Here is a 115,343-nt window from a genome sequence, read left to right as displayed (position 1 = left end):
GGTTTCAAATCCATTCCAACGTGGACAGGTTTAATGGACTTGAAGGCCATTTCACTTCCACAATGCCTTCGGAGGGAAATCACGGTCCTGTTCAGGTAAACGGAGTACACTTCAACTATGCGGACGGAACGCCTTTCTTCGTCATGGGAACAACCGCTTACGCATGGACCTACCGTCCGGAAGAAGTTAGACTGCGAACGCTCGAATCGTTTGCCAAGTACGGGTTCAACAAAATTAGGATGCTTGTTTTTCCGAAGTATTATCGCGGGCTGCTCATGGATGTAAATGTAGACTATGATCCTCCGGTTTTCCCCTTTGCCGGCAAACCGAACGAATTCGATTTTCAGACACTCGTACCCGAGTATTTCCGTAACTTTGAGGAGCGGGTTATGGATTTGATGAGACTGGGAATTGAAGCAGATGTCATCTTATTTCACCCGTATGATACTTGGGGGATCGATTCAGGTATGCGGCAAGCTGACGATCTCTTCTATGTCAACTACCTCATTTCCAGGCTCGCGGCTTATCGAAATGTATGGTGGTCGTTAGCCAATGAGTACGATATCTCTAGCACGCCCGAGGGTATGTTTTGCTCGAGGACGGATCGTAAAGATTGGGATCTCATCGGCACGACTATCAAATCCAACGACCCTCACGGACATCCTATCTCCGTCCATAATCTGCCGATGCGACACATCTATCCGGACCGAGACTGGCTGAGCCACGTATCGATTCAACATCCTGATACCTATACGCTCCTCTCGGAGTTAAAGCATCACTATAAGAAACCGATCGTGAACGACGAGTATCAATATGAAGGCAATATCAAGGACGAGTGGGGGAACAGCGACGGAGCAACGACTCTATTTCGCCACTGGCTGTCCGCGATGGCTGGATGCTATGCATCGCATGGCGAAGTGTTCAAGGTTGACGGCAATGAGACCGATCTATTTTGGTCTTATGGAGGAACGTTGATCGGGGATAGTGCTCCAAGACTCAAATTCATGAAAGAGATCCTCGAATCTTGTGCCTATCAAGACATGAATAGAGATTGGGCAAATACGGATGGTCACCATTATTTCGCTTTGAACAGGGGAATAGATGAATACCTGTTCTTTTGCCGATATGACCTGCCAGGCAAAGGGTTCTGGTTCGGTTCTTATGATGGGAGCCGCCCGGAATACGATGTTATCGTTTATGATGCATGGAACTGCATCGAGAAAGATAGGTTGACGGTCAAGGAAATTGAAGCAAATCACCTTTTACCTATTAAAGCCTGGACGGTCTATCGGCTCAAGCGAAAAAAGATGCAAATGTAGGAGAAAGGGGCTAGAGACCAAATGTCATCTATAGTTGGGCAATACGTCAACCCGGTGATACCGGGTTTTTATCCAGATCCGAGCATATGCAGAGTAGGCACCGACTATTATTTGGTCACCAGTTCCTTTCAATACTTTCCTGGGGTACCGATCTTCCATAGTCGGGATCTTGTTCATTGGGAACAGATTGGTCATTGTCTGAATCGAGAGAGTCAATTGGATCTGGAGAGATGTAGAAGCTCGATGGGAATTTACGCGCCAACTCTTCGATTCCATCAGGGCCGGTTCTTTATGGTCACGACAAACATGAACAGCCGACGCAATTTTTACGTATGGTCGGAAACGCCGGACGGGCCTTGGTCCGACCCGATTTGGTTGGATTGGTCGGGTATAGATCCTTCATTATTCTTCGATGATGATGGGCGAGTGTATCTATCAGGTACGAATGAACTTGGAACGAACGAACCGCATGGTATTTACCAAGCGGAGATTAATATCGAAACGGGACAACTTCTGACCGAACGTCGCTTGATCTGGAATGGAACAGGCGGCCAAGCGCCGGAGGGGCCGCATATGTACCGAGTTCATGGGAAGTATTACCTCATGATTGCGGAAGGTGGAACCGAATACGGGCATATGGTCACCATTGCACGTGCAGACTCGCCTTACGGACCATTCGAAAGCAACCCCGGTAATCCGATACTTAGCCACCGGAGCACGAACCATCCGATTCAAGCTACTGGACACGCAGATCTCGTACAACTAGAAGACGGTAGCTGGTGGGCAGTATTCTTAGGCATTCGCCCGGTGTCGGTTCCCTTTGTCGGGCGACATCATCACCTGGGCAGGGAAACTTTTCTTGCTCCGGTTACTTGGTCCGCAGAAGGATGGCCCGTTATTGGAGATGGGGGTAAGGTAACGGAAAAGTTGCCTGTCGGGGCTGAAGCATCTCTGATCGATAAAAATGAGTTCGAAGGCAATCAGCTTCAGCTTTGTTGGAACTTCTTGAGGAATCCGCAGGCAGGAGAATGGTCCCTTGAAGAACGACCGGGCTGGCTCACCCTTCACGGTTCAGCGACTACCTTAAATGATATTGGCTCTCCTGCTTTCGTCGGGAGGCGGCAGCAGCATTTCAATTGTTCCGTTTCAACGTTGCTCAGCTTCAATCCGGTTCGGGAAGGTGAAGAAGCCGGACTGACCGTGTACATGAATGAACGATTCCATTATGAGATCGCGCTAACCTACAATTCAGATACAGGCCGCAAAGTAATTTTACGGCGTCGGATCGGTTCCTTATGGAAAGTCGAGTTCGAAGCAGCGGTGGAAGACTCGGATGTTATTCTCGGATTGGAAGCCGATCCGTCAACGTATTCCTTTTTCTATGCCGAACCAAACGGGGAGCGTATGCCCTTTGGCACTGCTGAATGTTCATTGCTATCCACCGAAGTAGCCGGCGGCTTCACGGGCGTGTATATCGGCCTCTATGCAACGGGAAATGGTCGTCACTGCACAGTTCCAGCATACTTTGACTGGTTCGATTATAAGTCGCATTGACCTTAAGGAGCGATTTGAATGACCCATTTTACAGTGTACAACCTTCGGGTAAATTACAGAAAGACTTCACTCGGAATAGATGATTATCATCCCCGTCTTAGTTGGCAGATCAGCTCAGATACAAGGGGGTTCGCTCAATCCGCATATCAAGTCCAAGTTGCCTATGATGCCGGGTTCGTTTCTGCGATCGTATGGGACTCCGGGAAAGTCGAGTCGGATCGAAATACTCATATTTAATATCAAGGACCTGACCTGCAATCGCACACGCGGTATTATTTTAGGGTCCGCGGTTGGGACAACCAACCGGAAGTTTTCGCTGCTCGGACGATCTGGTTAATCAACTACAGCACAATATTATATGGGGTCAGAAAGGGAACTTCCTCGATATTCCAACGGACTGCCCGCAACGAGATGAACGATTGGGCTGGACCGGAGATGCGCAGGTCTTTATTCGTACCGCGGCTTATAACATGAATGTTGTTCCCTTTTTTGAGAAGTGGCTAAAGGACTAGCGGCCGACCAAGAAGCAGACGGCAGAGTGCCGCACGTCATTCCCGATATCCCGGTGTCAGGCTACGGTTCCTCTGCATGGGGCGATGCGGCCGTTATTTGTCCGTGGACGATTTATCAGTGCTATGGTGATATCCGTATTCTAGAAACCCAATATCCGAGCATGAAAGCTTGGGTCGAGTACATTCGTAAGCAAGGAGATAACGAATATTTATGGAACACCGGGTTCCACTTCGGCGACTGGCTTGGGCTGGATGCGAAAGAGAACAGTTACACAGGCGCGACGCCTAAAGACTTGATCGCCACAGCTTTTTACGCTTACTCGACCGAGCTGTTATCGAAAACGGCTGAAGTGCTCGGTAAAACCGATGATGCAAGAGAGTATATCGAATTGCATGCTAAGATCGTGTCGGCTTTCCGGACGGAATTCGTTACTCCGAACGGTCGAGTCGCTTCTCCGACCCAGACCGCTTACCTGCTGGCTTTGATGTTCGACTTGCTGGATGAAAAGGATCGGTCGCGGACAGCTCGAATGCTGGCGGAGCACATCGAAGAGAACGGAACGCACCTGACGACGGGATTCGTGGGCACGCCGTACCTGAACCTAGTGCTTTCGCGATTCGGCTACACGGACCTGGCCTACCGACTGCTGCTTCAGAAGGAGTATCCGTCCTCGCTGTTCTCCGTCGTTCAAGGCGCAACGACCATTTGGGAGCACTGGGACGGCATCAAACAGGACGGAACGTTCTGGAGCGATGCCATGAACTCTTATAATCATTACGCCTACGGCGCGATCGGCGACTGGCTGTATCGGGTCGTCGGCGGAATCGACTTATTAGAGCCAGGGTACAAAAAAATACGGATTGAGCCGCAAATCGGCGAACACCTTTCATGGGCTGAGGCATCATACAACTCGGTCCACGGCAACATAACTGTTTCCTGGAAAAAACACCAGGAGGGAAGTGTTGAGATGGCTGTAACGATCCCTGCAAATACGACAGCTGTAATACATGTTCCGGCAAGTAATTGTGACGAGATTATGGATAATGGAAAGCAAATTTATCAAATCAAAGATTTGAGCCATATCGAACAAACCGACAATGGACATGCCCTGCATGTCTGTTCAGGAAGTTATCGGTTTACGTTCCCATATCGAAAAGGCGAGTTCAGCGGAGTGACGAATTTCTAGTAAAAACCGTGAGGAGGATGCATGTGATCTACGATAAGTACAGCTACACGGTTCCGAACCCTAAAATGATTCGGATGATTATGGACACGGATGCCAAAAACGAAGCGGACGATCAGTATGCGATCGTTCATGCTCTTCTTAGTCCGAAATTCGATAATAGAGGGATTATTGCGGCCCATTTCGGCGAGTGGAGATCGAGCACGAGCATGGAAGACAGCTACGAAGAGATCATTAAGCTATTCGGTCTCATGAAGATCGACAGTAACAATCTCGTATTTAAAGGAGCCCCGCGGGCACTTCCGGATGAATCGACGCCTGTTCCCTCCGCCGGAGCGGAGTTCATCATTAGAGAAGCGATGGCCGAAGATCCGCGACCCTTATTCGTTACGATCTTAGGTCCACTTACGGATATGGCTTCCGCTTTGTTGATAGAACCTCGAATCGCTGATCGATTGACCGTGATCTGGATTGGCGGAGGCGCGTATCCGCAGGGAGATCCGGAATATAACGCGTGGAACGATATCCATGCGGCTAATGTCGTATTCAAGTCTAAAATCCCCGTGTGGCAGGTGCCCAAAAATGTCTATCAGCGCGTCATGGTCTCCCATTAATGCTCCATTCATCCAAGAGTTACCTTCAATATCTGCGTGATATCCTGCGACTTCACGTGTGGCCACGTCAAATGTTCAATCAAAATAAAGTATTAGACTGCTGGGTGTTTCAGCATTTACTCTCGAAAAACAGACATCATGAGCGTACCCCGTAATTATTTCAATTACGGGGTATTTTTGTTTTTTGGAGCTGATACAGGTGAACCTAGGGGAAAGGTTAGATATATTCGATAGTCGAATGACTTGAACCAGAAAGAATTTGCTGTCCGCATTGGCGTATTACAAGGAACTCTCAGTGATATTGAGCGCGGCGTATGCCTTCCTTCTTGGGAAACGATTATTGCTCTAAGAGGCAGATTCAACTGCGATCTAATTGGCTTTTAGCGAAATGCCGTCTTAAACTCTCCATCTATCCAAGCCTCTTTAACGAATGACGAGTTTGTTAGATAGTATTCGATCTCTCCCTGCTAGAGAAAAAAATGAAATAATTGAAATCATACAAATAAAGCATAAGAAAGATCAATATCTGAAACGCAGAGTACGCTGGGCTGCGGAACAACTAGTCGGTGAATGGCCGCTTAGAGTCCCATTGTGAACGTATGTGGAACAAGTAAAAAAGTCTTGTACGAATGTTAATATGGTACCGCTAGAATAATCCTGATGATGCTTAATTAGATCATCAGGATATTTTGTTTGTAGAGGGATTGTAGTCCATTGCTCGGGGAGCAAATTCACGAAGTCAAAAAGAAAACTGAATATTACTGGTATTATTGTGCCATGCCGACGCACAAATTGGTTTGTTCCATTCATAGTCCGAACGATCATTTGATGGCCGACTGAAAATGATGTGGTTATGCAACTGGAGCTAAGCTGACGAGAGAGAATAATTCAATGAAATATCCGGTGACGGCCTTCGAACCCATCAGCTTCGCAGTATGAACGAAATCATGCCGAGTGGATCGAAAAGACAGCCAAAATCGTTTTTTCCACAACGCTGGAGAAAGTCGAATGGAGCAATTCCAGACTGGTGAAAGAAGATGTCGCGGAAGAGATCAAGAAACTCAAACAGCAGCCAGGCGAGGATATGGTCATCCTGGGCAGTCCCAGGTTCGCACACTACCTTATGCAGCTTGATTTAATAGATGAATATAAAATTACGGTATCTCCCGTCCTGATCGGCAGCGGGTTGCCGGTATTCCAAGGTGTCAAGGAGAAGATCAATCTTAAGCTTATCGAAAACAAGACATTTGATTCTGGAGCCATAGGCCTCGTTTACGAGACGGTTAGATGACCCAGTCTCCTAAGTAGATTACGATAAACGGGGAACGATAGTTTAATAACAAGAGGCAGTCTAGGACTTTATTTTCCAAGTCTTAAGATTGCCTTTCGTTATTGTGAATAGACTTATCAGTGGGATTATACGAATCATGAGTCCGTAGCGCATCGAGATCAGATTGTAGGATGGAGGTAACCATGGTAAAATTTCTCCAAGAGCCGACACCGTTCGAGTTTACTGGGGAGTATGGTTATGAGATCGGAATCTACTAAATTTTCAATGAAATTCATGACCATTATTTTAGCCATATCGATTTGCACCGCACTCGTTTTCATCATTTACTTTCAGGATGCGAACAAATCCAAAGATGATATCAGCATGGAAATTCTACAAGACCATTCGGGAAACATGACTTTGTCCGATGTTAAAGCCAGCGATCAATTCGTAGCTTTGCCCGGCAACAATTCCAAGGTTGGCTATTCTTCGGTCCGATTATGGTTCAAAATAAAAGTAAACCGGTATAACGCGGATGAAATCAATTACCTTACAATAAACAACCCTCTTTTTGAAGATGCAACGATTTACCTCCCGACAAACAACGATTACGTAACCGAGCATTTCGGATACGCGTATAAGAGCAATTCCGATGAGATCGGCTTTGTACACCCCGCATTCAAAATCCCGCCTCTGTTTGATCATAATCAGTACATATACATGACAAGCAAATCGTTATACGGACAGAACTTTATTGTCCAATTCGTCAATGACGATCAATTTAGGAAGACAAGCATGCTAAATGTCTGGGTAGGAGGCATCTTATTCGGCGTTTTGGCGGCATTGTTTTTTTATAATCTGATCATGGGCTTAGCCATAAAAAACAAAACTTTCATCAAATACTGCTTTTTTATTCTAACTACCTTTTTGTGGAACGCGGCAACGACGGGACTCTTAAACATCACGGGGTTCAAGTATGCCTATTGGCTTGCGGAATATTCCGCGGGCATCGGCATTCTCATGTCGCTTGCTATCGTTATTTTTATGAGAGCGATTTTTCACACCCGAACGAGGTTCCCCAAGATCGATTTTTGTTTAAAGTTGCTCCTTGTTTACTTCCCTATCAATTTATTGCTGTTTCTTTTCGTCAGTAAAGAGCTGGGAGGATTTGGTGCGGGTGCATCTTCTGTGGTGTATGTATTGTATTTTATTATTATGTATACAGGAATAAGGAATAAAACCATTCGTTCGCAGCAGCTTATAACGGCGTGGCTCTTGTTTATTTTGTCGATAATCTTGTTCGATTTGATGGTTTTCGGACTGCTGCCTCAAAGCTACATTATGATTTATTACTTATTTTTCATTTCTTGTGTCTCTGCTACCGCTTTCGCCCTGTCCCTCGCAGAAATCATAAATGAGTTAAATGAAGAGAAGCGACGCAATCAAATCTTATTCGAGAATTCCGAAATTCAATCCAGGCAGTTTGAGCTTGCTTTCATACGGGCGCAAATGGATCCGCATTTTGTTCACAACACCTTGAACGTGATAGAAGGGGTTATTGCGGAAGACAAAGAAAAAGCGGGAAACTTGGTCAACGATTTATCCCATTACCTCAGAAATATATTCGATTACGGCAATTCGGAAAGATATATTTCTATCCATGAGGAATTGGATGCGGTCAAGTTTTATGTTCGCATTGAGCAAGCCCGGTTCCCGAACAAAATCGTCGTCGACTATGATATTGATCCGGGCATTCCCTTGAAGGTGCCGCGCTTGATTATTCAACCCTTGGTAGAAAATGCGATTAAACACGGGATACGTAAAAGGAAAATTGCTGGAACAGTCACGATCAGGGCTAAGGAGTTTGAACACGGCTACTTGGTAGCGGTAGAAGACGACGGCGTCGGCATTGAAGACGCGGACAAATATAAACTGCTAGAATTTTCGTCCAACAAGGGCATTGGGCTTGCCAACATAAACGCGCGGCTTAAGGCGGAGTATGGAACGCAGCTTCAAATCGTTAGCGAGAAGGGTAAAGGAACTTCGGTTCGTTTTGACGTATCCATTAAGGAGCAGCCATGAAAGTGATTATTGTAGACGACGAATATTATGCGCTGAGGAACTTGAAAAGCAAGTTGGAGAAAATCGCGGATATCGAAGTCGTTGCGATGTATGAAGATCCTGCAACAGCCTTGGAAGAAATAAGCAGCATACAGCCCGACCTTGCTTTACTGGATATCGAAATGCCGGAGATCGATGGCATAACCCTGCTCGGGATGATGTTCAAAAAGAGACCGGAAATGGATTTTGTGTTCACAAGCGCTCACCATGCCTATGTGTCGGACACTCTTGAAACTAAAGCGTTGGATTTTCTCGTTAAGCCGGTGAAGTACGAACAGCTTTATGTCACATTGGAAAAAATCAAAAAGATCAGAAGCAAAAGCGGCATGGGACACAAAATCGAGATGAAGTGTTTTGGCGATTTTGCCGTATTTATCGACGGGAAATTGATCGACGACAATTGGCGAACCAAAAAAACGGAAGAGCTTCTCGCCTATTTGTTAGGCATGAATGGCAAGTACGTGTCCAGAGAACGGATCATTAATGACTTGTGGCCCGATTTGGAGACGAATAAAGGTTATGCAAACTTATACACGACGCAATATAACTTAAAGAAGCGATTCGAATCTTTGGGAATCCATCATTTGATCAAGAGCAGACTCGGGAACATTTGGCTCAACATCGAAGATATCAAAGTGGATTTGTTGGAGTTCGATCGCTTGAGTAAAAGTTATTATGAAGATAAGAGTAAAATAGAAATCCTCGAGCAAATGGTGGAGCTGTACAAAGGTATGTTATTTGAAAACAAGCTTTATTCATGGACGTTGAGCATACAGCAACCGTACGATGTAACGTTCGACAATGCCTTGAACATTCTGATTCAGTTTCATAGGGAACGCGGCGATGAGAAAAAAGCCAAGTACTATGAAATGAAAAAGATGCTCTGAACCGATAGCGTCCGTAAATAAAATCGCCCGCATGCTGCGACCAGCTGCGGGCGATTTTATTGTTACGTGCTTGATTTTCTATGAACTTACTGGATAACAAAGGTATACGTCTTCTGAGTACCGTCCTGTGCGGTTACGACTAACCGATCGGTGCTTTGCAGATTATGTCCGTGTGAAATCTCTGCATTGTCCTGACGATAAGATTTATAGCTTCCATTCGGAGGTCCGGCGACAGCATTAGTAAAGATGCCCATGTAATACGTAAACTGAGGAACGGTAATCGTCCCTGCGACCGGATCAATTTGATAGTTGGCCGATGTCGAGGTCAAGGTTACGTCGTTGTACAGAATCGCATAATCCGCAGTAGTTGAATTCTGAGCGGTAATACGTACGATCATACTCGAAGTGATATCGGTCGTCAGATCGGTTACAGGTGTCAAGGCTTGATCCAGCACTGTGGCTGTAGCGTTCGGGGATACCGTTAACCCGCTCAACAACTGACCTACGTTCAGAGTACTCGGAGCCGAAAGGCTGTTACTGCTCACATTCCCGTTCACATTGGACAGAACCGCCTTGGCGTCGCTAAGTACCGGTGCCGATTGTACGACAAAGGTATACGTCTTCCGAGTACCGTCCTGTGCGGTTACGACCAACCGATCGGTGCTTTGCAGATGATGTCCATGCGAAAGCTCTGTGTTGTCCTGACGATAAGTTTTATAGCTTCCATTCGGCGGTCCGGAGACAGCGGCAGTAAAGATGCCAAGGTAGTAAGTATTCATAGGCACGGTAATTGTCCCTGCGACCGGATCGATTTGATAGCTAGGCGATGATGAGGTCAAAGTTACGTCGTTGTACAAAATCGCATAATCCGCAGTAGACAAGTTTTGAGCGGTAACGCGTACGATCATACTTGAAGCGATAGTGGCCACCTGATCGGTTACAGGTGTTAAGGCTTGATCCAACACTTGCGCGGTAGCATGTGCCGACAGTGTCAGCCCGCTCAACAACTGACCTACTTTAAGGGAGCTCGGGGCCGAAACGTTATTCCCGCTCACATCCCCGTTCGTATTGGACAGAACCGACTTGGCGTTGCTGAGCGCCGGCACCGATGGAGTTGACGATGGCGGTGGCGGACAATTCCATTGTGCGGAATAAGTTACATCTTGGGCCGGCATTGTGCTTGCCGGAGCGGGCGACCAACCAGTGAAAGTACAGGCTGACTTCGTTACGGTTGGAGCCTGTATGGCAGCACCATACTGAACTTGAGCTGCGATGCCGCCTGTACCCCCGGTTGCATTGAACGTCAAATTGTAGCTGTTGCGCTTGTAGTAACGCACGATAGTAAGGCTTCCATCGGCTGCTATCGTACTCGATGCCAATACTTTGCCGTTGCTATCGTAGGCAGTGCTATGATCATAGGTAAAGCCCGGATAACTATGGGGCGTTGGCGCCGCAAGCGCGCCGGTTGTCCCTTGAAAGCTTCCCATGTCGGCTTCAACGTAAAGCGAAGTGCTTCCGACACCTTGCTGTCTGTTAGAAACACGGTAAGGCGTATCGGTACGTACCTTCCAAGTCGCTGTATACGTGGTGTCGATTGACGGCATTTTGTCCGGAATGGCCTGAGACCAGCCGGCAAAGGTATAGCCGGGTTTGGTGAAAACCGGCACTGCACCTTCGGGTATCTTCGATGAGCGGCTGGCCGAATAAGCGATCGGGGTTTCACCCTGATCCGCATAGAAAGTCATTTTGTGCTTGGTAGGCAGGTATTCGTAGCTCAGTTTCGTTAGACCTGTTCCCAATATGGTAATAGTTCGTGTTGGCGGAGTATCATAGCCTTCGATTGAGATCGGTACCGGCGAAACGGAAGCGCCTGCCGTGCCGGAAAAGGTATCTTTTTTCTTGGTGGTGCGATTCCCTGTATCGGGATCTACCGTAATGTAATCGACCAAGTAGGGTATTTTTGTATGCGGTGCCCATTGCGCATATAGCGTTATATTTGCTGCTGGCATTTTGTCGGGAATGGTGTAAGGTTCCTTTCCTTCAGGGTCCAAAGCCCATCCCTTGAATGTAAATCCAGTTACTATAGGCGCTCTTGTTAATCTCTTTTCTTTTGTGGTTGACGCATTGACCTGCAGTACAACCTGTCCGAAATTGTACAACTGAACTTCGTCTGATATTGGAGCATTAGGATTCAAGGTAATCGTGCTGAATCCACTCTTGTGCCAGGTCAAATTAATCGTGCGCGAGTAGGGAAGGGAATTTAAACCCGTTGTTGAGCCTTTCCATGTTACGGTCATCTTGCCGGTGAGTTTTTCATCCGTGGCTGTCGGTGTTACGCTTACACGTAATGTCTTCGGATCGTAAGTAAACTTATTGTTATCGAAAGTGATCGTGTAATTTTGTGGATGATCCTTACCTGTAATGATTTCGCCCGTTACCAGATTCAAATCGTTCAGCTTTAAGGCGTCCTGGATCGATGGGAAAGCTTTCGTCTCCAAGGCGACGAAGGAAGGCGCTTCTTCTTGTTCATAGGCGAAACCGATGAAATGACCATTCGGCGTACCGGCTCTATAGAGCGGCCAGTACTCACTAAAAATGCGATCGGAATACGAGTATGACCCTCCGAAGATCTGCGCCCCCCACTCGGCCTCCGCATACATGCCGATCTCCAGAAACAGCGCGCCTAACGTTTTTGTCGATGCCGAGGATGACTTTTCGTAATAGAAATACCCGTAGAGCTGGAGGTATGCGCCGCCCTCTGCCGTGATTCCGATACTGTTCAAATCGATATGAAACAAACCGGCCGCCAGATCGAGACGAATACCTGCCTTCAGCCCCAACGTTCCCATCACATAGAAATAGAAATTATAGGTGCCGTCGCCCGGCAAATCCACCGTACCGAAAGAAGGCGAGCCTTCGCTGAGTTTAAAGCTGGCCGTATACCTCTTCGCGGATTCATAGCTGAAGCCGATCCCCAAGGCAATATTCGGATTCATGCTGATGACGAAATTCCCTTGAAAGTTAATATGAAGAAGGCCCAATAACAGGCGTTGGTCGTATTCGAAGATTTCTTGCTCTACGAGGTCAACCCAATCCGTCTCGTTTTCCAGCATGGCTTGATAGCTTTCCACCAACGTATTGGCGGTTACCTTAGCCGGAGCGGAAGGAGTCTGCTCTAGAACCGCTTTCAACTGCGCCTTGATGTCTACTTTATTTTTGGCAGTAGCCCAAATATTGTTCAAGCGATCAAGCGGAGTATTCGTTGCCACTGTGCCGATCTGCGCAGAGGCGTCAATGCTCGTAAACGTGAAGGCGTCCAGGTTGGCGCTGGCTTGATAGTCCTTCGGATACGGGAGATCGAACAGTCCCAGATCGATATATCCCCAAACCGTATGGCCGTCCACACCTATACTCAAAGAGATTTCTTCCGTAAATGTAGCGCTCATATGGATAAGAATATCGTTGTCCGCGCCTGTCGAAACTTGAATATCGCTTGAAACGTTGAGATTCAGACGTAAGCCGCTCTTTCCTTTGAAGTGGGATAACGTCGTGCCTATGTCTGCTGAAACTTTCAAGTTGTGCACGGTGACGTCGACATTCTCTTCTGCCGGTTGCTCAGAGAGTATGCGGACTTCCTGATCTTTGTTTTGTTTTGAGGGCTGTGATGCGTTAGATGCGATGAATGTTTTGAAGATATCGGTTTGCAAAGCCGCAGTAGACAAATCGTTCGCAGCCTCATCCACAAATCCGCTGGCGAGCGCTTGTTGTTTGATTTGCGCCTCCAAAGAAGCGATCTTATCTGGCGACAATAGGTCAGATCCCTTAATCGTTTCCTGTTTGTAGAAGTCAAAAACGTTAGTGATGTCATCCTGCGTTGCATTCGTATAAGCAATGATATAGTTGTTCTTTAAACCGGACACTGCTGTGATTTTTCCGTAGCCAGAAGAAACTCCCGTGCGCATATCGACAAGCGCGAGAAAGTCGCCAACTCTGGCAACAGTTGTGGCATTAAGACCCATTGGCGCATATTTAGCGTCAGAATAATCCATCGAAGCCGGAGCGACCGTGATGGAGCGGTTCGTCTTGTCGCCGTCGGTGTCCGATGCAGGATCAACCGGAAGCACGCGCGGCTTCAGCAGAACATTCATCGGGTCTGCGCCTGAGTAGGTATAGATATTCCCTTTAATCGCAGTAATCGCAACATAGGCGATATCGCCATCATCGGAAGTATTCAAAGTACGTAGATCCGGGCGGGTCCCTTCATATACGGAGACGGTATCGCCTACCTTCAAGCGTGTATCTCTGTTATATTGAAACGTACCGCTGGCAACAGTGGCCGGGTTCGAACCCGATCCGCCGCCAACAATTGCGCTCATAACAGCAATCGAAGGGGAAGCAACGGAAGCTCCATTCTCGGTCATATTAGAGATGTCGGAGAACTTCATATAAATCATGTTGGGATTAAGAGGCAACCGCATAACTTCTTTTTTAGCCATACTAAAAATATAATTTCTGGTCGCTACGTCTTTGCCTGTAAAAGTAAGATTCTTGTTCGTCAAAGCGATTTGATAGGTGCTGCCCTCTTCAAAGACACCGCCTTTTGCCGCTACAGTAAAGTTGCCCTTCGAGCCAGTAACGGAAATACCTGCAAAATTAGGGTTGGACGGGGATTTGAATGTTATGCCGGCTTGAACAGCCGTCGCCGTCATTTTACCTGTAGAATCTTTCACGGCGATCTTAAAGTTCGGCGCCTGGTCCATTGCGTATGCATTCGGAGTGATGATCTCAGCACTATCGGGCGATGAGCCGCCGTTTGGGTTAACAGCAACCGGAGAGGTTTTGTCGTCGTTGCCGTCGCTGGCCAACGCGACTTTGCTCAGACGTATAAAGATCGTGGCAGCTTCAGCGCGAGTCGCCTTTGCATGCGGTTGGAAATTGCCGTTTGCATCTCCGGTAAACAAGCCGGCCTGCCATAGCTTTACGACCGCATCAACCGCCGATGGAGAAATGTCGGATATGTCTTTTGGCTTGGTTGTCCTGTCGGTTGTCTGATAAGGGATATGATTGCTTTCAAAATACTTGAATATCATCATTGCCATCTGTTCTCTCGAAATAGCTGCGTCCGGCGAGAAGCTATTGCTGCCGGTTCCATCTGCAATGCCGCTTTCGGTTGCCCATTGCACATAAGGCGCATACCAAGCGCCTGACTGCACATCCGTAAATGCGGATGTTTTGTATTGACTTGCATCCACTTTGGCGATTCGTCCAAGTACAGTAACGAACATGGCACGACTCATCGTTGCGCCAGGCGTAAAACGTTCTTTGCTTGTGCCGCTGAATAGGCCATTCTGCTTGACAAACATGACCGCGTCGTAGAACCAGGCCGAGGGTGTCACGTCTTCAAACGAGCCTTGAGGCACGAGCTGCGCAGTCGTATGGGTTGCTGTCGCAGATTCGACAGAAGTCGGTGAAGCCGCATTAATCGTAGGAGGCATTGAGGTTACGAGTATACAAGATAATAGCAACAGACTTAATAGGCGTTTATACAAGTTCAATTTCCCTCCTCATAATCTTTCAACTTGCAGACAATTACCGATTCTACCAGACGGATCTAAATGGGATCTAAACAGATAAAGCGAGCAGGATAGCTCAACGAAAGTCTTTAAAAACAAGAGACATTTTGGATGAATACTGACATAAAGCTGTCAGCTATTACGGCCTATAATGGGATTGAAATCAAACCATTAATTCTAAATCAATCAATGGAGGCTGAACCGAATGAACGAGAATCAGGTGTTGCAAAACGATAATCGCACTATCACCCCATGGATCACAACGAAAAGTACCGAGAAATTAATTACCTTTTTGATTGCCGCGTTTAATGCGCACGAGCTGGGGAGGGTATACAATGCCGATGGAAGCATCGGGCATGCAGAGATACGCATCGGCGATTCAAAAATTCTTATGTTCGATTCCCCTGACGAATGGCCAGCATTTCCTTGCTTTATTCGTCTGTATGTAGAGAACGGCGATGAGTTGTATTCGCAGGCCATAATGGCTGGCGCTATATCCATGACCAAGCCGACAACCATGGCCTGGGGGGAACGAGGAGGGAGAGTCGTTGATCCATTCGGTAATGTTTGGTGGATAACTTCTAAAGTAGAAGACGTTAGCCCCGATGAAATGATAGAGCGGTCAAAACAGCAAGAGTATATCGATGCTATGGAATACGCCCAGAGGAGCTTTAATCCTTTTATGGCGAAAGAGTTCGGGACTTCAGATGTGACGAAGTAAACGTTTTGGGAGTATGAAAAGAACTCCGAGAACCCTTGTATTTGGTGGGTTTTCGGAGTTCTTTTTTTAGAGTCAACGCTGTGCAGGGAAGGTCTTCATTTCATAGATTTTTTGGAGCGTATGGACAAGCTTCGTCTTCTCGTCATCATCCTCTGTGTGGAGATACCCCTCTACAAGCCTGTACCCGAATACGAGAAGGATCATCTCGTAGACGCAATGATCGGCGATAGGGGATACATCCGCATACTCCGAAAAGCCCTTGTAATACGCGGGGACACATCGATGGTAATATTCGACCATGTGCTCGATATCCGCTTCATCCGCAATGAGGCTTGCGAGATCCTCGCCTAAGTAGCCCCATCCTGATGTATCCCAGTCGATGATCACGATTTTCCCATCGGCATAGATCAGGTTGGTCACCCAGAAATCCCGGTGGCATAGCACGAGAGGCAATTTTTCGATGCGGGCGAGTATCTCGTCTGCGTGCTCATCGATGTCGATGAGCATTTGCCGCAGGTGCTGAGGGAATTCGGAGTCCTCTGAGCGTATATAATCGTAGACGACCGGCCATGACCGGTAATGCAGATACGTATTCTTCATGAGATTCGCATGGCTCAGGTTGGTCAGGCTCTGCAGCACAGCGGGCTGCTCCGCATACAACTTGCCTTGATAGCGTCCTAACTCCAGCGCAGCCTGTTCATACATGTCACCGGTCAAGTCTAACCCGGTTATGCCATCAATATATTCCAGCCACAGTTGGAATTCATTTTCTTCGGCATTGATCTCGGCATGATAACATTTCGGCCAGCGAAAGGCATCTGAGAACGTTGCTCCCAAGTTAGACGTATAGAGATCATATTCCCGGCGCCATGAACCCGGGTCGTCGTAACGCTCCCATTTCTTCTGGATTTTCAGCACGATACGGTACGGCAATTTTTCGCCATCCGCGGTTTCGGCGATCCCCGTTACGAGGTGCACATTACCCACAGTTCCGCCCTGTAACGACTTGGTTAAGAAGTCGGCCGAGATGATATCCTTCTTGAAGCTTCGGCCTAAGGCATAGATCAGCAATTTAATATTTATTTCTTCCAACCTCCATTTTTCTTCGTTTGCTTGTTCCGCATTGCTATCGTTTTGTTTCTCGACCTCTTGTCGATGAGGTAGCTCGTTTTATCCTGAACATACTTGTTCTCATGCTGCTGGGTAACATTTTGGACGCAAAAATGCCACGGACAAGCAGCCTCTAAAGAAGCTGCTGTCGCGCGGCATCAGGACGCAAAAAGATACGACCTTCATCGTATCTGCAAACAGCAATATTCACGAAAGGTTACTTTGGATGGCATACCAAATAGTACGGGAGTTTTCCCGAATTTTCACGTATGCCAGCTATTCAGTTTTAAGACCAAACCACCCTATAAGTAGTTGCCATTAAAACACATCTCCTTTCGTGTCAGGAACTTGCCTATCACTAAGCTGTCTATAAAATAACCTTTTTTGGTAAAAAAATCAATGCCGGATAAGGTTAACCACAGTCTCTCTCAATGCTCCAATAACCCATGATTTAAAAATCATAAGCCGGAGATAATGTTGGAGGAAAATGAATAGGGGTCAAGCGAATAAATCTGTCAAAACACAAACACTTATTTCTTCTTGACTATCTCCTCCAGAATCATCTCTCCCATGCCTGAGAATGAGGTTAATGATTCGAATAATGCAACTCCTTCATCTATGATTTCGTCGGTGATGGGACTATTTCGCACATCAAACGACCTAGTTAACATAATAGATTGTCCGCCCTTAAGCGTTGGTTGTAGCGTAACCGAGCCGCCGCTTTGGTTACCGAACGTAGCGTGATACATTGACAGCCTACCATCTGGTAGGGTAATACTAATGTTAACGTCCCCCGTTCCAGTAGGGTCTTCTACCACAGAGAATGTAAATTCCTTTTGTTCAGCAGGATCGCCACTAAATTCCGGTACATCTATTACCCCCGTTCCATCGTCATTAAAATGCCAAATAAAAACATCAAAATACCATTCTCCAAGGAATTTCCGCGTAAGCGCCGTTTCTGTTGCTTGTTGTTGAGAAATTTCTTTATTAGCGTCCACGTAATCCGATGACGGTTCTCTTGTTAAAATTCGGGTTCCATCGCTATTTGTCAATTGAAGCTCATCACCCACAAACTTAAAACTAGTCTCATAGGTGCCAGGGGTCAACATGGTTAAAGTGTTGCCATCAATGCTCCATGTAAAGTCATATAAATCGCCCAAATGCTCAATAACGCCCGTACCATCTGCACGAAACTCATTCTTTTCAAGTCCACCATACCACTCCCCAGCCAACAATTCTTCCGATGATGATTGTGTCAACGCAACTTGAGATGATGGTGTTTCTACTGGCATTGTTTGTCCTGCTTGCAGGGCGTCTGACCCAGATGTGGCCTCTATTTCCGCTTCGTTTTGTGTTTGGTCCGTTACGTTTTCATCTGATTGATTCTGACTGTTGCTATTTCCATCACCACAGGCTGCAAGCATCATAATCAATGCCACAGATAGAAATACAACGTACAGATTACTTTTCATCTTTTTCATAAAGCCTCTCATGTAAGACATCTCTTCTATGCTCCCCCTAGTGTTTCTCTCTTATTTTCTATCGGTAGTTTAAGTAAAATTCTTTATTTTAACTATACAACTGAAACGTATATTGTTAAAAATTAACATCGTTAACGAATTTCGTATGGAAAAAAGAAGCAATGCTCAATTATACTTACATCATTCTTACCGATTTGAGGACACCATGTGATGATGAATCTGCTTAGCCGCAAGAGAGCGTTTTGTGGCACAACAAGATCGCCAGCTATTCGAAAAAACTCTAAAATGCGTCGATAATGGCGTTGTTATTCTCATGGTATGCAAAATGATCAGGAGGCGGATATATAATGAATTCAATTCTAGGTACGGGTATTTTTTTTTGTGCCACTGTGATTTTAAGTTATTATTTTGTAGGGGTTAGTTTTATAAAGGCTTTACAAATGGCTTTTCTTATTACAATGCTGCATGTTTTAATCCTTTTCGTAGATAAACTGTACAAGAGGAAACAGAGACGTTTGGGATAGGGGGTAGTTTCTCTTTGTTCGTTTAGCTAAAATTTAGGAATAAATTTCATTTTATGGGATCAACTCTAGCAACCTATCCTTCATATTGGCGTTAGTACATATGGCAAGTGAAACAGAACGCCAATCCATTGAAGCGTAGAAGGAGTAAACTATGAAAAGGAATATTCCGCTTTTATTATTATCCGCACTCCTATTGGTATTATTTCACTCCCCCTCATCTGTTGCCCAGGAAGCATCTACAGGCTTAGCCAAAGTCGTGTTAGTTCAAAATTCCACGCAAATGTGGTATAACGAGGAATCTCTTACGGCGGCTCAACCGCTAACAGCGGTCAAAGGCGTGACATACGTCGCGGCGCGTTCGTTCATGAGCGCAATTCGCGGAACGATCGCTTACGACGCGAAGACCAGGCAGTACACTCTGACCAGCAGGAAAGACGTCCTGAATTTACAAGTGGGCAAATCCGCGTATTCGGTTAACGGAGCTTCGAAGACGATGGCGGGTGCTCCATACACGATCAAAGGTACGTTAATGATTCCCCTACGCACCGCAGCTGCAGGCTTCGGAATGACGTTTAGGTCGTTCCCGGCGGAGAAGAAGATCGTACTGACATGGCCCAACGCGCCGATCGCGAAATTTTCCGTATCCGATATGAATCCTTACGCGACCCAGACCGAGGTTAAATACAATAATGAAGCCTTCCATCCGGGTGGATTGGCGATCGTGGAAGAACGTTGGGAGAACAACGACGCGATCTTCGATGAAGCCGGCACCTATTCCGTTACCCATTGGGTGAAAGACGAGAGAGGCACGTGGAGCGAGCCTTACACGGTCTCTATTACGGTCCATCCTCCGAATCAGCCTCCGATCGCTTCCTTTATGACGGACAAAGACACCTACAGGATGGGAGAGTTGATCTCTTACACCGATCAAAGTACCGATGACGAGAACCAGATCATCAGTGCCGTATGGAAGAACAATGCCCGCGGTTTCTTCGAGCCGGGACAGCAGACCGTTACGCTTACGGTAACCGACTCGCATGGAGAGGTCGGCGAATTGTCCAAAACGATCCTGATTTCGAACGAAGCGCTGTATACAAAAGAAGAATTCGATCTCAAGTATACGGAGATCGGCGAGAAATTCGATATTAACGGACGTTCCGTGCTTCAATTTCCGGAGATGGCATATACCATCAACGATCGAGAGCAGACGCTTATTCGCGCCAACAGCCCGGAGACGATGCTTGAGGAAGGAATCTATTACGAAGATAACGTAACCGGGAACGTCCGGTTTATGCTTCACAATCGGAACGGCAGTTCCACGCCAATGAAAATATACATACTCCTTACGAACAACAATGCCGATCCCGTAAACGTCCGATTGGGCGCGGCGGGCATGGCGGGTCCGAACCGGATCGTCTCTACTGTGGGCAAAGCGGTTACCGGAAGGTTCCTGGAATCTCTATTGAACCCCAAATACTCTTATTTGCAAATTCCGGCCGGTGAGAGTCGTCTCATTTTCCAAGAATACAGCAGTAAAATCTTGGAGCAAGGAGACGTCTACTCCATGTTCGCGGACGCCCAATTGAGTAATTATGTTGACTTCAAAGTCATAGCGATCAATGCCGATCGCGATCTGACGTCTGCTCTCCCTACGTTAAACGTACTACCGAGCCACGTTGACCACATTCGAGGAACTTTTGAGAACGCGAACCGGATCATGTACGTGAATCAGACGATCGGCGACGTGAAGAGCAGGATGGTGCTCGCTGACAATTTCGTGGATACGAGGCTCTCCGGTATCGATAAGACGACAGGGACCCCTGTACTCAACGCAGGCAACTATGGCGTCGTGTATACAATCCAGCTCGGTAAAGTACAGCCGCACACGGCGATAGGAATAAATCCTCGCGGGGGGCATTACGCCGGCGCGTTCAATGTGAACAATAAAACCGTGTATGCTACGAACACGAGTATTCTGAACAATCCGAATGAAGTATGCATGCTCTATAAGACAGGGGATAACGTGGAGACGGTGACGATTACGTTTACGCCTGCCAATGGGAGCATGTTGCCTATTAATTTGCTCTTTTTGCCTATGCCGACTCACTAAGAATCATGGGATTGCCGCCCTATACAGTGGAGGAGCTGCCTGGTGCAACTCCTCTTCTTTTTGAATTGACAGGCAGTTATTTGGTAGTATTAAGTTATTAAAGGTGGTGATTGAGAAATGAAAAATCGTACAACGATTGGAAAGGTATTTGCATTTATGGGTATATTCATATTTGCATTTGGCTTTGCCTTTAATCGTGATTTAGGCATTACCGATACACCTGAGCCTTACTCTTCATTATCTATTCCTTTGATTGCCATAGGGATAATATCACTTATTTCTTCAAATTTTTTGAAGAAAAAAACAACCAAGTAAAGATTCCCCGCTATTACGCTCCCTCGAAGAACTAAAGCTCAATGATGACACGACTGCAACTTGCCATAACGATCGGCTTCCGTCGTTGTGCTAACGGTACTTACATTAAAGAATTATTATAAGTTTACTCCTAAAGGGAGTGTGGAAAAGGTAGCTGCTTTGATGTAGTTAAACACAAGTACGACAGTGAAACCGTCAATTGTCAGTTCAAGGCCTTAGCAGTGGATTACGGAGGTGAATAATAATGGACAGTCAATTAGTTGATCCCTACGAGTTACAATTACGCAAAGCGCTTAACAAAGTACTACCGGATGCCTATGAATGTCTAAAAACCCTCGACCAAATGCCAAGTGAAATTGGAATGAACTTGTTGGCGGTTCTTGTTAATTATGCTTGCGAGAGTCAGAACATAACTGTAATTACTTTAGCAAGAGATAGTATGAAGAAAATACCACTCAAGTGGTTGACACAATACTATCCTGAAGTTGTTAATAGAAGTATTGATTGGGCGGACGAATGGCAATACATTAGATTACTAGAATTGACACGAGAGGTAGCCCCACAATTATTAAAAGTATTTATTGATCGAGGATTATTCTCAGAAAATGATGAAATTCATGAATCAGCAGAGTATTTTAGGAGCAAGCAGAACTGAAACTGAATGCATAAAACATTTAAACCATTAGGCTAACACCTGCCATAACGCTCGATGAACTCGAAATGATTCTGATCTTCGAACGATCGCGCGAAATCAATAAAGTCCTGATAGGTTCTTTTCATGTTAAACAGCTCCTTCATCTTGAGAATCTATACCGTATGCGCAATCCAAAGAAAGATTGGGACAAAACTTTGTAATATCGAATAAATCTAATACACATTCAATCTCAACTATTCGATTTAGGGTATTCCCTAGAGGGTAAGGGGAAAACCGGCTTTTACAACAATAAAAAAACCACCCTAAAGGTAGCAGCCGAAGGGGGTTTTAGTGGCCGAATGTTCGCGCACTCGGTTATTCTAACGCTATTTTTACATAGAGGCCTCCGGTTCAACAATAACAACAAGTTTGCGGCACAGAAACGATGCCGCGAACCCGGACACGGCATCCAGTTCGACGCGAATCCGTTCAACTTCGTATGTGAAACTCAATAAAAATCAACATCCTGTTCCATCCCGCCTGCCGAAGTATGCCTGATCGTTAACGCCAGATTCTTCCGTGCGTCACGCTGTCCCGCGGCTTCCATGCGTACCTTCGTAATTTCATCGTAATGAAACGGGGGGAAGAGTGGGAAGAGTCCGAACCTATCGATAACACCCCGGGCTCCTTCTACGGAAGTGAGCGGCGAGAACATGCGTTCAAACCGCCGTGCATTCATTAGACGCGACTCATATTGGGGGTTCGTGTACAACAGGATGGAATCCGGGCCGCATTCCACTGCCGTTCCGATAAAAGCAGCCCAGTCAGGCCTACCCCCTTCACCGACGGTAATCAAAATCCGATCTTGAGCATGCAGATCTATTGGCCGAGCCGAATTGAAATATAGTCGGAAGCCCTGTGCCTGCACCTGCCAGTCGGTGTTCGGCGCGAAGCGAATTTCTTCACGTTCCACGGATCGAACGCTAACCTTCCATACCCATTCATTCTTCACTCGTACACCTCCGGGAGTCAGACCAACTCTTCAACCGCCACCTGGTACAGCCTATTACTTTTACTGAACAGCACGCGATTTTCTCGAAAATCTTGCGTCAGCGGTGCGAGCGGCTCGGCTTTTTCATCCAGAAAACGGATCTTGTGCCCTTTGGTCAACCCCCCCGGTTTTTCGTTTTTCTTGAGAATATAAGTTCCGCTTTTTCCGTATCCGCCATCGAACAAGAAGTGATAACCATCCGTACAAAACCCGGAGGAGCCGGAAATTCCCGGATTCGTAAAGGTGACCTTGGCCTGCCCGGGTCCGCCCGAGATGCGGCCCAACAAGAAGTCCGTATAATAATAAAACCAGATCTCTTCTTCGCTAACCGCATTCAACGCATAGCAATCGGCAATATTCGATACGTTATCTTCGTATATTTTGTTGCCCTGCTCATCCCAGGCCAGAAGGCCATGCGCACCGATGGGTTGATCCCAACCGTTATTTCCGAAAACGCCTTCGTCGAAATAACTGGTCCAGATGGTCCCTTTCTCCGTCACTTGAACACTCTGAATCCCGTCTCCAAGCAGAAACTCTCGAACGGTATTTCCTTTATAGTCGCATACTTTGGCATTCAGATCATATTTGTCCGCACCATAGTAAGAGCAACGCGCTCCGACCAACAGCAGATGTCTATGAAGCGGCTGGACATAATGATAATTGTAATACTGGTCCCCGATCACCACTTCCTCGATATGTTGATCTTCTACGTATAGCACCTTATAGGTATACGTTTTCTTCAAAGTCGATGGGACGAACATGCCGCGTTCCCGTTCCGGGATCTGATTAATCAGCAGGATATATGCGAGGCCATCCGCGCCGAATTGAGCCGAGACCATCTCGAACCCCTCGGTATGCACCGAGATATCGGCAAAAGGGTGCAACGCCACCGTTTTATGAAACATGCCAACTCCTCCTTAAAGGATAGCTATAAAACCGCTCTCCGTACTAGCGCTTGAATCATATTTGTTTTCCTCCTCGTTCTCTTCATCCTAATTGAAAGTGATATCCGACGAACGAATTGTAATATACAGTGCCGATTCCATAACTCCCCACCACAGCGTTTCAGTCTAACGTATGATAACTGACAGGAAGCAAACATTCAATAGCACCTGGTGCCATCGGTCGCGAAGTCATGCAAGTCAGCTCAACGCTTGTCCAATATTCGGAGCAAGAACAATTTATATATCGGATTTATCAAAAAGTGAAAGATCAACTGCATTCGGGAGAAGCCGCGTTTATCCTACATGTCCAAGTGGGCATCGGCGCGATTAGAAATCATGAAATGCCGATGTCTTATGGCACTGTCAATCGAGGTTTTACCTAGGGAACCAAGTCGTAGATGCGAAGTTCATGAACGTTGAAGTGTTGTCTAACTGCAACAAAATAAACAAGATAACCGCGATCAACCGCAAAGCCTTGGCGCTATGCGGTTTTTCGCTATTTTCCGCTAAATTCTTTTATTATTCTTTTATTGCGACCTACTATCATTAATAGGATAGATGGAAGCAGCTCCTAAGGAGGAAATGTAATGAATAGAAAAGGATTAAAAAAGATGACCGTTATGCTCATGGTGGTCAGCATCATAGCGAGCATGTTCCTGACGATGGGAACGCTTAAATCCGTATATGCGGAGGAGGATACGATTAATTTTGCGGGTGGGGAAGGAACGCTTGAGAATCCTTATAAAATAGCGACGGTGGAAAACTTAAGAAATGTTACGATACCGGCACCAGGAGCGTACTTTCAGCAGGTTGCGAATTTTAGCCTGACCGGCAATTGGACACCGATCGGCAGCTTTGGCGGTATCTATGACGGCGCTGGCTTTACGATCGAGAATATGGTGATTCATTCTTCCTCGGCCAATGGATACGTAGGATTATTTTCGATATTAACCAACGGCGCAATCCTAGACAATATGAGACTGGAATATTTCTCAATCACGGAAACAGGGGATAACTCGTTTGTTGGCGGACTAGCAGGTTTAATCAGTGCCGGCGCAACCGTCAGAAATAGCAGCAGCAACGGCACCATCAGCTTCACGGATTCAAGCAATGTTGGCGGTTTGACAGGTTACAATGAGGGAAGCATCATTAACGGCATGAGCAATAGTACGATTATGAGCGGCGGCGAGTCTTTTAGCGCGGGCAGTCTAGTCGGTACGAATGTTGGAACGATAAGCGTTAGCAGCGGGAGTGGCTCTATCAATTTATCTAATAGTAGAACTGCTTATGTTGGTGGCTTAGTCGGAATGAATGCAGGAACCGTTAGTACTAGCAATAGCAGCAGCTTAGTAATTGGAGGAGAGATAGCTTCAGCGGGCGGTTTAGTCGGTACGAATTATTCATCAAGCGGAATCGTTAATGACAGTTACAGTACCGGTAATGCAAGCGGCACGACATCTGCGGTCGTTGGCGGTCTCGTCGGCAGAAACTCGGGCGATATAAACCGCAGCTACAGCACTGGCAATGCGGAGACCGGTTCATCTGGAATGGCAGGCGGACTAGTTGGCTATAAACAGAGCGGAAATATCAGCAACAGCTTCAGCAGGGGCAATGCAATTGGTAACGCGGCTACATTCGTAGGCGGCCTGGTTGGATTTAATAGCGGAGGAGATGTCAGCTACAGCTACAGCACGGGAAGCGCAAGCGGCGGCAATGATGCGACTGGCGGGTTGATTGGATTTAAACAAGGGCCCGGAACGGTTACCAATAGTTACTATAATAATGCGGCTGCTGCAACTTCTTCTGGAGGAGAGGCCAAGAGCGCGGTTCAGCTAATGCAGCAATTGACATTCGTAGGTTGGGTTTTCGGGGCAAATTGGAGAATCGCCGAGGGTTATGCTTATCCATCGCTCCAATGGCAGGCATATTCAGCTAGCGAGTCGATCTTCTTTGATCATAAGGACTTAACGTGGGACAATATCAAGGGCACGAACGGCAGTGAAGACGAGGTAACGGATGATCTTACTCTTCCAGCTACCGGAGCTGCCGGTTCAACGATTTTTTGGAGCGTATCGGCAGGTCGTAGTGATCTGATTGATACGAGCTCAGGCAAGGTGACTAGAGCAACGGATGACGATCATATCGTTACTTTGACGGCTACGGTAAGCCGCTCCGGGGGACAAGCTCTGACGAAGGATTTTACCTTGAAAATTATTGAGGCTCCGAATAACAAACCTATTCGCAAGTCAAATGTAAATGGGACGGCGAATGCAACGGTATCGGTGAATAGCGCATATGCGCTTAATCTCTCGGAAATCTTCGAAGATGTGGACGGAGATCCCCTAAGCTACAAGGTGTCCGTGAATGGTGCGCCTACGATAGCGGCTGCTGCGACCTATACGTACACGCCGGTTTCGGCAGGCTTAGTGACGCTGGTCTTCTCGGCCAGCGATGAGGAAAGCGACTCTGACGATACTTATACAGTGAATTTGACGGGAAACACCGTGCCGGTCCGCCAGGAAAATATAGAAGCAACGACGACCGCGGTGGTGACGGTGAACACGCCATATAGCCTTGACCTCTCTACGATTTTTGAGGATGCGGACAGTAACCTATTGAGCTACAAAGTATCCGTGAATGGCGCCCCGACAACAACTGCGACAGAGAGCTACGCATACACTCCCACTACTGCTGGCTTAGTGACGCTGATCTTCACGGCCAACGACAACAATGTGGATTCCGCAGAAACCTATACCGTGGAACTAACGGCGAATACCTTACCTGTACGTAAGCCGAATGTAAGTGCATCGGCTAACGTAGCGGTAACGGTGAACACGCCGTATATACTAGACCTCTCTTCGATTTTTGAAGATGCGGACGGTAATCAACTGAGCTACAAGGTATCGGTGGATGGTGCGCCGACGGTAGCGGCTGCTGCAACCTATACGTACACGCCGACAGCTACAGATCTAGTGACGTTGGTATTCACGGCAAACGATGGCAACATCGATTCCATGGAAACCTACACGGTAAATCTCACGGGGAACACAATGCCGGTACGCAATCCTAATGTAGATGCAACCGCAACCGCAGTGGTAACGGTGAACACACCGTATTCACTAGACCTCTCGGCCATTTTTGAAGATGAGGACAGCAATGCTTTGACCTACAAGGTATCCGTGAATGGAGCTCCGGAAATAGCTGCGGCTGAGATTTTCTCGTACACTCCGACCGATAAAGACCTAGTTACGCTGGTTTTCACCGCAAACGATGGCTTAATCGATTCGACGGACACTTACACGGTCGAACTGGCGGTAAACTCATTACCTGTTCGTAAGTCCGATGCGGGGGCAACGGTGAATGCAAGCGTACCCGTGAACACGCCGTATACGCTGGACCTCTCTACGATTTTCGAAGATGAGAACGGCGATCAGCTAAGCTACAAGGTATCGGTGGCTGGTGCGCCGACGATAGCGGCTGGTGCGACCTATACGTATACGCCGACTACGGCAAATACAGTAGTATTAGTCTTTACCGCCAACGACGGCAGGATAGACTCCACGGAAACCTATACCGTAAATTTGTCGGGGAATACGATTCCCGTTAGGAAATCCGGAGTCGAAGCGACAGTACAGGAAAATGTAAGGGTAAACGCGAATTACGCATTGAATCTCTCTCCCATTTTCGAAGATGCGGATGGAGACACTCTGACTTACGAGGTATCAGTGAACGGCGCAGCGGCAGTAGCGGCGTTCACGGCGTACGCGTATACCCCGACTATCGCTGGCACGGTGACGTTGGTTTTCACAGCTAATGACGGTAAGATAGCTTCTACCGACACATATACAGTAACGCTAAGGGCCTCTAGACCCGAAACAAGCGAGAGCGGTAGCGGTAACGGAGGTGGAGGCAGTCCGGCTGCGACACCCGATTACCATGTGACCATTTCCGGCACGGAGACAACGCTTCCGGTTGAGATTGATGCTAAGACAGGCCGCGCATCGATCATTGTTGGAGCATTAGCGGAAAAGCTACTCGCTGGTGGCCAAACAACGGAAATCACCGTACCGATTATTCCTGGCATTAAAACCTATACGCTGGAAGTAGCTGCAGAGAAGCTATCCAGCTCTCCGGGAGCGGGAGAACTCATCTTCACCACCCAAACGGGCAGTATCGCGATCCCGTCCAACATGCTGGAAGGCGTAGCGGGAACGAAGGGGAAGATGGCAGGCATTACGGTCGGAATAGGCGACAAAGCCGGCTTGTCCGCGGAAGCGAAAACCGCCGTCGGCAATCGACCGTTAGTAGAGCTAACGCTGGCGCTGGATGGCGTGCCGACGCCGTGGAACAATCCGGCCGCAGCCGTCAGGATCTCTATCCCCTACGTGCCGACGGCCGAAGAATCGAAAAATCCGGAGTACATCGTCGTCTGGTACATCGACGGCAGCGGCAAAGTGATCGCGGTCCCAAGCGGACGTTACGATGCGAAGAGCGGAACTGTTACCTTTGTCGCGACCCACTTCAGCGACTATGCCATAGCTTATGCGCACAAGACTTTCAGCGATCTGAGCAGCGTGGAATGGGCAAGACGGTCGATTGAGGTCATTGCCTCGAAGGGCATCATCAATGGTACGGTGGCGGGGACCTATTCTCCGGCAGCGCGCATTACTCGCGCCGATTACCTGGTCTTGCTCGTTAAGACTTTGGGACTGACGGCGAAACTTGAAGGCAATTTCGCGGATGTGGAGCGTAACGCCTACTATTATGAAGCGCTTGGCGTTGCGAAGCGGCTAGGCTTGGCTACGGGTACCGGCCAAGATGAATTCCATCCGCTGGAAAACATCTCGCGGCAGGATATGATGGTGCTGACCGCTCGCGCGCTGGAGAAAGCCAAGCAGCTGAAAGCCTCGGGAGATCCAGCCATTCTGGCATCGTTCAGCGATAAAGGGGATATCGCGGCTTATGCGGAGGAGAGTCTAGCCGTTCTGGCGAAGGAAGGTCTTGTTACCGGCTCCGGAGATAAGCTTAATCCCCGGGCGCCGACGACGCGAGCGGAAGCGGCGGTATTCCTCTACCGGATATACAACCGATATTAAAGCAATTGCAACGCAATGTACTCCTGTCGGCTTTACCACTATTCCTTCTAACGGAGACAGCCTCGTGGTATCCGTTAGAAAATGACCCTCGATTGTTGCTTATTACGAATTGAAACTGTAACAGTCAAAAAGGACGTAATAGTAAGGCATAAGAGTTACTACTTACGTCTCCCTGAAACTGGGGAGATTTTTTTCTGTTTTAAAGGATTTTCAGTGGGCGATGTAGAAGTATTCTCTTATCAGATTTTGTGGAAGGAGCGCGTACAGTGAAGCTAACATCGAAACAGGTACTACACGTTAGCAAAGGAGATACCGAGATTGCTGGCTTTATTTCCGCGCTCCTAGCCCAAAACGAAAAGTTAACCGAGATCGTGGAAACGCAAACCCGGCAAATCAAGAAGCTCGAAAATCGCGTACAGGAGCTAGAACGCCAGATCGGTCAAAATAGCAACAACAGCAGCAAACCACCCTCGAGTGATGGACTGCGCAAAAAGAACAACTTACGCGAGCCCGGAGGCAAGAAAGGCGCTCCTAAAGGGCATGAAGGGCATACCCTTCGTTTTCATCTGGAGCCGGACGAAGTTGTCGTCCATCCCCTTACCACCTGCAAAAACTGCAATCATTCCATGGCTGAACTACCTGCGCAGGATTGGATCAAAAGGCAGGTGCTTGACCTACCCCTAGCTCCGCTCATCACCACCGAGCATCGCGCCGAAGAGAAGCGCTGTCCTTGTTGTCGCACCCTGCAAAGAGCCGAGTTTCCCAGCGCAGTTAAAGCACCTGTTCAATACGGGGAAAGCTTTGCTGCTTGGACGACGTATCTGAGCGTCTATCAGTTGCTCCCCTTGAAGCGCATTGCTCAGTTCTTTTTCGATTTGACCAGGTATCGCCCGAGCGAACGCACTTTGCTTGAGCAACTGAATACGATGGCATCCCGTGTAGCGGAGCATGAACCGGTAATCAAAGCGCAACTGCGCAAAGAACCCTTCATTTGCTGCGATGAAACGCCCATGCGTTTGAACGGGAAACAACAACATCTTCATACGCACTCGAGCGCCGAATGGACGTTACTGCATATGAACGAAAAACGATGCGGGCCGGCGTTCACCGAAATGGATGTGCTGCCTGCCTATAAGGGGATCGTCGTGCATGACTGCTTTTCCTCGTATTTCAAATCAGACGTAACGTTCTCCCATGCGCTCTGTAATGCGCATCTCCTGCGTGACTGCCAGGGCATCGTAGATCACAATCGACATCAATGGGCAGCCCAAATGAAAGAATTGCTTCGCCGAAGTTGGAAAATGGCCAAAGCGGCTAGAGCCTCCGGCACGCGAATGTCAGATGCACTCCTCGCTGAGATTGACCGTCAGTACGACGACATTCTGGTGCTTGGAGCAAACGAATGGTCAACAGATAAGGTTCCCGAGAAAACGGGGCCACGAGGGCGGAAATGCAAAAGTATTGCAGCGAACCTTGGAGACCGACTTACGCGCCACAAGGCGTCGGTACTCCGCTTTCTTTACGATGACCAAATCCCATTTGATAACAATCTGGCTGAACGAGACATTCGCATGTCCAAGGTGAAACAAAAGATCTCGGGTTGCTTTCGGACAGCTATCGGCGGACAGCAGTTTGCCAGCATTCGCGGGTTTATTTCCACACTTCTGAAACAATCCCTCCCTTTGCACCAATCACTCGTTTCCGTTCTTCGCGGTCAGTTTCAGTTTAGTGCTACGTAAGTAGTAACGGCATAAGAGAATAAAAACGGAGCAAGGATTCGATCATCCTTGCTCCGTTTTTCCTTGTCTATAAATAGATTCAAGCGTCTCTTAATCTACTCTTAAACTGAGTTAGATAAAGTTAAACTATTCCTATATGCGAATGAAACCGTGGAGGGTACACTGAAGAGAATAAGTAGGGTTACTGCTGAAGGAGAGCAGATCGAACATGAACCGATTAAAGCAATTGCAATTCACGTTGTTAATCCTTATGCTACTTCCCATAGTTTTAATATTTCCGATTAGCTCGACGCAAGCGAAGACGAGCGCTTCCGAAAGCGAAGCTCCGGCATCGCGTATTACGTGGGACTCCTATTATTTAGGGGACATCTCTGAAGGTCTGCTGCCCACGCGTTGGCATCCGTTCTCTACGATGGATGCCGATCCTCAAGGCGTTAGCTCAAACCGCGAGTTGTGGTTGAAGGCAACGATTCCGAATAATGAACATTCTCCGGGGCAACTCCTGGTCTATTCGTATATTGTCGAAGATTTCGAGATTTCGTTGTATGCGGACGGCAAGCCGATCTACCGATCGGAGAAGCTGCTGCCTTCGGGATTTATTTCTTGGCGAATGATCGCTTACGACAGCAAGGTCGGGGCTAAAGATCAGGTTCTGGTGGCGCGTATTTCGCCTCGGCAAAATCTGGAAGGCTTCGAAGTTTGGACGGGAGCAGCACCGGCTATAGCGCTGAAGCTGCTGCGAACGGAAGCGCCGGTATGGGCCGGGGCGATCGTGCTAGCGCTGCTAAGCGCGATTTCTTTACTATTGTTTTTGTTCAACCGCAGCCAGAAGCTCTTTATTTATTTTGCCGTATTTTTTGCGAGCATAGCTATCGATTTAACCGTATTGTGGGGAGGCTGGCAGTATGCCTTCCGCCCGGAGTCGCTCATGATCTTAGGATCGCTGGTCCATTTCAATTGGTATATCGGATATGCTAGCGGTATTCTCATCACCTATGCGATTGTCGGCGAGAGAGGCAGCACCTGGATTCGTAATCTCGGTTACGCGGTTGTCGTTTATGCCTTTACGGCAATAGCAGGGTGGCAAATATTAGGGGAACAAGCTCAACTGCTGTTCTACCAACTCTTCTACGACTATATTTCGGCGTGTCTGTTACTCGTATTGGCGGTCGTTCTGATTCGTGCGCTTAGGCGGAGAAGGAATACGGAAATTACGGTGTTCGCCATCGGTAATGCCTTGTTGGTGGGAGGGTTGGTGCTCGGCCAGTCGGTCAGCGGACAATTCGGGCTGCTTCCTACGCCCAGAACAATGTTGACTTCTCATCACGCGTTTGCCCAAATCGGTTGGACATTCGTTGGCTTCGGCGGAGCAATCCTCTGTCTCGGTATCATTATGGGTATGCGTATCATGCGCATGGCACAGCTTCGTTCGACGAACAAGGAGCTCGGGAAGCTGAATGATGAACTTAGGATTGCTAACGATAAGCTGGCGCGCATTGACGATATTCGCAGCAATATGTATTCAGAGGTGAGCCATGAGCTCAACACGCCGATTACGGCGATTAAAGGTTATGTTCAGTTAATGCTGAACGGCACCATACCTGCGGGCGAAACTCGCTACCTGCAAGTCATTCACGATAAATCGCTCGTTATGGAGCGGATGATCGACGATATGCTGGAAATTGCCAGGCTTGAAAATAAAAATACCCAGTTCGATTTCGAGCTCGTACCCTTTACGGATCTATTCGCGAGATTATGTTCGAAGGTGCAATTAGACATGTTAGAGAGGGGCTTCGCCTTTACATGGAGTCCGATTCCCGAGCCCGATTGGCCTGATCGATTCTCGGCTATATATGCCGATCCCATGCGCGTGGAGCAAGTATTCGTTAACTTGCTATCGAATGCGCGGAAATTTACGCCTGTTGGGGGTGCGATTCGAATCGAGGCCGTCATTGAAAGACAGTCGCTAACTATCCGGTTTGTCGACAGCGGATGCGGGATCGAAGCATCGGAACGCGAGCATATTTTCGAACGTTATTATCGGGGGCAGGCCGCCAAAACGGGGACGGTTATGGGAACGGGGCTGGGATTACCGATCTGCCGCGAGATCATGAACGCCCATAACGGAGAGATCGGGCTTGAACGCTCGTCGGCTCAAGGAAGTACGTTTTATATCCGTTTTCCGCTGCGTTATGCGCAGATGCGGGAGATGGAGCCGGAGGAAACCGCATGATTGCGGTAACCTCTCTTTTTTTAATTCTCTTAATCTACTCTTAAACTGACGTTGCTACGATGCTTAATGTGCCTCGTCAAAAAAATACATTTTCCGCCGGATGAAGCCGGAATTTTAATGAAGGGAAGGTGCATGAAGATGTCGGACGGGCACATCATGATTGTTGAAGATGAACATGACATTCGCGAATTGCTCCGGTTGTGCGTGGAGGGGAGCGGGTTCCGAGTAACAACGGCTGGAAGCGTTAGAGAAGCTCGGGCGTTACTTGGAAATGAGCTGCCTAATCTGGCGCTGCTGGATATTAACCTTCCGGACGGAGACGGGATGGGCTTATGCGCGGAAATTCGCAGCCGTTCGGATATTCCCGTCATTCTGGTCACATGCCGGAGAGAAGGCGGAGATATCGTAGCCGGCTTGGAGGGAGGGGCGAACGATTATATCGTTAAGCCTTTCGATGTCGATGTCGTAATCGCGCGCATTCGGACGCAACTGCGAAGCTATGCCTATTGGAAGCAGTCGAATAACAAGAACAGATTGCGTAACGGCGACTTGGACATTGATCTGATAGGTTGCGAAGTTACGGTCTGCGGGAAGACGGTCGGATTATCGGCTAAGGAACGCCAGCTTCTCCTGTTCTTAGCCAGCCATCCGAATCAAGTATTCAGCGCAAGCCTGCTGTACGACAGAATCTGGGGATTGGAAGGGACGAGCGAGGAGAATACCGTAAGTGTTCACATTCGCTATTTACGTAAAAAAATCGAGAGTAATCCTTCGGAGCCCAAGTATATTCAAACGATTCGCGGATTCGGTTATAAGTTTTGCTGGGTGGAGGATTAATGACCTGGAGGTCAACAATTGAGGAAGAAGCTAATCTATTGTCTACTAATACTATTCACCGCTAGTTCGTTGGTGAATTCTAATTGGACCGTTAAGGCTGACGGTGCGCCTCAAGCCTCGCTTACCGTTCAGTCGATTTCCGCGGGGACTTATCATATGTTGGCTTTGATGAGCGATGGGACGGTCATGTCCTGGGGGAGAAATACGTCCGGTCAATTGGGTGTCGGCGTGACGGGTAACCGGGACTACGCATCGCCGGTAATAGACGGAAACGGCCAAGTATTATCCGATGTCGTCGCGGTTTCCGCAGCTTCGCAGCATTCGCTCGCGCTCAAACGCGACGGCACGGTATACTCGTGGGGCGATAACGGCATGGGACAGCTTGGACGTATCGGAGCGACAAGGGTTGCCGGAAAGATCGACGGGTTTAATAACAAAAAAATTACGGAAATATCTACGAGCGACTCTCATTCGCTCGCGCTCGACGAGGATGGAGGCGTCTGGTCCTGGGGCTTGAATATATACGGGCAGCTTGGCAATGGTACGAAAACGAGTGCAACGTTCCCCGTTCAATCATTGGCATCCTCTTCTATCAAACTATACGGAATCAAAGCGATAGCGGCCGGTCAATTTCATTCGCTTGCGCTGACCACGACCAATGAGGTATTGGCTTGGGGGATGAATACGAACGGTCAACTGGGCAACGGAACGCAATCTAGTCAAGTCTATCCCGTTAACGTAATCGACGGCGTAAACTCGGGCAACCTGACCGGGGTAAAGATGATATCGGCTAAAGGTTACAGTTCGCTCGCCCTTAAGACGGATGGCATATTATGGTCCTGGGGCGATAATTTATCGGGGCAGTTGGGCAGAAGGGATTACCCAATCGAGACTAGCGCCCGTCCTATTATTTTGCCGGGGGGTATCCCTTTCGGCGATGTTAAGATGATGGAGGCCGGCTTTCAGCACAGCGTTGCGGTTAGAAACGACGGAACGTTATGGACGTGGGGCTCCAATCAGAACGTAGCAGCAACGTTTCAGTATCAATTAGGAAGAGAATGGAACGAGCCCTCGGTAGCGATACCCGGTCAAGTTATCGCTAGCGAAGACGGAACGCCGGTTGTCGAGGCCGCGATAGCAGTGACCGGCAATGCCCATACGAGCATTCTTGGAACCGATGGCTCCGTATGGAGCGTCGGCGGCAACTCCTCTAAAGCATTAGGCGGCAATCGTACGGAGGCGACGATTCAGAAGTTGGCGCAAATGACCTTAGGTACTCTTGCGCAAACGAAATGGACAGCGGACAGCGCCCGATCCGCAACGGCCGGAGACACCGTTCAAGTGTCGATTCAGCTTGCGGATAGCGCAGGCAACGCTCTGAATACGGGCACCGACCGGGTACGGATGACTACGGATTTTGGCGTCGTCGGACCTGTATCCTATGCAGGCGCGGGCAAATTCACCGCTTCGTTCAGGTCCGAGCGACCAGGGATAAGCAAAGTTACCGCTACGATTAACGGGTTAGAAGTTCCGACCAAGCTAAGCGTTCAGGTGACTCCCGGAGCTCCGAGCGCAAGCGCGTCAACCCTTATTGCAACTCCAAGCGTTGTTACTGCCGATGGGACAAGCTCGTCTATTCTGACCTTGGAGTTGAAAGACGCGTGGGGCAACGCCATGTCGTCAAGCGTGCCCAATGTTTCGTTGACCGCTTCGCGGGGGACCTTGGGGCCACTGACCGAGCTCTCGGTCGGCAAATATGAAGCAGCGTTAACCTCAACAGTAGCGGACGCATCAACAGTAAGCGTAGCTATTAACGAAGTTCCTCTGGGGCTGGACGCTCGAGTTACCTTCCTGTCGAGCGATCCTGACGCAGCCAATTCCGTGCTGCATGTCGAACCTAACAGCCTACCGGCCAACGGGGAAAATAAAGCGACAATCGTTCTTCAAGTCTATGATAAGTTCGGCAATGCCTTAACTCAGAGCGGCGGGGATGTTTCATTCTTGACCGATCTAGGAGAGATCGGTTCGGTCACGGAAGCGGTATACGGGGTTTACGCGGCGGAAATGACGTCGCGAACTTCCGGCAAGGCGACGGTTACCGCGATGCGAACGGGTTTGATGCTAGGACAACCGGCGGAAGTGAACTTCGTTCCGGTCGTTACTAAAGTCGTATTCGGGAAAAACCAGTATGAAGCGATGTCCGGGACGAGTGTAGCAACAGCGTTAACCGCGCATTATTGGAACGGAGAAACGAAGGACGTTACGAAGGAAAGCACGTATTCTGTGTCGGACTCTTCGATCGCCACCATTAACAGCGATGGTCTTGTGTACGGACAAGCTTCGGGTCAGATTACGCTGACCGCGCGATTCGGCGGCAGCGAAACGACCGTTCCGGTCGTCATAACGAGAAGACCAAGCGGAGGAGACGGTCCGGGCACAACGCCGGGAACTAATCCGGGTACGGGTCCAGGAACAAATCCGAACCCGCCCGTGAAGCCGGACCCGTCAGGGTCGGACCCGAAATCTGGTAATCCTGACACGAAACCGGATCCGGGACTGCCGGGAGCGGGAACTAAGCAGCCGGTAACCTATGCGGAAGTTTCCGGTCATTGGGCGGAAGCATCCATTAACAAGGCTTTAACCGATGGCTGGGCGAGAGGTTATGCCGACAACAGCTTCCGACCGGACCAAGCGGTAACGCGAGCCGAGTTCGTGAAGCTGCTCATAAACGCATTCGGATATAAGGATACGGGAGAGGATACGGAGATCTCTTTCAAAGACGGCAAAGAAATTCGGGCTTGGGCGCGTCCATCCGTGACGTTGGCCGTTAAGCATAAACTGATATCCGGTTACGGGGACGGAAGCTTCCAGCCGAATGCCCTCTTAACCCGTACGGAGATGACGGCGATTATCATTCGAGCGTTGGGATTAACGTTGGCTACCGATGCAACAACGAAGTTCGCAGACGATGGCAAGATCCCGTCATGGGCGAAGCCGTTCGTGGCTGTAGCATCCGAGCTAGGCATTATACAAGGACGCAAAGCGGATCTGTTCGTGCCTAAAGGTACCGCGACACGGGCGGAAGCGATCGTTTTCATTGGACGCGCGTTGTCGGCACGGAAACAATGAGGGTGTAACGATTCTTCTCAACACGATTATCTTATGAAAAACCCCAATCCCGTTAGCCGTTAGGGATTGGGGTTTTTCCCATTGCATGAGAGGCTAACGTTTCTGACAGAAAATTATTAATGAATCCATTTCAGCAAGAGAGGGCAAGATATTTTTTGGGACTGCGTTACAAGCAGTAGCCTTCACAAAAACGAAGGAGTGAGATTAAATGTCTAAAAACAATGATCACGATCGAAACTATGACTCTGACGGAGACAACAAAGATGACGTTAACGCCGGAGGAGTTGTTGGAGCAGTAGGCGGCGGTGCTGTTGGCGCTGTCGTGGGTTCGGCTTTAGGCCCGATCGGAACTGTTGTAGGCGGCATCGTAGGCGCTTCATTGGGCAATAATGCGGGTGAAGCCGTAACAGATAACGATGATAACTCGCATCGAGAATAATGAACGGATAATAGCTATCTATTATCAAGACAAGCTAGGCGCAAGGAAAACCTTGCGCCCTTGAAGCATATACATCGACCCTCCGCGCATAGCGCGGTTATTTTGTTTACGGAATCCAGCTCCTGAGCAAAGTACACATATCCAATTAGCTATGGGAATCTGCAGGTATGTGCAGTTCACTCAGGCAACGGGAAAGAGCGGATGATGAAAAAAAACGATTAACGAAAATGATGCGTGCGGACTGGGTACATGGTGCCTCCCCCTCTGCATGCCTGTAAATCTATTACGAAATATTGGAATACTTTTTTTGGAATACTTTGGGTTGACACGAATGGGTAAGACTCATTATACTAAACCCATCTACCTTGATACATATGTACTATAATACAATGGTTAATAACACGAACGAAAGGAGAATGGCTCATGGAACAGTTCACGCCGACTTACTACCAGATAAAACAAAGCATCAAGAAGAAAATCGCAGATGGCAAGTTAAACCCAGGGGATATTCTCCCCGGACGCGTCGCTTTATCGGAACAATACGAATGCAGTTGGAGCACGTTAAACCGCGCGGTGAACGAGTTGATACTCGAGGGCGTCCTTACCGCCGAGAAGGGGAAAGGGACGTACGTCTCCGCAAACGCGGCCAAAATAAAACAGGGCATCGAACCGGTCAGCGTATGGTTCTGCAATCCGTATCCCAGCGTATACGCAACCTTGTCCGAAATGATGGACGGTCTTCGCAATGAAGCGAACGATAGAGGACGCGCCATCCAGTTTATCGACAACGGCAATGCCGAAGCGCCCGCTAACATTAACGGTTATATCGTTATTACGCCTTCGGAAGACCAGGTACCTTTCCTGCTCAAAGCCTGGGCAGCGGGACAGCGTTTTGTCGTGTTGAACTCGGACTTCCAGAATGTCCCGTTCAGCTGCGTGAATGCCGATCTGTATCAAGGCTCGACTCAAGTCATCGATTATCTGCTCGATAAGGGACATCAACGGATCGGCCTGCTGGGTCTTCGGGATGGACAACCGAATTATCGTCATCGCCAAGATGCGTTTCGGGATTGTTTCAAGAAGCGGGGGTTGCCTTTCTCCGACGACTGGTTCGTTGGCAGGCCGGAGAATTTGAATGATGCCCATGACCTATTCAGCGATTGGGTGGATCGTCATCCGGAATGCACCGCGATCTTCGCGGCCGACTACATGTCCACGCTGACAATCTTGGAAACGCTTGTGGAGAAGGATATCGAAGTGCCTGTCAACTTGTCGCTGTTCGCATCCGGCTACATCCCGTTCGAATCGCTCATGCGCATCTCGTTGAGCACGATGGTTCAACCGTTTTACGAGATCGGCAGAATGGCGATGGCCAGACTGCTCGATGAACAGTTTGACAGAGGAACTGAACTGCTGCCTTGCAGGGTGATCTACAGAGAGTCGATCAACACCATCGAACCCGGCGCGGAGGAGGCTAGTCTGCATGACGGGCAGAGCATTCACCATTCAAATCCGGCCAGGGACTGAGGAAGAGTACAAACGGAGACACGTCGACGTTTGGCCGGAGATTAAGGCGAATATCAAGAAGCACGGTTTCTTCAATTATTCGATTTACTTGAATGGGACGACGTTATTCGCCTACATGGAGCATGACGGGGATTTTGACGCGTCATTCGCAGCCATGCAGGCGGAACCCATTGCCGCGCAGTGGAGAAACCATATGTCCGACATTATTATTCGGGATGAAAATATGGGCTTTCGCTTTCTAGAGCGAGTCTTCCGCGTGGATTGACGGAAACACCGGGAATGGAAAGAGAGGATTCAATGGATAAAAAGGTTAACATCCTGTTCATTACGGCAGATCAGCTACGCTACGACAGCTTGGGCATTACCGGTCATCCGCTCGTGAGAACGCCGAATCTCGACGCGCTCGCGGAGAGCGGAGCATTGTTCTCCAATACATTCGTTCAGTCGGCGGTATGCGGTCCATCAAGGGCCGCAATGTATACAGGCAGATATACGCACAACAACGGCGTACGCTTTAACGAAGTCCCGTTCCGCCCGGGAGAACGAACGATTGCCGATTATTTTAACGATCACCAATATCGGGCCGCTCTTGTGGGCAGAACGCATTTTACTCCGATTACGGAAAAATACGGCTTCGAATATTTCGCCTATTACGACGGCTTGCCGGTGAAAGATGCTTACTCCGCCTATCCGGAATATTTGAAAAGCAATGGATACAGCGAAGAGGATATCCGTTACCGCTACTGGCCGAGGGAGTTGGAGGTAATTCCCGGCCAAGAGGCATATCCCGAGGATTTCCGGGAGGCATATTACCCATCGCGTATTGCCGAGGAACATAGTGATACCGCTTACTTAACCAATGAGGCTATTCGGTTCATTCGCGAGACGGGAGATCGGCCGTGGATGCTGCATCTCTCTTACTGGAAACCTCATCTGCCTTTCTCGGTGCCCGAGCCTTACCATAGCATGTATGATCCGAAGGACGTGCCGATGCCGCGGTTAATGCCCGATGAACTGAAGAGCAAACCCCCTCTGCAAAAATTGTTTCGCGAGGAGAGGAGAGGAAACTTCCTCGAGGATGAACGTTTGCTTCGTCAGATCAGGGCCGTGTACTACGGCATGATCACGCAACTGGACGACCATATGGGACGGTTGTTGGAAGAATTGAAGCAGTTGGGCATACGGGATAACACGCTGATCATCTTCACATCGGATCATGGCGAGTATATGGGCGATCATTACATGGTAGAGAAGGAACTGTTCTACGAACAAGCCATCCATGTACCGCTTATGGTCAGCCTGCCAGGGCGGATTAAGCCAGGCACCGTTACCGAGAGCTTTGTCGAGACCGTGGATCTGCTGCCAACCTGCATGGAAGCTGCGGGATTACCGATTCCCCAAGCCGTAGACGGAAGGAGCTTGTTTCCGCTTCTGGATGGAACGGCTGCATCGTGGAGGCAGGAGGTGTTCGCGGAATGGGATTTCCAGTACTATCATGCACGCCGTCAGCTTGGCCTGAATCCGGACCAGTGCAAAGCGGTCATGGTAAGGAATAAGCGCTGGAAATACGTTCATTATTCCGACCAACCGTGTGAGCTGTACGATCTGGAGAACGACTCGGACGAGTTCAACAATTTGGCTGATGATCCGCAGAACCGGTCTCTGGTCCATGAACTGCAGCTGAAAATTCTGGATTGGCGTCTGCGTACAGAGGATAAGTCTCCGGAGGTCGATCTCACCTTCGCATCCTACCTTAGAGATCCTTGGAGTACGTAAGCATGCGTAATCGGAAGATCATAACGGAAAGGGTGACTGGAATTGAGCGACATCGCCGTTAAGAACGGAGCCGCGCTCCTAACGGACGCGAAAGCGGCAAAACGCAAGAAGCGGGTAATGACCCATCTGAAAGCTTACCTGTTTCTTGTTCCGATCTTCATATCCATGGGCTTGTTTAAGTATATTCCGTTTTTTAACGCCATCATTAAGTCCTTCTATGAGTGGAATGGCGCGAACATCGATAATTTCATCGGCATGAACAACTACGTTCGGCTGTTTCAGGACGAATCGTTCCATATTTCCTTGAAAAACATCGCTCTCTTTACCGGAAGTTTTATCGTCATCAACCTGACTTTACCCTTGTTCGCGGCGGTGACCATTTCGCACATGGTCAGCAAGCGCGTACAGAATTTATACAAAACGCTATTTCTCGTACCTATGGTCGTTCCTTATATCATCATCTTTCTCCTCTGGAGATGGATTTATATGGGGGACGGCGCCATCAACCAATTCCTGACCGTCGTCGGACTGGAACAATTAACCCAGACGTGGCTCGGCGACAGCGATCTGGCATTGTGGTCGATCGTCTTCGTTAACTTTCCGTGGATCGGAGGCATTTACTTTCTGATCTTCCTTGCCGGAATGATCACCATCTCGCCCGAGTTATACGAAGTGGGGCGGATAGACGGGATAAGCAAGTGGCAGCGGTTCTGGCGGATCGAGCTTCCGCTTATCAAAAATCAAATCCGTCTTGTCGTTGTCCTCGCCTTCATCAATCAGTTTCAAAGCTTTGAGAACGTTCTCGTATTGACGAACGGAGGACCAGGCTTCTCTACGCTAACTCCGGCCTTATATTTGTACAAGCAAGGGTTCGAGTACAACGAGCTTGGATACGCTTCCGCGATCGGGGTCGTGGTGTTCGTTATCCTCGTTACCGTAACGCTGTTGTTCAACAGATTCATCAAACCTACGGATAAACTCGACTAAGGGGGGATGGCCATGGGCCGTATCATACTGACCGTACTGCTTCTGCTCACCTTGTTTCCGTTCTATATGCTGATCGTTACTTCGCTCAAGCAATACGATCAAATCGTACATCATTTCTGGGCTCCGGCTTTCCCCCTGCATGTCGGTAATTACTCCGAGGTTTTCATGCAGATCTACCCGTTTCTATTGAATTCCATTCTGATTACGGCCGGCATCGTTTTCTGCGTGCTTCTCAATTCAACGCTTGCGGGATTCGCATTCGTCCGGTATGAGTTTTTCGGAAAAAACGTGCTTTACTTTCTAATCATTATGTTGATGATGGTTCCGGGCTTCCTGCTGTTGATCCCTCAGTTCATTCTGTTCAAGGATCTTGGTCTGATCAACACGTATTGGGCGCAAATATTCGGCCCGATGGCAGGCGCATCCGCCATGGCGACAATGCTCACAAGGACATTCTTCCAGGGATTATCGGGAAGTTTGCTGGAAGCCGCGGAGATGGAGGGGGCCGGCGATTTCAAGGTGTTCTACTCCATCATTTTACCGCTGTCCACGCCGATTATTTCCACGATAGCGATCATCAACGCCCTATTGGGCTGGAACAATTACATATGGCCGCTGGTTGTCACCTCGGGCGACAAAGTGAAACCGATTATCCTGGCTTTGAACAACATTGAGGGTACGATCGATACGGTTCAGGGACTTCAATTCGCTGGCTTCGTCGTTGCTTCTCTACCGCTGTTCCTGCTGTTCATATTTGCCACCAGATCTTTCGTATCGGGGATTACCGCCGGAGCGGTAAAAGGATAAAAACCAACATGAGGAAGGGGTCTTACAATGAGGAAGGTCAAGAAAGGTTTGTACACCGTGGTTGCCGGTGCTTTAGCCGGAATGTTGATGTTAAGCGGATGCTCCAAAAGCGAAACGGGCGCCGGTAACGGGGAAGCGAGCGAGGAATCCTCCGCTCCGTCGATTGAGCTGAATATGACGATGATGACGGAGTCGCAGAATGACACGTCCGAGAAAGAAGCATGGGAATCGATCGCGCAAAGCTATATGGACAAAAACCCCGGCGTCACCATTAACATGGAAGTTCAGAATTTTGGCGGGGTCGAGCAGCATAGAGCTTGGGTCACTACGCAATTGATCGCCGGCACGGCACCCGATATTTTCATGACTCGCCGGATTTGGGATCACGAAGATTTGAATAAAGGCCAACTGGTCGATCTGACCCCTTATTTCAAGGAACCGTCGGCTTATCTGGGCGACAAGTCGCTGGAAGGGACGATCTCCCCCTCCGTTCTGGCGCAATTGATCGGCGCTCAGAAGCAATATGCCAGCGTTCCGACCTATGTGGACGTGGTCAGGGTTTTGTATAACAAGGATTTGTTTACGAAAGCGGGAATCGAAAAAGTACCGCAAACTTGGAACGAGTTCATGGATGCGCAAGCCAAGCTTAAGGACAGCGGAGTGACTCCATTCGCGTTCCCGAACAGCAAGCCGGGAGATTTCAACTATAGCTGGACTTCCCGGATTCTGACCGAGGAGCTGATCGCGAATACCTATCCCGAGCTTGATGTCAGCGGCAACGGTTTCATTGAGATTAACGAATACGTACGCGGCGTAGATCAAGGACTGATCGATATCGAGAAGAGCCCTTATAAGGATATGTTTGGCATAATTAAGGATTGGAGCCAATACTGGTCCAAAGGTTACAACGGCCTTGATATGAATTCATCCAACGATCTGTTTCTGCGCGGCGAAGCGGCAATGATCATGAGAACGAGCGCGCAAAGCAAGGTTATGTTCGAATCTAAAGCACGTCAATTCGAGATGGCTTCCTTCCCGCTGCCTTATTTGACGCAAGATAACCATCCGGACGCCGCAGGCAAACTGATGGAGATCGGCGGAGTTCCGGCCGGAAATCTGGCTATTCCCGCTACGATTCCGAAAGAAAAGCTTGAGGCTGCCATCGACTTCCTCCGCTTCACCGTATCTCCCGAGATTCAGGGCTCGATGGCCGATAAGCTCTACAGAGCGCCGGTCACGGAGAATGCGGACCTGCCGGAGAAGCTGGCCGGATTTAAGTTCGCGGGAGAGCAAATGAAGTTGAATATTTACGGCGGTGAAGTCGACAAGAACGTAACCGAGAATAACCAAAAGCTCGGTCAGCTGTTCCTGGACGGAAAGATCACGCAGGAAAAATACATCAGCCAACTGAAGAAAGTCATGGTTGACGGCGTTAACAAATTAATGACAACGAACGATTGGAACAAAGAGAACAATTACGGAATCACGAAGTAAATGAGGGCATGGGCCGCCGGTCGTGTGACTGGCGGCTTTCTCGTTCATCGGAAGAAGCCCGGCATGAAAGGGGGGCGTTTGGTGGGGATTCGGAAACGGAAGGGACACGACTTGCTCTTGCAATTGTTTTGGACTTTTTTCCGCATCGGACCTTCCACGTTCGGCGGCGGTTACGCTATGATGCCAGCTATAGAGCGGGAAGTGATCGAGAAGAAGCAATGGATCGACGACAAGGAGTTAGCGGATATGGTTTCTTTATCCGGGTCGGCTCCCGGCGGAGTCGGGGTAAACGCCGCCGCTTTCGTCGGTTATCGTAAAGCCGGGATTGCAGGGGCTGTTGCAGCGGTTGCGGGCGTTACGTTGCCGACCTTCCTGATCGTGATCGCTTTAAGCTTGTTTTATTTGTATTTTCAGGACAATTCCAAGGTAGAAGCAGCTTTGAAAGGCGTGCATGGCGCCGTAGTCGCATTGATTCTCATGGCTGCTTTCCGGATGGCGAAGTCATCGGTTTTTGACGTGGCCACGACGTGTGTAGCCATTGGGGCTTTCTTGGCGTTATTCTTGCTCGATATTAATCCGCTATATATCATTCTATCCGGGTTGCTGGCCGGAACCGCGCTCGTGAAAGGAAAGGAATTGATCGGTCTTCGGGCGCGGACGGAGAAATCAGGGATGAATAAGTCGAAGCATGAGCTTGTCTATCCGGAATATTATATTTGAATGCAAATTAGGGAGGGAGAGGGCGAGGCATGTTATGGGAATTGTTCGTTACGTTTCTGAAAATAGGCTTTGTTTCCTTCGGTGGCGGTTATGCCGTCATCCCTCTCATTCAATATGAAGTGGCGGCTAACGGGTGGCTCTCAAGCAGCGAATTTCAAGCGGCGGTGTCGCTTGCCGGAATGGCGCCCGGGCCAATAGCGACGAACAGCGCTACGCTTATCGGCTATAAAACGGCAGGGTTATGGGGCGCGATATTATCAACTCTAGGCATTGTATTGCCGTCTCTCGTTGTCGTTATACTGCTTACTACTGTATTCATCCGTCTTCAGCATAACAAATGGCTAAAGTCTTCATTTTATGGCTTACGTCCTATTATTACGGGGCTGATCGTATATGCCGCGATTCATTTCGGTTTTCTCGGCGGAAACGAGAACGCATTTACTTGGAATACGGTTTATACGTTGGGCATCTGCGCGGGAAGTCTCTATGTTATGCTTAAATACAAGTTCCACCCTTTTAAGGTTATTCTGACGGCCGGCGTTGCCGGTATTGTATTATTTTAACAAGTACAAGTATGCCAAGGGAGTTGGATTTTCGATGAGTTGTTGCGGTCCTAGCCGTTTCCAGACAAGCGACACATCCCTTCTAACGGAACAAGTAGACTCGGATCGGGGCATAGAGGCGTCCGTAATCGACAAATCCGGAATGGTATATATTCCCGGAGGCTCTTTTCTCATGGGAACGAATGACCGGGAAGGCTTCCCCGCCGATGGAGAAGGGCCGATTCACGGCGTCGCGATCACCGGATTTTACATGGACGCCTGTGCGGTTACGAACGAAGAGTTTGCCAGGTTTGTCACGGCTACGGGTTATGTAACGGAAGCCGAACGCTTTGGTTGGTCGTACGTATTTCATTTGTTCGTGTCGCCGGATACGGCATCCCGCAGTAATCGAACTCCGCCGGGAACGCCGTGGTGGCTCGTCGTTGAAGGGGCGGATTGGCGTCATCCGGAAGGTCCGGATACCGGATTCGAAGATCGAAGAGATCATCCGGTGATTCATGTCAGTTGGAATGATGCCATGGCGTATTGCGCATGGGCCGGCAAGCGCCTGCCTTCCGAAGCGGAATGGGAATACGCCGCCCGCGGAGGACTTATTCAGAAGCGATACCCTTGGGGGGACGAACTTAAGCCCGGAGGCGAGCATCGGTGTAACATCTGGCAAGGCAAATTTCCTGTCAAGGATCACGCGAGCGACGGGTATTCCGGCACCGCTCCGGTTCGAAGCTATCACCCCAACGGGTATGGTCTGTATAACATGGCGGGGAATGCGTGGGAATGGTGCGCCGATTGGTTTAGTCCGAACTATTATTCTTCCAATGAAACGGATAATCCGTTAGGGCCCCGTGAGGGAAGCGAAAGAGTAATACGGGGAGGCTCGTATTTATGCCACAAATCGTATTGCAACAGGTACCGAGTAGCGGCTCGAAGCAAGAATACGCCTGACAGCTCGACCGGAAATATCGGTTTTCGATGCGTACTGTCGATTTGAAGATTAGACGGGACTGGATAGCGGAAAAGCGGTTGCTGCGGCAACCGCTTTTTTTAAGATATTTTAGAATACCAAAGCGATGAAGACGCTAAAGAATAAATTTGATCAAAGGAGATTCATGCATTTAGGTGGTGAGAGGATGTGGCGGATCGTCCATTTTGGCAAGGTGAGCTCATGGTTGCTTCTTGTGATTGTTAGTTTTTTGATCGTAGCGACATTAAAGCTCGTGAAGGACCGACAAGTTAATGGGATTAGGAGGGTTGGAAAGACAAGGAATTTGTCGTAATATGATATACGAATATAGGAAGGAAGAACGAACCAACATCCGGGAGATGACTGCCATGGGAAATCGGAAAGCGAATACTTCAGGTAGGATTGATCTAAGAGGATATACATACGAGGGGGAACTTCGTTGCAATAAGCCTCACGGATTCGGCAAAGAATTCGATAGAACCGGCGGATTAAATTACGAAGGTTTCTGGCAGTATGGTCTAAAAAACGGGCAGGGTAAAGAATATCGTTCGCGTGTTTACGATTTAGTATACGAAGGTGAGTTTAAGAACAACCATTATGAAGGCAAGGGCATCTTTTATTTTAATAACGGTTATGTATACCACGGGCATTTCGAGGATCGGGAATTTCAAGGGCCGGGGGTGGTCTATGCACCTGACGGTGAGCTCAATTTCGTCGGTACGTTCTCGAAGAATAAGAAGGACGGAATCGGCTTCCAGTATTACAAGGGAAAAGTCATTAAAGGCGAGTGGGAGGAAGGCGAACTTATTCGGCAGATCGATCCGGATCATGGCAGCAGGGATTACTTTGAATCGATAGATCGAGAAAAGAAGATTCATTTTGACGAGATTCTATTCGAACTTGGCGTTGAAATGCCTTCTCTCGTACCCTCCCGAACCTCGATCCCGTTGACGGATCAAACCGTTCTTAAGCTCGATCCCAGTCTGGAAAAGGCGATCCGAAAAGATCCTCGAATTCAGAATCCAAATCCGATTACCATCGGAGACATGAAGCAACTCTATTATTTGGATTGCTCGTACGGCGAATGGATTAAGGATTTGACGGGAATCGAACATGCGGTCAATTTGTCGGATCTAGATTTGTCGGGATCGCTTGACGACAGCATCATTGAACTGCCGGATCTCAGTTGCTTGGTTAATTTGAATTCTCTCAACTTGAACTCGACAAACATCAGCTCCGTTGACAGCCTTGCGAACCTGCCGAATCTAGCCGATCTATACCTCCAGGATACGTGCGTTACGGATCTTAAGCCGCTGGCTCGGATCAAGACGCTCGAGAGTTTATCGGTCGAACGCGATTGGGTGGATCTAGAAGATCTAAAGTTCTTGGTAGAGCGGAATCCTTCGCTTACCATCTATGGATACAACGATGATGAAGATGATGATGATTACGATGACGATTGCGACCTTTATGAAGATGAAGACTAAAGAATAGAACGCAAATCAGCCCTTCCGACCTCCTACTTGGAGACGGAAGGGCTGAAAAGTTTGTTTTCATTTTACCGTGCTCCAATTATTAGGCAGTCGGTCAGGCGGTGGTGATCATCCTCATTACATTAAGAAGCTAATTCCCCCGGCCATCAGAGTCAAGTTAACGACTTTATCCTTAAGCTCTTCCTTTGCTCCTGGAAGCTGCCCGTGCGTCATCACGGAGAGGATCTCTCAAGAGCAGATCTTTTTAGTATTACCTTAAAGTGTATATTATTGAATTTTACTACAAATATTTTGCTTTAATCTCATTGAATATACGCTCTTTTTGATTCTTATGTTCCTTGATGGATTCTGATTCTGTCTTTGAATCAGAATAAAAATCACTTGGATCTGTTTGATCTAGGTTGAATTTCCCAGATTGCATATTGATTACGCAATATTGCCCAAACGTATTTTTCCTTAAGAATATCAGATATTCCTTGTTCTTTTTCATTTCAGTATAATCTTCAGTAGTTAATTTTGTCTTTCCTTGTATGTCCTGAATAATAGCTAACGGTTCAATGACTTGCAAATCTTTAATTTCTGTCGGTCCTTTCACAATCCTTTCAATGTCAATATCAGTAAGTGTGTAATAATCTTGGATCGCACCAGTAGAATATTGTACAATGTGCATTTCTCTATCTTCAAAGTCTTCAGTTGGCCTTCCAATAACAACTAGTTCAGCACCAGAATACAACTCATCTGCACTTGAATAACCTACATAGTCTGCAGACATAGATACGACGCGGAAGGAATTATAAACCGCGAAATAATAATAAGAAGACGCCGCTATAACTAAGGCTAGAATAAGAGAAATCATTGATTTTTTGTTCAGTACCATACGATTTTTCCCTCCTAAAATTATTTACCAACTACCCCACTTAGTCGTAATGTTGTTTAAGTCATAACTCGAAGGTGTGGTTATTGTACGATCTTTTAACGAGTCATTCCCTGCTGTCATTACAGAAGAGGCTTTATTGGTTGCACTTGTTGTGTGTTCTAAACCTACTGAATGCCCTACTTCGTGAGTTGCAGTGTTCTTAATAGCAGTATCAGTTTTAAGGTTTCTAGCAATAAAAGTGTTGTCATATAAAGAAACTACACTATAATCCCAATTATCAGAATCTGGATTTCGGGGGAAATTCCCGAAAATAGAGCGATAATAGAAAGAAGTACGACCAAAAAGTCCCTCTTCTGCGGTAGTACCTACATAATACTCATCGGTTGTTGAATCATTGGTAGTGGTAGAGCCAATATAAAGATTTGGAGATACCGCCGTCCATTTTGACCGCGCCCAGTCAAATTTTGAAGTATATCCATAAGATGCAATAGAACTATCATAATAAGCACTATAATAACCAGTGTTACGTTTGTACACGTGTACATCAGCGAATGCAATTGAAGAAAAAACCACGGAAAGTGCAACAAGAGAAAAAATTAAAGCTGTCCTCTTCTTCATTTTGAAATCTTCCTCTCCAAATAAATTTGTAAAACCTTACTCCTTAAATCTTCCCTCCTTAAATATTATTGTATAGGTTTATTTCCTATTATATCTTCCAAGTAATAGTGTATATGAAATTTTTTATGCAAAAAACCTACAATAGGTTCATTTATAATGTAATTAAATACCTATAAATTGTCATAAATTGTTGATTTATGATGGTGTTTTTCAAGCGTCGTTGATCACGAAATCCCCGCACCCATTAAAGCCCGAGCGAATCTACGGTTCCATGGGGCTTTTAATGGGTGAGGCGTGCTAAAGGAATCGGCATGCCCTCGTTTGGATTGGTAAACGAGGTGATAATCGTAGCCAATCCTGGAACTCAAATCTTTAGATGGATTTGCAGAAACCATGTTGTGATCCAAAGAATAAAAAATACTATTTTCATAATGGACTTAAAGAATTAGAAGTGGAACTTTTTTACCCAATAAAGTAAGAGAAATTAGGACATAGAAGATACATCATTAACAAAATATTCATGAAACGGGTCACTCGGCCTTCGGGTCGGCCGAGTCAACCATCAACATCTTTAATACGATGAGGAACGATACTTGAACTGCTACCGCGAGGTTTCGTTTTGATGTTAATGGGGCTGACATGTGGTAGCTTCTTTTTCGTTTAATGAGTAACGGGCAGGTATTTTTTAATCGAAAGCCGAAACATTAACATCAGCAAACCTGTCTAAATGGTTGAGGTGATTGACGATGAGAGTGTTTAAAAATTTGGGACAGATTTCGTTAGTACTCATACTTATGATTGTTGCGGCCAGCTGCAGTACGTTGGGCAAAGGATCATGTAATTCTGACAATGAGTGGGCCGATTTCCTGATAATCAATAACATTACGTATTATCAGAACAACGATGGAACCATGGCGGTAACGGCGGAGCAATTAGGGGACACGGTAGGGAAAATCTCTTACATGCTTAATGATCATGCTTGTACAGGTCACGTGTCTAAGAACGGGGACGCGGCATTCCTTCCGATTGGTACAGTTGTTTATGCATTGAAGGGTTATAAATCGGAGTTTCGCGTCGTAGCGAATAACAAGGTTTACGAGGTAAATGATAATCCGAATGCAGCAACGGTAGGAGATCTCATGGACATTGAAGGCAAGGTGGAGATAGTAAGCCTGGAAAGCGGCCAAGATGGCAGATTAATCGGCAACTTCAGCCAAGATGCGTCATCGGATTTCATAAGTGAGCTTCTACCTCTGCCCTATGTCGGCTTCGATGCGGTCTACGAGACAATCAAGCATGAGGCAGGAATCTTCCTGCGCGTGCACCTTCAAGACGGCACGTCATTTCGAATGGTCTACTATCCCAAAGCGAATGGTTTTTCGGCAGGAGCCTTCGGAACGGAAAAGTTGAAATTATTAATCATGTCTCAGAGACAACAAATTAAAGCAGCAGCGGGATTATAGCGGGTCTGCCGAGTGAACGAGAATTAGGAAATAGGATTGAGCTAACGAGGAACTATAGCTCTACGAAAACAGGCTACCGTTTTCTCGGTAGCCTGTTGAATTTCATTCACAACTCCTTAAGATACTTGGTATCAATAAAGAGGAACCGTTCTTCGTTTCCGAGTCGCATCGTCAGAGTGGGAACGCTAAGCGCGGTCGCCCATTCCTTGGAGTTAAGAACAAATTTTATTTTTCCTTGTCCCGGCTTGATTGCGGAGGGTTGCACTTTCATTAACTTCGCACCGTTGGGCGGGTCGAAGAGCGATGCGAAACTTGTTATCTTGCTCTTGTAATCCAGCACGAATTCCGCGCCTTTCGACGTCATCGTCACATTGAATGCAGTCACTTGGAAATCGTCGTTCGGGAATGCCGGAGTAAACGGAACGTTTCCTTTCTTCACCATGTCACCTTGAGAAGACGGAGCTTTCTCTTCCGAGGTTGGTGAAGACGTGGAAGCAGGCAACGTGTAAAGCAAACGGTAATCGTACCACGTCAAAACGTCCGTGTATTTAGCGGCGGCAGCCTTTGCCTTGTCCGTCGCACTAGCGCCACCGCTACTCACCCAACTGCTCCAACCTTCCAGAAATTCTTCTTTCTTAAGACCTGTTTCAAGGACGACGTGCTCAGGGGTTTGCTTCGGATCCTCGAAGATCCGGTAAACCGCGCGCCTCGAGGCATTTTCCCCGAACAAGTCGTCAATATATGCATACATAGATCCGATGAGCTTGTAGGTGTACAAGTGGCCATTCGGATTTTTCTTATTCCGGGTATACCATTCCCAATCGAAGGAAGTTCGGTAGTTACGAACTAACTCCATCGCTAAGGGTACTTCGTGATTGAACAGATCGGATAAAACGGACCTCGTATCTTGCTCCTTCACGACGAGGTTCGATTGCCCTTGCCACTCCTGCTGTTCAAACGAATCGGTTCCCACGTATGGATTGGCGGAAGCCATCGCATGGTTCAACTCGTGAGCCGTGTTGCCGTAGCTCGGACCGAATGCGCCGAATAAATACGTCTGCCCGTCCTTTACGTTAGCGAATCCGCCGCCGGCTTGTTCAGGACGTTCGATGAGATCTCTGCGGCCCATGATCTTGGCAGCCATGCTCGCGTCTTTCATGTAGAACGCAATGACCTTCTGCCCCGGAACCGGATAATAGTTCGCTTTCGCGATCCGTTCGTAGATGCTGTCCATTTCCTGCTGAACCGCCGTTGTAACCTGCTTTGCATACATGTCGTCCGCATATACGGTGAAATGCTTCGTCTCAAACTTTTTCCCCTTCGCCGTCGTTCCTGGGAAATTCGTATCGACCGGAGAGGTGCCGTATGCAAACGACTTTTCCGCTTGCGCAACTCCGTCGGCGATTAAGCGATCGGTAAGCCCGACGAGCGATGTCACGCCCGCATCGAACGCCGTCCGGTTTACGTTCAACGCTTTATCCGACATGGAATCGTCGATCCATGTGTTCCGGTCCCGGATGAGTACGAGTTTTTTCGTCTTCGTCCATAATTGCGAAGTTAGAGCATTGCCAAGGTCCGTATTTAGCCAAGCCGTTTGCGGCAGGACTCGGGACGCCGTCGCCGAATACGAAGGGTCCGTATAACTGTACATCATTTCGTTGGCAAGGCCGCTACCGCCCATGGCGTATAGCTCGACCGTAGTCTCGATATGCTCGAAATTCAGTTTTTCGGCCAGTGCTTTCGCGCCTTCTTGTTCCGTAAACTTGCCTCCGACGAATGCGAATAAGAGCGTATACTCGGGCTTATGGTCCCGATAATGGCTCGCCAAATGAAGCATTGTCGCTACTCCGGCCGCGCCAGCCTTCGCGCTCTCGTACCAGCGGTTATCGGGCAAGCTGCCGAAACCGTCCAGATTCGCGATATAGAGGATTGCTTTCTCTTCCTTCTCGCCCGGGATGACGCCGATCAGGTTTTCCGCCGGTTGCTTCGACCGATCAATCGTCATCTGGATATCGATCTTTGCATCAGGCAACGCCTTGGCGGTAGCTACTTGCGTTACGCCAAGATCGGTTGCCGCCGCCGATGACAGGTACAGCACGGGCACTCCAACCGTCTTCGTATTAAGCGGATGCTCGGCATTGCCGACTTTTAATTCGCCATTCGCGACGATGAATACGCCGGCCGCGCCTTTTTTCGCTGCGCGCTGAACTCTATCGAGTATCCCCTCGGGAAACTTGCCGTTAATATCATTCCAATGGAATACAATGAATTTGTTCTTCAAAGAAACGTTAGCGCCATATTCTTTTTCCGTTCCGGTCCCGGCATAGATGAGCTTTTCCGATTTGTAATTTCCTGTAGGCGTTTGCGAAAAAGGCATGTAATCCGTCATAAACCGGAGCCTCTTTCCGTTTACCGTCACTTGCTCTTTCGTCATCTTCGTCACGCCTGCTTCAAAGCGTTGCCGGTACGTCTTCTCCCCCAACAGAGGAATCATGCCGACAGCTTGCATCTGGTTCTCTACGTACGTTACCGCATCCGCGTAGCCGCGTGTCCCGGTTTGCCGCCCGGCATAATTTTGCTTAGCCAGTTCGGCAATGAGGGAGTAAGCATCATAAGGCTTCGACTCTTCAGCCCGGCTAACTCCAATAGGGAGAATCGAAAAAAGGATAGAGACAAGCGCCGCGATGCAAATCGTTCTTTTTCTGAGTAATCCTATCATTCCGTCTTCCTCCGAGTTCATTGGGAAAATATCTCTTTTAGCACTTTAATACTATATCATAATGTTCATTGAAACTATTCACTTGAGGATGGTTCGAATAACTCCAAACTTTAAACACATTCCCCAAACATTCATCGTTTAAGTTGGAGTGAGAGTTACGAATCAGACCATGATGAGAGTAGGGCTGGAGATGAACCGAAATTTGCACGATTACTGGGGGCCTAAGAGAATCATTCCGGCAGTACGTAAGACTGCGGATTTGCAAACGGCTTGCAATAGCGAATGGCCGGTAGTCTTTTTGCTGATCGGCGATTTGTTCACGGTGGAGGAGTATGTTAGCCAAGTGCTTCGCGCGCGGAAAAAGGTCTTCCTGCATGTGGATTTTATTAACGGGTTGGGCAGCGATCCCATCGTAATCAAATTTATAGCGGAGCGGATAAAACCGACAGGCATTATTTCCACGAAAAGCCACTTTGTGAAGCAGGCCAAGAAGAGCGGGCTCATCGCCATTCAAAGAATGTTCCTTATCGATAACTCGGCATTGGATCAAGGCATCCAGAACATCGAGCAGAGCTGCCCTGATGCCGTCGAGATTATGCCCGGCCTTATTCCAAGGGTTATTACGAAGCTGCGCGATACGCTTCCCCAACCTATTATCGCAGGCGGATTAATTCAGGATCATGCCGAAATCGAAATAGCCTTGCAAGCGGGAGCGAGCGCGGTTTCGATGGGCAGCAAGCACCTGTGGGCGCCCCGATCATAGAGCTAGATTCTATTAACGTGCGAATCGACGTTTACATATCTTTCATTTGCATTTGATACTGCGATAACAAAAGGCTGATAAAGTAGAACTTGTAGCCGACAATCGAATAATAAGGGTATGAGTCGAGGAGATAACCCTTTATGCAACAAATGGATGGCGCTTATTTTTCCGTGCCGCTTCCGTTTGGTGGATAAAGGGTTTTTTGGCTTGTCTTGAACTCTATTCGGATGAAGCTAAATCCGTAGAATGGAAGGATTGGAGACTCGTGATAAGACATTCTAGGTTCTTTTCCGTTATCCTCATTTTTACTCTAGTAAGTGGAATCATTCAGTTTAATTCATTTTTGCCTAAGACTAATGCTGCAGATGCGGTAAGGAAATCGCTCGATGTAAACAAAACGCTGGTAGCGCCCGTAATCGACGGAAATCTAGATGAATCGATATGGAATCTTGATCAGCAGTTGGATTCGAGGCAAGGGGACGGCATTTTCAAAGACTCGAGCTTCGGTTTGCTCTGGGATAACCAATATCTCTACATTGGCGTCAAGCTGGATGACGATAATCTAACTTCGAACGGTTCGGGTTATTGGTTCGAACAGGATAATATCAACGTGTTTTTGGATCCAACGATGCATCGGTCTACTCCGTTTGCGAAGGACGACATGCAGTTGGGATTCGTTTATCAGCCGGGAACGACGACTCCGGAATTTCATTTTGGAGCGGCGCTCAACAATCATAGCGGCAAAGACGAGAAAAAGATTCTTAGAGCCATCCAAACTACGAATAACGGTTGGTCTCTGGAACTGGCCGTGCCGTGGGATATGTTGAGTATGGATCCGTTGGTAACGAAGCAATTGGGCATTGAAATCGGAGCTTCGGATCGTTATGATACGGATCCTTCAAAGATAAGAAATAGCTATTGGAGCGCATTCAATACCTTATCTTTCTGGAATAATACGAGCGGCTTCGGACAAATCAACCTGGTAGACGGCAATCCGGTTACGGGAGCTATTAACCCGGTGCTGCTAGAAGAAAATTTTGAAGGATATGCGGATGGCGAGCTCCCGTTCGGATGGATATCGGACGTGAATGCCGGCAGTACTCCGATTTCCGTCGTTCAGGATACATACGGGAATAGGGCATTGAAGTTCGACGGAAATGCTTCCGGCAAACAGGCCCGAATCACGGCGCCCGTCCAATGGGATAACTACGTGATCGAGGCGGACGTGAGATTCGAGGAGGTACTGAACGGAGCCCGGTGGGCAGCTATCATGTTCAGAGGCGCTTCCAACGGCAAGAACCCTTATAATCAGATGGCTGTTAGGCAGAACGGCAGTTATGAGGTGGCCCTGAGGAAGCAAGATAATCAATGGGCTACGCCTACGCCCGTAACGGGAACGTGGACTCCGTTGATTCTTAATGAAGATTATTCATGGAAAGTCAGAGTTTCCGGCAGCAATGTTAAGGAATATATCAAGGCGAAGGGCGATCCCGATTATACGATGGTGGTGGATCAAAATCTAGGTCCCGATGTGTTGTTGGAAAAGGGAAAGGTCGGCTTTCAGGCCGATCAGAGCAAAGTTGCGTTCGATAACCTGAAGGTGACGAGAATTACCGCGGAACGTCTGGACGTGACTCTTCCTTCTACTTTGGAAGCCTTAACTACGCCGGTGAGCGTAACGGGCAGCGTCTATCAATCCGATGGAATCGCAGATCTTCTCACAGATAAACAGATTAAGCTTTATTCGTCCGACGAGAGCGTCATTAAAATTATCAATAACAAAATCGTTCCGGTTAAAGAGGGAACCGCAACGGTAAAAGCGGTATATATCAATGCCGAAGCCGCACAGCAGATCGTTGTAACCCCCTCTACTACCGGCGTGCAAACCCTCTCTTTAGTACCGGATGAAGGCTACAAGCTAGCGGTAACCGGAACGGAGATCCCGTTAGACGCTCTTACTTTCAAGGCGGAATTCAGTGATTTTACTTCTGGAACGCTTAAGGGCGACGAGTTAAATTGGTCATCCAATAATTCTGCGGTCGTCATAGAGGACGGGGTTATCAAAGTGAAGCAGAAGGGGGCCCATCTGCTGACCGTGCAAATGGACGGCGCATCGGCCACGATGCTTATAGCCGCTAAGGATGCTGCCGATTCCGAATACGTATTATATGAAGAAAATTTTGACGCCATTGCGGACGGTTCGCTTCCAGAGGGATGGATTCGTAAGGAAGGCGCCGCTGTAGGAAAGGCAGGAGTGAAGGACGGAGCATTGGAGATCGATGCGAGCGCTTCGCCCAACAATCCTTCCAGGGTACTGCTCCCTGAATATTTGGCGATGTTCGGCGATTACAAAATCGAAGCGGACGTGACTCATCTGGCGGCGAACGATGCGGCAAGATGGAACTCCGTCATGTACCGAATCCAAAATAACGATTTTCCCTATTATCAAATGGCGGTAAGAAAGGACGCAACGGCATCCAACGGCATTGAATTCGCCGAAAGAACTCCGGCTAACGCTTGGAATGTTATGGATAGGGGAACTTACACGGAGGCACTCGATCCTGCCAAAATGTATCGCTATGTCGTAAGGACATTCGGCAACAGAGTCGAGCAACAGATCAATGACAAGTTGATTAACAATAACGATATGGCAACCGCGTATGCCAAAGGAGGCATAGGCTTCCAGGCTAACGGCAGCAAAATGAAGGTAGATAACGTTCGGGTATCGCTGCAACAAACCGCGCTGACTCCTCTGCCATCCGACCTTTTCGTCAACGTGACGGAGCCGGAAACCAAAATTTCGATCGCGCCATCCGTGGTGACAGAGATTAAGAGCATGAACGATCTAAGCGCGCTGACAGGAACTACGCTTCCCGCCACGGTCATCGTACATGTTAACGGTGACTTGAAAGTGACGGATCCGTCCGGCAAGACCCAGATCGGAGATCTGGATTCGATGATCGACGCACTCGGAGCCAGGATGATCCCGGCCTTCTACGTGAAAGACGAACTGACCGTCAACGGCTTGATGGATGCTCTGAAGGCCAAGGGGATCGAGGATGCTTTCGTCATCTCGGACAATGGAGATTTAGTCAAAAGAGCGCGAACCCTCTATCCCATGATCCGCGGAATCGTTGATTTCAGCGCGATGGACATCGCGACTAAAGACGACCTGTTGGAAGTTCGCAGAAAAACGACGGTTAGCTTGTCTAAAATCGCGATTTTGCCTCAAAAAGCTTCGTCTATGGAAAATGTGGCCTATTTGCAGCAACGCGCCATCATCGTATGGGCCCAAGAAGCCGCAAGCCAAGCGACTAAAAGCTTATCTCTTCATCAATTGATTACGGCGGGCTTGAACGGCATCGTTACCGATTCGCCAACGAAAGCGTTCGAGGCATACAAGGTATACGACCACGAAACGACGCTTATCCGCAAGCCATACATTATCGCTCACAGAGGAATGCCTTCCGTTTCTCCTGAAAATACGCTCGTAAGCAATAGGCTGGGTCTCGAAGCCGGGGCGGACTTCATTGAGAACGATATGTTCCTCACTCTCGATGGACATTTGATTATTACTCATAACTATGAACTATCGACGACAACGAACGGCAGCGGCAACGTAGAAAGCTACACGCTGGCGCAATTAAAAACGTTGAATGCGAATAAGCCTTATCCGAACGGATTCCCGTTCGAGCCTATGCCGACTTTGGACGAGCAGATTGAGCTGGCTCGGCAGAGCGGGAAGATGGTTATGGCGGAGATCAAGACGAGTACGCCCGCGGCTGTCGATGCCTTCGTGAGAATCATCAAGGAGATGGGTGCGGAAGATGTCGTCAACGCGATGTCCTTCGACGCGAATCAATTGAAACGGCTCGCGCTGCTGATGCCGGAAATGCCTTCCGGATTATTAACCGGCTATATAGCGAACGAATCGAATGTCGGTAGATCGCTGCGCGAGACGCTGAAGGTGCTCCAGCCGTTGAATGCGACATTCAATACGGATTATTCCGGATTGGGCAAGAACTTCATGGAGGCCGCGAAGCATCGGGGCATTCTCGTATCTCCGTGGACGTTCAACAATAAAGCCGATTTCATGAGGTTGTTCAAGCTTGGGGCATTCGGTATAACGACCGATTATTCTTTCTGGGCATCGGATTGGGCGGCTGCGATTAAACCGGAGAAAGACCGCTACGTACTAGAGAAGAACGAGACCGTTCCGATTGTAGCGGAAATTGAGAGCTTTAAGGGCGATAAGACTAACGTAACGCCTGATATCGTATGGTTGGATGGCCAAGATCTGGTCGAGGTGAACGGAAGTAAAATGACGGCCAAGAAATCGGGGACGGCACATGCTCTGTTCAGATACACGGCATCCATGGATGAAAGTAATACGAATCTGTACGACATCTATACGCAACCGGTAGCTATTGAGATCAAAGGCCAGAAACCGGAAGAGCCGAGCGAAGGCGGAGGCAATGGCGGCGGTGGAAACGGTACGGGGACTGGCGGCACGGGAGGTACTGACGTTCCGATTCCGGCTAATCCCGCGGATGTGATTGTTGCGGTAGAAGGCAAAGTGGACGCTGCCGCATTGAAGAAGGCATTCGATGCTCACTCCCGAGTACAAGTGAAATTCACCGGAGACAATCTGGAGCTAGCGGCGGCCGGTCTTCTGGATGCAAGTCGTAAGAAGGATCAAGATTTGGTTATCTTGGGCGAGCATGCGACTTATTCTCTGCCATTATCCGTTCTGAATATCGAAGCATTGGCCAAGCAGCTTAACGTAAGCGTAGATGCCTTGTCCATCAGGGTGACGCTTCAAAAGCTCAGCGGCAGCGATGCTGCGGCAGTGGAAAATTCAGTGACTGCCGCAGGAGGAACGCCGGTCGCAGGGACCGTGAAATTTGAAGTAGAAGCGGTGAATCAAGAAGGGAAGTCCGTCGCCGTTTCGTTCGGTTCCACCTATGTTTCACGCGATATCGTACTGAACAAGGTCGTGGATCCGAGTAAAGCGACAGGCGTGCAAATCTTCCCTGGAACGAACCGGATGAAATTCGTTCCAACGTTGTTCTATACCAAAGACGGTAAAACAACGGCTACGTTGAAACGGAATGGAAATAGCCTATATACGGTAATAGAGAACAATATCAGCTTTGCGGATATGGCCAACCACTGGGCAAAGGCCGAGGTAGAGCTATTGGCTAACAAGCTGGTCGTGAATGGCGTGAGCGCTAATCGGTTCGACGGCGATCGTAATATTAACCGCGCGGAATTCGCAGCGCTGCTAGTCCGGGCATTAAGCTTGGATCCTGCGAAAGCGACGACAAAGTTCCATGATGTTAACTCCGCCGCCTGGTACGCGGAAGATGTGGCGACTGCCGTATCCGCAGGCCTGGTCAGCGGGTATAAAGATGGAACCTTCCGTCCGGATCAAGAGATTACACGTCAAGAACTTGCTACGATGGCAATCCGCGCTCTCGCTTACGCGGGTGTAGACACGACAATATCGGCAGACAAACAAGCGGAAATGCTTAGCCGATTTAAGGATGTACAGGCTGTCGGTTGGGGGAACTCGGAAATGGCCGCAGCGCTTAACGTTGGCCTATTGAAAGGGACGACAGCGAATACGTTGGGTTCCGAGAGTTACGCAACCCGCGCGCAATCGGCAGTCGTATTGAAACGTTTGTTGAGTAAGGCGAATTTTATTAACTAACTCCGTTACTGCTTGTCGGTGCTGGAAGGAGCTGCTCGTATATTGTCGGTTGTGTTGGATTTCGATGGTTACTTTTTTGATTTGGATGGGACGATTTTGCTTGGAGACGCTTTGCTTCCCGGCGTCTCCGAGACGCTCGTTGCCTTGCGGGATCGGGGAAAGAAGATTTTGTTCTTGAGCAATACGACCACCCGGACTCGCGGAGAATGTCAATTAAGGTTACAGAGACTTGGGCTGGAATGTCATTTGGAAGAGGTGGTGACGGCGGCTTATGCCGCGGCTGTGTATTTGCGCGAAGAGAAGCCGGAAACTCGCGTATTCGTTGTTGGAGAACCGGCGATGATTCGCGAATTGGACGAACAAGGGATCAGGCACACGGAAGATCCGCTTGAAGCTACGCATGTGCTTGTCGGAATGGATATGCATTTCGATTACGGCAAGCTGCATCAGGCAATGAAAGCCGTACGCAATGGGGCGGTTATGATTGCAGCCAATCCGGATCCCTGCTGCCCGGTCGACGGCGACCTCATTCCCGACACATGGGCGATGGTGAAGGCAATTGAAGCCGCCAGCGGCACGCAGCCGATGGCGGTAATCGGGAAGCCGTCGAAGCACTTCGGAGTCCAAGCGCTGGAGTCCGGAGGGCTGCCCGGCGAGCGCTGCCTGATGATCGGCGACAGGCTGGAAACGGACATTTTGTTTGGTTCCGTTAACGGCCTGGGTACCGCGCTTGTGTTGACGGGAGTGACCTCCGAGGGCGATATCCGGCAATCCCAGGTTCAGCCGGATTATGTGTGGACCTCTATGGAAGAGCTGCTTTCCGTAATCGAAGGCGGTGAGAATCAATAGTTGGTAGATTTTACGTCCGTATGATACAACGATCGTTTCTAGTTTATGTTCATTCGCTAGAGTGAAAGAGTCAAGCGGATGGAGCACGGTTCAAACACCCATTATCATTTTGAAGGAGAGAATACTATGCGCCTGATCTCGAAAATGTCCAATAAAACGATTTTTGTTTCTTTATGTCTTATGTTATCTATAACGGCTTGCTCTAACAACAATACCGCCCCCGAGGAACAGTCATCGGCGGCAACGGTATCCCCTTCCTCCTCAGCGCCAGTCAATGAAGCGAATAATGAGGAAAAGGTCGAACTTACCTTCTATTATCCAATTGCCGTAGGAGGTCCGCTAACCGCCACGGTGGAAGGCATGGCTCAAGAATTTACGAAGCAAAATCCTAATATTACGATCAAGCCGGTATACACGGGCAGTTATGCGGATACCGCGGTCAAAACACAGGCGGGGGTGCAAAGCAAAAATCCACCCGACGTGGCCGTGCTGCAATCGACGGAGCTATTCAGCTTGCTTGATATGGATGCGATTATCCCACTGGATGATTACATTGCTACGGAAGGCGGAGATACGTATTTGTCGGACTTCTACCCGGCATTCCTATCCAATTCCCAAACCGGCGGCAAAACCTACAGTATCCCGTTCCAACGCAGCACCATCGTCCTTTATTACAACAAGGATCTGTTTCAAGCAGCCGGTCTAGATCCGGAGAAAGCGCCGCAAACATGGGACGAGATGAAGGATTATGCCAAGAAACTGACTAAGGATGGTACGTGGGGCTTGGAAATTCCCGTATCGGGCTACGCCTACTGGATGCTGCAAACGTTCGCTCTGCAAAATGGCAACAACTTGATGAGCGAGGACGGCAAGAAGGTTATGTTTAATACGCCGGAAAATATCGAAGGCTTGCAATACTGGAGCGATCTAGCGAAGAAGGATAAAGTCATCCCAGAAGGAGTAACCGAGTGGGGAACCGTACCTTCCGACTTCCTGGAAGGCAAGACGGCTATGATGTACCACACGACGGGTAACCTGTCTAACGTTAAGAATAACGCCAAGTTCAATTTCGGCGTAAGCTTCCTGCCTAAGAACAAAAGCTACGGAAGCCCGACCGGCGGAGGCAATATGTATATTTTCAAAGACATCGACAAGAAGAAGCAGGATGCGGCTTGGAAATTCATTCAGTTCATGACGGAGACGGAGCGCGCGGCGCAGTGGAGCATGGATACCGGCTACGTGGCCGTCAAGAAATCAGCTTACGAATCCGAGCGGATGAAGAAGTACACGGCTGATTTCCCTGCGGCTCTAGTTGCCCGCGATCAGCTTGAATACGCTGCGGCCGAACTGTCTACCCATAATAACGGCAAGGTGATTAAAGCTTTGAGCGATCCTATCCAAGCCGTTCTGACCGGCAGCATGACGCCGGAGGAAGCATTGAAGAAAGCTCAGGAAGAGGCGGATAAAGCGCTGGCTCCGTTTAACAAGTAACAGATTCGCAGAAGCGGGGGCATGACGCCGGGCGGCACCTTTACGGAGTTCCGTTGCGGTGCCATGCTCCCTTTCCTTTTTCAACACGTTTGATAGGAGGTACCCGATTGGACAACAGAAAGTTAAGGTTTCATTGGAAAGCGAACGCTTTTGCCTGGCTGCTGCTTCTGCCTTCTCTGCTTTTTTTATTCCTCTTTACTTTTTATCCGATTGCCCAAACCGTCAAGCTTAGCTTGTTCCAAGCGGATTTGGCCACAGCGGTGCCGGTCTTCCTAGGGTTCGATAATTACGCGAATTTAATAGGCGACGAGGTATTTTGGAAGGTTATGTCCAATAACCTGTGGTTCGCCATAGGAACGGTTCCGACATCCATCGTACTGGCAATACTGATGGCGATCTATTGCAATAAAGCGTTGCGGGGAACGAGCTTGGTCCGTATTTCCTTTTTCTACCCGACGATGATCCCGATGATTGCCGTCGCCAACGTATGGCTCTTCATCTATACGCCTCAATACGGACTGCTCAGCCGATTAATGAAGAGCATCGGTCAAGGCGATATCAATTGGCTCGGATCGCCGCAATACGTAATGTGGGCGATGGTTATTATGGTCGTTTGGAAAGAAGCCGGCTATTTTATGATCTTCTTCTTGGCGGGGCTGCAAAATATTCCTCCCGATTTATATGAATCGGCGCAGGTGGATGGCGTGGGACGTTGGACGGTATTCCGCAAAATCACCTTTCCGCTGCTAATGCCTACGACGCTGTTCGTTTCCATTGTAGCGTTGACGAACTCTTTTAAGCTGGTTGATCACATCATGATCATGACCAAGGGCGGACCGAATAACGCTAGCAATCTGCTGCTTTATTACATTTACGAATCGGCCTTCAGCTTCTGGGATCAGGGAATGGCCTCGACCTTAACGGTTGTTATGATCGGAGTTCTGCTGCTGTTCGCGGCGCTTAACTTTTTTGGGCTCGATAAAAAAATTCACTACCGCTAAGGAAGAGAAAGGCGATCTTATGCTGCTCAAAAAATTGAAAATAAGCCGATGGCTTCTATATGCTTGTGCCGCATTGTGGCTAGTTCCTCTTCTATGGATGACGGTTACCGCTTTCCGCCCGAGGGAAATTGCGTTGTCGCCGGCGTTCTCGCTTGAATTCACGCTTGATAACTTTGCCAGAGTTTGGTCGGCGGCGCCGTTCGCGCAGTATTACATCAATACTATTATCATCGTCGTGTGCGTATTCGCCGTCCAGATGCTGACGGCTACGATGGCGGCTTTCGCTTTTGCCCGATTAGAGTTTATGGCGAAAAACGTAGTTTTCATGCTGTTTCTTGTACAAATCATGATTCCTGCCGATGTGCTGATTTTCCCGAACTATAACGTGCTCAAGGAATTATTTCTATTAGATACGAAGCTGGGAATCATGCTTCCTTATTTCGCATCAGCCTTCGGGATTTTCCTTCTGCGGCAGATGTTTAAGACGATTCCGCCGGAGCTGGACGAGGCGGCCGAAATCGAGGGCTATTCGAAGTGGACGATATTGTGGAAGATTTATTTTCCGCTGTCCCGTCCGACTTATGTCGCATTCGGTCTCGTATCGGTTAGTTATCATTGGAACAATTTCTTGTGGCCGCTTATTGTGACCAATTCCGTAGAAAACCGCCCGCTTACGGTTGGACTAGCGATTTTTGCCCAGTCTTTCGAAATAGGAGCGCAGTGGACGGAGGTCAGCGCGGCGACGCTGCTCGTCATCGCTCCGCTGCTGATCGGGTTCCTGCTATTTCAACGACAGTTCATGAACAGCTTCATTCATTCGGGAATTAAGTGATTCGGGCTTATCATAGAGAAAAGTTAGGAGGATGACAATGTCTGCGAGCCGCGATTATTTCGTTTCTACCTACGCTTGGATCGAAAATCCCCTACGAGAAACCGTGGTCGAATTGGTTGACGAGGGCTGGAAGGCCGTTGAGATTATGTGCGAGGGCCGTCATGGAGAATTGCTGGATTGGTCCGAGGAGCAATTGGCCTGGCTTAAACGGATTGGACAAGATAACGGCATTAGCTGGTCTCTCCATGCCCCCATTACGGGCTGTAATCCGGCTTCCACTGACACGGAAACCATTCGTGCCTCTGCATCCTTACTGCAGCGGACCCTGCAAATTGCCGAACAACTCGGTTGCGCTCATGTAGTCGTCCATCCCGGCGAACGGGAGGGGAAGTTAGACGATCCGAACGAGAATGATACTCATAATGAAGCAGCGAACCGCGTCGTATCCTTCTTGCAGAGGGTTTTGGAAGCTACGGAGGGATATGAGGTCATTATCGCTTTAGAAAATGTGCCTCCGTATCCGGGGCTGTTGGGAGTAGATGCCTCATTCATCAAACAGGTCGTGCAAAAAGCGGATTCTCCGCGCGTCCGCATCGTTTTTGATGTCGGTCATGCGCATCTAACCGGCAAGGGTCAATGCCTAATGTCCCTTCAAAATCTGCTGCCCTATGTGATCAGTCTTCATCTCAGCGATAATAGGGGAGAGAAGGATGATCATCTACGGCTCGGAGCGGGGACGGTGCCCCTGGAAGGGGTGTTGACTCTGGTTCGCCAGTTCCAATACTCGGGCTCTTGGGTATTGGAGTTGCGGGCGGTTCCCGACGTATTCGCATCGTTCGAGTGGCTGGAGCTTCGCAGAGCGGGATTCGGGAATTGACATCCGGGGCGGAACAACGACTAGATAGTAAAAGCCCGACCGATAATCATATCGGGCGGGCTTTTACTCCTTATTGTTAGGCAGTCGGCCCCGCAGTGGTGATCATCCACATTACTCCGTATTTGTCTTCGATCTGTCCGAACAAAGCGCCCCAGAATGCCGGTTCCAACGGGCATTTTACTTTGCCGCCTATAGCCAGCTTATCGAAAGCTTCGCGCGCTTCGGATTCCGTTTCGAACTCGAGAGATAGATTAATGGCGTTCCCCCGAACGACCGGTTCGAATACGGAATCGGACATTAAGAAGTGAACTCCCCCGGCTATCAACGCCAAGTTAACGACTTTGTCCTTAAGCTCTTCCTTTGCGCCGGGAAGCTGCCCGTGGGTCATTATGGACAGGATCTCTCCTCCGAGTGCTTGAACGTAGAACTCTGCTTGAGCTCGTGCGTTCTCCGACATGATATAAGTGGTATGTTTGGCCATTTTATAACTTCCTCTCATCCATTGGTTTGGACTGTTTTCTCAGCCTCTATGAAGACAACGAACGAGAATGGACCAAATCGACAGATTTCAAAAAAATTATTTTGGCACGTGTTCCCGCATTTTGCAGCTTCGTGCATCCATCAAGCGGAAGAGCCTTGTCCTAGCAAATTCAGTTCCTTGGCCTGTTCGATTGCTTTGAAGCGCCGATTGACCTTTAGTTTTGCAAATATATTTTTAACATGAACCTTCACCGTGCCTATGGCAATAACTAGACGTTCGGCAATTTCTTTATTGGATAATCCTGCGGCTAATAACGCGAGTACCTCCAGCTCGCGATCTGTCAGCGGTTCCTCAATTTCGCTAAGAGATCCGTACGTTTCATTCTCCGAAACCGGCTCGGCATAAGAAGGTTCGGGCGAGCTTTGCAGTACGCACATCATGATTCCTTGCGATGCCATAGCGTGAAGAACGGCCATGCGATCCTGTGCGAAAACGCCGCTGGCTAGCTTGTTCTCCAGATAAAGAACACCCAGCATCATGCCGTGTACGGTTACGGGGACGCACACCGCCGATTGAGGCCGTTGCTTCGCGATGTAAGGGTTATGAATGAGCCAACTCTCTTCTCCTTCGGAATAATGGACGTCTTCATGCGTCCGAAACACATATCGAATGATCCCTTCCGGCAACAGAGAACTGTCATTCAACTCTACAGGGAATGGGGTAGCGGCTTGCGTCTTTGAATCCGTATAGACCTGAATATAAAGAGTATCGTTGCTGGTTCCCGTAAGTAAAGCGCCTTTGCTTGCGCCTGCATGCTTCATTATGGTGTTCATGATCTCCGTAAGCACGGTGTCCATGTCCATTTGATTAGTAATCGCTTGAGTCGTTTTAAGTATCGCGGCGAGATCCAAGCTATCTACGGAAGGGGGCTCGTTCTGATAGCCCGACGCTTCGAACGTTAGTTCAGCAGCATTTCGGCTTACGGGTGACGGTACGTTATCAGAGATTTGGACGGCTTCCTCTAGACGTTGCAACTGTAGCCATTTCCCCTCAAGTTGCGCGGTCTTTATATGAACTCCCCACTTTTTGTATCCCTTAATAGAAGATTGCAAGTAATGTAAAGCGGTTTTCGTTCTGCCGCGGCCCAAGTAATAGAGGGTGGCCAACTCTCCGGCAAGGCTTATGACATGAATATCGCCTTGCTCCCTTGCTTCGCGCATAGCTCGGTCATACATCTCTTCAGCCATAAGGAATTCGCCCGAGGCTCGCGCAATTTCGGCTTGAAGGAGGTACTGTTTGGACTGATAATTTGCGGGGCTCCATTCGGTCCATTTGCTGAAGCGTCGTAAACCTCGAAGCAAGCATTTTCTCACAGGCGAGCTTTTCCCGGTGCTTGTATGAACGGCCAATGCTGCGAGCAATTCGTAGAAGAGGCATTCCGGCAAATGAGGCAAATGAGTGGCATAGGCTTCATATGATTTCGCTTGTCCGGCCCATCGGGTAGCTTCCTCATAGTTGCCGAGCATATAGCAAAGCTGGGTTTTGTACGTGCAATATTGAAATAAAGTGGTGGCCGAGGTCTCTTCCTTGCGAATACGGGTTAAGAACTCCTCCTCGTCGAAGTCGGAACTGCTGAAACAATCCGGAGCGGCAGTTCTGCCTTGAAGAGCGAGAATCACCTGCTGATACAAGTAAAAGTTCTGTCTCACGAATTCATCTTTCGTAGTATCAAGGACGACCATGTAGTCCGCGACCGTCTTGGCTAACTCGCTTAACGGCGCTCTTGCGTACAAGGAATTGACATGCGCTCCAATGGCATAACTGGCGAACACGTAGTCTCCCGAATCCATACCGCAACGAAGCGCCTTTGCCAGATAAGCGTCTACATCGCGGGGATTGCCGGCAAATTGGCAGAGAACCGCGCCGAATATCGTATAGGATCTGCTTTTAATCGAGGGACTGTTATAACGCTCGGAAAGCTCTACGCCGATCTTGCCGATGGCATAACCTTTATCGAATTTTCCGAATGCAGTCCCCAGAAGCATGCCGAATGCGGAATAGACAGCCGCGGAAGCGGGGGTGTTTCCATGTTTAAGCGACAGTTGAATAGCTCTGCACATCAGTAGTAAGAAGACCTTCTTATTGGTGAAGAAGGTGGAGGGGGTAATCGCGAAAATCATATCCATCGCGGAAATCCGCTCTTTATCCGACATCTCCTCTAACTGGGTGAGCCTGTCGTATCGATTACGCAGTAACAACTCGATTCGCTTGACTTCGATCCATAGCGTTAAGTTTCCCGGGTTCGGCGAAATGATAATCTGATGTTCGCTCAAGCTTTCAAGGCCGAGATCCGTTCCTTCCAAATATTTACCTTGATTGATGTATTGCATAATTCTGATCATTCGCGCCCTGCTCCGTTCGACAGGATTGCGAGAGCGGCCTAGCAAGAAATCGACTTCGCGGTCGGATGCCGCAGGATTGCCGCACAAATATTCGCATTCCGCCTTCTGGGCATGAAGCTCGAAGCAAAGCTCGAAGTCGTTGGTCCAATCCTCCGCCGTTAGCAGTTCTACTCCGTTCTCGAAATACCCTAAAGCAACATCGTAAGCAGATGAGGCTTTAGCGCGGTTTCCCGCGTCCAGATTCAACTTGACGAGTTGTAACAACTCCAGTGAATCCGTTATGCTTTGCGATCCCTTATTAAAATGATTGACGATTTCATACGAGTTTTCTCCCATTCCGCCGTCCGACTGTTGCATGCATCTGCCTATTCGGATATGGATATCCTGTTTCGATGCATCGTCTATCTGACCGTATATCCATTTCTGTATACTATCGTGAGCAAAACGATAGATATCGCCCTCGAGCGGCAATATCATACCATCGGCTTCGATCGCGGACCATTCTTGGCTCCTATCCTCTATTCTTTGATTCACTACACGGGCTATGAGACGAGGGGGAAAAGTACTTCCGACGCAGGCAGCTACTTTGAGGAGCGACTGCGCATCATGCGACAGGCGATGAAGTCTGTGCTCCATTAAATCATGGATGGCATAGCTTGGTTCCTGCTCGATAATCCGTCCCAGTTGCCATTGCCAGCAACGCTTCTCGGGGTTGTACAGCAAAATGTTATCGTCCTGCAGGCGGAGCAGGATTTGTTTAAGATGAAAAGGATTGCCGCCGGATCTAGGATAGAGCAATTCCGTCAAGAATAACGTCGCTTCGGCATCGCTATTAAGCGACTCCCTTACCATGAGATTCATTTGCTCCAAGCTCAGCGGAGACAGATGAATATGACGGACGAGGGCCTGATCCGTGACGGTCCCGTCCGCGTAACCGGGGAGCTTGCTTTGGTCCGTTTCCGTATGGCGGTAAGCGCAGACGAACATTAAATATTGACATTCCGGATCGCATAGCAACGCATCGATTAACTGAAGGGACGAATCATTCGCCCATTGCAAGTCATCGATAAACAGGACTATGGGATTTTCCTTGGAGGCCAGCGCTTGTACGAATTTGCGAAACACGTAAATGAACCGTTTCTTCGATTCATTAGCCGGCAGCTCCTCCGCGGCCGGCGAGCTGCCCAATATAAGCCCGACTTCCGGAATAATCCCCGTAATGAGGTCGGAGTTCGAGCCCAACGCTTCTCGCAGTTTAAGTGTCCATTGCTCGGACTGATCCTTTCGCTCCCCTAGCAAATGACGCATTAATCCCCGAAAGGCTTGAATGATGGGATGATACGGGCTTTCATTCGAGATTTGCTCGAACTTACCGGTGATATAGAAAAAATTCCTAGAATGCTGTTGTTTTCGAAAGATCTCCTCTATCATGCTCGTTTTGCCGATACCGGCATCTCCCGAAACGTAAACCATCTCCGTTGATCCGAAGCATGCGGAATAAAAGGCCTGAGTCAGCATTGAAATTTCATGCTCTCTGCCGCGAAACCCTGGTTCCATGAAGAAATGATCATGGGAGCGTCCTATTTTATCCAGATCCGCAATTAGAAAGCCGGTATTCTGGTAGCGATTATCCGGATTTTTATCCAGTAGCTTCAGGATGATGGATTCTAGGCCGTCAGGCAAAGGAGGGCTTTCGTTCGTCAATGGAGGGGGGGATTGCGCGAGATGCATATATACCCATTCCAGAGGATTATCTGCCGCATAAGGCAGACGGCCGGCCAACATTTCGTAGAAAATAACGCCTAATGAATACAGATCGCTGCGCTCGTCTACGGTTCGAAGCATCCTGCCCGTATTCTCTGGAGAGCAATAGGGTAAGCCCGCTTCGAAGATGCCGTAGTTAGACGGACGTAGATAGCCATCGACGGTGCGATGCACCGCATAGCCGGAATCTCTCAAATAGGCGTCTGTTCCTTGTGCAACAACTCGTATCCGCTCCGGTCGCAGATCAAGGTGAATGATTTGTTGCCGATGGAGTTCTCCGACGCTGGCCGAGATGGCCCTGGCAAGTGCGAGGAACGCTTCTGGCTCAACCGCTTGTCCAACCATGTATTCTCTAAGCGTCATTTCGGCAACCTCGAAATGATGGGTCACTTTCATTTCCGAACACCTCTAACTTCAATTAATGCCATTTATTTTCTATTGTAATCGATAGAGGCATTTCTATTAATGGGGTTAATCGCCGAAAGCAACCATCAGTCCGGCACATGCGATAATCACTACAACAGGAACTGCATTCACTGGATAAGTCCACTTGTAAAATCTCTTCTTATAGAAAATCCAGGCCAAAACGATCGCGGCAACGACCATGAACGGATACACTTTCAAAGCGTAATAAAACGCCCATATCGTCCAGCGTTGCTCGGAGTCCGGCGCATCGAACAGCATGACGGAGAACATGGATAAAAAATAACCGATCGGAATCGATACGACATAGAGACAATGGCTTATCAAGTTGATAACCAATGCCGCAGAGCTACCTCTGGGACGAACTATCGCTGACAATTATAAATCCCCTCTCATGTATCGGCCTTCCACTTCAAATCTATCGATATCATATAGCCGGATAACGGAAAACTCCATACCTCCAAAGGGGTAGAGAAAGATATTCCTTTGTAGGTATGGAGCGGTGAGAGAAATTGTTTTATCTTTTTAACAAAACTCATTAATTGCGTTAAATTATTGAAAGGTTTAGGTGGATAAATATGTTTAATGCTTTCATAGCCTTTATCAGTATCATGATTCTCGGAGCCGTTATCTATGGAAAGCTATGGTGGGACGGCCCAGGCGTAGGGCTAAAATTTACAAAATGGTATTTTGGAATTTTTTTCGTAGCGGCGTTGATTGTCGGAGGGATTACTTTGGCGGGGTTCTTTGAATTTTAGGTCGTTCTTATTCGATTAGTAAGAGTGGGGGATATGATGAAAGCTTTGAAGCGATGGGTCGCAATTGTTCTTAGTATCATGATAGTTGTAGGCGGGTCGCCCGATCGATCCGTTTACGGGGCGGGTTCGGCGATTTTGGATCAATCGCAGGAGACGGGTTCCTGGAATACTGCTTTCAACTTAGATTATAAAAGATATCAGACGTTTACCCCAGCGATTTCAGGCAATCTCGATAAGATTGATCTCCGCATCGCCGGAATTTCTGGTTCGCCGGGAAATATCCTGTTTAGCGTTTATAACGAAAGCAATCTATCGACGCCGCTTGCTACGGCGCAGGCATCCGGGGAGGGTTGGGTGTCGCTCGATTTTTCCGGGTCATTGCCCTATTTGACAAAGAATACGAAGTATCGAATGGTTGCTTCCGCGGAAGTCGGAGGGCTCAATAACAGCTATTCTTGGTACCAAGCCAACGGCAATCCTTATCCAGGAGGAGACTCATCGTCTCCCGGTTCTGATTTTGTCTTCAGGACCTATATGATTCCGGACTATTCGTTATCTCCGGCAATGAGTCAGGTTTCAAGCACGCAATCCAGTCTAGTCGCGGATGGCGTCAGCCAGACGACGATCACCGTGAAGCTGAAAGACGCGCAAGGCACGGATTGGACGACCGGAGGCTCTTCGGTGGCTATCACAACGACGCTAGGTTCGGTTAGCTCCGTAACGGACAACAATAATGGCACCTATACGGCGACGTTGACGGCTCCGACGACCGCAGGTACGGCAACGATTAGCGCAACCGTCGGGGGCAGCGCGATAATGGATACGGCTAGCGTACAGTTCGTGCCGGCTGCTCCGTCAACGGCGAATAGCACGATCCAAGCGGGCGAGGTTACACTGACCGCTAACGGGACAAGCCAGACGACGATAACCGTACAATTGAAAGACGTGAACGGTAATGTAATTTCGACCGGAGGGGCGACGGTAGGCATCACGTCTACGCTCGGCACGGTCAGCGCCGTAACGGATAACAATAACGGCACGTATACGGCGACGTTGACGGCTCCGACGACGGTAGGAACAGGGAAGATTAGTGCTAGTGTCGGAGGTAGTGCGATAGCGGCGACGACCAGCGTCCAGTTCGTGCCGGGCGCGCCATCAACGACGAAAAGCACGATAGAAGCGGAGGACGCGACGCTGACCGCCGATGGGGTAAGCCAGACGACGGTTACGGTGAAGTTGAAAGACGAGCAGGGCAATGCGCTGACAACCGGAGGAGCGGCGGTAGGGATCACGTCGACGCTCGGCACGGTCAGCACCGTGACGGACAACAATAACGGCACGTATACGGCGACGTTGACGGCTCCGACGACCGCAGGTACGGCAACGATCAGCGCAACCGTCGGAGGCAGCGCGATAATGGGTACGGCTAGCGTGCAGTTCGTGCCGGGAGCGCCATCCACGGCGAACAGTACAATAGAAGCGATGGACGCGATGCTGACCGCCGACGGGACAAGCCAGACGACGGTTACGGTGAAGTTGAAGGACGCGCAGGGTAATGCGTTGACGACCGGAGGAGCGGCGGTCGTCATCACAAGGACGCCAGGTTCGGTTAGCCTCCCCGTAACGGATAACAACAACGGCACGTATACGGCGACACTGACGGCTCCTACAACAGTAGGTATTGCGACGATCAGCGCAAGTGTTGGCGGCAGCGCAATTACGTCGACAGCTAGCGTACAGTTCGTACCAGGTGCGCCGTCAACGGCGAACAGCACGATACAAGCGGGAGATGCTGATCTGACCGCCGATGGGACAAGCCAGACGACGATTACCGTAAAGCTAATAGACGCGCAAGGGAATGCGCTGACAACCGGAGGAGCGGTGGTCGCGATAACATCAACGCTAGGCACGGTTAGCCTCCCCGTAACGGACGACAACAACGGTACGTACACGGCGACGCTTACGGCCCCGACGACAGCGGGCACGACTACAATTAGCGCAACGGTTGGAGGCATAGCGATTGCGTCGACGGCTAGCGTGCAGTTCGTGCCGGGTGCGGCATCAACGGCTAATAGCACGATAGAAGCGGAGGACGCGACGCTGACCGCCGACGGGACAAGCCAGACGACGGTTACGGTGAAGTTGAAGGACGCGCAAGGGAATGCGCTGACAACCGGAGGAGCAGCGGTCATCATCACAACGACGCTAGGTTCGGTTTTCCTCCCAGTAACGGACAATAACAACGGCACGTATACGGCAACGCTTACGGCCCCGACGACAGCGGGCACGACTACAATTAGCGCAACGGTTGGAGGTACGGCGATTGCATCGACGGCTAGCGTACAGTTCGTGCCGGGTGCACCGTCGACGGCGAACAGTACGATAGAAGCGATGGACGCGACGCTGACCGCCGACGGGGTAAGCCAGACGACGGTTACGGTGAAGTTGAAAGACGCGCAAGGTAATGCGCTGACAACCGGAGGAGCGACGGTCGTCATCACAAAGACGCCAGGTTCGGCTAGCCTCCCAGTAACGGACAATAACAATGGTACATATACGGCGATGCTGACAGCTCCGACAACGGTAGGCATTGCTACCATAAGCGCAAGCGTCGATGACAATCCCATAACGGCGACAGCTAGCGTAGAGTTTCTCCATGGAGACGTAAGCGCGGTTCGCTCCACGGTTATCGCGAGCGATAAATTCGTTCGGGCGGATGGCGTCAGCCAAGCTTCAATCTTCGTAAAGCTCAAGGATGATCACGACAATCCGATCGCGGGCAAGCGAGTGTTGCTTCAAGCCGATGTCGGAAGATCGGTCATTCAGGCCGTGTACGATGTGACCGATGTTGACGGGTTAGCTGTATTCAAGGTGAGCAATACGGCGGCAGAGAGCGTGACTTATACCGCTAAGGAAGAGGCAAGCGGTCTAACCTTAACCGAAAGCGTGACGATTAATTTTACTTACAACCAGCCTCTGAAAATCGAGCTGCAAGCGAATCCTGTCGCTCCGACCTTCGGCAACGTGACGATTACCGTCACGGCGTCGGTATACGGCGACTTCAATAGCGTTTCATTGATCAAGTGGGCGCCGGGAAGCCGTTCCGTCTCGGATTTCGACACGATGGGCGTGGAGATCACGGATCATTTTACCGTACATGAGAATGGGATTTATTCCGTCTATGCGGCAGATACGGCGGGCAACGCTAACGTTAGCTTGATTGAAGTTTTGAACATTGTTCCGATGAGCGGCAATGCGAACTTGGCCGACTGGCAGTTTACGGGGACGGGCGGGACGGTAAATTTCGTCTTTGATCCGGGAACAACGAGTTATAACATACAGGTCAGTCATTCGGTATCTGGATTGAAAATGCTGCTGACAACCTCGGATGTCTATTCTACCGTCTATGTGAACGGAGTGCAGGTCGCCTCCAATTCGGTTTCCGGCGAGTATTCGCTGGCAACGGGAAATAACGCGTTCGAGGTTAGCGTCCAAGCACAAGACGGTTCGGTTAAGAAATACGGGCTCAACGTAGTTCGTTCGGCTGAGAGCTCCAATCCGAGGCCTACGACCTCTACGGGCGGGACAACCCCTTCAAGCCCATCGCCAGCTCGTACGATCGCGATTCGGATCAATAATAGCGAGGTGCCCGAAATCGCCACTCTTCAAATAGACGCGAACGGAACGAAGTCCATCGATGTTCTATTGGATAAAGATATTATTAAGAAGGCACTTGATGTATCTTCCGCTACGACTAGAGCGAATCTATCGATTTCGATCGAGGACGAGGCTAGCAAAATCTCTTTGCGGCTAACGGGCGATGCTATCTCGCTTCTCGCGGATAAGACGGCTACGATTATATTGAAAACTCGTCAAGGCCAGTATCACTTACCGCTAGCGGAGGTCGTTAGTCGGGAATCTAATTGGACGAAAGCCGCGGAAGTTCAAATTACGATCGCGCGCGGCAATGTCGCGGGGATTGCCGGACTGCAGGAAGCAGCTAATAGAGGCGGTTTCCGGTTAGTCGGGGATCCGATTCATTTTGACGTAACCGTGATCGGCCAAGGCGTGAAAAGAGAGATTGCTAGCTTTGACCGTTATGTGGAGAGGGTCATTTTCTTGCAGGCTGGCGTTGCTGGAAAAGCTTCGACGGTCATGGCTTGGGATCAACAGCACGGGCTGCGTCCTGTACCGACGGAATTTACCGAAATAGACGGGCAACAAGTTGCCGCTGTTCGCAGTATGACGAATAGCGCTTACGTATTGGTATCCAAGACGTCCAATCTAACCGATATTGAAGGACATTGGGCGGCAACCGAAATTGGCGACATGAATCGTAGAATGATCGTAAACGGCGGAGTCGGCGAACGATTCAATCCCGATTCTATGATCTCTCGGGCTGAATTCGCGGCATTGCTTGCTAGAGCATTGGGCTTGCCGATGGGCGGAGATCAAGTCGGCTTCCGGGACATCAGCAAGACGAGTTGGTACGAAGGCGCCGTAGCGGCGGTCAGAGCCTACGGAATAATGGATGGTTTCAAAGACGGAACTTTCGGTCCGAATCGCGAGGTGTCGCGTCAAGAAGCGATCGTCATGATCGTTCGGGCGCTTAAGCTAGCGGATACCGTTTCCGTGACTAGCAATACCGGAGTGCAAGATGACTTATCCGTCTACGCCGATAGCAATCAAATCGGGAGCTGGGCGAGCGACGATATACGGACAGCCATTCATGAAGGTTTAGTGAAGGGGTATGGAGACGAGTTACGACCGCGGCAGCTCTTAACTCGAGCCGAGACGACCGTGCTTTTATACCGGATGCTAATCAAAGCAGGATTAATCAATGGATAAGAGGAAACAGGGAGGCGAGACGGGGCTACTCAATACGTTAGGTGAAAATCATATCGAATTCTTTGGCGGACGTATTAAAGTGTTCTGACGTCTCGGCAAGCATAATCAAGCAAAGGCTTCTCGAATGCGGTAACGGCCGCAGGAGAAGTCTTTTTCTATTATTAGCGATGGATTCGATATCGGGAAGCCAATTATCGAAGAAATCGACGTAATTTGAAGTGTACACGGCCGAATGCGACGCGTAGATTTAAGTTGCCGAGACGATGCTCGGCATTCACGTTACTGATCAGCACGTCGTGCTCAAAGGAAAACGATTAAAGGGGAGCGCAAGATGAAGAAGTTGAAAGTCGGCGTTATCGGCGTTGGTGAAGTAGCCCAGATCATACATTTGCCCATTCTGGAATCGCTGCCGGAGCTTTACGAGATGGTTGCGTTTTGCGATATTTCACCGAAGCTGCTCGCGAAGATGGGACAGAAGTATCGGGTCGGGAACCTGTATCCGAATGCCGCGGAGATGTTCGAACAGACCGAACTGGATGCCGTATTCGTACTGAATAATATGGAATACCATACCGATTGTACCGTGGCGGCATTGCAAAGAAACATTCACGTATTCGTCGAGAAGCCGATGTGCGTGACCGAGGAGGAAGTTCAAGCGATTATCCAAGCGCGGGATGCCTCGAACGCCCATGTGATGGTCGGCTACATGAGACGGTTCGCGCCGGCTTATCTTCGGGCATTGGAAGAAGTCCGGACGCTGGGGCCAATCAATTATGCGAGGATACGGGATATTATAGGTCCGAACGCTTTCTTCACAAGCCAATCGGGTACTCGAGTATACCGCTTCGACGATATCCCGGCCGAAGCCGTCCAGGATCGCAAGACGAGGAATGCCCGTCTCATGAGGGAAGCCATCGGCGACCAGTCCCCCGAGACTTATGCCGCATACGGCCTGTTGCTAGGTTTGAATAGTCATGATATCTCCGCGATGCGGGAGATGCTCGGAGTTCCCAGAAGCGTGAAGGCGGTCGTATCCTCGCACGGAGGCAGATTCAAAACCGCGATTCTGGAGTTCGATGGTTATCATGCGGTCTTTGAGACCGGCGTAGATCAGCAAGGACGTTTCGATGCTCACATTGAGGTGTACGGGGAGAAAAAATCGGTTCTCGTTCAATATGATACGCCTTACCTGCGGCAATTGCCGACAACGCTGCGGATCAGGGAGACGTTCGGGGATGGCCTGGAGGAGACGGTCGTCCGCCCTACGTACAAGGACGCTTATACGTGCGAGCTCGAGTATTTTCACCAAGTGGCCGCGGCGGGAATGCCTCCCAAGACGACGCCGGAAGATTACTTGCAGGATCTAGCCATATTCAAAATGATGATGGATGCCATCAAGTAGGAGATGACGGGATGAGCGGGGCAGGTCGCAAGGACGAGAACCAAGCAGACAAGAATTTGAGGATAGGCGGTATATCGGGTTTGGACTTGAAATGGTTGTCGGCGCTGGAAGCGCCGTTCCGCGTGACGGGCTTGCCTTGGCTGGACCGGGATGGCATCTACCGTAGGTTGCCCGTGAATCCTAGCCATGCTATTCGGCCTGAAGTGGATAGGTTGGCGAATTATACGACCGGCGTTCAAGTCCGTTTTCGGACGGATTCCCCGAATCTATACGTGCGGGTGAAGTTAGTGGACTCCTATAGCATGTATCAGATGGCCGCTACGGGTCAATGCGGCGTGGATTGTTATATTGGGACGATCGGAGACCAGCGGTATATCAATACTTCGCGGTTCGACTTTACCCAAGCGGAGTATGAATCCGTACTGTTCGATTCGCTTGCGAGGGAGATGCGAGATATTACACTGAATCTCCCCTTATATCAAGGAGTACAAGAACTGAGCATCGGCGTCGATTCCTCTTCGGAGATCGCAGCCTTCCCGGGTTTTCCCATCGATAAGAAGGTACTCCTCTATGGAACATCGATTACGCACGGTGCATGCGCGACCCGACCAGGCATGGCTTATCCTAATATTCTAAGCCGGATGTTTCCGCTGGAATTCGTGAATCTAGGATTCTCCGGCAACGCGCAAGGGGAGCCGGAGCTCGCCCATTTGATCGGCCTGATCGAGTCGCCCGGATTGCTGATTCTGGATTACGAAGCCAACACGCCGAGTACAGAGCGACTCGCCGAGTCATTGCCCGAATTTATCCGGATCTATCGCGACCGCCATCCCGACGTTCCGATTCTCGTACTGTCGCAAATTTGTCTGGCGAGAGAAGCGTTCGACGGAGAACTGACTTCCCGTAGGGAAGAGCGCAAGCGGATTCAGCGCGAAGAGGTCGAGCGGCGGCGGTCGGCGGGAGATCGCAACGTTCATTTCTTCGACGGCGCGTTGCTGCTTGGCGAGGATCCCCAGGATTGCACGACGGACGGCATACATCCGTCCGACTTGGGATACGACCGCATGGCGACGACTCTTCGACCCGTCATTGCCGAGCTGCTGAATGCCGTCATCGAACAACAAACGGGAAGGGACGACGGGAAATGGAACGAGCAAATCCGATCAAAAGGCTAAACCGAGTAACGCTGGAGATGAGTTTGAAGCCTTTTACGAGCATGGAGCCCTCCGCTATCGAAGCGGTATGCGAAGAGGCGATACGGCAATGGATGCCTCTGATCGGAATGGCGGACGGTTGCTCGATGCTTCTGTGGGTGGCGGACGGCAGCGAAATTCTCGTCTGGGACGGAAACTGGAACCACGAGATCGAATGGGGACGTTATATCGGCTTTGCGAACGAGGATAAATTCGGACATACGGACAAGAACGATCCCCGCGTGGCCAAGCTTTACCGGCCCGATGCGTGTTCGATCACCTATGCCGATCTTCGGTTCATCGTAGCCGCGTTTAAGCGGATCGCCGCCGAGAAATTCGGGCTCCGGATGGAAGTCGGCGCCACGTTCGACGCCGGCCCCGAATTCGCGTATTCCGATTTCAAATACAAGCTTCATCCGGAGATCAATCATGCCGAGCTTGGCGGCAAGGAGGTCGCGCTAAAGGCGGACTACACCGTGATTTGCACTTGGTCGAAGCTGCGGGAGGATCGGATCGCGTATGCGGCTTATCCGGAAGGCATTCCCGAGGGCACGCCTTTCGGGGAGTTTCTGGGACGACAATGCGCCAGTTTCCTGCCGGAGCTCGGTTTCGATTATATTTGGTTCTCTAACGGTTTCGGCTTCTCTTATTTTCCTTGGACGTACTTGGGAGCGAATTACGACGGCGCTTCGATGCCGCTGGCGAATCACGAAGAACTGACCGGCCGGACGTTGTCGTTCTGGGAGCACTTCAAACGGGAATGCCCCGGATATCGTACCGAGGTACGCGGCACCAACTTCGGAACGGGAATGGATCTCGCCAAAGATTTCGTTCCGCTTGCGGAGCTGTACAAGAGAAAATACATCGAGTACCCGCCGCCGAATTCGCCGTGGGGGGCCCTCAACTTCGACTTCGGGCTGGAGATGGCCTCGCACATGTCCAGGATCGCGGTGCTGCCCGGAGACACGTATCCGTACCGCTTCTATCCGAACGACCCATGGTTCTGGCAGAATCCTTGGCGGGATCTCTACGATCGAGAGCCGCACGACATTTATTGTCCGCTGACCGTCGCCCGGATGAACGGCGATGCTGAGCTTGAGAATCCCGGTATCATCGAACTGCTGACGATCGACACGGAGAAGGGCGAGCTGAATGCGGATTGTCCGGCGGAAATTATCCCCCATCTAAGCCGAGCCATTCAAGACTTCCCCGATCAAGCGGGCATTCTGACCTGGTTGTATCCGTTCAAGGAATATCATGAGGCTGTCGCGGCGTCGGAGAACGAAGCGAAGACGATTTTCTTCGAAGAGTGGTTCGTGCGCAATGCGATCAATCAAGGCTTGCCTCTCAATACCGTACTGAGCACGGACGAGTTCGCGGTATTGACGGGCGAAGGGCGGAGCAAGCTGCGGGAGACGATCGTATTCGCTCCGGCTTCCGGTCTTATCGGAGAGAATGCCCGTCTTCTGTCCTCCTTCGTTCAGGAAGGCGGCAAGGCGATTATCTACGGGGCGGTTGTCGATCCGCAGTGGCAAGATTTGCTCAACATCCGGCAGGTTCGTGGTCTTGAAGGGGAACTGGAGCTTGCTTCCACGCTACGGCCGGACATGATACTCGGCGATGTCGCGGCCTCCAGGATATTCAAGCACGATCCGTTGATCGGCGGGGGCACGTTAAACGAAATTCTAGACGATGCGGACGATCGGCACACGAAGGTATGCGCGACAGCCACCCAGGATGATCAAGTTCGAATCCTCGCATTGACAAGGGAGTTGCCGGAGTGGAACGGCGGCAAAGTCGGCTGGGTGCGGGGGGCATTGCCATTCGAAGGCGGGGAAGTGACGCAGCTGCCCGTACGGCAACCGGATGGCTACTCGGATATCTCGATTCTAGTTCGGCTATTGCTCGCCGAATTCGGATATGAGCTGAATCAGATCAAGCATGAAGAAACGAATAAGCCGGCTCTTCTCTTCGTCTCTCGCCACGACAACGGATTTTATTTCACGGGTTGCCGGCAAGACACCTCGGTTGCCCTGAGCATGCGTTTCCCCGACGGGGTTCCGATAATCACCGGTCAGACGATCAGAGCCGGACAAGGCGCAGCCGCCTATTCCTTGGACCGGACGTACCATGAAGAGTGCCGCATCTTCGTCGATCAACGGGAGACGACGACCGTCTTCTGCAGAGAATACATGCCGGTTCCTACGCCTAGGAAAAGCTCGATACGCTTTATCCACGTCACCGGCCTGCGAGAGGCTACAGTTACGATCTATCCGCCGTTAGCAAGCCTGATCGCGGGAAATGTCGAGGTGAGAGCGGATCATGCCTACCTGGATCTGAAGGATTGCGTATTCGGGGACAAGTTGGTTATTACGAATATTAGCGGCGAAATGGAAGTGACTTGGTAAACCGAGGAGGGATCGAATTGAAACGTAAATTCGCGATTCAACTTTATACGCTTCGCAAGGAATGCGAGAGGGATTTTCCTGCCACGCTGAGAACGCTTGGCCGCATGGGATGGGCCGGGGTAGAAACGGCAGGCCTTCACGGCCATTCCGCGGAGGAGATTGCCAAAGTGCTGAGGGAGACCGAACTGAAGACGGCCGGCATGCATGTCTCGGTAGAACGATTGCGGTCGGATATGGAGAGTGTCGTGACGGAGGCGACGCTGCTCCATACGAAGCGTCTGATCTGTCCGTCAGTGCCACATGAATGGCGCAACGAACAAGGCTTTGTTAGGTTGAGGGAGGAACTGAACGCGGCGGCTTCCAAGCTGAGGTCGGATGGCTTCACGGTCGGATTCCACAACCATGCCTTCGAGTTCGATACGAGCGTTCGCGGCACGAATGCGCTAAGTTATCTGATCGAACCGGCGCCGGATAATGCCGTGCTGGCCGAGATTGATGTATACTGGGTGAAAAAAGCAGGCCATGAACCGGCGGAGTTCATAAAACCCTACGGCGGCCGAATGCCTACGATGCACTTGAAGGATATGACGGGCGACGGGCGAAGAGCCTATGCCGAGATCGGTACGGGAATGATCGACTTCGAGTCTCTGCTGAGATGGGGAGAGAGGAACGGCGTGGAATGGTATGTCGTAGAACAGGATATTTGCGAGGGCGAAGCGCTCGACAGTGTGAGGATCAGCCTGGACAACCTGCACGCGCTGGCCGATCGGCTGGAGGCCCTATCGGAATAAGATCGCACGAGGGACTGGCTAATGCCAGTCTCTTCGGCATTGTTCATACAAAGCGGCGCAAGCTTCCCGCTAACGCTGCTACGAATCGGAGGAGGACAATCGCATGAAGCGATTCGGGATCAAAGCTTACTATGCCAAGATGGTTCTCTGGATCAGCATCGCGATCCTGCTCATTATCCTCGCGTTGTCGGGGGTCGTCTACATCAACACCCAGAAATTGCTGTTGAAGAACGAGTATGCCTCCAACCAGAAAATCCTTTACCAAGTGAAATATAATATGGCGTTCATGGACGATACGATCAGCAGCTTGTGCAAATCTCTCTATCTGAACAGCGACGTAGGCGCGGTGATGTATGCGAAAGAGGAGAATATGGTCGATGTGGCCAATCGCTTGAATAAAGTTACCAGTTCCATCACTTCGACCAATCCGTACATTCATTCCATAACGATATACAACCGGAACTTGGACCAGACTTACAATGCGGGAAGTCCCTTGTTCTTCGAAGATCAATTGCTGGATGCCTTATACCATTCGGAGCAGTTGCCGTCGAAAATGAAGCCGATCTTCCGCGACATCAGGAAGTTGGTGAACGGACAATCCAAGCCCGAGCATGTCTTTTCTTATATGATGTATGAAACTTCGGCGGACGATCTGAAGCCGGACGGCGTTATCATCATCAACGTCAGGTCCGAATGGTTGCTCGACAACATTAGGCAGATCAATATGATCGACAAACGCAAGGGCGACAGTATCTTCCTCTTGGACCAGTCAGGCGAGTATTTGGCCGACGGTACGAGCGAGAGCGAGATTATGCGGTTGCTGAAGTCCGATCTGGAGGACTATAAGATTGCCCATCAGGAAGCGGGCCCTGACGGATTTTTCGAGGCCAAACACGGCGGAACTCCTTATTTGGTCACGTATTCGCGCGTCGAGAGCGCCGGCATGACGTTGATCAAGACGCAGCCGATCCTCGAAGTCTACCGGTCCATCGCGAGTTTGCGTAATAGCCTTATTATCATCACGCTCATTGCCCTGTTTCTGGCGCTCTTCATCTCGATTCTGATCACCAGCAGGATTTATCGGCCGTTCGGCAACCTCGTGAACGCGATCAGGCGAGATCGAATCCGTGGAGAGGGGGAGGACGAAGCCACGGACGAGATCTCGTATTTGAATGCCGTCTACCGGCAATCGATGGAAGAGCTTGAACTGTTCTATAAGGAGAAGCACGACAACAAGGATAGAATGAGGCATTATTGGCTCAGCCGGTTGCTCGACGAACGCTTTGCGATTTCTCGGAACGAACTTGAGGCGTTGTTCAAGGAAATGAGAATTTCTCTGCCCCCGGATGGCTCTTATGCGGTAGCTTTGCTGAAAATCGATAATTACAAGGAGTTCCAGCAAGCTTTCAGCGCCAAGGATAAGGAAATGTTCCGGTTCGCGCTGCTCAACATCGCCTCCGAGATCGTAGCCCGAACGTATCCGAACGAAGGAATCGATATGAAGGAGGATCATGTGCTGCTGATCGTGAGCGTTCCGGAGCAAGACGACTCTTACGCTTCGGAGCTTGAAGCTCTGGTGACCGAGGCGCAGATCAACTTCTCCAGATTTTTCAAAGTCACATTCACGGCTTCGATCAGCGACAGGACCGATACGCTTAGCGGATTGCATTCCCTATACAACCAGACTCAGGATCAAGCCATGTACCGGCTGCAACTCGGGCACGGCTCCGTCATCACGCACGCGCGCATTCGCAAAAACGCCGAAAACAAAAAATCCGGCTATTCGAAGGAACTGGAAGAATGGCTCGTGGAGACGATCAAGTCGGGCAATGTCGCCGCTATGAAGGAAGTGCTGGCGAATCTATTCGGCGAAATGGAGACGCTGAATTACCATAATGCCTTGGTTTCCATCATCAGACTGGTCGACACGGCGATCGAAGCGTTGGAAGAAGCGAAGATCCCTGCCGCGCCTTCGCTTCAGATCGCCTCGATCGGCCGCCACATTCTGGAGAAGGAGACGATGGCCGATATCCATCGGATCATAAGGAGCGGACTTCAGGATTCTATGAATAAGGAAACGGCCGAGAATACGGATACGCTGAATTCTTTCGTCGTGGACGCGGTTACGGAATATATTCATAAAAATTATCAGGACTTGTCCTTGAGCATGCCCTCGATCGCATCCATGATGAAGATCTCCTCCCGGAACTTGAGCAAGATTTACAAGGAGGCGACGAATCTGTCGATCCAGGATATGATCAACGGCGTGAGGCTGTCCAAAGCAGCGGAGCTTCTCGTTCAAGAGGATCTAAGCGTCTACGAAGTCGTTCAGAGAGTTGGCTTTACGAACGAAACCTACTTCTTCAGCCTGTTCAAGAAGAAGTACAAGGTTACGCCGAAGGAATATGCCCTGCAAAGGAACGTTAACAGGATTAATTAATGTAGCTGCGAGTCATCTCAATCGCAAAACAGAGCCTCGGCGATAACCACCGGGGCTCTGTTTTTTCGTTTAAACTCCGATTTAAAGCGGCGACTGCGGGTTTTTGCAGGAAAAGACCGTTTTTAAAATATACAGTTCCGAGTTCCGCGCCTAAAGTTGGGATAGGACGAAACGCAACGCGAAAAGGAAGTGCAGGACGCATGATCAGGGTTATCAAAAAGAACGCGGGGCTGTCGATGCTGGCGCTGCCGGGATTTCTGCTCATCATTGTTTTCAATTACGTGCCGCTTTACGGGTTGCTCTTGCCCTTCAAGTCCTACCGTTACAACTTGGGGATATGGAACAGTCCGTGGGTCGGGTTCGACAACTTCGGTTTCCTCTTTAACGGAGACGCGCTGTACCGGGTGTTGCGGAATACGATTCTCTACAACATGACCTTCATCGTGCTCGGAACGACACTCTCGGTAATCATCGCATTGCTTCTATACGAGTTGAGCCGCCGATTCGTGAGGGCGTATCAAACGATTCTGTTCATTCCTTATTTCATATCGTGGGTCGTGGCCGGATTCGCCTTCCGCTCGCTGTTCGATATGGAATACGGCGTTATCAATCGCTTCCTGGTTTCCCTAGGCGAAGAGCCGATCATGTGGTACAGCGATCCGAAATACTGGCCTTACATTATCGTGATCGCGGCGGTATGGAAAGGTCTCGGTTACAGCTCCGTGATCTACTACGCGGCGCTGATGGGCATCGATTCGGAATACTACGATGCAGCCAAGATCGACGGGGCGAGCAAAATCAGGCAGGCGTTCTCGATCTCGGTGCCGATGATCAAGCCGATCATTATCATGCTGGTCATTCTGCAGATCGGCAGCATCTGCTACAGCGACTTCGGACTGTTCTACAACGTTACGTTGAACTCTTCGTTGTTGTATAGCACCACGGATGTTATCGATACGTTCGTCTACCGTTCGCTGATCGATTTGGGCGATATCGGGATGGCATCGGCGGCCGGTTTCTTCCAATCGATCGTCGGCTTCTGTCTGGTTCTCGTCACGAACACCGTGGTCAAAAAAATAAATCCGGAAAACTCTCTCTTCTAAGGGGCCAGAATATGAAAGATTACGCGACGACGCTCGCAAGAAAACCGTTGCCCGTCGGGAAGCTGATCATCCACCTTATCTTCATCGCTCTTTGCGCGGCCTGCGTATTTCCGTTCCTGGTCATTATCGGAACTTCCTTTCAGAGCGAGAACGATATCGTGAGATTCGGATATTCCATTCTTCCAAAGAATTTCACCTGGGATGCCTACCGGGTTATCCTGCACGCTCCGAAGACGCTGCTTCAATCCTATTTCGTGACGATAGCGACGACGGTCGTCGGATCGATCGTCGGAATGTGGGTGACGACCACCTATGCGTATGCGATCTCACGCAAGGATTACCGCTTTCGGTCCTTTCTAGCCTTCTTCATTTTCTTCACGATGCTTTTCCACGGCGGGATGGTTCCCTCCTACATTCTGATGGTGAAGTGGCTAGGACTGAAGAACACTGCGTTAGCGCTTATCTTGCCGTATCTGATCAGCGGATGGTTCGTCATGCTGATGAAGGGGTTCCTGCAGACGATCCCGGAGGCGGTCATCGAGTCCGCCAAGATCGACGGAGCGGGCGAACTGAGGATTTTCGCGCAGATCGTCCTTCCGATTTCCAAACCGGCGCTTGCGACTTTGGGTTTGTTCTTCGCCCTTCAATACTGGAACGACTGGTGGTTGACCCTGCTCTACGTCGAGAACGACAACCTGATGAAGCTGCAGTACTTGCTTATCCGCGTCTTGAAGAACATGGAGTATTTGAATTCGGCGGAGGCTATTGAATACGGGCTGGTCAAGCCGGGAATGCTCGTACCTTCCCTAAGCGCGCGAATGGCGATGTGCATTCTGGCGGCGGGCCCCATGCTCCTCGTATTCCCGCTGTTCCAGAAATATTTCGTACAAGGCTTGACGGTCGGCTCTGTCAAAGGATGATAATTACTCCATAAGACTTACCGGCTTATGGATGCTAATTATAGATGCAACGCTATTAAAAGGGAGGCAACCCAAGTGATTCGTGCAAAAACGAAAGAATCGAAGAAGTGGCTCTTATCGGGAACGGCCGCAATGTTAGCAGCAATGTTCATCGTAAGCGGTTGTAATTCGAAGGAGAACGCGGCATCCAGTCCGAGCGGCAGCCCCGAGCCGTCGCAACCCGCATCTCAAGCTTCGCAGACGGCATCTCCGGAGAGCGAAACGAAGGATTTCGTCAAGCTCAGCTGGTACATGCCGAAGCCGATCGACAACATGAAGGATCAGGATGCGGTCGAAGCGGAAGCGAACAAGATTATCAAAGAGAAATTGAATGCGGAGTTGCACCTCAATCTGATTGACAACGCCGGCTGGGAAGACAAAATGAAGCTGATCTCGGCCGCGGGCGAGCCGTATGATCTCGTCTTCACGACCTTCGCTTCCAATCGGATCAGCGATAACGTGCAGAAGGGGGCTTTGTTGCCGCTGGACGATCTGCTTCAGAAGTACGGTCAGAACATTCTGGCCAAGGTAGATCCCCGCGCTTGGAAAGCGGTGACCTACAACGGGAAAATTATGGCGATACCGGCGCAGACTCCGTACTCTCCGGCGGGCGCCCATGTGTTCAAGAAAGATTTGGTCGAGAAATATCAGTTCGATTATAAGAACGTTAAGAGCATTCAAGACCTGGAACCCTTCCTGGCCGAGATCAAGAAGAACGAGCCCGATATGATTCCCCTGCTGGCGACGGCCAACGGGACGGCTTCCGGGATTACCCTGTACGACTACACGACGATTTCCCCGGGTATCTCTTATAGCGAACAGGACGGCAAGATCGTCAAGATTCTGGACGTTGCCCAGAACAAGGCCAACTACCAAACGATTAATGATTTCTATAAGAAGGGTTACATCGCGAAGGACGCAGCGATCAAGACGGACTACCTGGCGGAAGCCAAGTCGGGCAAATACGCCGTCATGCGCGATTCCGGCGGTTATACGGAGGACGGTTCGAAGTCGACCGCTACTTACGGGTTCCCGACCGTGGAGACGCTGTCCGGCTATCCGACCATCTCGACGAATTCGATGACGTCGGCCGCTTCGGCCATCAGTGCCACGTCCAAAAATCCGGAAAGAGCGATGATGCTGCTCAACCTGATCTGGGGCGACAAGTACTTGCTGAACACGCTGGCCTATGGGGTCGAAGGCAAGAACTACACGGTAAAATCCGGTACGGCTCAAGACGCTAATCCGACGATCGAAGCCACGAGCGGTTCTGAACAAACGTGGGCGATCTGGCATAACTGGCTCGGACCTCTATGGGATCAATGGGATTCGAACTGGAACTCCACGGCTGCGCTGGAAGCGATGAAGAAGAACAACGATAACGGCAAGGCTTCGGGTATTCTCGGCTTTATCTTTAATCCCGAACCCGTGAAGAACGAGATCGCGCAAGTGAGCGCCGTCCAGAAGGAAGCGAATCCGATCCTGACGACGGGTTCCATGCCGGACTTCGAGAAGTATTACACGGACCTGCAGAAACGGTTGGACGATGCCGGCATGGACAAAATTTTGGCGGAAGCCCAGAAACAGTTCGATGCTTGGAAAGCGGGCAATAGCTAATTCGATCGAACCGATAACGGCGGCTCTGCTACGTGGTAGTAGGGTCGTCGTTCTTATTGTAAAAAAAGAAGGGACGCCGACGATGAAACGAACGATCCTGTTGACGGGAGATTGGAATTTAAAAGGCGAAGGCGAACGACCCGAAGGCAGCCTGACGAAGATCAATATTAAAGCAAGAGTGCCTGGGCACGTGCATCAGGATTTGCTCGAGGCAGAATGTATCCGAGATCCGGGTTACCGCAAGCAAGCGGATGAATGCTCCTGGGTCGAGCATTGGCATTGGACTTATTCCCGCGAATTCGAGATCGATCGTTTGGACGGGAGGCGCGCGGTACTGGAATTCGAAGGGCTGGATACTTTCGCGGACGTCATCTTGAACGGGACGCGGGTCGCGCGAACGGATAATATGTTTATCCATTACCGCTTCGACGTTTCGGAACTTCTGCGAACGGGAACGAACGAGCTCGAGGTCAGATTCCGCACCGTCGCGGAGGGCTTCGCGAATAAGCCGTACATCGGCCGAGGCGCGGCGTTTACGAGCGAACGCCTCTACGTGCGCCGCATGCAGTGCACGTTCGGTTGGGACTGGGTAGGACGTTTAGTCAGCTACGGCATATGGCGACCGGTAAGTCTCGTCTTCGAGGACATCGGGACGATCGACGATCTCTATGTCCATACGAAGGCGATAGACGGACGGGGGGCGGCCATCGGCTTCGCGTTGGAGACGAGCCGGCAGGTCGAGCAACCGATGAGAGTAGAAGCCGCAATCCTCGATCCTTCCGGCCGCATCGTATGGCAAACCTCGCGGAAGTTGTTAGGGAATAAGCTGGAGCTGACGGCGGACCTGGCGGAGCCCGAGTTATGGTGGCCGGCGGGATACGGCGGTCAGCCCTTGTACAAAGCCGTTGCGAAGCTATACGGCGAGGCGGGGATTGTCGACGAGCGAATGTGCTCATTCGGCGTCCGCACCGTGCGAATCGAGCAGCTTCAGGATCGACCCGGGAGCGATGAAGCGCGGATGACCGAGAAATTACGCGCTCTGGATACGGAATGGGACCTCAACGGGGATAGGCCCGGAAGCGGGTTTACGCTGCTGGTGAACGGCGTACCGATCTATTGCAAGGGAGCCAATTGGGTGCCGAGCGATCCCTTTCCATCGCGCATCCCGAATTCGCATTACGAGAATCTGCTTTGTCTCGCCCGGGATGCAGGGATGACGATGCTCCGCTGCTGGGGAGGGGGAATCTACGAACCGGAGCATTTCTGGGAGTCGTGCGACAAGCTGGGGATCGTTGTTTTCCAGGATTTTATGATGGCGTGCGGCACGTATCCCGAGGAGGACGGGGAGTGGGCGTCTTCGTTAGCCGTCGAGGCGGAAGGAGTCATCCGTTTGCTTCGAAACCGACCCAGCCTGATCTGGTGGAACGGCGACAACGAGAACGGCATGTTCGACGACGAAGAGAATCCGGACTACCCCGGACGCGCGATCGCCGAACGGATTACGGGCAGGCTGTGCGCGGAGCTCGACCCGTCCCGCCCGTTCCTACCGACGAGCCCGTTCGGCGGCAACAAAAATAATTCGTTCACGATCGGCACCGCCCACTATACCGGAGCATTGCTGGATATGTTCGAGGTGTTCCGCGACACGGATCTGCGCCAGTACCGATCCTATTTTGCGGGATTGCTCAGCCGGTTCTGCCCGGAGTTTCCGATGTTCGGCACGCCCGAGATCCATACGCTGCGGAGGTTCATGAGCGAGGAGGATCTGAACGATCCTTCGTTCGACATGCTGGAGTATCACACCAAGAACCATCCCGGGCTGGTCGACTTTTCGCTCTTCGGAGCGCTTAGAACGCTTGCCGTCAAGCTGATGCCTCCCGCCGTCTCGACGGTCGAACGGATTCGTCGGATGTCCTACGTTCAGCACGAGATCACCCGGCTCGTCGTCGAGTCTTACAGGCGCAATCGACCTTATACGAGCGGCATCCTGTTCTGGATGTTCAACGATTGTTGGCCGGCGAGCGGATGGAGCCTCGTCGATTATTTCGGGTATCCGAAGGGCGGCTATTACGGGTTCAAGAAGGCCGCCCGTCCGGTTATCGCTTCGATCGAACGGCAGGAAACGGAAGGCGGGTATGCCTTCTGGGTGTGCAACGACAAACCCGAAGCCATCCGGGGCAGGGGAAGACTGCGAGCGTTGAAGCTGGACGGCACGGCCGACGATGCGTCTCGGTGGACTCGGGAGTTCGGCTTCGAGATAGAGGGAGGAACATCTTCGGTCATCGCGACGGTGCACTTGGAGGAGTTGGACGCGCTAATGGACGATTCCCGCGTGCTGGTCATGGATATCGAGGGCCCGTTCGGCGAGGATCGATGCGTTTATTTTGCGGGGATTCCGGCGGACATGGAGCTTGAACCTTCCGGCGTGCGCATGGAGTCCCGGACGGAAGGAGCGGAAGGAGGCCGCCTAACCGTTGCCGCGGACCGATATGCAAAGGCCGTCCTGCTCCACGGCGAATACGTTTTTTCGGACAATTACTTCGATCTGTTGCCCGGCGAGCGCAGAACGATCGATTATCGAAGATTGGCTGCGGGGACTACCGCCGATGCAATCGAAGAGAGAGAAATAGAGCTGTTTAGCTGGAACTAGGATGTCATCATCGTACTATTCGCGAAAGGTGGAATCGGAAATGAGTATATCGGCGTTCGCAAGGTCCAAAGCCCGCATAGGAGTTATATCGGTCGGCCACGAGCCGTATTGGGGACAGTTCCCGGGGCTGCGGGAGGAACTCGAGGGTTACGGTCGCGAGTTCGAGAAGATGCTTGAAGACTTCGACGTGGAGGTCGTATCGGCGGGTTTCGTCGATAACGTGGACAAATCGTTCGCGGCGGCGGCTCGGCTGAGAGCCCGGGATGTCGACTTCTTATTCTGTAATCTCGCCACGTACGTCACGTCGTCATCGGCCGCGACAACGATTATGAACCTCGGCGTACCTACCGTATTGGTCGCCTTGCAACCTCTCAAACGGTTGGATTACCGGAACACGACGACTTATATGCAGCTAGCGAACGATAACATCTGTTCGTTGCCCGAGATCAGCGGGGTGCTCGTTCGCGCCGGCAAGCCGGCGGCGGGAATCATCGTGGGGACCCTCCGCGACGATCCCCGGATAGCCCGGGAATTGAAATCGTGGTGCCAGGTCGCGAATGCCCGGCGGGCGTTCAAGTACGCGCGTATCGGCTATCTGGGCCATACTTACGAAGGCATGTACGACATGAATTCCGACCCTACCGCGTTTACGGCGGCTTTCGGCTCCCATGTCCAGATGTTGGAGATGTGCGATCTTGCCAAACTGGTGAACGGCGCGAAGCCCGGCGAGATCGCGGATAAAATCGAAGAAATCAAAAGCGTATTTACGATCGCGGACCCCTTCATCGATCCGGTGACGCGGCCGATCAAGCAAGAGGATTTGGAATGGTCTGCCAAGGTGGCCGTCGGACTCGACAAGCTGGTCGTGGAGAATGGGTTGACCGGTCTCGCTTATTACTATCGCGGTCTGGATAATAACGAATATGAACGGATCGGATCGAACATGGTGCTGGGCAATTCGCTCCTCACCGGCAAGGGAATCCCGCTCGCGGGAGAAGCCGATCTCAAGACTTGCGCGGCCATGCTGATCATGGATCGGTTAGACGCCGGGGGGTCTTTCGCGGAGCTGCATCCTTGCGATTTCGTCGACGAGATCGTGCTCGTCGGGCATGACGGTCCGCATAACGTCAAGATCAGCGACAGCCGTCCTATCATTCGCGGGTTGGATTTGTTCCACGGCAAAAGCGGCTCCGGCATCGGCGTGGAATTCAGCATCCAAGCGGGGCCGGTTACCTTGTTGGGAATCTCCCAGACCGCAGATGGCCGCTACAAGATGATCGCTGCCGAAGGCCGATCGATCAAGGGCGAAATTCCGCAAACCGGCAATACCAATACCCGTTGCAGCTTCGATTGCGGCGTCGCCGACTTTATCGAGCGATGGTGCGCGGCCGGACCTACCCACCATTTTGCGCTGGGCGTAGGACATAAAGGCCAACAAATCAAGCGATTGGCGAACGTGCTCGGCATGGAGCTGGAAATGGTCTGAAACGAATCTTGGATGTGTCTGATGAAAATAAAGTTCTATGACGAACCCGGCAAAGCCCCGCCCGATATTATGATCGGGAGGAGCAGGATTAATCAATGGATAAGAGGAAACAGGGAGGCGAGCCAACGGGGCTCGTTTCTCTTTTCCAGGTCTTTTTTTTCATCGCGCACCGATAAAATATCATCCCACGAATGCTATTTGCCGATAAATCTATGAACAACAACTAAACAACTATATACGATTGCGAGGCGTATTTCTTGAAACTCATATACCGGAAGTCAATATTGCTTGCATTAGCCATCATGATCATGGGAGTAGTCAGCGGATTATCGAGTTCTTCGGCTTGGGCGGCTTCCGGTAAACCGATAGCCACGTACGTGTCTCCCGAGAAAATCGAGTTTATCAGCTACAGCAAGAGCTGGAATCAGGCCAAATTGAAGGCGCTGTATGCCGAACTGATGAAGAACTTACATGGGAAGGAGCTTAATTATCTCGGTAGGGTGATCCTTTCGCCGGAGGATGTAGAGGGCGAGTTAGGCGTTGCAAATATGAGCTACTCCTGGATGGACGATGACCTATCCGAAATCGTCATGGACGAGCCAACGGAGATCATTCTTTATGGCGCTGACAGCAATAAGACGGTCGAGAGCATGTCTTCGACTTTAAGCCATGAATACGGTCATCATTTTACTTATTATTGGCTTATCGCAAAAGAACACAAGTTACCGAGCGATTCTACTACGAAATGGGCTTCCATACGGGGGACAAGAGGATATCCTGTATTGTTTTCGGAGGATACTTCCCTTCCAGAATATTCTCATTATTGGGATCCGGGGGAGATAATGGCCGATGACTACATGGCCTTGTTCGGTTCTCCCAACGCCAAGTTGAGCATGGTCAATTCGCTCCGATCCGAAGATGGTAAAGGATTTTATGGAGAGATAGAGAACGAATCCCTTCCCTCGGCGATGACTTTGGCGTCCGTTCGAAGCTACTGGCTGAGACTCAGCGGCCTTAAGGATCCTTTGCCGCTAGTGTTCAAGGAGCCTAAACTGACGAAGATACAGGCTGTCGAGTCCGAGGACGGAGGAATCGACCATAAGCTGACTTATGAAGCGGGATCGGTAAATTCGACCGTTGCGCAGCGATTGCGGTATAGCGTTTATTGGACGTACGAGGATGACGGGGAAGAGACATTCGATTATACGGAATTGACGACGGGCAAGCGCTCCGTTACCGTAACGGGCGGACTGCCGGAAGCGGAACTTACGTTCACGGTGTACGCTTATGATCCCGCGACCAAACAATACGTTTACGCCAGACCGGTCGTCTACGATCTGTCGGATTCCGAGAATCCCGTAAAAATCGAGCATTGAAGATAGCGTTGGCTTGCCTAGAAAAACCGTCAAGGGAATGCCCCTGACGGTTTTTCTTTATGGCTTGGTATTATATGAATTGAGGGTAGGTGCTTAGGTAATCCAGTGAACCGCCGTAAGAGTATCTGATTTTGTACGTGCCTTGCGTAAATACCGTATTGAAATTAATAGTGAAACTTACGGTAGTCGGATTGCTGAAAATATTCGAACGACTACTCTCTACCAGTTGTTCCGTACCGTTAACTATGCGGTATACATCTGCAAAGATGACTCCTGGGGCTGGGGAACCGCTAAAATATGCAGTTCCGTTAATCCGCAAAGTGCCTTGTCCCGTAATGGTATCTGTAGATGAAAGAGGGGTGGGGTCAGCGCTTGCGGCGGTAGAGAACATAAAGAGCATAATGACAGACAGCATGAGAACCGTTAACTTCTTCGTTTTCACTAATATCCATCCTTTCGATTGGGGAAATGGTAGAAGGAGTTTCTAGAAGTTGAATGCTGGCCAGCGTTCTACGGGGTGTGCGTAAGCCCTTCTGCTTCCTATTATACTACTAAATGTAATTTATGGAAGTTTTAATATTGTCACGATGCTAAAAGACGAATGTGTTCAATGGGAATAAATAACAGTATAATAGTAGCCGATAGGACTTGAATCGAAGGGGAATCCAGCGATGCTTGGAATTCGCGTAGGAACGGGCTCAAGCTGCGAAGTGTATGAATGGGGAGGCGACGACAAGGTTGTTAAGCTGTTTCATGCGAACACGCCTTCCGAAGCCGTTCAGCTTGAATTTCGGAATAGTTTCGCGGCATGGAAAACCGGCTTGCAAGTCGCTCGACCATTCGAACAAGTGATTTGGGAGGGACGCCCGGGTATCGTTTTCGAAAAAGTAGTCGGAGAAACGATTATTAATCGGTTTTTCCAAGGATTGTATACGTTCCAAGAGATTGATTTCTATGAAGCGGACAGTGAATTGCGGATATTCGCGAGAGTGCTGAACGATATACATAAGGCAACCGTCTCCGATATCGTAACCGATCAAAAAGAAAATTTAATAGCGATAATCGGTCATCCTGCCATGTTTACTAATGATGAAATTTCCGCGATCCATACCTACATTGATCTGTTACCGGCTAAACGACAGCTTTGTCATGGGGACACGAATCCGGGTAATCTGATCCTGAGAGACGGCAATCCGATTATGATCGATTGGATGCATGCCGCGCTTGGCAACCCGGCAGCGGATGTTGCGGAAGTGTGCGTCATGCTCGAATATGCCGTCTTGCCGCCGGAAACTCCCGCCGCCGTCGATGAGTTCTTTCAAACTTGGCGTCAAACGGCTTATAACGTCTTCATTGATGAATATTGCAGGCTGTCCGGAGTAACGGAGGAAGAGATAAGGTTATGGTACGTTCCGGCAGCGGCGCGTTCTATCGCGTCCGGGGCCTTATTAGATGAACAAATAACCAAGCTTACCGCTATGATTCGGCATAGGCTACACAAAGCCTAAGCTGACATCGCTTGAGTACCGATGCCAGCTTAGGGATTTTACTGTCTGTATTATTGGGGTTGATTTATTGAATTCCAAATTTCTTTATAATGCGGGCTGTGGATCAAGCCGATAATGTTTCCAAAAGGATCCACTACCGAAGCGGTAAGCCAGTCAACCCCGCGCTCGGTAAGGGGGTCATATTCCGAGGCCCCCAATTCGATCAGCTTTTCCAGCATACCGGGTACATCGTCTACATGCCAGTACAGGATGGCTCCTCCGGGTCCTGATAAGCTAGCTGCTTGGGGCGCGTATTTCTTATCGATGATGCCTAGCTCGTCTTGGGAATCGCCGATCCGATATTCGAGGTAAGCAAGGTTCTCGGGATCAGGACGTTGGAAGTAAGGCTCCACGCCCAAGAGCTTCGTATACCATTCTCTTGCAGCCTTGAGATCCTCTGCCCAGAAACTAACATTAGCCATACCGCGTAATTTTGGTGTGTTTGTCATTATTAACAAGCTCCTTTTTTTGTTGGGATGTTATTTCTCTATTGTAGGTGATGTTGTGAAAACCGTATTACAAAAATCCGCAGCCATATATAAACCTATCGGGCACTTGGATCCTGCCGGTTACGAGCGCCATATCAACTTCCAAACCTATCGGCCTCCTGTCGGTTTGGAACCTTTCATTGATCACTTCTGGATCGTAAGCTGGAATGGAATGACTCAACCCTATACTTCCGAGCAGGTCATGCATCGCCCCTATGTCGACGTGTACATTTCCGTACAGGAGTCGGGTATCCAATGCACCTACCGGGATAAAAGGGACTACCAGGCGAGAGACAACGGCAGAATTATCGGAGCTCGACTCTTACCGGGCGCGTTCCGCGCTTTCTGGAGCGGGTCGTTGGCAGGGTTGCACAATGAAACGATCGCTTTGCAGCAAGTGTTCTTCGAGGCGGATCAGCCATTCATTGAACATACGCTATCATTAGACGACGATGCTGCAGTCGGCGTTCTTGCCGATCTTATTCATGCCCGAAACCCGCAAGTCGACCCTAACATAGAGATTATAAATAAAATCATTGCCGCGATTGAAACCGATGGTTTACAGACCGTCAGCGCCGTTGCGGAGTGGTTAGGCAAGAGCGAACGGTGGCTTCAGCAGCTTTTTCAGGATTATGTCGGAATCGGAATCAAGTGGCAGCTTCAGAGGAATAAGCTGCTGGAGGCGGCGAAGTCCATTCGCGAATGCGACAAACCCAATTGGGCGGATATGGCCTATGATTTTGGGTATAGCAGTCAACAGCACTTCATTACGGACTTCAAACGCGTGCTTGGCAAAACTCCGTTGCAATACAAGAAAGAACTGGGATTTCAAGCTCAAGAATAAAAACGCAAAGTTATCTAACCGTTTCCAGTTTAGCGATCGCTTTCTGTAGTTGGGTAGCTCGACTCTTCGCGGTTGTTGCCTTCAACAGCGGCAGAAAGGCTGCATATTGACCGCTTTTGTCGAGTTGGTTGAAGGCTTGTTTAGCTTGTTCATTCTGCTCAAGAGCTGCAGCGAGATCTTGCGGAATCGTTGCGCTCGTTTGCGGTTCATAAGCTGCGTCCCATCTTCCATCCTCTCGCGCTAAGCGTATTCCGGCATATCCTGGAGCTTTCATCCGTCCGGTTGCCATGAGTTCCTCCGCTTTTTTCACGTTAACCATGGACCAAGGGCTCTTCGGCCGCCTCGGCGAATACCGCTGCAAGTAATACATCTGGTCGTAGGACTTCCGGTGACTATCGATCCAGCCATAACACAAGGCGACATCGAGCGCTTCCGGAATGGTGATCGACGTTGCGCCGGATCCCTTTTTGGCGATTCTAAGCCACGCTCCCTCTTGTCGATCGTAATGTTTCGCCAACCATGATTCCCACTCCTCAGGCGCGATAAAATCGATAAATTCCGATTGTGCAGCTGTTTCCATTTTGTAATTTCCCCTTTCAAATATTTCTTTTGTTATCTTCTTATTAATCTCAATATACCAATTAAGAAATAGCGCAGTATTACATAAAACCGCAGAGGTTCCCTTTTTGGAGTGGTATAATTAGGAAGGCGTTTGAAATCAAACTGAGGACAATAGGGAGAAGGAGTGGAATTTGATGAGTTTGAACGTGAAAAGCGAGCTGGCATTGCCCAGAAGTCATCCGGAAGCTCAAGGGATGTCCTCATCGGCCATTGTGGAATTTCTGGATGCGGTACGAGCGCAAGAGTTGGAGCTTCATAGCTTCATGTTGCTTAAAGAGGGTTCCGTCATTGCCGAAGGATGGTGGAAGCCTTATACCGCGGATCTGCCGCATCTCCTGTTCTCGCTTAGCAAAAGCTTTACATCTACCGCTATAGGTCTTGCCGTATCCGAAGGGATCTTGTCGTTGGACGATCAAGTCGTATCGTTCTTTCCGGACGAAACGCCGAGCGAAGGATCGCCGAATCTGCTCGCCATGCAAATTCGTCATTTGTTGATGATGGGCACGGGACACGCGCAAGATACGATGGAATCGCTGGGGAAGAGCGCAAACGGCAACTGGGCGGAGGGATTTCTGCAGCAGCCGGTCGAATACGCGCCGGGAACTCATTTCATCTATAACAGCGGAGCGACTTACATGCTTTCCGCCATTTTACATAAGGTCACCGGACAATCGTTGCTGGACTACTTGCAGCCGCGACTATTGACCCCGCTCGGAATATCGGGCGCAACTTGGGAAACATGCCCGCGCGGCATATCCGTAGGCGGCTGGGGACTGAGCGTCACTACGGAAAGCATCGCCAAATTCGGCCAGCTATATTTGCAAAAGGGGATGTGGAACGGGACTCGCATCCTCACCGAGGAATGGGTGGCGGAAGCGACGTCGAAGCAAATTTCGAACGGAGACAACGCGGAGAGCGACTGGAACCAGGGATACGGTTATCAATTCTGGCGCTGCCGGCACGAGGCTTACAGGGGGGACGGGGCGTTCGGACAATATTGCATCGTTATGCCGGAGCATAACGCCGTTATTGCGATCACGTCCGGATTGAATGACATGCAGGCGGTACTGAACGAAGTATGGACGCACCTACTTCCGGGCATGGGACCGGCTCCTCTGCCTGCTAACGCGGAGTCCGCCGCCGCATTAGCCGAGAGGTTAGGGCAGTTGAGCCTTCCGGCGCCGCAACTTGCTGTCTCGTCTCCAAGAGAAAACGAGTTTAACGGGCAATACCAACTGGAGGAAAATAGTCTTCGTTTGGAGACGTTTAGTATTGGCTTTGACGATAACGAAGCCACCTTCAAGATTAAAGATCACAATGGAGAGCATCCATTCCGATCCGGCCGGAGCGCGTGGATAGAACAATTGTCGCGTCTTAATGACGGTAAAGAACAGCAAATAGCGGCCAGCTTCTCTTGGAGAGATCCGGATACGCTGGAGCTAACCGTACGATACTTGGAGACGCCGTTCTGCTTTACGGTGGTTTGCCGGGTGGAAGAGGAACAAATCGCTCTCGAAAGTAAACCGAACGTCAACTTCGGTTCGAATGACCCGATAGAGATTAAAGGCGCTCGAGTGACTCAGTAGAATGCAGGGTAATGCAAGGAACCGCGTATCTTGGCGGTTCTTTTTTTGTGTTAGAGAAGATAGTAACTGAATTCGATTGCCCCTCGCCCGTTGTCGCAAATATAGATAAAGACTGACGGGCGCGATAGAGGAACTGGGTTCCGGTACGCCGGTAGTCAGCCCATTATCAGGAGGGAGGAGATCTGTGCTATCATCGTGTTATCGATACCGAAAGAGAGCGGATATGTGAAATGACGCAAACCGATCAACAGTTGTACCGTTTCAGCGAAGCGCCCATCTGGGAGTGGCAGCGGTCTTATTATGAAGAGCAAGGAATTAAAGCGTGGCAAAGGGACGAAGTTCCGCAGTATATCACGAGTAATCCGGTCATGGCCGAAGCCTACGCGGAGATGATTTTCGGGTTTCTTCAAGATAGAGCGACATTAGGAAACGATACCGAGCCGGTCACGATCGTTGAACTCGGAGCGGGATCGGGCCAATTCGCTTATCTTGTGCTTAAGGAACTATGCGACTTAATCGAATTCGCAGGCATTGCGGTCCCGCCTTTCCGTTATGTCATGAGCGATCTGGCCGTCTCCAATATGACATACTGGAAACAGCATCCGAGCTTGCTTCCGTTCGTGGAGCGGGGGGTATTGGACTTCGCGAAATTTGATGCCGTTAACGATACGGAGCTAATCTTGATACATTCGGGCATCACGATCCGGCCTGGGGACTTGAAGCAACCGTTGCTCGTTATTGCCAACTATTTTTTCGATAGCATTCCTCAAGATCTAATTTATGTGGAAGACGGTAAAGTCTACGATTGCAAAGTATCGCTCGATTTTCCGGACGGGATTGCCGGTCTGAGCGCATCCGAATTGCTGGAGAAGGCGACTCTTGAGTACCATTATCGCCGAGGAACCGATTTCGAACGAGCGACGTACCCCTACCGCAATGTAATCGCGTTCTATAGAGAGAAGCTGGAGGATTCCCATATTCTGTTTCCGGCCATAGGAATGGCTTGTTTAGAGCGGCTGGGTCGGCTATCCCTCCAAGGTTTTGTGCTCATTACGGCGGATAAAGGCGATAACCGGTTAGAGAACTGGGAGTTCGCGGAGCCGCCGAAGCTTATTGTTCATGGCAGCTTTTCTTTGACGGCAAACTATCATGCGATACAGACCCATTTCGAACGAAAGGGTGCGCATAGTTTCTTTACCTCGCATCATCATCACAACTTAAACATAGGCTGCATCCTGATGCTTGAGAACCCGATGAGTTATATCCAGACCCGTTTGGCCTATCGGCGGCGCATCGAGCGTTTTGGACCGGACGATTTTTTCAGCTTAAAACAATGGTTCGACGGACAGCTGGAGCAGATGGAGCTCCGGCAGATCCTCGCTCTCTGGCGGCTCGGCGGTTACGATTCCGAATGGTTTCTGCAAAGCGTCAAGCGGATCTCAAGTCTTCTACCGACCGGTATCGAAGCTGATATGGAAGATCTCCGCAGCGGAATCTATAGGATGTGGCAGGCCTATTATCCGATGGGGGAGAAGCATGACTTAGCATTAGATTGCGGCATGCTGCTGTACGAGATGGACTTATTCGAGGATGCATTGCCGTTCTTGGAACGTTCGCTGATGAATAACGGGCATAACGAGGATAACTTCGAGGGAGTATATCGCTTGTCTGTTTGTCATTATGAAGCAGGAAATGCTGTAGAGGCGCTAGCATATACTCGTAGAGCTCTGAAGATAGAGCCCGGGCATGAAGGGGCTTTGGCGCTACAAGACTTACTTGAAGGAGAGTAATTAATTAGCAAGGCGATCGCGGGATTCGAAAACATTCGGTATAATAGAAAGCGACACCTGTGTATGCGCTTACTTAAAAATTATCCTACTACTTTTCGAGGAGTGAGGACATGTCGGGCAATCGCGCTGTTGTGTACGTGGAACCGGGCAAGGTAGAAGTCAGCGATATTTCTTATCCGGAATTGATTCTGAGGGACGGACCGGGCGTTAATCCGTTAAACGTAGGACGCAAGTGCGAGCATGGAGTCATTCTGAAAGTCATCACGACGAACATTTGCGGCAGCGACCAGCATATGGTTCGCGGGCGGACAACGGCACCTAGCGGACTCGTGCTCGGACATGAGATTACGGGAGAAGTCATCGAAGTCGGCCGCGACGTCGAGTATATTAAGAAAGGCGATCTCGTTTCCGTGCCGTTCAATATCGCTTGCGGACGTTGCCGAAATTGCAAAGAACGCAATACGCATGTGTGCGAGAACGTCAATCCGGATCGGGCGGGCTCCGCTTACGGCTACGTCGATATGGGCGGTTGGGTCGGCGGACAATCCGAATACGTAATGGTTCCTTATGCGGATTTCCAATTGCTGAAGTTCCCGGACAAGGAAAAGGCGATGGAGAAAATCCTGGATTTGACGATGCTATCCGATATATTCCCCACGGGTTTCCACGGCGCGTTCAGCGCGGGCGTTAAGCCTGGCTCCACCGTATACGTCGCCGGAGCGGGACCGGTCGGGCTCGCGGCCGCTCACTCCGCGCAATTGCTCGGAGCGGCCGTCGTCATCGTCGGCGATTTGAACGCGGAGCGTCTCGCCCAAGCGCGCAGCTTCGGCTGCGAGACGGTTAATCTGCGGGAGCACCCGAATCTCGGGGAACAGATTGATCAAATTCTCGGCGAGCCCGAAGTGGATTGCGCGGTCGATTGCGTCGGTTTCGAAGCGCACGGGCACGGAAACGCGCACGGCGAAGCGCCGGCGACTGTGCTGAATTCGATCATGGAAGTGACGAGGGCGGGCGGTCGTCTCGGCATTCCCGGTCTGTACGTGACGGGAGATCCGGGCGCGGTGGACGAGGATGCGAAGATCGGTACGCTCAAGATCCGCCTCGGTCTCGGTTGGGCTAAGGCGCACACGTTCGTTACGGGCCAGACGCCGGTCATGCAGTATAACCGCTACTTAATGACTTCCATCCTGAACGGCCGCGCGCAGATCGCTAAAGCCGTGAACGCCACTAAGATTTCGCTCGATCAGGCGCCGGCGGCTTATGCCGAGTTCGATCGCGGCGCTTCGAAGAAGTTCGTTATCGATCCTCACGGATCCGTGAAGTAACCGGGATATGGGATTGACGAGGATGAGTGCTGCATAAACCCGTGTATAGCCGAGCAGAACCAGGGAAATCTCCTGGCAGCTGTTCGGTTTTCTTTATTTATTTTCCGTCGGAATCGTTAATTGTGTGAAAATGTTAATCCTGCAAGCGCTTAAAGTTGTGATATATTTTTACAGTATCCAAAAAATGCGTTGGTGATAAGCCGAACCATCTTCAGGAGGTTGTTATGCTTCATAGAAGCAAGCAAGTTCGCGGGCGACTGCTCATCCCGCTCTTTACGCTGCTCCTGCTTTGCATGTCATTGCCGGTAGCCGCCGCCGCGGAAGAGAATACGGAAACTGCGGCTCATGACGTAACCATTAAGATTAACGGAATAAAAGCAAAGCTGGCCGACACGGTACGGATGCGGGATGACCGACTGTTCCTGCCGATTGCGAACCTAGCCGTCGCGTTAAACGCGAGGAGCGAGTGGGATAACGACAATGAAGCCGTCACGATCCACACCGTCAATAAGGACAAAATCGTTCTGAGCAACGGAGTGCCGGTTGTTTACTTCAACGACAATCGTTATCGAATGGATGTCGCGCCGTTCGTAGCGGGTGGCAGAATCTATATTCCTCTACGCCACGTCGCCGAATTGCTGCATGCCACGGTGAAGTGGGATCCCGAGGCCCAACTCGTTGAACTAGATGCGGTGAAACCGGCTGTCGTAACGGAAAGCTACGGCTTAACGGAGATCGGCAAGGAATTCGGAGTTAGCAAGTCCACGCTTGTTAAGCGTAACGGACTGAAGAGCGCCGACGAGATCAAGGCGGGTGATTCACTGAAAATTATCATCCCTTCCGTTCTTCAGAACGAAGCCGAGCCGTATACGGAGAAAGACTACATGCTCTTAGCCAAACTCACGCAAGTCGAGTCCGGATACGAGACTTACGAGGGTCAACTGGCCGTAGCCAATGTCGTTCTTAACAGGGTTAAGGATTCGCGGTTCCCAAACACGATTCGCGATGTCATTTATTCCGGTAAACAGTTCCCCGTCGCGCACAACGGCTTGCTGGATAAGAGCGTGCCGAATGCAAGCGTGCTTCGCGCCGCTAAAGATGCTTTAAACGGCAAGAACAACGTTAAGGATGCCGTTTATTTCTATGATCCAAGCGTGTCCTCGGGACCGTTCTGGTCGGGTCTTGATACGATCGCGACATTCGGTACGCATAGATTCGCGAAATAGTTATTATCGAGTTGACAGTGACGAATCGCAACACCATAATTAATAGATAAAGTACGGGGAAGCACCCCATCGAAGCCAAACACTTCTAGTGTAGCTTAGATGGGGTGCTATTCGTTTAGCGATGGGGAGAGAATGTAATGGACAAGGAGAAGAAAGCCGCGGATAGGATTAAGGAACAGTCGGTTACCTACGAGATGTATGCGGCGATGCCGGATGACGGTCATAGATATGAGATTTTCGATGGAAAGTTGGAGATGATGTCTCCAGGTGCTACGGCATCTCATCAAACGATAAGCGGGACGTTGTTTTTTATGTTAATGCAGAGTTGCAAGTCGGACTATTTGATTTTCCATCCGCCATTTGATGTGATTCTGAGCAAGACGAATGTATTGCAGCCCGATATGATGATGATCCACCGCAGTCGTCTTCATCTCGTAACCGAACGGGGAATCGAAGGGGCGCCGGATATGGTCGTAGAGATTATCTCTCCAGGTTCAAGAAAGAAAGATAGGGGAGTCAAGATGGAGACATACGCCAAATTTGGCGTTCAAGAGTATTGGGTGATCGATTCGGATACGAGGACGTTGGAGCAGTTTCAACTCGTTGAAGAGAACTATGAGTTGATCCAGTTATTCGATGGAGACGATCGGGTGATCTCGGACAAGCTCCCGTGCGTATCGTTTGAAGTCAGCGAGATTTTTGCTGAGGTTATGAGGGGACAGTAAGTGATTTCGGATTAGATAGTCCATATACCCCATAAGTATCAAATTAGAGAATCAGGTAATGATTCATCAATTGATTCTTAACCTGATTCTTGTTAAGATAATGTTATTCCAATAGAGCGGAGCGATATCAATGAGCGAAAAGAAACAATTAACGGTTCGTCTGCCCGCACTCGTTGTCGACTATTTAGCCGAAAAGGCTTCGGCGGAAAATAAAACGATGAACGATGTAATGATTGAAGTCACCGAACAATATATGAATGCGGATCAAAGCGAGAAGCTGATTCGGGAAATCGCGGTCGTTCGCGAGAGAGCTAAGGGAGTAAGCGGCGTTCAACCGGATTCCGTGGAAGATATTAGACAATTGCGGGAAGGTGAAAGGTGAGCAGGGTCATTTTGGATGCCAGTATATGGGTTAAAATATTAACCGAGGAACCCGGTACGGATTCGGCGCAGGAATTGGTCGTTCGCTTGCTTAGAGAGAAGAAAGAAATCGTCGCTCCGGCAATCATGAAGCTGGAGGTCGGGAGCGTCCTGAGGAAGAAGTGGCGTAGAAAGCTATTGGATTTCGAGACGCTTCAAGAATTATGGAACAAATTCAATTTGCTACCGATAACCTATGTGGATCTTGCGATGCTGAACGATTCCGCTTGGAAAATCGCCGATCAAAACGGGCTTGTCCATTTATACGATGCGATCTATCTTGCGCTCTGCGACGGTATCGAATTTTGGACGGCGGATGAACGTCTCGTTAACTCCGTTAAAGAATCCGGTCTGTATATTCGCCTGTTAGGCGAAAAGTAGAGTAAACTGTATAGGTTGTTCTTAATAATAGAAACGTAATCGAAGGCGAGGATATATCATCATGTTAGAGCTGCCGAATTGTCCGAGATGCGAATCGGAATATACCTACGAAGACGGAAGTCTGCTCATCTGTCCGGAGTGCGCGCATGAGTGGACTTTGGAATCGGATACGGACAAAGCCGACCAGAGCAAAGTATTCAAAGACGCCAATGGAAATGTCTTGAACGATGGAGATTCCGTTACCGTTATCAAAGACTTGAAAGTAAAAGGAAGCTCTTTGGTCGTAAAAATAGGCACTAAGGTGAAAAACATTCGTCTGGTTGACGGCGATCACGATATCGATTGCAAGATCGACGGATTCGGAGAGATGAAGCTAAAATCCGAATTCGTGAAAAAAATCTGATGGAAAACAAGCGAGGGATATTTTCTAACGGATGTGACAGACGCTACTTAGATGAAAACAAGCGTTTTAAAACTCTAACGGAACTGGACGCCTCTATGTATGCCCAAATAGCATGTTTTCACTGGAAAACACTTAAATAAGAGCGCTCATTTCCGTTAAATTTTGAAAAGTAGCATTTTGAGCAGAATAACGGCTGTGGCTTCCTTTAGCCGGAAGCTTTATACGTCAAGCGCTGATTAAGCAACATGCTCATGGTTCACTACGCACACCACGGCACAACGACAACTTACATATTCTTTACTTCTCTTTTGAGCCAGGTTCAACTATAATGCTAGAAGAGATTGTTGCTTGACCGACCAATTAAATCATTTACAGCCTGTAGGTGCCTTAGACGCTCGCGCGTTTAAGGTTAAAAGGGAAGCCGGTGCGAATCCGGCGCGGTCCCGCCACTGTGTATCGGGGATAACCTCGCAAGACCACTGTTCCGCAAGGGATGGGAAGGAGAGGGAGTCATCTAACCCGTAAGTCAGGAAACCTGCCTACTCGGCTTCGCCAACGAACTCCTTCGCGGAAAAGGATCGGCCGAATCAGGACATTTATAGATTGTTTTCCATCACTACTAATCTTCCTGATCTGCTACCCTCGTTTCCTTACGGAGACGGGGGTTTTCTCGTTGTATGGCACCGCCGGTAAAGAAATTTGATCGTTCAAGCCCTACTCTACATATTTTTCGAGGGGATGTTGGGCAATGAAACGTTTATGGTTATTAGCGCTTACGTTAGTGTTGGCAGTCGCGCTTGCGGGATGCGGCAACGGAAATAATAATGAGGCGGCTAGCCCGGTCGTTAGCGAGAGCGCTAGCCCGAGCGCAAGCTCTTCCGCTCCGGCGAGCGAAACGCCGGCTCCGGAAGTTGCGGACAAGAAAACCGCGTACCCGCTCACGATTAAGGATCCTACGGGAACGGAATTCACTTTCGACAAGGCTCCCGAGAAGATCGTCTCGACTTCCGTATCGGAGACCGAAATTCTGTACGCGCTTGGCCTTGGAGATAAGGTCGTAGGCGTATCGGATTACGACAACTATCCGCCGGAAGTGCTCGATAAGCCTAAGGTTGGCGGCGTATCCGAACCGAACGTGGAAGCGATTATGGCATTGGAGCCGGACTTGGTCATTACCGGAATTTCCATTAAGGACACGGCCGTCGAGAAATTCCGTTCGCTTGGTCTGAAGCTAGTGAAAACAGAGCCTAAGACGGTAGAAGACGTTCTCGGCAACATTACGTTGTTCGGACAAATTACCGATAAGCAAGCAGAGGCTGAAGCTCTCGTCGCGCAGATGAGAGAAGATATTCGCAAAGTAACCGAAGCGGCCGCCACGATCAAACCGGAAGAGAAGAAGAAAGTATTCATCGAGTTCTCGCCGGGTTGGACGGTCGGTAAAGGCGAATTCATGGACGAACTGATTACGCTGGCCGGAGGCATCAACATCGCTGCCGATCTGCCGGGCTGGAATCCGATCAACGAAGAGAAGATCATCGCGGACAATCCGGACGTGATCATCTACACGTTGAACATCACGGACGATAAGAGCGGCAAGAAGCTGGAAGATCTAATCCAAGGGCGCAGCGGCTGGGACAAAATCAAGGCGATCGCGGATAAGAGATTGGTCGGCTTGGAAGGAGACATTCTGTCGCGACCTGGACCGCGCATTACGGAAGCGTTGAAGCAGCTTTCGGAAGGCATCTATCCGGGATTGGTGAAGAGTGAGTAGGAAGATCGTCATCTGGGGAGGAGCGGGGTTGGCGCTCCTCCTTCTTTCCGTTGTCGTAAGTCTGTCGATGGGAACGGCCAGATTGCCCGTGGGTCAGGTTTGGGGCATCTTGTGGCATCAACTTCCCGTTGTCGGGGATTGGGTGACGCCGGATTGGCCGGTGTCCGCGGAGCAAATCATTGCGAAAGTTCGGCTGCCTCGCGTCCTGCTAGCCATTCTCATCGGAGCTTGTCTTTCACTCGCCGGCGCGGGATTTCAAGGCGTGTTGCGCAATCCGCTTGCCGACCCGTATACCCTTGGCGTAGCGTCGGGATCGGCTGTTGGCGCAGCGTTCATTATTCTATTCGGCTTGCAACTCGCTCTTCTAGGCAAATGGACGATTCCGATCGTGGCTTTCGCCACGGGGATGATCAGCCTATTCGTCGTTCTTCGATTAGCGATTATCAACGGTAAGTTTCAGCTAGAGACGCTTATTCTGTCCGGCGTCGTCGTGCAGGCTTTTCTGGGCTCGATGGTGAGCTTCATGGTGAGCTTATCCGATCAAGTCATCAACGAAATCGTATTCTGGATGATGGGAAGCCTTTCGCTGCGGGGATGGGCCTTCACGGGGATGCTATTGCCTTATTTAATCTTAGGATTCGTGGTGCTCTTGTCTTATGGGAGAGCATTGAATCTATTCGCTCTAGGCGAACGGCAAGCGGAGCATCTAGGCGTCAACGTCGTCAGAACACGGCTAATCGTGCTTACCGTATCTACGCTTATTACGGCAGCGGCCGTATCCGTGGCCGGAACGGTCGGGTTCGTGGGACTCGTCGTTCCTCATCTGGTCCGGTTAATGGTCGGTCCCGATTATCGTATATTGCTTCCGGTTACGGCGATCTTCGGAGGAATCTACCTGTTATGGGCGGATACTTTAGCCCGTATGTTGCTTAGCCCGACGGAAATTCCCCTTGGCGTCGTTACGGCTTTCCTCGGCGCGCCGTTCTTCGCGTATTTGCTCCGCAAAAACAAGAAACGAATGGGGGCGTAGAGATCTATGTTACAGGTCGAACATCTCTCGAAATCCTATGACGAGGCCAACATCTTGGCGGATATCGGCTTTTCCGTCCGCAGAGGAGAATTTTTCGGCATTCTGGGTCCCAACGGGAGCGGGAAGTCAACGCTGCTTAAGATGATATCCGGCGTGGAGAAGATGAGTTCCGGACAAATCCGTATCGACGGCAAAGACTTAGGCGACTATTCGCGCAAGGAACTATCCCGATCTCTTGCCGTACTGCAGCAGGAGTCGCTTCCTTCGGTGAACTTCACGGTGAAGGAAGTCGTGGAGATGGGGAGATATCCTTATCAGAACTGGCTCGGCGAAGAGAAGGGCGATCATGAGGCCATCATTAATTCGATTCTAAACAAGCTTAAGCTGGTCGAATTGCAAGATCGGTCGCTGCAATATTTAAGCGGCGGAGAAAGGCAGCGCGTGGCGCTCGGCAAGGTCATGGCCCAGCAACCGAAGCTGCTGCTGTTAGACGAACCGACGACTTACCTGGATATCGGATATCAGATTCAGATCATGGATCTGGTGAAGGCGTGGCAGAACGAGGAGCGATTGACGGTCGTCGCGGTCCTGCACGATCTTAACCTAGCTTCCATCTATTGCGATCGGTTGCTGATGATCCATAAGGGAGAAGCGGTCTGTCTCGGGACTCCGGAGGAGATCATGCGCAGCGAGCTGATCAAGCAAGTGTACGGAACCACTCCTATCGTTGTCGAACATCCGATCCATAAGCTGCCGCAAATTATGCTACAGCAAGGCGGAACATTCGGAGAATGAAGAAGGTGGTTCCTATTAATTCACGAGAGGCGGGGGTAATCATGGATAAACCGAGTAAAGAACGAGGGCTGACGTTGGTCTATACGGGGGATGGGAAAGGGAAAACGACGGCCGCGATGGGCTTGGCGGTTCGCGGCGTCGGCAGGGGATTTAACGTGCTGATATTACAGTTTATTAAATCTCCTCAGCGAACCTATGGCGAGAAAATCGTATTCGATAAGCTCGGCATCGAGATTCATCAGCTCGGTATCGGATTCACGTGGTTGAAGACGCCGGAAGAACACCGCGAAGCGCTCAGGACGGCATGGGCTTATGCTAAGGAACGCATCTCGAAAGGCGAGCATCAATTGATCATTCTCGATGAGATCAACAATGCGCTGGCGATCAGTACGTTCCCGATCGACGACGTATTGCCGCTTAGCGAAGTTCTCGACGTCATTCGTAATCGCCCTCAAGGCATGCATCTGGTGCTGACGGGGCGGAACGCGCAGCCGGAAGTGGTGGAGATCGCCGATCTCGTTACGGAGATGAAGCCCGTGAAGCACTATTACGAAGAAGGCGTATCGGCCGTAATGGGAATCGAAATGTGAGATGGGGTTGGGAAAATGAGAATCGCGTCGTTATGCCCGAGCAATACGGAGCTGCTCGCCTTCATGGGGCTAACCTCATCGATCGTCGGCGTGGATAAGTACTCCGATTGGCCGCCGGCCATAGGAGCATTGCCGAGATTGGGATCGGATATGGATATCGATATTGAGGCGCTCGAGGCGCTTAAACCGGATCTGATTGTTGCCTCGCTTACCGTTCCGGGGATGGAGAAAAATATTGAACGCTTGAAGGATAGGAACCTGCCTTATATCATCCTGAATCCCAAGAGCTTGGAGGATATCGCGAACAACATGCTAGTCGTCGGCGAAGCGACGAATACGCTTAAGCAAGCGACGGCGGCCGCGAGCAAATACCGACAAGTATTGGAGCAGTATGCGGAATTGAGCCGGAAAGTTGGTCATAAGCCGTCGCTGTACTGGGAATGGTGGCCGAAGCCTGTATTTACGCCGGGAGGCGGCAACTGGTTGACGGAGATCAGCGAGCTCGCCGGAGCCCGGAACGTATTCGCGGACGATCCCCGGGCAAGCGTGAAGACGGAGCCCGAGGATGTGTTAAGCCGGATTCCCGACTATATCTTGCTGGCGTGGGTGGGCGTTAAAGCGCAACAAGTGAAGCCTGAATCGGTGAAGAAACGAGAGGGTTGGTCGCGGTTGGACGCCGTTCAACAGGGCCGGATCCACGTCATGGAAGAACCGTTGTATTGTCGGCCATCGCCGAGACTTATCGTCGGGTTGCAGAAGCTTGCGGCTTTCTTGCACCCGGATGTGTACCCCGCGTATGATCCGGTAGAGAGCGAGATGTGGTTTAGCTGAGCGATTATTTTTCGTTTGCAAGAGGCCTATGTCGTTGCGCATAGGCCTCTTCGACATGTTTTCCGTGACGAGGATTCTAAGATTTACTGAAAAAAGCAATGGCAAATTGGCGAAAATGTATGGCGGCTTGAGATAAGTAATGTTTTTTGTTCCATGCGATCCCGAACGTTCGCTGACAGAGCGGTTCGGTTATTTTCAATTGAACGGTGTCCGGGCTAGAAGCTCTTCTGCCTAAGGTGAGGGGGAGGGTGAAGGTGATGCCTAACCCCATCTCGACCAACGTTTGGATGGCGCTGACTTCCTCAAGCTCGAAAGCGATATGGGGTTCAAAACCGGCTTGCCGGCAAAACTCGTCCGTTATTTTCCGGAAATTAGAATGAGATGACAAAGAGATAAAGGGTTCATGGGCCGCTTCTATTAAAGAGATGCTTTCCCTTGAAGCAAAGCGGTGCCCTTTCGGCACGGTCAAGCACAATTCCTCTTCCACCAAGGTTAGCCATTCGATATCCGGCCCGGTAACCGGGGTAGTAGAGATGCAAAAATCGATTTCGGCGTTCTCCAGATCGGCTCTCATTTGGAAAGCAGAACCCAATTGACGCTGTACGACTCGCACATGAGGATATTCGGTCAGAAAATCTTTGAGGAGGGTGGGCAGCACATACGGTAGAGTCATCGATATCGATACGATTCCATGATCGAGTCCGGCCATATCCGTAACCTCGCGCTCTCCCTCTTCAAGCTCCAGGAAAGCTCGTTCTACCCGGCGGAGATAGGTTTTGCCGAATGCGTTTAATTTGACATGCCTGCCTTGGCGCTCGAATAAGGGGATACCCAATTTCCTTTCTAAGCGTTGGATCGAATTACTAAGCGAAGGCTGCGATACGTTTAATTCCTTGGCAGCTTTCGTGATGTGCTCTGAGCGCGCAACCGCTTGGAAATATTTGAGTTGAAGAAATTCCATGTAGGGGACCTCGCTTCATTCATAGCTTTCATGTGATGATTACATCATCAAATATGTATTATATTTTATAAAAGTTCAATCTTATAATTGTTCAACATACAGACGATTTGAATGGAGAGAGAATGTGTGTTGAATAGAGAGAGAATCTGGACGAAAGATTTTATCGTGGTTTGTATGAGCAGCTTCTTCATGTTTCTTAATTTCTATATTCTTGCGACGGCCTTTCCGTTGTACGTGAAGGATAGCATGAACGGGAACGAACAGCAGATGGGACTGTCTATTTCCATTTACGTCATCGGGAGCGTACTGCTGAGGCTTTTCTCGGGACGATGGATCGATCGATTCGGTAAAAAGAAAATGGCCGTTATTGGGATGGTTGTGTTTCTAATCGCATGCGTAGGTTATTTCGGTACCCCTGGAATTGTTCTATTCCTAGTCATTCGCTTTATCCACGGAATGAGTTACGCTCTAGCCTCGACGGCCATGAGCACCGTAGCCGTCTCGTTGGTTCCTAAGTCGCGCCAAGGAGAAGGAGTCGGCTACTTCACGATGTTCATGAGCATTGCGATGGCCGTCGGCCCGGCCTTTGGCCTCTACTTATGGAAAGACAAGGATATCGATCTCCTGTTGATCTCGGTATGCGCGATTGCCGCGGTGTCCCTGTTTTTTACGATCGGAATACGCTTGCCCGGGCAAGAGGAACGAAACCGTACGGAAACGAACGGGAAAGGAAAGCCCGTGCAGGAAAAACAACGCTTGAGATGGAGCGACTTTATTGAACCTAAGGCGTTGCCGATCTCTTTGGTAGGCTTTTGCCTTGCCTTCTCTTATAGCTCTTTATCCGGATTTATCGCTTCTTTTACCGTAGAGATCCATCATTCTCAAGTCACGGGTTATTTCTTCGTTGCATTTACGCTAATGATCGTCCTATTCCGCCCCGTTATCGGTAAGGTGCTTGATCAATATACGGAGCATCTGTTGGCCTACCCGGGAATAGCATTATTCGCCGCCGGGATGCTCTTGTTGAGCCAAGCACATTCCGAAGCGATAGTACTCGCGGCCGGAGTCATCATGGGTATCGGTTACGGGGCTCTCTTGCCTTGTTTCCAGACGTTAGCGATGAAGCTTGCCCCCGAGCATCGGAGGGGAAGCGCGGCAGCGACTTTTTTTCTTTTGTTTGACTTAGGTTACGGTTCTGGCTCTTACTTCATGGGAATGATCGCCGGCTTAACGGATTACCGCACGATGTATGTATTCGCAGGGTTCATTACTTTAATTTCCGTTGCCGTATACTATTTCTTGTATCATCTTCCTGGCGCTAAACGGCGCGTTTCCGCAGCTTAATGACAAAACCGCCTCTACGTGGGGCGGTTTTGTCGGAAGTCGGGAAGTATTAAGTTCATGTTCAAGCAGGATTCAAGCTGGATTCACAGGCTAGATGAATAAGCTAGATTCACAGGCCTAGATGCACGAGCTAGATGCACAAGCTAGATGCACGAGCAAGATGGCAAGCCTCAGCATCTAAGTGTAAAAAGTACATCTAGATGATGTGTATTTCTTTCGATGAGAATTCTAAGTGTAAAAAATACATCTAATTCGGGTACCTTGGCCGATCTAAGCAGATCATCCGCTAACTAATTGCACATTTTACACTTAGACTAGAAAGCTGGCGAGTACCGAGACATCTAATTGCACATTTTACACTTAGATTGGAAAGCTGCCGAGTGCCGGAACAACTAAGTGACTTTTTACACGTAGTGCCTGATGGGAGGGGGTTATATAGGTATTCTATAGGCCCTCTCTCCCATACAGCGAGTCGATCAATCATTGCTCGGAACCGTCAGGGATACCGAGACCGGGTGTTTTTGTCATTCTTGTCATACAGAATTCAGCTTATCTACATTGAGAAAGGGATTCCGACGTATTTACTAATGATTCAGAAGCTTTTCAGTTCTTGGTGCTAGAATAGACAGGCTCGCCAGAGATTTCAACGAGTTTCGGAGTGATCGTCTGCTTGCGAGGCTCGGTATGGTTTACGATGGAATCCACGATCATTTGCGCCGCGATAGTACCCATCTCGAACGGAGACTGATCGATGTACGCGATCGGAGACACGCAGTCCGGGTACAGCAATGGCTGGTCGCAGCAGATAATGTCGATATGCTCGAGGTTCAGCTTCACGCAAGCTTTGCCGATGTATTGCGCTAGCAAAGCGTCTACGGTCGCGATCGCATCGAGATTACGGTTGTTTTCCAAGAAAGCTATCATCTCCGATGGAATGCCCTCGTTATTCGACTGATCCAGAATATCGGTGGAAATCGATAAAATCCTCTCGAGAGAAAGAGGTTCCAGTCCTTTCTGAAGGAGGGCGTTTTGGAATCCGTTCACCCGGTCGCTGACTCCGATCGTATACAAGGGAGGATAGGTGACGAGCGCTATATTTTTCGCCTCGCGTTTGTGCAAGTAATCGACCATCAACATCCCGATTTCCTTCGTGTTGCAGTATACGCCGTTCGTGCGGATATCCCGCATCGTTCTTTCTACAAGTACGACAGGGTGCTTGTTCAACACCAACCGGACGATGTCGTCATTGAAATGCTGCTCTCCTTGACTGGCCACGATAATCATTCCGTCGACGGGAATGTTCAGGAAGTCGTGGATCGCCTTCGATTCTTCCTCTCGGTTCGAGATCCGTTTGTATACGAAATGATAAGAAAGCTGAGTAAGAGCAGCTTCGACCCCCGAGATTAGAAGGGAAGAGTAATAGGATTCCATCCAAGGCATGATGAAACCGATCAATTTTTTGTTTGGCTGCGGTTTAGGAGCGAATATCGGCGTTACGGTTTCCTGTTGCGGAGGATGATCGTTTCTATCCGTGACGAACGTACCTTTACCGCGGTGCCGGTAGAGATATCCATCGTTGACGAGTCCGAGCATGGCGTGTTTAGCCGTTATGCGGCTGACTTGAAATTGGTCGGCTATTTCTCGTTCCGGGGGAATTTGATAATGCGGCGGCCAAGTTCCTTTGTCTATTTGGTTCATAATATAGTCTTGGATTTGCGAATATAAGGGTTTCTTCGTGCTCATCTTTAAGATTCACTCCGAGTCGTTATTCTAATGAAAAACATGCTTAATCCTTCGATTCGGTTAAAGTATATAACATTATTATCAATGTATCAACATTGGTCTAAATTGAGCAATCTTTATGAAAATCATGAAAGACTGGCCATGTATTGACATGCCCAATATACAATGATACTCTCTGTTGCGAGCGCTTTCATCTCGCTGAGCGGGCTAAGAGATCATTATTTTCCTAAATTGGATATATCGATAAGCGCTGGACAAAAATGTCGCACGTCTTTGTTTTGGGTATAGTTATAATATTAGATCCAATATAATAAAGTTATACCATTTAAGATATTGACATAACCAATAAAGTGGTGTTAATCTAACGGTGCAAACGCTTACCGATCTAACTCAACGATTTATTTTACCGATTTATCGCTTTTGAAATTGGATATATCTTTTGTTGGAGGTTGTAACCATGAGCGGAAAATTCGTTGATCTATCGTTAGACATCTATCATGCGGCGCCTACGTTCGCTCTCGATCCGAAATGCGCCGTTATCGTCCATCATACGGTCGACAGCATGGGATATAACATTTCCCAGCTTGTGATGAGCACGCATCAGGGAACGCATCTGGACGCGCCGTTTCACTTCTTGGACGAGGGGAAGACGGTCGATCAGCTGGATCTGAACAAATGCATCGGTGAGGCGTTGCTCGTCGACTTGTCCCATAAGAAGCCGAAGGAACCGTTAACCGTGGAAGATTTCGCTCACGTGGCGGATCGGATCGGCGAAGGAACGAGATTGATTTATCGGACGGACTGGCACAAGCAATATCCGCAAAAACATTATTTTTCCGATTTCCCTTATATGACGATCGAATTGGCCGAATGGCTGGCGGAGCGCCGAATCGCAATGATCGGCATGGACGCGCCGACGCCGAATCCGACCGACTTCGATCCGGTCCACAAAATATTGCTGAAAGCGGAAATCGTAATCGTGGAGGGCTTGGCGAATTTAGGCGACGTCGGAACGGACGAATTTTTCTTCATGGCGGCCCCCTTGCGAATCAAGGGACGAGACGGATCCCCGGTCAGGGCGCTGGCGATGTTGAAATCATAAGCAGGAGGGCAACATGAGCAATTATTTAGTAGCGGTTACGGATTCCGGATTTCCCGACTTGGAGCAAGAGAAACGCATATTGAAGCCGCTAGGCTTTACGTTCGCCACGGGGCAATGCAAAACGGCGGAGGAAGTCGCCGAGTTGTGCCGCGACGCGGACGCGGTGCTCACGCAATGGGCTCCGGTAACGGCGGAAGCGATCGAGAAGTTTACGAAATGCAAAGTCATCGTCAGATACGGCATCGGAGTCGACAATGTAGATCTTGAAGCGGCGAAGCGCCGCGATATTCCCGTCGTTAACGTTCCCGACTATGCGGTTCAGGAAGTGGCGGACCATACCCTTTCGCTGATGCTGGCCATCGTTAGGAAAATTCCGCAGGTCGTGCAGCGCGTGCGAGATGGAATATGGGAAATATCGCCTTGCCGGCCGATCATCGGTTTGCAGGAGAAAACGATCGGCGTAGCCGGATTCGGCAATATCGCGAAAGCGGTTCTGCATCGGGCGCAGGCTTTCGGCATGAAAGCGATCGGGTACGACCCGTTCGTGAACGAAGAAGCGTTCGCGCGGCTTGGCGTGGAGAAGGTGGATTGGGATACGTTGTTATCGCGCAGCGACATCTTGACGGTTCACATGCCGCTGACGAAAGAGACGAAACACGTTTTCAACGAAAATGCCTTTAAGACTATGAAATCGACGAGTTTCCTCGTTAACACGTCCAGAGGCGGAACGATCGACACGGAGGCGCTGATTAACGCATTGCGGAACGGAGAAATTGCAGGAGCGGCGCTGG

The 115,343-nt window shown here is 49.8% G+C and carries 82 protein-coding genes, 2 pseudogenes and 1 riboswitch (2 of these 85 running past the window's edge); of the genes and pseudogenes, 68 read left to right on the top strand and 16 right to left on the bottom strand.

Going from position 1 to position 115,343, the window contains the following annotated elements; all coding sequences use genetic code 11:
- The 9 genes and pseudogenes from HH215_RS18690 to HH215_RS18655 form a co-directional block, all read left to right on the top strand.
- Positions 1 to 1,319, top strand: partial view of a DUF5060 domain-containing protein gene (locus HH215_RS18690; protein WP_169281283.1) — the 3' portion only. The gene continues 202 nt to the left of window position 1, outside the view; only the last 1,319 of its 1,521 coding nucleotides appear in the window; the start codon falls outside the window, past its left edge; its stop codon occupies positions 1,317 to 1,319.
- Between the two features lie 21 nt (positions 1,320 to 1,340).
- Positions 1,341 to 2,873 (top strand): glycoside hydrolase family 43 protein, encoded by a 1,533-nt coding sequence (locus HH215_RS18685; RefSeq protein WP_169281282.1) that lies wholly within the window; start codon positions 1,341 to 1,343, stop codon positions 2,871 to 2,873.
- Positions 2,874 to 2,891: 18 nt separating this feature from the next.
- Positions 2,892 to 3,110 carry a glycoside hydrolase family 78 protein gene (locus HH215_RS37185; protein ID WP_445662474.1) on the top strand — a complete coding sequence of 73 codons (219 nt, stop codon included), beginning with the start codon at positions 2,892 to 2,894 and terminating at the stop codon, positions 3,108 to 3,110.
- A gap of 59 nt (positions 3,111 to 3,169) precedes the next feature.
- Positions 3,170 to 4,572 (top strand): annotated as a pseudogene (locus tag HH215_RS18680) (alpha-L-rhamnosidase-related protein); the annotation flags it as partial.
- Positions 4,573 to 4,595: 23 nt separating this feature from the next.
- On the top strand, positions 4,596 to 5,183 hold the full coding sequence (locus HH215_RS18675; RefSeq protein WP_254450145.1) for a nucleoside hydrolase: 588 nt from the start codon (positions 4,596 to 4,598) through the stop codon (positions 5,181 to 5,183).
- A gap of 243 nt (positions 5,184 to 5,426) precedes the next feature.
- Positions 5,427 to 5,567: a helix-turn-helix domain-containing protein gene (locus HH215_RS37060; RefSeq protein ID WP_169281281.1), complete on the top strand. Its 141-nt coding sequence runs from the start codon at positions 5,427 to 5,429 to the stop codon at positions 5,565 to 5,567.
- Positions 5,568 to 6,093: 526 nt separating this feature from the next.
- Positions 6,094 to 6,474, top strand: a pseudogene (locus HH215_RS18665) (dihydrofolate reductase family protein); the annotation flags it as partial.
- Positions 6,475 to 6,711: 237 nt separating this feature from the next.
- Positions 6,712 to 8,535 (top strand): histidine kinase, encoded by a 1,824-nt coding sequence (locus HH215_RS18660; RefSeq protein ID WP_169281280.1) that lies wholly within the window; start codon positions 6,712 to 6,714, stop codon positions 8,533 to 8,535.
- The gene (locus tag HH215_RS18655; protein WP_169281279.1) at positions 8,532 to 9,461 is read left to right on the top strand and encodes a response regulator; all 930 of its coding nucleotides are present in this window, start codon (positions 8,532 to 8,534) and stop codon (positions 9,459 to 9,461) included. Before HH215_RS18660 ends, HH215_RS18655 begins: the two co-directional genes overlap by 4 nt.
- Before the next feature lie 86 nt (positions 9,462 to 9,547).
- Here the strand turns inward: HH215_RS18655 and HH215_RS18650 are convergent, their stop codons facing one another.
- Positions 9,548 to 15,010 carry an S-layer homology domain-containing protein gene (locus tag HH215_RS18650; protein WP_169281278.1) on the bottom strand — a complete coding sequence of 1,821 codons (5,463 nt, stop codon included), beginning with the start codon at positions 15,008 to 15,010 and terminating at the stop codon, positions 9,548 to 9,550.
- 229 nt (positions 15,011 to 15,239) lie between these two features.
- On the opposite strand from HH215_RS18650, the gene HH215_RS18645 reads away from it, so the two are divergent.
- On the top strand, positions 15,240 to 15,755 hold the full coding sequence (locus tag HH215_RS18645; protein WP_169281277.1) for a VOC family protein: 516 nt from the start codon (positions 15,240 to 15,242) through the stop codon (positions 15,753 to 15,755).
- A 72-nt stretch (positions 15,756 to 15,827) separates the two neighbouring features.
- On the opposite strand, the gene HH215_RS18640 is transcribed toward HH215_RS18645, so the two are convergent.
- Together HH215_RS18640 and HH215_RS18635 are read right to left on the bottom strand one after the other, a co-directional pair.
- A complete protein-coding gene (locus HH215_RS18640; protein WP_169284468.1) occupies positions 15,828 to 16,838 on the bottom strand; it encodes an aminoglycoside phosphotransferase family protein in 1,011 nt (336 codons plus the stop codon).
- A 557-nt stretch (positions 16,839 to 17,395) separates the two neighbouring features.
- The gene (locus HH215_RS18635) at positions 17,396 to 18,367 is read right to left on the bottom strand and encodes a hypothetical protein (protein WP_169281276.1); all 972 of its coding nucleotides are present in this window, start codon (positions 18,365 to 18,367) and stop codon (positions 17,396 to 17,398) included.
- A gap of 654 nt (positions 18,368 to 19,021) precedes the next feature.
- On the opposite strand from HH215_RS18635, the gene HH215_RS18630 reads away from it, so the two are divergent.
- The 3 genes from HH215_RS18630 to HH215_RS18620 all read left to right on the top strand — a co-directional run bounded on the left by HH215_RS18630 (position 19,022) and on the right by HH215_RS18620 (position 21,950).
- Positions 19,022 to 20,980: a copper amine oxidase N-terminal domain-containing protein gene (locus HH215_RS18630; RefSeq protein ID WP_169281275.1), complete on the top strand. Its 1,959-nt coding sequence runs from the start codon at positions 19,022 to 19,024 to the stop codon at positions 20,978 to 20,980.
- 117 nt (positions 20,981 to 21,097) lie between these two features.
- A complete protein-coding gene (locus tag HH215_RS18625; protein ID WP_169281274.1) occupies positions 21,098 to 21,295 on the top strand; it encodes a hypothetical protein in 198 nt (65 codons plus the stop codon).
- 244 nt (positions 21,296 to 21,539) lie between these two features.
- A complete protein-coding gene (locus tag HH215_RS18620; protein ID WP_169281273.1) occupies positions 21,540 to 21,950 on the top strand; it encodes a hypothetical protein in 411 nt (136 codons plus the stop codon).
- 487 nt (positions 21,951 to 22,437) lie between these two features.
- Here the strand turns inward: HH215_RS18620 and HH215_RS18615 are convergent, their stop codons facing one another.
- Together HH215_RS18615 and HH215_RS18610 are read right to left on the bottom strand one after the other, a co-directional pair.
- Positions 22,438 to 22,941, bottom strand: coding sequence for a hypothetical protein (locus HH215_RS18615; RefSeq protein WP_169281272.1), 504 nt, complete (start codon positions 22,939 to 22,941; stop codon positions 22,438 to 22,440).
- A 17-nt stretch (positions 22,942 to 22,958) separates the two neighbouring features.
- Entirely contained in the window at positions 22,959 to 23,885 is a 927-nt protein-coding gene (locus HH215_RS18610; protein WP_169281271.1) for a YxiH-YxzG fusion protein, read from the bottom strand.
- Between the two features lie 626 nt (positions 23,886 to 24,511).
- On the opposite strand from HH215_RS18610, the gene HH215_RS18605 reads away from it, so the two are divergent.
- From HH215_RS18605 to HH215_RS18530, 16 genes are all read left to right on the top strand, one after another.
- Complete coding sequence (locus HH215_RS18605; RefSeq protein WP_169281270.1) at positions 24,512 to 29,020, top strand: S-layer homology domain-containing protein; 4,509 nt, start codon at positions 24,512 to 24,514, stop codon at positions 29,018 to 29,020.
- 266 nt (positions 29,021 to 29,286) lie between these two features.
- Entirely contained in the window at positions 29,287 to 30,759 is a 1,473-nt protein-coding gene (gene tnpC / locus HH215_RS18600) for an IS66 family transposase (RefSeq protein ID WP_169281269.1), read from the top strand.
- Between the two features lie 208 nt (positions 30,760 to 30,967).
- Positions 30,968 to 32,992: a sensor histidine kinase gene (locus HH215_RS18595; protein ID WP_169281268.1), complete on the top strand. Its 2,025-nt coding sequence runs from the start codon at positions 30,968 to 30,970 to the stop codon at positions 32,990 to 32,992.
- 132 nt (positions 32,993 to 33,124) lie between these two features.
- Complete coding sequence (locus HH215_RS18590; protein WP_169281267.1) at positions 33,125 to 33,829, top strand: response regulator transcription factor; 705 nt, start codon at positions 33,125 to 33,127, stop codon at positions 33,827 to 33,829.
- An 18-nt stretch (positions 33,830 to 33,847) separates the two neighbouring features.
- The gene (locus HH215_RS18585) at positions 33,848 to 36,958 is read left to right on the top strand and encodes an RCC1 domain-containing protein (protein ID WP_169281266.1); all 3,111 of its coding nucleotides are present in this window, start codon (positions 33,848 to 33,850) and stop codon (positions 36,956 to 36,958) included.
- Between the two features lie 208 nt (positions 36,959 to 37,166).
- Entirely contained in the window at positions 37,167 to 37,397 is a 231-nt protein-coding gene (locus tag HH215_RS18580; protein WP_169281265.1) for a hypothetical protein, read from the top strand.
- A gap of 423 nt (positions 37,398 to 37,820) precedes the next feature.
- Positions 37,821 to 38,924, top strand: coding sequence for a substrate-binding domain-containing protein (locus HH215_RS18575; protein WP_169281264.1), 1,104 nt, complete (start codon positions 37,821 to 37,823; stop codon positions 38,922 to 38,924).
- Entirely contained in the window at positions 38,881 to 39,189 is a 309-nt protein-coding gene (locus HH215_RS18570; protein WP_169281263.1) for an L-rhamnose mutarotase, read from the top strand. Before HH215_RS18575 ends, HH215_RS18570 begins: the two co-directional genes overlap by 44 nt.
- A gap of 32 nt (positions 39,190 to 39,221) precedes the next feature.
- On the top strand, positions 39,222 to 40,700 hold the full coding sequence (locus HH215_RS18565) for a sulfatase-like hydrolase/transferase (RefSeq protein ID WP_169281262.1): 1,479 nt from the start codon (positions 39,222 to 39,224) through the stop codon (positions 40,698 to 40,700).
- A gap of 42 nt (positions 40,701 to 40,742) precedes the next feature.
- Positions 40,743 to 41,687 carry a carbohydrate ABC transporter permease gene (locus HH215_RS18560; protein WP_169281261.1) on the top strand — a complete coding sequence of 315 codons (945 nt, stop codon included), beginning with the start codon at positions 40,743 to 40,745 and terminating at the stop codon, positions 41,685 to 41,687.
- Positions 41,688 to 41,699: 12 nt separating this feature from the next.
- Positions 41,700 to 42,494 (top strand): carbohydrate ABC transporter permease, encoded by a 795-nt coding sequence (locus tag HH215_RS18555; RefSeq protein ID WP_169281260.1) that lies wholly within the window; start codon positions 41,700 to 41,702, stop codon positions 42,492 to 42,494.
- 27 nt (positions 42,495 to 42,521) lie between these two features.
- On the top strand, positions 42,522 to 43,988 hold the full coding sequence (locus tag HH215_RS18550; protein WP_169281259.1) for an ABC transporter substrate-binding protein: 1,467 nt from the start codon (positions 42,522 to 42,524) through the stop codon (positions 43,986 to 43,988).
- Between the two features lie 81 nt (positions 43,989 to 44,069).
- On the top strand, positions 44,070 to 44,708 hold the full coding sequence (locus HH215_RS18545) for a chromate transporter (RefSeq protein ID WP_310735487.1): 639 nt from the start codon (positions 44,070 to 44,072) through the stop codon (positions 44,706 to 44,708).
- Between the two features lie 29 nt (positions 44,709 to 44,737).
- Complete coding sequence (locus HH215_RS18540) at positions 44,738 to 45,271, top strand: chromate transporter (protein ID WP_169281258.1); 534 nt, start codon at positions 44,738 to 44,740, stop codon at positions 45,269 to 45,271.
- A gap of 34 nt (positions 45,272 to 45,305) precedes the next feature.
- Positions 45,306 to 46,259: a formylglycine-generating enzyme family protein gene (locus HH215_RS18535; protein ID WP_169281257.1), complete on the top strand. Its 954-nt coding sequence runs from the start codon at positions 45,306 to 45,308 to the stop codon at positions 46,257 to 46,259.
- A 341-nt stretch (positions 46,260 to 46,600) separates the two neighbouring features.
- On the top strand, positions 46,601 to 47,719 hold the full coding sequence (locus HH215_RS18530; protein WP_169281256.1) for an MORN repeat-containing protein: 1,119 nt from the start codon (positions 46,601 to 46,603) through the stop codon (positions 47,717 to 47,719).
- A gap of 286 nt (positions 47,720 to 48,005) precedes the next feature.
- On the opposite strand, the gene HH215_RS18525 is transcribed toward HH215_RS18530, so the two are convergent.
- A complete protein-coding gene (locus HH215_RS18525) occupies positions 48,006 to 48,602 on the bottom strand; it encodes a hypothetical protein (RefSeq protein WP_169281255.1) in 597 nt (198 codons plus the stop codon).
- A 24-nt stretch (positions 48,603 to 48,626) separates the two neighbouring features.
- The gene (locus HH215_RS18520) at positions 48,627 to 49,220 is read right to left on the bottom strand and encodes a zinc metalloprotease (RefSeq protein WP_169281254.1); all 594 of its coding nucleotides are present in this window, start codon (positions 49,218 to 49,220) and stop codon (positions 48,627 to 48,629) included.
- Between the two features lie 746 nt (positions 49,221 to 49,966).
- Between HH215_RS18520 and HH215_RS18515 the strand changes: the two genes are divergently transcribed.
- Positions 49,967 to 50,683 (top strand): hypothetical protein, encoded by a 717-nt coding sequence (locus HH215_RS18515; protein WP_169281253.1) that lies wholly within the window; start codon positions 49,967 to 49,969, stop codon positions 50,681 to 50,683.
- Between the two features lie 106 nt (positions 50,684 to 50,789).
- On the opposite strand, the gene HH215_RS18510 is transcribed toward HH215_RS18515, so the two are convergent.
- Positions 50,790 to 53,402, bottom strand: a complete 2,613-nt coding sequence (locus HH215_RS18510; RefSeq protein ID WP_169281252.1) for a M28 family peptidase — start codon at positions 53,400 to 53,402, stop codon at positions 50,790 to 50,792.
- A 190-nt stretch (positions 53,403 to 53,592) separates the two neighbouring features.
- Between HH215_RS18510 and HH215_RS18505 the strand changes: the two genes are divergently transcribed.
- The 7 genes from HH215_RS18505 (at position 53,593) to HH215_RS18475 (ending at position 64,928) form a co-directional block, all read left to right on the top strand.
- Positions 53,593 to 54,165, top strand: a complete 573-nt coding sequence (locus tag HH215_RS18505; protein WP_169281251.1) for a glycerol-3-phosphate responsive antiterminator — start codon at positions 53,593 to 53,595, stop codon at positions 54,163 to 54,165.
- A 265-nt stretch (positions 54,166 to 54,430) separates the two neighbouring features.
- Entirely contained in the window at positions 54,431 to 59,878 is a 5,448-nt protein-coding gene (locus HH215_RS18500; protein WP_169281250.1) for a glycerophosphodiester phosphodiesterase family protein, read from the top strand.
- Between the two features lie 51 nt (positions 59,879 to 59,929).
- Positions 59,930 to 60,727 carry an HAD-IIA family hydrolase gene (locus HH215_RS18495; RefSeq protein ID WP_169284466.1) on the top strand — a complete coding sequence of 266 codons (798 nt, stop codon included), beginning with the start codon at positions 59,930 to 59,932 and terminating at the stop codon, positions 60,725 to 60,727.
- 126 nt (positions 60,728 to 60,853) lie between these two features.
- Positions 60,854 to 62,218: an ABC transporter substrate-binding protein gene (locus tag HH215_RS18490; RefSeq protein ID WP_169281249.1), complete on the top strand. Its 1,365-nt coding sequence runs from the start codon at positions 60,854 to 60,856 to the stop codon at positions 62,216 to 62,218.
- Between the two features lie 107 nt (positions 62,219 to 62,325).
- A complete protein-coding gene (locus HH215_RS18485; RefSeq protein ID WP_169281248.1) occupies positions 62,326 to 63,219 on the top strand; it encodes a carbohydrate ABC transporter permease in 894 nt (297 codons plus the stop codon).
- A 19-nt stretch (positions 63,220 to 63,238) separates the two neighbouring features.
- Positions 63,239 to 64,051 carry a carbohydrate ABC transporter permease gene (locus HH215_RS18480; RefSeq protein ID WP_174887630.1) on the top strand — a complete coding sequence of 271 codons (813 nt, stop codon included), beginning with the start codon at positions 63,239 to 63,241 and terminating at the stop codon, positions 64,049 to 64,051.
- Positions 64,052 to 64,088: 37 nt separating this feature from the next.
- Positions 64,089 to 64,928 carry a sugar phosphate isomerase/epimerase family protein gene (locus HH215_RS18475; protein ID WP_169281247.1) on the top strand — a complete coding sequence of 280 codons (840 nt, stop codon included), beginning with the start codon at positions 64,089 to 64,091 and terminating at the stop codon, positions 64,926 to 64,928.
- Between the two features lie 76 nt (positions 64,929 to 65,004).
- On the opposite strand, the gene HH215_RS18470 is transcribed toward HH215_RS18475, so the two are convergent.
- The 3 genes from HH215_RS18470 to HH215_RS18460 all read right to left on the bottom strand — a co-directional run bounded on the left by HH215_RS18470 (position 65,005) and on the right by HH215_RS18460 (position 70,376).
- Complete coding sequence (locus HH215_RS18470; RefSeq protein WP_169281246.1) at positions 65,005 to 65,409, bottom strand: VOC family protein; 405 nt, start codon at positions 65,407 to 65,409, stop codon at positions 65,005 to 65,007.
- Between the two features lie 140 nt (positions 65,410 to 65,549).
- Positions 65,550 to 69,971: a helix-turn-helix transcriptional regulator gene (locus HH215_RS18465; RefSeq protein ID WP_310735486.1), complete on the bottom strand. Its 4,422-nt coding sequence runs from the start codon at positions 69,969 to 69,971 to the stop codon at positions 65,550 to 65,552.
- Positions 69,972 to 70,046: 75 nt separating this feature from the next.
- On the bottom strand, positions 70,047 to 70,376 hold the full coding sequence (locus tag HH215_RS18460) for a hypothetical protein (protein ID WP_169281245.1): 330 nt from the start codon (positions 70,374 to 70,376) through the stop codon (positions 70,047 to 70,049).
- Positions 70,377 to 70,576: 200 nt separating this feature from the next.
- Between HH215_RS18460 and HH215_RS18455 the strand changes: the two genes are divergently transcribed.
- The 13 genes from HH215_RS18455 (at position 70,577) to HH215_RS18395 (ending at position 93,029) form a co-directional block, all read left to right on the top strand.
- The gene (locus HH215_RS18455; RefSeq protein ID WP_169281244.1) at positions 70,577 to 70,756 is read left to right on the top strand and encodes a hypothetical protein; all 180 of its coding nucleotides are present in this window, start codon (positions 70,577 to 70,579) and stop codon (positions 70,754 to 70,756) included.
- Positions 70,757 to 70,789: 33 nt separating this feature from the next.
- Complete coding sequence (locus tag HH215_RS18450; protein WP_169281243.1) at positions 70,790 to 75,604, top strand: invasin domain 3-containing protein; 4,815 nt, start codon at positions 70,790 to 70,792, stop codon at positions 75,602 to 75,604.
- Positions 75,605 to 75,935: 331 nt separating this feature from the next.
- A complete protein-coding gene (locus tag HH215_RS18445; RefSeq protein WP_169281242.1) occupies positions 75,936 to 77,006 on the top strand; it encodes a Gfo/Idh/MocA family protein in 1,071 nt (356 codons plus the stop codon).
- Positions 77,007 to 77,017: 11 nt separating this feature from the next.
- Positions 77,018 to 78,181, top strand: a complete 1,164-nt coding sequence (locus tag HH215_RS18440; RefSeq protein ID WP_169281241.1) for an SGNH/GDSL hydrolase family protein — start codon at positions 77,018 to 77,020, stop codon at positions 78,179 to 78,181.
- Positions 78,151 to 80,607: a hypothetical protein gene (locus HH215_RS18435; protein WP_169281240.1), complete on the top strand. Its 2,457-nt coding sequence runs from the start codon at positions 78,151 to 78,153 to the stop codon at positions 80,605 to 80,607. The genes HH215_RS18440 and HH215_RS18435 overlap by 31 nt, the downstream gene beginning before the upstream one ends.
- A 17-nt stretch (positions 80,608 to 80,624) precedes the next feature.
- Positions 80,625 to 81,398 (top strand): sugar phosphate isomerase/epimerase family protein, encoded by a 774-nt coding sequence (locus HH215_RS18430; protein WP_169281239.1) that lies wholly within the window; start codon positions 80,625 to 80,627, stop codon positions 81,396 to 81,398.
- 103 nt (positions 81,399 to 81,501) lie between these two features.
- Positions 81,502 to 83,838, top strand: a complete 2,337-nt coding sequence (locus HH215_RS18425; RefSeq protein WP_169281238.1) for an AraC family transcriptional regulator — start codon at positions 81,502 to 81,504, stop codon at positions 83,836 to 83,838.
- A 200-nt stretch (positions 83,839 to 84,038) separates the two neighbouring features.
- Positions 84,039 to 84,941, top strand: a complete 903-nt coding sequence (locus HH215_RS18420; protein WP_169281237.1) for an ABC transporter permease — start codon at positions 84,039 to 84,041, stop codon at positions 84,939 to 84,941.
- Positions 84,942 to 84,952: 11 nt separating this feature from the next.
- On the top strand, positions 84,953 to 85,861 hold the full coding sequence (locus HH215_RS18415) for a carbohydrate ABC transporter permease (RefSeq protein WP_169281236.1): 909 nt from the start codon (positions 84,953 to 84,955) through the stop codon (positions 85,859 to 85,861).
- 75 nt (positions 85,862 to 85,936) lie between these two features.
- Positions 85,937 to 87,517 carry an ABC transporter substrate-binding protein gene (locus HH215_RS18410; protein WP_169281235.1) on the top strand — a complete coding sequence of 527 codons (1,581 nt, stop codon included), beginning with the start codon at positions 85,937 to 85,939 and terminating at the stop codon, positions 87,515 to 87,517.
- 82 nt (positions 87,518 to 87,599) lie between these two features.
- Positions 87,600 to 90,167: a beta-mannosidase gene (locus HH215_RS18405; RefSeq protein ID WP_169281234.1), complete on the top strand. Its 2,568-nt coding sequence runs from the start codon at positions 87,600 to 87,602 to the stop codon at positions 90,165 to 90,167.
- 40 nt (positions 90,168 to 90,207) lie between these two features.
- Positions 90,208 to 91,653, top strand: a complete 1,446-nt coding sequence (locus HH215_RS18400) for an L-fucose/L-arabinose isomerase family protein (protein WP_169281233.1) — start codon at positions 90,208 to 90,210, stop codon at positions 91,651 to 91,653.
- Positions 91,654 to 91,910: 257 nt separating this feature from the next.
- The gene (locus HH215_RS18395) at positions 91,911 to 93,029 is read left to right on the top strand and encodes a hypothetical protein (protein WP_169281232.1); all 1,119 of its coding nucleotides are present in this window, start codon (positions 91,911 to 91,913) and stop codon (positions 93,027 to 93,029) included.
- A gap of 70 nt (positions 93,030 to 93,099) precedes the next feature.
- Here HH215_RS18395 and HH215_RS18390 read toward each other — a convergent pair whose 3' ends face one another.
- Positions 93,100 to 93,471: a hypothetical protein gene (locus tag HH215_RS18390; protein ID WP_169281231.1), complete on the bottom strand. Its 372-nt coding sequence runs from the start codon at positions 93,469 to 93,471 to the stop codon at positions 93,100 to 93,102.
- 229 nt (positions 93,472 to 93,700) lie between these two features.
- Here HH215_RS18390 and HH215_RS18385 point away from each other — a divergent pair, with 229 nt between their 5' ends.
- Positions 93,701 to 94,537, top strand: a complete 837-nt coding sequence (locus HH215_RS18385) for a phosphotransferase family protein (protein ID WP_169281230.1) — start codon at positions 93,701 to 93,703, stop codon at positions 94,535 to 94,537.
- A gap of 50 nt (positions 94,538 to 94,587) precedes the next feature.
- On the opposite strand, the gene HH215_RS18380 is transcribed toward HH215_RS18385, so the two are convergent.
- Positions 94,588 to 95,025, bottom strand: coding sequence for a VOC family protein (locus tag HH215_RS18380; RefSeq protein WP_169281229.1), 438 nt, complete (start codon positions 95,023 to 95,025; stop codon positions 94,588 to 94,590).
- Between the two features lie 55 nt (positions 95,026 to 95,080).
- Here HH215_RS18380 and HH215_RS18375 point away from each other — a divergent pair, with 55 nt between their 5' ends.
- Positions 95,081 to 95,908, top strand: coding sequence for a helix-turn-helix domain-containing protein (locus tag HH215_RS18375; protein ID WP_254450144.1), 828 nt, complete (start codon positions 95,081 to 95,083; stop codon positions 95,906 to 95,908).
- A gap of 10 nt (positions 95,909 to 95,918) precedes the next feature.
- Here HH215_RS18375 and HH215_RS18370 read toward each other — a convergent pair whose 3' ends face one another.
- Positions 95,919 to 96,488 carry a YdeI/OmpD-associated family protein gene (locus tag HH215_RS18370; protein WP_169281228.1) on the bottom strand — a complete coding sequence of 190 codons (570 nt, stop codon included), beginning with the start codon at positions 96,486 to 96,488 and terminating at the stop codon, positions 95,919 to 95,921.
- Positions 96,489 to 96,663: 175 nt separating this feature from the next.
- On the opposite strand from HH215_RS18370, the gene HH215_RS18365 reads away from it, so the two are divergent.
- From HH215_RS18365 to HH215_RS18305, 13 genes are all read left to right on the top strand, one after another.
- Positions 96,664 to 98,115, top strand: a complete 1,452-nt coding sequence (locus tag HH215_RS18365; RefSeq protein WP_169281227.1) for a serine hydrolase domain-containing protein — start codon at positions 96,664 to 96,666, stop codon at positions 98,113 to 98,115.
- Between the two features lie 230 nt (positions 98,116 to 98,345).
- Complete coding sequence (locus tag HH215_RS18360; protein WP_169281226.1) at positions 98,346 to 99,905, top strand: tetratricopeptide repeat protein; 1,560 nt, start codon at positions 98,346 to 98,348, stop codon at positions 99,903 to 99,905.
- A 110-nt stretch (positions 99,906 to 100,015) separates the two neighbouring features.
- Positions 100,016 to 101,230, top strand: coding sequence for a formaldehyde dehydrogenase, glutathione-independent (gene fdhA / locus HH215_RS18355; RefSeq protein ID WP_169281225.1), 1,215 nt, complete (start codon positions 100,016 to 100,018; stop codon positions 101,228 to 101,230).
- A gap of 224 nt (positions 101,231 to 101,454) precedes the next feature.
- Positions 101,455 to 102,456, top strand: a complete 1,002-nt coding sequence (locus HH215_RS18350; RefSeq protein ID WP_169281224.1) for a cell wall hydrolase — start codon at positions 101,455 to 101,457, stop codon at positions 102,454 to 102,456.
- A 137-nt stretch (positions 102,457 to 102,593) separates the two neighbouring features.
- Positions 102,594 to 103,181 (top strand): Uma2 family endonuclease, encoded by a 588-nt coding sequence (locus HH215_RS18345; RefSeq protein ID WP_169281223.1) that lies wholly within the window; start codon positions 102,594 to 102,596, stop codon positions 103,179 to 103,181.
- A 130-nt stretch (positions 103,182 to 103,311) separates the two neighbouring features.
- Positions 103,312 to 103,563 (top strand): hypothetical protein, encoded by a 252-nt coding sequence (locus tag HH215_RS18340; RefSeq protein WP_169281222.1) that lies wholly within the window; start codon positions 103,312 to 103,314, stop codon positions 103,561 to 103,563.
- Positions 103,560 to 103,982 carry a type II toxin-antitoxin system VapC family toxin gene (locus tag HH215_RS18335; protein WP_169281221.1) on the top strand — a complete coding sequence of 141 codons (423 nt, stop codon included), beginning with the start codon at positions 103,560 to 103,562 and terminating at the stop codon, positions 103,980 to 103,982. The genes HH215_RS18340 and HH215_RS18335 overlap by 4 nt, the downstream gene beginning before the upstream one ends.
- Positions 103,983 to 104,043: 61 nt before the next feature.
- A complete protein-coding gene (locus HH215_RS18330; RefSeq protein WP_169281220.1) occupies positions 104,044 to 104,385 on the top strand; it encodes a zinc ribbon domain-containing protein YjdM in 342 nt (113 codons plus the stop codon).
- Positions 104,386 to 104,748: 363 nt separating this feature from the next.
- A riboswitch (cobalamin riboswitch) is annotated at positions 104,749 to 104,942 on the top strand.
- Positions 104,943 to 105,133: 191 nt separating this feature from the next.
- Entirely contained in the window at positions 105,134 to 106,156 is a 1,023-nt protein-coding gene (locus HH215_RS18325; RefSeq protein WP_169281219.1) for an ABC transporter substrate-binding protein, read from the top strand.
- Complete coding sequence (locus HH215_RS18320) at positions 106,149 to 107,186, top strand: FecCD family ABC transporter permease (protein WP_169281218.1); 1,038 nt, start codon at positions 106,149 to 106,151, stop codon at positions 107,184 to 107,186. Before HH215_RS18325 ends, HH215_RS18320 begins: the two co-directional genes overlap by 8 nt.
- A gap of 6 nt (positions 107,187 to 107,192) precedes the next feature.
- Entirely contained in the window at positions 107,193 to 107,981 is a 789-nt protein-coding gene (locus tag HH215_RS18315; protein WP_169281217.1) for a heme ABC transporter ATP-binding protein, read from the top strand.
- Positions 107,978 to 108,571: a cob(I)yrinic acid a,c-diamide adenosyltransferase gene (gene cobO / locus HH215_RS18310; RefSeq protein ID WP_169281216.1), complete on the top strand. Its 594-nt coding sequence runs from the start codon at positions 107,978 to 107,980 to the stop codon at positions 108,569 to 108,571. The genes HH215_RS18315 and cobO overlap by 4 nt, the downstream gene beginning before the upstream one ends.
- A 15-nt stretch (positions 108,572 to 108,586) precedes the next feature.
- Positions 108,587 to 109,402, top strand: a complete 816-nt coding sequence (locus HH215_RS18305) for an ABC transporter substrate-binding protein (protein ID WP_169281215.1) — start codon at positions 108,587 to 108,589, stop codon at positions 109,400 to 109,402.
- 76 nt (positions 109,403 to 109,478) lie between these two features.
- Here HH215_RS18305 and HH215_RS18300 read toward each other — a convergent pair whose 3' ends face one another.
- Positions 109,479 to 110,363: a LysR family transcriptional regulator gene (locus HH215_RS18300; protein ID WP_169281214.1), complete on the bottom strand. Its 885-nt coding sequence runs from the start codon at positions 110,361 to 110,363 to the stop codon at positions 109,479 to 109,481.
- 129 nt (positions 110,364 to 110,492) lie between these two features.
- On the opposite strand from HH215_RS18300, the gene HH215_RS18295 reads away from it, so the two are divergent.
- Positions 110,493 to 111,707, top strand: coding sequence for an MFS transporter (locus HH215_RS18295; protein WP_169281213.1), 1,215 nt, complete (start codon positions 110,493 to 110,495; stop codon positions 111,705 to 111,707).
- 603 nt (positions 111,708 to 112,310) lie between these two features.
- Here HH215_RS18295 and HH215_RS18290 read toward each other — a convergent pair.
- A complete protein-coding gene (locus HH215_RS18290; protein ID WP_169281212.1) occupies positions 112,311 to 113,450 on the bottom strand; it encodes a GntR family transcriptional regulator in 1,140 nt (379 codons plus the stop codon).
- A 457-nt stretch (positions 113,451 to 113,907) separates the two neighbouring features.
- Between HH215_RS18290 and HH215_RS18285 the strand changes: the two genes are divergently transcribed.
- Positions 113,908 to 114,552, top strand: a complete 645-nt coding sequence (locus HH215_RS18285; RefSeq protein WP_169281211.1) for a cyclase family protein — start codon at positions 113,908 to 113,910, stop codon at positions 114,550 to 114,552.
- A 13-nt stretch (positions 114,553 to 114,565) separates the two neighbouring features.
- Positions 114,566 to 115,343 carry the 5' portion of a C-terminal binding protein gene (locus tag HH215_RS18280; RefSeq protein ID WP_169281210.1) on the top strand. It continues 191 nt past the right edge of the window, so 778 of the gene's 969 nt are visible here — the first part of the coding sequence; it begins with the start codon at positions 114,566 to 114,568; the stop codon falls past the right edge of the window.

The organism is Cohnella herbarum, assembly GCF_012849095.1.
Lineage (GTDB): Bacteria > Bacillota > Bacilli > Paenibacillales > Paenibacillaceae > Cohnella > Cohnella herbarum.
Note: the sequence above shows the minus strand (reverse complement) of the source record. Positions and strands in the feature narration are given on the sequence as shown.

Coding starts and splice junctions, on each gene's coding strand:
- HH215_RS18530 (WP_169281256.1), top strand. CDS start 46,601: ATGGGAAATCGGAAAGCGAATACTTCAGGTAGGATTGATCTAAGAGGA.
- HH215_RS18630 (WP_169281275.1), top strand. CDS start 19,022: ATGAAAAGGAATATTCCGCTTTTATTATTATCCGCACTCCTATTGGTA.
- HH215_RS18480 (WP_174887630.1), top strand. CDS start 63,239: ATGCTGCTCAAAAAATTGAAAATAAGCCGATGGCTTCTATATGCTTGT.
- HH215_RS18340 (WP_169281222.1), top strand. CDS start 103,312: ATGAGCGAAAAGAAACAATTAACGGTTCGTCTGCCCGCACTCGTTGTC.
- HH215_RS18535 (WP_169281257.1), top strand. CDS start 45,306: ATGAGTTGTTGCGGTCCTAGCCGTTTCCAGACAAGCGACACATCCCTT.
- HH215_RS18360 (WP_169281226.1), top strand. CDS start 98,346: ATGACGCAAACCGATCAACAGTTGTACCGTTTCAGCGAAGCGCCCATC.
- HH215_RS18350 (WP_169281224.1), top strand. CDS start 101,455: ATGCTTCATAGAAGCAAGCAAGTTCGCGGGCGACTGCTCATCCCGCTC.
- HH215_RS18400 (WP_169281233.1), top strand. CDS start 90,208: ATGAGTATATCGGCGTTCGCAAGGTCCAAAGCCCGCATAGGAGTTATA.
- cobO (WP_169281216.1), top strand. CDS start 107,978: ATGAAGAAGGTGGTTCCTATTAATTCACGAGAGGCGGGGGTAATCATG.
- HH215_RS18300 (WP_169281214.1), bottom strand. CDS start 110,363: ATGGAATTTCTTCAACTCAAATATTTCCAAGCGGTTGCGCGCTCAGAG.
- HH215_RS18635 (WP_169281276.1), bottom strand. CDS start 18,367: ATGTCTTACATGAGAGGCTTTATGAAAAAGATGAAAAGTAATCTGTAC.
- HH215_RS18330 (WP_169281220.1), top strand. CDS start 104,044: ATGTTAGAGCTGCCGAATTGTCCGAGATGCGAATCGGAATATACCTAC.
- HH215_RS18580 (WP_169281265.1), top strand. CDS start 37,167: ATGTCTAAAAACAATGATCACGATCGAAACTATGACTCTGACGGAGAC.
- HH215_RS18555 (WP_169281260.1), top strand. CDS start 41,700: ATGGGCCGTATCATACTGACCGTACTGCTTCTGCTCACCTTGTTTCCG.
- HH215_RS18290 (WP_169281212.1), bottom strand. CDS start 113,450: ATGAGCACGAAGAAACCCTTATATTCGCAAATCCAAGACTATATTATG.
- HH215_RS18370 (WP_169281228.1), bottom strand. CDS start 96,488: ATGGAAACAGCTGCACAATCGGAATTTATCGATTTTATCGCGCCTGAG.
- HH215_RS18415 (WP_169281236.1), top strand. CDS start 84,953: ATGAAAGATTACGCGACGACGCTCGCAAGAAAACCGTTGCCCGTCGGG.
- HH215_RS18345 (WP_169281223.1), top strand. CDS start 102,594: ATGGACAAGGAGAAGAAAGCCGCGGATAGGATTAAGGAACAGTCGGTT.
- HH215_RS18550 (WP_169281259.1), top strand. CDS start 42,522: ATGAGGAAGGTCAAGAAAGGTTTGTACACCGTGGTTGCCGGTGCTTTA.
- HH215_RS18405 (WP_169281234.1), top strand. CDS start 87,600: ATGAAACGAACGATCCTGTTGACGGGAGATTGGAATTTAAAAGGCGAA.
- HH215_RS18450 (WP_169281243.1), top strand. CDS start 70,790: ATGATGAAAGCTTTGAAGCGATGGGTCGCAATTGTTCTTAGTATCATG.
- HH215_RS18685 (WP_169281282.1), top strand. CDS start 1,341: ATGTCATCTATAGTTGGGCAATACGTCAACCCGGTGATACCGGGTTTT.
- HH215_RS18380 (WP_169281229.1), bottom strand. CDS start 95,025: ATGACAAACACACCAAAATTACGCGGTATGGCTAATGTTAGTTTCTGG.
- HH215_RS18620 (WP_169281273.1), top strand. CDS start 21,540: ATGGACAGTCAATTAGTTGATCCCTACGAGTTACAATTACGCAAAGCG.
- HH215_RS18435 (WP_169281240.1), top strand. CDS start 78,151: ATGGAACGAGCAAATCCGATCAAAAGGCTAAACCGAGTAACGCTGGAG.
- HH215_RS18540 (WP_169281258.1), top strand. CDS start 44,738: ATGTTATGGGAATTGTTCGTTACGTTTCTGAAAATAGGCTTTGTTTCC.
- HH215_RS18440 (WP_169281241.1), top strand. CDS start 77,018: ATGAGCGGGGCAGGTCGCAAGGACGAGAACCAAGCAGACAAGAATTTG.
- HH215_RS18365 (WP_169281227.1), top strand. CDS start 96,664: ATGAGTTTGAACGTGAAAAGCGAGCTGGCATTGCCCAGAAGTCATCCG.
- HH215_RS18465 (WP_310735486.1), bottom strand. CDS start 69,971: ATGAAAGTGACCCATCATTTCGAGGTTGCCGAAATGACGCTTAGAGAA.
- HH215_RS18420 (WP_169281237.1), top strand. CDS start 84,039: ATGATCAGGGTTATCAAAAAGAACGCGGGGCTGTCGATGCTGGCGCTG.
- HH215_RS37185 (WP_445662474.1), top strand. CDS start 2,892: ATGACCCATTTTACAGTGTACAACCTTCGGGTAAATTACAGAAAGACT.
- HH215_RS18315 (WP_169281217.1), top strand. CDS start 107,193: ATGTTACAGGTCGAACATCTCTCGAAATCCTATGACGAGGCCAACATC.
- HH215_RS18645 (WP_169281277.1), top strand. CDS start 15,240: ATGAACGAGAATCAGGTGTTGCAAAACGATAATCGCACTATCACCCCA.
- HH215_RS18455 (WP_169281244.1), top strand. CDS start 70,577: ATGTTTAATGCTTTCATAGCCTTTATCAGTATCATGATTCTCGGAGCC.
- HH215_RS18425 (WP_169281238.1), top strand. CDS start 81,502: ATGAAGCGATTCGGGATCAAAGCTTACTATGCCAAGATGGTTCTCTGG.
- HH215_RS18660 (WP_169281280.1), top strand. CDS start 6,712: ATGAGATCGGAATCTACTAAATTTTCAATGAAATTCATGACCATTATT.
- HH215_RS18285 (WP_169281211.1), top strand. CDS start 113,908: ATGAGCGGAAAATTCGTTGATCTATCGTTAGACATCTATCATGCGGCG.
- HH215_RS18575 (WP_169281264.1), top strand. CDS start 37,821: ATGGAACAGTTCACGCCGACTTACTACCAGATAAAACAAAGCATCAAG.
- HH215_RS18520 (WP_169281254.1), bottom strand. CDS start 49,220: ATGAAGAAGAGGACAGCTTTAATTTTTTCTCTTGTTGCACTTTCCGTG.
- HH215_RS18570 (WP_169281263.1), top strand. CDS start 38,881: ATGACGGGCAGAGCATTCACCATTCAAATCCGGCCAGGGACTGAGGAA.
- HH215_RS18505 (WP_169281251.1), top strand. CDS start 53,593: ATGAACCGAAATTTGCACGATTACTGGGGGCCTAAGAGAATCATTCCG.
- HH215_RS18625 (WP_169281274.1), top strand. CDS start 21,098: ATGAAAAATCGTACAACGATTGGAAAGGTATTTGCATTTATGGGTATA.
- HH215_RS18325 (WP_169281219.1), top strand. CDS start 105,134: ATGAAACGTTTATGGTTATTAGCGCTTACGTTAGTGTTGGCAGTCGCG.
- HH215_RS18385 (WP_169281230.1), top strand. CDS start 93,701: ATGCTTGGAATTCGCGTAGGAACGGGCTCAAGCTGCGAAGTGTATGAA.
- HH215_RS18305 (WP_169281215.1), top strand. CDS start 108,587: ATGAGAATCGCGTCGTTATGCCCGAGCAATACGGAGCTGCTCGCCTTC.
- HH215_RS18525 (WP_169281255.1), bottom strand. CDS start 48,602: ATGGTACTGAACAAAAAATCAATGATTTCTCTTATTCTAGCCTTAGTT.
- HH215_RS18490 (WP_169281249.1), top strand. CDS start 60,854: ATGCGCCTGATCTCGAAAATGTCCAATAAAACGATTTTTGTTTCTTTA.
- HH215_RS18605 (WP_169281270.1), top strand. CDS start 24,512: ATGAATAGAAAAGGATTAAAAAAGATGACCGTTATGCTCATGGTGGTC.
- HH215_RS18595 (WP_169281268.1), top strand. CDS start 30,968: ATGAACCGATTAAAGCAATTGCAATTCACGTTGTTAATCCTTATGCTA.
- HH215_RS18610 (WP_169281271.1), bottom strand. CDS start 23,885: ATGTTTCATAAAACGGTGGCGTTGCACCCTTTTGCCGATATCTCGGTG.
- HH215_RS18470 (WP_169281246.1), bottom strand. CDS start 65,409: ATGGCCAAACATACCACTTATATCATGTCGGAGAACGCACGAGCTCAA.
- fdhA (WP_169281225.1), top strand. CDS start 100,016: ATGTCGGGCAATCGCGCTGTTGTGTACGTGGAACCGGGCAAGGTAGAA.
- HH215_RS18655 (WP_169281279.1), top strand. CDS start 8,532: ATGAAAGTGATTATTGTAGACGACGAATATTATGCGCTGAGGAACTTG.
- HH215_RS18515 (WP_169281253.1), top strand. CDS start 49,967: ATGAGAGTGTTTAAAAATTTGGGACAGATTTCGTTAGTACTCATACTT.
- HH215_RS18590 (WP_169281267.1), top strand. CDS start 33,125: ATGAAGATGTCGGACGGGCACATCATGATTGTTGAAGATGAACATGAC.
- HH215_RS18475 (WP_169281247.1), top strand. CDS start 64,089: ATGTCTGCGAGCCGCGATTATTTCGTTTCTACCTACGCTTGGATCGAA.
- HH215_RS18510 (WP_169281252.1), bottom strand. CDS start 53,402: ATGATAGGATTACTCAGAAAAAGAACGATTTGCATCGCGGCGCTTGTC.
- HH215_RS18445 (WP_169281242.1), top strand. CDS start 75,936: ATGAAGAAGTTGAAAGTCGGCGTTATCGGCGTTGGTGAAGTAGCCCAG.
- HH215_RS18565 (WP_169281262.1), top strand. CDS start 39,222: ATGGATAAAAAGGTTAACATCCTGTTCATTACGGCAGATCAGCTACGC.